Origin of the sequence: Pontibacter sp. H249, from assembly GCF_037892465.1 — a bacterium.
Classification (GTDB): domain Bacteria; phylum Bacteroidota; class Bacteroidia; order Cytophagales; family Hymenobacteraceae; genus Pontibacter.
Genome location: NZ_JBBKTR010000021.1, coordinates 1 through 89,252, shown reverse-complemented (window position 1 = coordinate 89,252; position 89,252 = coordinate 1). Strand labels below are relative to the sequence as shown.

Annotated in this window: 64 protein-coding genes; 31 read left to right on the top strand and 33 right to left on the bottom strand. The window is 44.1% G+C overall.

Annotated elements, in window-relative coordinates; genetic code table 11:
• Positions 1–210: DUF4345 family protein (locus WG943_RS19810; protein WP_340411637.1), on the top strand; the 210-nt coding region annotated here is incomplete at its 5' end.
• 246 nt (positions 211–456) lie between these two features.
• Here the strand turns inward: WG943_RS19810 and WG943_RS19805 are convergent.
• Positions 457–1,482 (bottom strand): pentapeptide repeat-containing protein, encoded by a 1,026-nt coding sequence (locus WG943_RS19805; RefSeq protein WP_340411635.1) that lies wholly within the window; start codon positions 1,480–1,482, stop codon positions 457–459.
• A 288-nt stretch (positions 1,483–1,770) separates the two neighbouring features.
• On the opposite strand from WG943_RS19805, the gene WG943_RS19800 reads away from it, so the two are divergent.
• Entirely contained in the window at positions 1,771–2,142 is a 372-nt protein-coding gene (locus WG943_RS19800) for a hypothetical protein (protein ID WP_340411633.1), read from the top strand.
• Positions 2,143–2,201: 59 nt separating this feature from the next.
• Here WG943_RS19800 and WG943_RS19795 read toward each other — a convergent pair whose 3' ends face one another.
• Positions 2,202–2,378, bottom strand: a complete 177-nt coding sequence (locus tag WG943_RS19795) for a hypothetical protein (protein ID WP_340411632.1) — start codon at positions 2,376–2,378, stop codon at positions 2,202–2,204.
• A 259-nt stretch (positions 2,379–2,637) separates the two neighbouring features.
• Between WG943_RS19795 and WG943_RS19790 the strand changes: the two genes are divergently transcribed.
• The 3 genes from WG943_RS19790 (at position 2,638) to WG943_RS19780 (ending at position 4,844) form a co-directional block, all read left to right on the top strand.
• Positions 2,638–3,705: a PAS domain-containing sensor histidine kinase gene (locus tag WG943_RS19790; RefSeq protein WP_340411631.1), complete on the top strand. Its 1,068-nt coding sequence runs from the start codon at positions 2,638–2,640 to the stop codon at positions 3,703–3,705.
• A gap of 312 nt (positions 3,706–4,017) precedes the next feature.
• Entirely contained in the window at positions 4,018–4,338 is a 321-nt protein-coding gene (locus WG943_RS19785; RefSeq protein ID WP_340411630.1) for an ArsR/SmtB family transcription factor, read from the top strand.
• Positions 4,335–4,844 carry an SRPBCC family protein gene (locus tag WG943_RS19780; protein ID WP_340411628.1) on the top strand — a complete coding sequence of 170 codons (510 nt, stop codon included), beginning with the start codon at positions 4,335–4,337 and terminating at the stop codon, positions 4,842–4,844. Before WG943_RS19785 ends, WG943_RS19780 begins: the two co-directional genes overlap by 4 nt.
• Positions 4,845–5,089: 245 nt before the next feature.
• On the opposite strand, the gene WG943_RS19775 is transcribed toward WG943_RS19780, so the two are convergent.
• Positions 5,090–8,203 (bottom strand): HD domain-containing protein, encoded by a 3,114-nt coding sequence (locus WG943_RS19775; RefSeq protein ID WP_340411627.1) that lies wholly within the window; start codon positions 8,201–8,203, stop codon positions 5,090–5,092.
• A gap of 320 nt (positions 8,204–8,523) precedes the next feature.
• Complete coding sequence (locus WG943_RS19770; protein ID WP_340411625.1) at positions 8,524–9,774, bottom strand: hypothetical protein; 1,251 nt, start codon at positions 9,772–9,774, stop codon at positions 8,524–8,526.
• Between the two features lie 191 nt (positions 9,775–9,965).
• On the opposite strand from WG943_RS19770, the gene hrpB reads away from it, so the two are divergent.
• Positions 9,966–12,422 (top strand): ATP-dependent helicase HrpB, encoded by a 2,457-nt coding sequence (gene hrpB / locus WG943_RS19765; protein WP_340411624.1) that lies wholly within the window; start codon positions 9,966–9,968, stop codon positions 12,420–12,422.
• Between the two features lie 366 nt (positions 12,423–12,788).
• On the opposite strand, the gene WG943_RS19760 is transcribed toward hrpB, so the two are convergent.
• Together WG943_RS19760 and WG943_RS19755 are read right to left on the bottom strand one after the other, a co-directional pair.
• Positions 12,789–13,007 (bottom strand): hypothetical protein, encoded by a 219-nt coding sequence (locus WG943_RS19760; protein WP_340411622.1) that lies wholly within the window; start codon positions 13,005–13,007, stop codon positions 12,789–12,791.
• A 258-nt stretch (positions 13,008–13,265) separates the two neighbouring features.
• A complete protein-coding gene (locus WG943_RS19755) occupies positions 13,266–13,742 on the bottom strand; it encodes a DinB family protein (RefSeq protein WP_340411620.1) in 477 nt (158 codons plus the stop codon).
• Between the two features lie 253 nt (positions 13,743–13,995).
• On the opposite strand from WG943_RS19755, the gene WG943_RS19750 reads away from it, so the two are divergent.
• Positions 13,996–14,286: an isoamylase early set domain-containing protein gene (locus tag WG943_RS19750; RefSeq protein WP_340411618.1), complete on the top strand. Its 291-nt coding sequence runs from the start codon at positions 13,996–13,998 to the stop codon at positions 14,284–14,286.
• A gap of 150 nt (positions 14,287–14,436) precedes the next feature.
• Here the strand turns inward: WG943_RS19750 and WG943_RS19745 are convergent, their stop codons facing one another.
• The 8 genes from WG943_RS19745 to WG943_RS19710 form a co-directional block, all read right to left on the bottom strand.
• Positions 14,437–15,891: an alanine/glycine:cation symporter family protein gene (locus WG943_RS19745; protein WP_340411617.1), complete on the bottom strand. Its 1,455-nt coding sequence runs from the start codon at positions 15,889–15,891 to the stop codon at positions 14,437–14,439.
• A 491-nt stretch (positions 15,892–16,382) separates the two neighbouring features.
• Positions 16,383–18,200, bottom strand: a complete 1,818-nt coding sequence (locus WG943_RS19740) for an AMP-dependent synthetase/ligase (protein ID WP_340411616.1) — start codon at positions 18,198–18,200, stop codon at positions 16,383–16,385.
• 550 nt (positions 18,201–18,750) lie between these two features.
• Complete coding sequence (locus WG943_RS19735; RefSeq protein WP_340411615.1) at positions 18,751–20,187, bottom strand: RtcB family protein; 1,437 nt, start codon at positions 20,185–20,187, stop codon at positions 18,751–18,753.
• A gap of 551 nt (positions 20,188–20,738) precedes the next feature.
• The gene (locus WG943_RS19730; RefSeq protein WP_340411614.1) at positions 20,739–21,194 is read right to left on the bottom strand and encodes a cold-shock protein; all 456 of its coding nucleotides are present in this window, start codon (positions 21,192–21,194) and stop codon (positions 20,739–20,741) included.
• A gap of 47 nt (positions 21,195–21,241) precedes the next feature.
• The gene (locus WG943_RS19725; RefSeq protein ID WP_340411612.1) at positions 21,242–21,469 is read right to left on the bottom strand and encodes a hypothetical protein; all 228 of its coding nucleotides are present in this window, start codon (positions 21,467–21,469) and stop codon (positions 21,242–21,244) included.
• 127 nt (positions 21,470–21,596) lie between these two features.
• Positions 21,597–21,788 (bottom strand): cold-shock protein, encoded by a 192-nt coding sequence (locus WG943_RS19720; protein WP_340411611.1) that lies wholly within the window; start codon positions 21,786–21,788, stop codon positions 21,597–21,599.
• A gap of 160 nt (positions 21,789–21,948) precedes the next feature.
• Complete coding sequence (locus WG943_RS19715) at positions 21,949–23,301, bottom strand: sensor histidine kinase (protein WP_340411609.1); 1,353 nt, start codon at positions 23,299–23,301, stop codon at positions 21,949–21,951.
• Positions 23,291–24,652, bottom strand: a complete 1,362-nt coding sequence (locus tag WG943_RS19710; RefSeq protein WP_340411608.1) for a sigma-54-dependent transcriptional regulator — start codon at positions 24,650–24,652, stop codon at positions 23,291–23,293. The genes WG943_RS19715 and WG943_RS19710 overlap by 11 nt, the downstream gene beginning before the upstream one ends.
• A 276-nt stretch (positions 24,653–24,928) precedes the next feature.
• Between WG943_RS19710 and WG943_RS19705 the strand changes: the two genes are divergently transcribed.
• Positions 24,929–27,355: an ABC transporter permease gene (locus tag WG943_RS19705; protein WP_340411606.1), complete on the top strand. Its 2,427-nt coding sequence runs from the start codon at positions 24,929–24,931 to the stop codon at positions 27,353–27,355.
• A gap of 80 nt (positions 27,356–27,435) precedes the next feature.
• Here WG943_RS19705 and WG943_RS19700 read toward each other — a convergent pair whose 3' ends face one another.
• Positions 27,436–29,262 carry a family 10 glycosylhydrolase gene (locus WG943_RS19700; RefSeq protein ID WP_340411605.1) on the bottom strand — a complete coding sequence of 609 codons (1,827 nt, stop codon included), beginning with the start codon at positions 29,260–29,262 and terminating at the stop codon, positions 27,436–27,438.
• A gap of 576 nt (positions 29,263–29,838) precedes the next feature.
• Here WG943_RS19700 and WG943_RS19695 point away from each other — a divergent pair.
• Positions 29,839–30,513 (top strand): YceI family protein, encoded by a 675-nt coding sequence (locus WG943_RS19695; protein WP_340411603.1) that lies wholly within the window; start codon positions 29,839–29,841, stop codon positions 30,511–30,513.
• Between the two features lie 59 nt (positions 30,514–30,572).
• The gene (locus WG943_RS19690) at positions 30,573–30,914 is read left to right on the top strand and encodes an outer membrane beta-barrel protein (protein WP_340411602.1); all 342 of its coding nucleotides are present in this window, start codon (positions 30,573–30,575) and stop codon (positions 30,912–30,914) included.
• Positions 30,915–31,108: 194 nt separating this feature from the next.
• On the opposite strand, the gene WG943_RS19685 is transcribed toward WG943_RS19690, so the two are convergent.
• On the bottom strand, positions 31,109–32,389 hold the full coding sequence (locus WG943_RS19685; RefSeq protein WP_340411601.1) for a PQQ-dependent sugar dehydrogenase: 1,281 nt from the start codon (positions 32,387–32,389) through the stop codon (positions 31,109–31,111).
• A 532-nt stretch (positions 32,390–32,921) separates the two neighbouring features.
• On the opposite strand from WG943_RS19685, the gene WG943_RS19680 reads away from it, so the two are divergent.
• Genes WG943_RS19680 through WG943_RS19665 form a run of 4 tightly spaced genes read left to right on the top strand, consistent with a single transcriptional unit; the run spans position 32,922 to position 35,894 of the window.
• Complete coding sequence (locus tag WG943_RS19680; RefSeq protein ID WP_445323656.1) at positions 32,922–33,383, top strand: thioredoxin family protein; 462 nt, start codon at positions 32,922–32,924, stop codon at positions 33,381–33,383.
• 7 nt (positions 33,384–33,390) lie between these two features.
• Positions 33,391–34,431: an FAD:protein FMN transferase gene (locus WG943_RS19675; protein WP_340411599.1), complete on the top strand. Its 1,041-nt coding sequence runs from the start codon at positions 33,391–33,393 to the stop codon at positions 34,429–34,431.
• A gap of 36 nt (positions 34,432–34,467) precedes the next feature.
• Complete coding sequence (locus WG943_RS19670) at positions 34,468–34,695, top strand: DUF4266 domain-containing protein (RefSeq protein WP_340411598.1); 228 nt, start codon at positions 34,468–34,470, stop codon at positions 34,693–34,695.
• Positions 34,680–35,894 carry a DUF3570 domain-containing protein gene (locus WG943_RS19665; protein ID WP_340411597.1) on the top strand — a complete coding sequence of 405 codons (1,215 nt, stop codon included), beginning with the start codon at positions 34,680–34,682 and terminating at the stop codon, positions 35,892–35,894. Before WG943_RS19670 ends, WG943_RS19665 begins: the two co-directional genes overlap by 16 nt.
• A gap of 49 nt (positions 35,895–35,943) precedes the next feature.
• Here WG943_RS19665 and WG943_RS19660 read toward each other — a convergent pair whose 3' ends face one another.
• Both WG943_RS19660 and WG943_RS19655 read right to left on the bottom strand, forming a co-directional pair.
• Positions 35,944–37,092 carry an efflux RND transporter periplasmic adaptor subunit gene (locus WG943_RS19660; RefSeq protein WP_340411596.1) on the bottom strand — a complete coding sequence of 383 codons (1,149 nt, stop codon included), beginning with the start codon at positions 37,090–37,092 and terminating at the stop codon, positions 35,944–35,946.
• 3 nt (positions 37,093–37,095) lie between these two features.
• Complete coding sequence (locus tag WG943_RS19655) at positions 37,096–41,481, bottom strand: CusA/CzcA family heavy metal efflux RND transporter (RefSeq protein ID WP_340411595.1); 4,386 nt, start codon at positions 41,479–41,481, stop codon at positions 37,096–37,098.
• Between the two features lie 181 nt (positions 41,482–41,662).
• Here WG943_RS19655 and WG943_RS19650 point away from each other — a divergent pair, with 181 nt between their 5' ends.
• Both WG943_RS19650 and WG943_RS19645 read left to right on the top strand, forming a co-directional pair.
• On the top strand, positions 41,663–41,953 hold the full coding sequence (locus tag WG943_RS19650; protein ID WP_340411594.1) for a hypothetical protein: 291 nt from the start codon (positions 41,663–41,665) through the stop codon (positions 41,951–41,953).
• Between the two features lie 76 nt (positions 41,954–42,029).
• Entirely contained in the window at positions 42,030–42,839 is an 810-nt protein-coding gene (locus tag WG943_RS19645) for a PepSY domain-containing protein (RefSeq protein ID WP_340411592.1), read from the top strand.
• An 18-nt stretch (positions 42,840–42,857) separates the two neighbouring features.
• On the opposite strand, the gene WG943_RS19640 is transcribed toward WG943_RS19645, so the two are convergent.
• The gene (locus tag WG943_RS19640) at positions 42,858–43,874 is read right to left on the bottom strand and encodes a potassium channel family protein (protein ID WP_340411590.1); all 1,017 of its coding nucleotides are present in this window, start codon (positions 43,872–43,874) and stop codon (positions 42,858–42,860) included.
• 437 nt (positions 43,875–44,311) lie between these two features.
• On the opposite strand from WG943_RS19640, the gene ppsA reads away from it, so the two are divergent.
• The gene (gene ppsA, locus WG943_RS19635) at positions 44,312–46,726 is read left to right on the top strand and encodes a phosphoenolpyruvate synthase (RefSeq protein WP_340411588.1); all 2,415 of its coding nucleotides are present in this window, start codon (positions 44,312–44,314) and stop codon (positions 46,724–46,726) included.
• 4 nt (positions 46,727–46,730) lie between these two features.
• Here ppsA and WG943_RS19630 read toward each other — a convergent pair whose 3' ends face one another.
• The 5 genes from WG943_RS19630 to WG943_RS19610 form a co-directional block, all read right to left on the bottom strand.
• The gene (locus WG943_RS19630) at positions 46,731–47,615 is read right to left on the bottom strand and encodes a ribose-phosphate pyrophosphokinase (RefSeq protein ID WP_340411587.1); all 885 of its coding nucleotides are present in this window, start codon (positions 47,613–47,615) and stop codon (positions 46,731–46,733) included.
• A complete protein-coding gene (locus WG943_RS19625; RefSeq protein WP_340411585.1) occupies positions 47,612–49,123 on the bottom strand; it encodes a thymidine phosphorylase family protein in 1,512 nt (503 codons plus the stop codon). Before WG943_RS19625 ends, WG943_RS19630 begins: the two co-directional genes overlap by 4 nt.
• Position 49,124: 1 nt before the next feature.
• A complete protein-coding gene (locus WG943_RS19620) occupies positions 49,125–49,970 on the bottom strand; it encodes a restriction endonuclease (protein WP_340411584.1) in 846 nt (281 codons plus the stop codon).
• Between the two features lie 111 nt (positions 49,971–50,081).
• On the bottom strand, positions 50,082–50,876 hold the full coding sequence (locus WG943_RS19615) for a membrane or secreted protein (RefSeq protein ID WP_340411583.1): 795 nt from the start codon (positions 50,874–50,876) through the stop codon (positions 50,082–50,084).
• Positions 50,877–51,101: 225 nt separating this feature from the next.
• Entirely contained in the window at positions 51,102–51,857 is a 756-nt protein-coding gene (locus WG943_RS19610; protein ID WP_340411582.1) for an SDR family oxidoreductase, read from the bottom strand.
• Between the two features lie 348 nt (positions 51,858–52,205).
• Here WG943_RS19610 and WG943_RS19605 point away from each other — a divergent pair, with 348 nt between their 5' ends.
• Both WG943_RS19605 and WG943_RS19600 read left to right on the top strand, forming a co-directional pair.
• Positions 52,206–53,741 (top strand): trypsin-like peptidase domain-containing protein, encoded by a 1,536-nt coding sequence (locus WG943_RS19605; RefSeq protein WP_340411581.1) that lies wholly within the window; start codon positions 52,206–52,208, stop codon positions 53,739–53,741.
• Positions 53,742–54,003: 262 nt separating this feature from the next.
• Complete coding sequence (locus WG943_RS19600; RefSeq protein WP_340411579.1) at positions 54,004–54,471, top strand: Hsp20/alpha crystallin family protein; 468 nt, start codon at positions 54,004–54,006, stop codon at positions 54,469–54,471.
• 411 nt (positions 54,472–54,882) lie between these two features.
• Here WG943_RS19600 and WG943_RS19595 read toward each other — a convergent pair whose 3' ends face one another.
• Complete coding sequence (locus tag WG943_RS19595; RefSeq protein WP_340411578.1) at positions 54,883–55,833, bottom strand: hypothetical protein; 951 nt, start codon at positions 55,831–55,833, stop codon at positions 54,883–54,885.
• A 32-nt stretch (positions 55,834–55,865) separates the two neighbouring features.
• Positions 55,866–56,990, bottom strand: coding sequence for a PAS domain-containing sensor histidine kinase (locus WG943_RS19590; protein ID WP_340411576.1), 1,125 nt, complete (start codon positions 56,988–56,990; stop codon positions 55,866–55,868).
• Positions 56,991–57,495: 505 nt separating this feature from the next.
• Here WG943_RS19590 and WG943_RS19585 point away from each other — a divergent pair.
• On the top strand, positions 57,496–60,237 hold the full coding sequence (locus WG943_RS19585; protein WP_340411575.1) for a cation-transporting P-type ATPase: 2,742 nt from the start codon (positions 57,496–57,498) through the stop codon (positions 60,235–60,237).
• 85 nt (positions 60,238–60,322) lie between these two features.
• Here WG943_RS19585 and WG943_RS19580 read toward each other — a convergent pair whose 3' ends face one another.
• Positions 60,323–61,624: an NCS2 family permease gene (locus WG943_RS19580; RefSeq protein WP_340411574.1), complete on the bottom strand. Its 1,302-nt coding sequence runs from the start codon at positions 61,622–61,624 to the stop codon at positions 60,323–60,325.
• A gap of 315 nt (positions 61,625–61,939) precedes the next feature.
• Here WG943_RS19580 and WG943_RS19575 point away from each other — a divergent pair, with 315 nt between their 5' ends.
• Together WG943_RS19575 and WG943_RS19570 are read left to right on the top strand one after the other, a co-directional pair.
• Positions 61,940–64,411, top strand: coding sequence for a TonB-dependent receptor (locus WG943_RS19575; RefSeq protein ID WP_340411572.1), 2,472 nt, complete (start codon positions 61,940–61,942; stop codon positions 64,409–64,411).
• Between the two features lie 493 nt (positions 64,412–64,904).
• Positions 64,905–65,135 (top strand): hypothetical protein, encoded by a 231-nt coding sequence (locus tag WG943_RS19570; protein WP_340411570.1) that lies wholly within the window; start codon positions 64,905–64,907, stop codon positions 65,133–65,135.
• An 8-nt stretch (positions 65,136–65,143) separates the two neighbouring features.
• Here the strand turns inward: WG943_RS19570 and WG943_RS19565 are convergent, their stop codons facing one another.
• On the bottom strand, positions 65,144–65,614 hold the full coding sequence (locus WG943_RS19565; RefSeq protein WP_340411569.1) for a DoxX family protein: 471 nt from the start codon (positions 65,612–65,614) through the stop codon (positions 65,144–65,146).
• 190 nt (positions 65,615–65,804) lie between these two features.
• On the opposite strand from WG943_RS19565, the gene WG943_RS19560 reads away from it, so the two are divergent.
• From WG943_RS19560 to WG943_RS19545, 4 genes are all read left to right on the top strand, one after another.
• Positions 65,805–66,380: a TetR/AcrR family transcriptional regulator gene (locus tag WG943_RS19560; protein ID WP_340411568.1), complete on the top strand. Its 576-nt coding sequence runs from the start codon at positions 65,805–65,807 to the stop codon at positions 66,378–66,380.
• A gap of 160 nt (positions 66,381–66,540) precedes the next feature.
• Positions 66,541–67,872 (top strand): TolC family protein, encoded by a 1,332-nt coding sequence (locus tag WG943_RS19555; protein WP_340411566.1) that lies wholly within the window; start codon positions 66,541–66,543, stop codon positions 67,870–67,872.
• 16 nt (positions 67,873–67,888) lie between these two features.
• Positions 67,889–69,034, top strand: a complete 1,146-nt coding sequence (locus WG943_RS19550) for an efflux RND transporter periplasmic adaptor subunit (RefSeq protein WP_340411565.1) — start codon at positions 67,889–67,891, stop codon at positions 69,032–69,034.
• A gap of 34 nt (positions 69,035–69,068) precedes the next feature.
• Complete coding sequence (locus WG943_RS19545) at positions 69,069–72,266, top strand: efflux RND transporter permease subunit (protein ID WP_340411564.1); 3,198 nt, start codon at positions 69,069–69,071, stop codon at positions 72,264–72,266.
• A gap of 98 nt (positions 72,267–72,364) precedes the next feature.
• Here the strand turns inward: WG943_RS19545 and WG943_RS19540 are convergent, their stop codons facing one another.
• Both WG943_RS19540 and WG943_RS19535 read right to left on the bottom strand, forming a co-directional pair.
• Positions 72,365–72,838: a hypothetical protein gene (locus tag WG943_RS19540; RefSeq protein ID WP_340411563.1), complete on the bottom strand. Its 474-nt coding sequence runs from the start codon at positions 72,836–72,838 to the stop codon at positions 72,365–72,367.
• Between the two features lie 238 nt (positions 72,839–73,076).
• Entirely contained in the window at positions 73,077–74,075 is a 999-nt protein-coding gene (locus tag WG943_RS19535) for a GlxA family transcriptional regulator (protein ID WP_340411562.1), read from the bottom strand.
• A gap of 174 nt (positions 74,076–74,249) precedes the next feature.
• On the opposite strand from WG943_RS19535, the gene WG943_RS19530 reads away from it, so the two are divergent.
• Positions 74,250–74,675 (top strand): SRPBCC domain-containing protein, encoded by a 426-nt coding sequence (locus tag WG943_RS19530; RefSeq protein ID WP_340411560.1) that lies wholly within the window; start codon positions 74,250–74,252, stop codon positions 74,673–74,675.
• A 707-nt stretch (positions 74,676–75,382) separates the two neighbouring features.
• Positions 75,383–77,638, top strand: a complete 2,256-nt coding sequence (katG, locus tag WG943_RS19525) for a catalase/peroxidase HPI (RefSeq protein ID WP_340411559.1) — start codon at positions 75,383–75,385, stop codon at positions 77,636–77,638.
• 282 nt (positions 77,639–77,920) lie between these two features.
• Here the strand turns inward: katG and WG943_RS19520 are convergent, their stop codons facing one another.
• On the bottom strand, positions 77,921–79,177 hold the full coding sequence (locus WG943_RS19520) for an alpha/beta fold hydrolase (RefSeq protein WP_340411557.1): 1,257 nt from the start codon (positions 79,175–79,177) through the stop codon (positions 77,921–77,923).
• A gap of 724 nt (positions 79,178–79,901) precedes the next feature.
• Between WG943_RS19520 and WG943_RS19515 the strand changes: the two genes are divergently transcribed.
• Positions 79,902–83,195 (top strand): PAS domain S-box protein, encoded by a 3,294-nt coding sequence (locus WG943_RS19515; protein ID WP_340411555.1) that lies wholly within the window; start codon positions 79,902–79,904, stop codon positions 83,193–83,195.
• Entirely contained in the window at positions 83,192–83,605 is a 414-nt protein-coding gene (locus WG943_RS19510; protein ID WP_340411553.1) for a response regulator, read from the top strand. Before WG943_RS19515 ends, WG943_RS19510 begins: the two co-directional genes overlap by 4 nt.
• 1,011 nt (positions 83,606–84,616) lie before the next feature.
• Here the strand turns inward: WG943_RS19510 and WG943_RS19505 are convergent.
• Positions 84,617–85,375: a LytR/AlgR family response regulator transcription factor gene (locus WG943_RS19505; RefSeq protein WP_340411551.1), complete on the bottom strand. Its 759-nt coding sequence runs from the start codon at positions 85,373–85,375 to the stop codon at positions 84,617–84,619.
• Entirely contained in the window at positions 85,356–86,423 is a 1,068-nt protein-coding gene (locus WG943_RS19500; RefSeq protein ID WP_340411550.1) for a sensor histidine kinase, read from the bottom strand. Before WG943_RS19500 ends, WG943_RS19505 begins: the two co-directional genes overlap by 20 nt.
• A 294-nt stretch (positions 86,424–86,717) precedes the next feature.
• Here WG943_RS19500 and WG943_RS19495 point away from each other — a divergent pair, with 294 nt between their 5' ends.
• Positions 86,718–89,153, top strand: coding sequence for an outer membrane beta-barrel family protein (locus WG943_RS19495; protein ID WP_340411548.1), 2,436 nt, complete (start codon positions 86,718–86,720; stop codon positions 89,151–89,153).
• Positions 89,154–89,252: the final 99 nt, after the last annotated feature.

The window sequence follows — 89,252 nt, the reverse complement described above, 5'->3', positions numbered from 1 at the left end:
CTAATGTACCTGATGCTGCGCGATACGCAAAAAGGCCTGCTATTTTTGTGCCTGCTATGGGGCCTGTACGCCTTATCACGTACCATTACCATTTTCTCTGAAGGAGCTCTTGGAGATTTCGGAAACCAATGGCTTATGACTGAGTCGGTGTTCTTTCTGCTTGCCTTCATGCTGGCAATAGCCAACAGGAAACCAGCGGCTGCCATATAGGCACATTACACAATGGCTGTACGTTAGTTAGTCATATCAAAAACAGCAACCTTCTGTTTTTGCCTGCTCATGTTCAGCAATACCTAATCATCCCCTTTCGTGTTCCTGAACCTGGTTTGGGAAGGGTAGGGGGATGATTACAGCTGCTGGAAGTATAGCTTCATGGAAAAGAAAAGACAAAAGCTGTAAGCTCGCGCCAGCGAGGGAGCATACAGACAAAGTGCATTAAACTACACCCAAACACCACTACCGCAGCAGTACACCTGTTGTATCGGCATCCTTTAAAGCTGAGTCGCTCAGGAAACGGACGTTGCGCAGATCGGCACCGCGCAGGCTAGCATTTTTCAGGTTTACGCCCCGCAGGTTAGCGCCTCTCAGGTCGGCACTATCCAGCACAGCGTCTTCTAAATTGGCGTTTATAAGTATAGCATTTTGCAGGTCTGCCCCACGAAGCTCAGCGCCGCTTAAGTCGGCACCTACTAAAATGGAAAACGTTAGCTTAGCGTTTGTGAGATCTGCATCAAATAACTTCACACCCCGCATATCAGCCAGCGACAAGTTGGCATCTCTTAACTTAGCTCCGTTTAGATCTGTACTATCCAGCTTGGCAAACTGGAAGGTGGCACCGCTCAGGTCGGCGGCAGGGAAATAAGCGTGACTTAACCTGGCTTCGTTTAAGTTGGCTCTCCGCAGGCTGGCACCGTTCACAAAGGCACCCCAGAAGTTGGTGAAACTCAGATCGGCCCGGTCTAATTTTGTGTTTCGGAGCCAGGCACCTGCCAGGTCGGAGTTGGCTAGTTTGGCGGAGGTTAGATTGGCGCTGTCCAGCACGGCTTTGTTAAGTTCGGAATTAGTGAGGGTGGTGTGGCTCAGGTTCGCCTTGGCCAGCTTCGCATTCGAGAGGTCTGCTCCGTATAAGTTAGCGCCTTGCAGGTTTATACTTTCAAAGAAGCCATACTCCCCGTTCAGGCCCCGAAGATCAACGCCTTCCTGGTGCAGGAACAGCAAGGCCTCCATGCGGCCACCGCCTTTCTCGTAAAGTATAGCCCAGTTCTCCCGAATAGAGGCATGCCGGCGTGCGGGTGCTTCCATAAACCAGCCAATGATGGCAAGAAGTATGGCCAGCTTACCCACATACTTCAGCAGCGTGAAAACAGCCAGGTGGCTAAACCAGTACGAGAGCCAGTTCATTCCCCACTCCATCCACAGAAACGGAGCTTTTAACATAGAACCAGTAACTGGTCTGGATGGCTTCAGGATCTTTTTGCTCATAGGATAGAAGCAAGCTGCTTATAATATGTATACTTTCTGGCAGGGGTGCAGTTGCGGGAGGAGTACATAATCCTGGTGGATTGGTTGCGTACGGTTTCCGGGGGTAGGGTGGGTTTTGTATAAAAGGCAAGCTCAATTTTGTATGCTACTGCAAACGTGTAGCTCATACTTTTACGTGTGCTGGAAGTATAGTTATCAGCGATTTAGGATAAACCTAGAGATGTGAGTCAGCAAATTTGTATGTTGCGAGGCAGTAAACGTATAGCTAACAAAGCACATAGCAGAAGTATGAATCTGACAGTAGGTTGTAAAGTAGCGTGGACGGAGTCGGTGTACACGCCTTATGTAGAAGGAGAGGCATCAGACTTTATTGGGGAGCGGACGATAACGGGCAGGATAACGGCAGAAGGGTATGCGAAGAAAACGAATTACCATTTCTTCACCATTCATGTGTATGGGGCGGAAGGGGTAAACGCGCACGAGATAGAAACGAACAGCAAGATCGTGAGGCGGGGCGTAGTGCTTTACCCGAAGTGCAGGATCTTAGCTACCCCGGACAATTACGAGGAACTGGTAAAGGAAAAAGCGGAGCGGAAGGAAAACAGCAGCCCCGTATGCTATGCCAATTCAAAAGAACTGCGGGAAGGCTTCGAAGACTAGCTTTACAAAAACGGTTTTATCTATATAAAAAAGCCCCTTTTTAACAGGGGCTTTATAGTTTATTTAACCGGTACAGGTATTAACTCCCGCTCAAAGTATACCAGGTCCTTCTGCGAAAGCTGATCTTTTACAGTGCAGTAATAGATGCGTTTCAGGTATTGGCGGATGGTTAATATCAGATCTGGATTCACTTTTGCGAACACTTCGGATCCAATGGAGAATTTATTTTCTATCATACTGTAATGTACGCAATTAAAGGGGATAACAACGGGTTATACCAGCTTATATTATCAAATGTGCCATTAGGTGGGATCAGGTGCTCCGCTGGTGCAAATTTGTAGCTCCTATTGTTACTTTTGCTGGAGTTTTAGTTGTGTGCAATGTAAACACCAGTTTGTGCCAGCAAGGTAGGTAACGCATTAATTTTTTACCGATTTTTAAAGCTCCAACAGTCATAAATTTAATTAGCTTTGTTTTGCAACATACTCCACACTGATGAGCACTGCTGATTTTGATTATGTGCGTTTCTTTGAGTTATCGCCTGACCTTTTGTGCATTGCAGGATTTGATGGATATTTCAAAAAAATTAACCCTGCCGTTTCTAACCTACTGGGTTACACCATGGAGGAGCTGTACGCCAGCCCAATTAATAGCTTTGTACACCCCGACGACCAAAAGCTTACATCTGAGGTTAGGGAGCAGCTAAAAAAAGCGAAGCCGCTCAATCATTTTGAAAATAGGTATGTAACAAAGAGTGGAGGAATTGTATGGCTATCGTGGACTTCGCTGCCAGTGGATAGTGATCGCCTTATCTTCGCGATTGCCAAAGATGTTACGCACAAAGTAAGGCTGGAGGAAGAAAGAAACCTCTTACTTGCCAACCTAACCACGTTAAACCAGGAACTGAAGCAGTTAAACTACACCACTTCACACGACTTACGCTCACCGGTAAACAATTTGTTATCGTTGTTCAAGCTGATAGATATTTCAAAAATTACCGATCAGAAAACACTTCAGCTGATAAATTTTCTCAAGCAAACAGGGGAGAAGCTTAGGCAAACCCTCAATACTTATGTTGATCTGTTAACTGAAAAGCACAGTTCACAAGCCATCGTGGAGGAAGTAATTCTAAGTAGGAGTCTGAATACAGTACAGGATTCTATCAGCTCTTTAATCAAAACTTCGAAAGCCAGCATCCATGCCGACTTCTCTAGGGCAGGAATTGTGATGTTTAATAGTGCGTACCTGGAGAGCGTTTTTTTAAACCTGATCACGAACGCTATCAAATATGCACAACCGAATAGCACACCTTGTATCGCCATACATTCTGAGAAGGGGAATGGAGTAACGCAATTGACCATTTCTGACAATGGCCAGGGGTTTGATATGGAGAAAGTGCAGGATAAAGTTTTTGGTCTGCATCAACATTTCCATAACTACTCAGATAGTAAAGGCGTTGGGCTTTACCTGGTTCATCAGAAAGTGACAAGTATGGGAGGTAATATACACTTAGAAAGCAAAGTGAACGAAGGATCAACGTTTACGATCTCGTTTCCGGATTAACAGGCTGAGAGTTTCAGGTACTGTTCCTGTGAAAACCTCTGCTGGCGCGAGCTTGCAGCTTGTACTGTTACTCGTACTGAAGGTTTAGCTGCGTACAAAAGAAAAGGCACGAGCTACAAGCTCGCGCCAGCGGGGGGAGGCCAGCGGGAGAAGGATTGGTTATAGCAATTTATACTTCAAATGATTCATACCTCATAGAAAGCCAATAGCCACTATTTCAGCAACTTTCACAATATAATGTGAAATTAAATTACGCAACCTAACAGTTGCACGTATATTAGCAAACAAATGGTTGCATAATTTAATTGAGGTATGAGAAGAGACATTTTCCAGGCGATAGCAGACCCTACCCGAAGAGCCATTATTGGTTTAATTGCTTTGCAGGCAATGACCCCAAATGCTATAGCCGAACATTTTGACACCAGCAGGCAGGCTGTTTCAAAGCACTTGCAGATACTTGTAAAGTGCCAGCTTGTAAAACAGGAACAGCAGGGGCGCGAAATTTACTACCAGCTAGAAGTAGCTAAGATGAAAGAAATAGACAAATGGCTGGAACAGTTCCGGAAGATCTGGGAAGACCGTTTTAACCAACTCGATACTATATTTTCTAACATAAAACAAAATAAGCCATGAAACACGACCTTGCATTTGAGTTCTCCGTGAACAAGGAAAACAATACGATCACCGTTAAAAGAGAGTTTGCAGCAGAGCTCCCGCTTGTGTGGGATGCTTACACAAAAAGCGAGATACTGGACCAATGGTGGGCGCCTAAACCCTGGAAATCCCGCACCAAAACCATGGATTTCAGGGAAGGTGGCTACTGGCACTATGCCATGGTTGGCCCGGAAGGAGAAGAGCATTGGGCATTGGCTAATTACAAGACCATTGATCCTAAAAAGAGCTTTACCGAGCTGGATGGCTTTGCAGATGCCGAAGGCGTGGTAAACACAGAAATGCCGCAATCGAAGTGGGAGGTAAGCTTTACACCCAAAGAGGAGGTTACCTTAGTAGAGAACCTGATCACATTCGATGACCTAGCACAACTCGAAACCACCATCCAGATGGGCTTTAAAGAAGGCCTGACAGCGGCCATGGAAAATCTCGATCAACTATTGGCTGCTCAGAAACAGGAGGCCTAAAGTTAGTAAGCTGCAGAAAAGAGTGTATATTAATAGCATAAATAAAAGCGGGGATGGAGCAAAACCTTATAGCCCCGCTTTTATAGTTTATAGTACTCATTCATCGTCTGCTAGTGCGAGCTTATCGCTCTTGCTGCTACTTGTGATTGAGCTGTACTGCATGGAAAATAAAAGGAGCGAACTAATGGCTCGCTCCTTAATATATTAAATGATGCGATAAAAGGCAGATTTTTCTTCTTTTAATACTACCAATGAGTGAGCAACTTCCTTGACCAAGCAGATGAATCAAATATCTTCCATTTAGTTTCCATTATTGAGTTTATCAAAGCTGGCTTGTTTACAAATTTCCAAAATATTTCATCTGAAACAATCTCTCTTCCAAATCTTTCGGAGTCACTTTGAACTAATTGTTCTATCCACTTTTCAAAATCAGAGGAAGGGTTATAGAAGTCCATTGAAGGATTATAATAGATTAAGTGCTTCAATATGCTCAAGAGCCTTTGAACTACCTCATGTCTCTCTTCAGTATCTTCAGGGTTTTCATCAAAAAAGGAAACTAGGAAGTTATTAATAGGTGATCCTTTTAAGAATATTAAACTGTTCAAACATTTAATAATAACTTCATCTTTTATACCTTCAATTACACAGTCATGGACTTGAATATATATATCTGTAATGGTATTGAAGTTATGGTTATATCTAGCATCTGTATCATGTAGTGAATAAACTGCCCAATTGTTTTTATTTTGAACTACTGACCAACAAATATCGACTCTGCGCTCGAACGGGAATACTTTAATAGTTGTTATTTGCCTATTTCTTAAAGCGTATTTATGTAATATGTCAGAAGGATTAAATCCACAAAATAAAGTATTAATATGTGACATATTGTAATTATCTGAAGAATAAAGGGTTTTCATCAATTCAGTTAAAGATGAAGAACTTTGAATTTCTCTTATTAAAGATTCTGCGGATCTGAATAGATTACAATCAGTTGTCCATATATTTTCAATACCATTTATTTCGTTAACTGATGCAACTCGTCGATTTAAATTTTCTTCAATTAATAGAAGTGGTGCATTCTCTAAAGAAGAGAAAAATAATGATTCATCTAACGCCTCTGATGTATCGTCTGAAATAGCTTTATTGTTTATCAATGGGGCTAATAGAATAGATGATTCATTGATAGCCCAAGTTAGAGAGAAGCCTCCTCTTTCTTGAATACCATTTACTTCATTAACAATATGATCAATGTATAGATTATAAATGTTTTTTAATAGGTTTTCCTTACCTGAGTTTGCTTCAATATTAGATCTCGCAACGTTAGTTTTAGGAGCATGCTTACCTGTTACATTGGCAACTGAAATTAGGCTGCTCCGTTTATATCCTGGTGGATTAAATTCAACTCTCACACCTTCAACGCAAGTACCAATTTGGCTATACGAATTGTGCTTATGATGATATCTAGGAGCATTTAAAAAAGTCCATTCATTAAATGACTTTGAATATTTTAATGCATATGCTAATTGAACACCATCAAAATTTTGCTCCTCAACTTTTATATTTTTATTGTCTACTTCATAACCATAATCTCCTAATAATTTCTCAATCGCTGCTTTAGGGCTACTATATCCTATTCTTTTTCTATTAGAGTTATTTACAGTTAATGAAACTTCACATGATGGAAATAGAATCCACTTATTAATTTGATTCTCAATATCATCCATGTTTACATCATGTCTGACTTCAATCTGTATTCTTGTTCCATGATCCCTGATAAAATTTTCTACCTCGGATTTATCTATATGTTGTAACAGATATTTACCATCTACTTTCCTAATACTTAATTTCTTAATAGTGTCTTCATCTTGATGACTAGTAAGAATGTCCACATTATCCGCGATCAAAAAGCAAGTTAGGATTCCAATACCAAAACGACTAATTGGTGAAAAATCGGGGTAATTCTTTTTGAATGAATCTGACTGATATCTAGAAGAACCAACTTTTAGCAAGTGATTTTCTATTATTTCTTGACTCATCCCTGTGCCATTATCAGTAAAGCTTAGAATTCTTTCTTGAGGAATCCAGTCTATTTTAACTTCACCTATAGGTGCGTTAATATTTTTGATTTTGTCAATATGGTTTTGAAGTCTTACAGCATCTATGGCATTCTGTATAAGCTCTCTCAAAACGACTGTCGAGTCATTGTAAAGGGTGTGTCCAACAAGTAACTGTAATATCCGTGATTGATCAAGCTTGAACTCAAACAATTTTTTCTCAAACCCTTCGGTTTCAATACTTGAGTCATCTATATCCTTCCAAGGAAAATTAAACTTGGATCCGTGTTTAATCTGAGCTTCTTGAGCCCATTTATGATTTTGTAATAATTCTTTACGAGCAAAGTTTAAATATGCAATTAGTCCAAAGAAGCCTATCGCACCGTTTTCTTCTTTAAAATATGCTGTTACCTCTACCGTATCACTCTGAATTGATCGGTCAATTTTACCATCTTTATCTTGTTTTGGTTTTGGAGAAACTGCAGTAACAGCCATTTGTTTATACCATTCTTCTTGGCTTTTAGGGTCCGAAGGATTGATTAACCTAAACTCTGTAGAAGGTGTGCGATCTGAAGTAATATGTAGTAGGTCGGCTGTTCTTAAAATCAATGCACAATAGTGTAAATTTACAGCTTCTTGTTCATCGCTTCCATATCTATATACCACTTTATACTTATTGAAATCATCAAGGTCATTCAAGTGGTGACTTTCGCATATCATAGCTAAATCTTTTTTTAGCTTGTCATCTAGCGGTTTCAATAACTCTATGATTTCTTTTACTATAGGTTCACATACACCTAAGTTGTCAGTACTTTTCGCAGTTATCCAATTTTTAATTCTTTCTGCGTGTTTGCTTCTCACAAACTCTTGGTATAGGAATCTTTCAGCCTTATTCTTTTCTAAGGCATTAACCTTGTTCGTGAAATCAGAATTAGAAGTGTTATTTAGAATGTCGTTTTTGAATTTTGGGAAATCTGAATTTATACGATTATTAAATTCATCTTCAGTTACTAGCATACCTAAATCATGGAAATAAATCGCCAATACAATCATTAACCAATCTCCACTAGTCATAGAGTTGGCCGTTTCTTCAGGAATTAACCAATCTAGTAGCTTTAAGACTTTATTAATATGTGAAATGTCATGTTTAGTATATTCTCCAAAAACACCATTCTTGCCTATTAAACCTAATATTTGTGCGACCTTTGATTTAATATGAGCTAAGTTTACACTTTTGAACGCTTCTAAATTCTCAGCCTGTTTTGCTTTTTGTTCTGCCTTAGTTATAAGTTCGATACTCATGCTTTGTATTATTTATTGAGATAGATTTTTGTAAAGCTATTATATTTGTTCTATCGTTTGAAATTATTAATAAAAGAATTCGAATATAGTATTTGTTGTTTACTTTAAATAGTAACTTAATTCGTTGATAAATTACCCCCTTGCCCTTCAACCCATTCACCATAGACTTACCCGTTCGGGAAATCATACCTGCTGTTAGGAAGCACCTTTCTGCTCAGAACACGCTGTTTGATTGAAGGCTTCTTTAAAAGCAACTGCCGCCGTCAGCCCATCTGATAAAGGGGCTAACAGCGGCAGTTAGATATTGTCTCTCCGGATCTTTAGAAGTGCTTCACAATTACTCTGTCCTGCTTTACCTCACTATAAAAAGAGCGAGAAGGATCTGCACTAAAGTTCAAAATATCCTGGTAATTGGAATCTTTATCTTTCCGGGAGCTAACGCTGAAAAGCTTAAAAAGAGACATGTTCTTACCCTCCAGCTTCTTGCTTTTCAGACCTTCCAGAAAAGCTTTCGGTTTAAAGCTGGTTTCATCCGGTGAGTTGAAAATGCTCCATCTCATATAGTAATTGGGATCATCCGCTGCCCAATTCACGTTATAGATGCTCGGTTTATCATTAGTAAAAGCTATCATGAAATCTTCAAATCCAGATTTCGAAACTGAGAAATCAGAAGTAGGGGAGAGCTCCACTTCAGAAGGGATCTCCTTAACATTGTAAGTATAGGTATGTTCATAACCGGCGGCATCATTGTAAAACATTCGAAGATTAAATGCCTCGAAGCCTGTTGGCGGAAACTGCAGGTCATACTCCTCACTTTCCTTAATGATTGGAGAATAAAGCTCTATTCGGCTCTTAGGATCGCCTTCCTTGGTAAAACCATAAACAAAGGTCCTGAAATTTGTGATGTCGGCAGGCCTGTTGTACTTACGCTTTACTGTATTGCCAGCTTCTGTAAAGTTAACGGTTGTCTGCTTTGATGTTACTTCGGTTAACATGTACTTTCCTTGAGCCGGCACCACAATATAAGCCAGATCTGATGGGAGTAATTTGTCATAGCCAGTAAGGGTAAGGGTGTTATCAAATAATGAGCCACTAAATCCGCCGCTATAATTAGTAATTGCTTTGGTTCTGAAGTAGAAGTCTGTGTTAGGGAAGTTAATATAAGTTATATCTGCCATTTCTTCTTCAACTGGCTCAGTCGAAATCATGTAATATTGGAGGTTCCATTTATCGGGGTTAACCTTGATGTAAGTTTTAATCCAATAAGTGTCTATAACCGGATCAAAAATAACCGTTGTTAGATTGTATTTTGTATCACCGGATTTAAGACGCAGACTGTGATTTGTATTAAAGGCTATCAGCGTATCTAACAGAACTTTTCCATCTGTGTTAGATAAAATAAGCTCAAAATCATTTGCTTCTTCCGACTGAGTATCGTACCTGAAGCTAAAATTAAAGGTTTTTTCTGGTTCAGGTATTGGTGCTGGTGTTGTCTCCTGCTCTGAATCACAACCTAGTAAAATGCTGATAAGGAGAAAGCTTGCAAGTAGTTTAATACGCATTGATGACACGATGTGTAAGTTATACTTATATATAACATATAAGCTATTCTATTTGGACCTGTAATACGGAGTTTGTTTTTAATAAGTTAGTATTGTATTAAACAGGCTTAAGTTACCTTGAATATTGAAGAAAAAAGCTTTGGAACTTCCGTAAATTGCAGTCATAAAAATTAATTCTTGTATATCATTAATATTACCCCTTGCCTTTCAATCCATTTACCATAGACCTACCCGTTCGGGGAATCATACCTGCCGTTAGGGAACACCTGGCGGCGCAGAACACGCTGATCGTAAACGCCCCTCCCGGAGCCGGTAAAAGTACTTTGCTGCCTCTGGCATTGCTGGACGAAGCCTGGCTTAAAGATCAGAAGATCGTCATGCTGGAGCCCCGGCGCCTGGCGGCCAAAACCATTGCCGAGCGCCTGGCGCAGCTGCTGGGCGAGGAGGTAGGCCAGACTGTCGGTTACCGCATCCGTTTCGAGACGCGCATCTCCGCTGCTACCCGCATCGAGGTCGTAACCGAAGGCATCCTCACCCGCATGATCCACAGCGACCGCTCGCTGACAGGTATTGGCATCGTGATCTTCGACGAGTTTCATGAGCGCAGCATCCATGCCGATGTAGCCATGGCCCTGAGCCGGGAGGCGCAACACACGCTTCGCCCGGACCTGCGCATCATGGTGATGTCGGCCACCCTGGACATGCCCCAGCTCACGAGCATGCTCAAGGCCCCGGTAGCGCAAAGCATGGGGCGGCAATACCCCATCGAGACCTTTTACACCGGCGACGCCGACGACCGCATGCTGCCCGAAATGGTTGCCAGAGTAGTACAGCAGGCAGCGCAGGAGCAGGAAGGCGATATCCTCGTGTTCCTGCCCGGCGAAAACGACATCCGGAAAGTAGAAGAGTTACTTCGCAGGCAGCTGCGAGATTTTAAGATTCACCCGCTGTTCGGCATGCTGCCCTTCGGCAAGCAGTACGCCGCCATCATGCCCGACCGCCAGGGAAGGCGCAAAGTGGTGCTGGCGACAAGTATAGCCGAGACCAGCTTAACGATAGAAGGCATTTCGGTGGTGGTGGACACAGGCTTCGGCAAAACTTCCCGCTTCGATCCGAAGTCCGGTTTGTCGCGCCTCGAAACGGTGCGCATCTCAAAAGACGCTGCCGACCAGCGTGCCGGTCGTGCCGGACGTTTAGGCCCCGGCACCGCATACCGCATGTGGAGCAAAACTACGCAGGAGCGTATGGCCCCGCACCGCACCCCCGAGATCATGGAAGCAGACCTGGCGAACCTGGTGCTGGACATGGCGCAATGGGGCATTACCGATATCCGTGGCCTTACCTGGCTGAACCAGCCGCCGCGCGCTGCATTGCAATCGGCCACCGAAATGCTGCACCAACTGCAGGCGCTGGAGAACGGTCGCATTACCGAGCACGGCAAACGTATGCACACGCTGCCTTGCCACCCACGTATTGCGCACATGCTGCTCAAAGCCGAAGAAACAGACCAGGTGGCACTGGCATCTGATATTGCCGCCGTACTGGAAGAGCGCGACCCGCTGGACCGCAACGCCGGCATCGACATTAATTTAAGAGTAGAAGCGCTGCGCAGGTATAGAAAAGAGCAGGGGCAGGGCAAGCGTTTCGGTAAGATAGAGAAGATAGCCCGCTCGTACCGCCAGCTGTTTGAAGTGGAGCCCGAGAACAGCACCTTCGACGAGTATGAAACCGGTGTGCTGCTGGCGCATTGCTATCCGGAGCGCATCGCCTACGCCCGCCCCGGCAACAACGCACAGTTCCAGTTGGCCAGCGGGCAGTATGCTTCTGCCGGTCACCGCGACGACCTGGCGCACGAATCCTGGCTAGCCATCGCACACCTGCACGCCGGCACCGGTGATAACCCGGGCCGCATTTTCCTGGCCTCACCGCTCAACCCCCGTGACCTGGCCCCGCTGTTAAAGCAGCAGGAAGTATACCACTGGGACGTGAACGACGGCGAACTGACTGCCTCGCTGGATACCCGCATCGGAAGCATCGTGCTGCAAAGCAAACCGCTGCCACCCCCCGACGAAAAGTATAGAGTACCGGCCATGTCCGAAGCCATTAAAGCAGAAGGCGAGCACCTTCTGGACTTCAACCACGATGTAACGCAATGGCAAAACCGCGTGCTGAGCCTCCGCAAATGGCGACCCTCCGAGTTCTGGCCCGACGTAAGCACTTCTACTTTGCTCATGACTAACATGGATTGGCTGAAGCCATACTTGTTCGACATAGAGCACCCCGACGAGCTGATGGAGCTGGAATTGCTGCCTATTCTGGAAAAGAAATACCTGAACGAAGAACAGCGCGCAAGGCTGGAGGTGTTGGCACCGCAAAGTATAGATTTGCCGGATGGATCAAGTATAGAGTTAGCCTATAAACCTGATGGCTCACAACCTAAGTTGGAGATACGCCTGCAGGATGTGCTGAGTTGGGAAGCAAGTCCGAAAGTAGACGAAGGGGAGATGACGGTGGAGCTGGCTTTGCTGACCCCGGAGCTCAAGCCGATAACCACCGTGTCGGATCTCGCGAGTTTCTGGAAGGGGAATTACCGAGTGATTAAAAGGCAGCTGGAGGTAGTTTTTCCGGAGGTGAAGTGGGAGAGAGAGGCGATTTAGAAAGTTAGAGGGTTTTGGAGTTAGAGAGTTGTTTCAGACCTCGCAGGACCTCAGGACGCTGCGAGGTCTTTTTATCTGACTCAGGATTCTGTCGTTACCACAGTTGGAGCTTAAGTTCTATCGTTGCCATTTGTCATCCCTTCGAAAATTAAGATGAAAAAATCTTACAAGTATAAATCTGTCCACCCGGAAGTATGGGTTTACTCTAAAATCCTGCGCATCCTGGTTCTGGCGAAAGAGATTGATGTACGAAAGTATAACTGAATGAAGTTTGCCTGAGTAGACTTCGCAAAACAAAAAAAGTGGCGGAAAAGCTGTTTAGCCTTTCCGCCACTTTAACTGAGTTTTATTTTTAAGTAGTTAGAACTATTGTTGATCGTTCTGCGGATCTACTGTTTCCGTTTCTGTAGTTACAGTTGTATCTACGTCACGTACAGTTCGTTCTACTTCTAATTCAGAAACTGTCGTATCCGTATCGATTACAGTTCCGTCCATTTCTCCTTCTGTAGTACCATCATTACCTCCACAGGAATAAAAACCAAACGAAGTAAATACTACGGCACCAGCTAAAATTAACTTTTTCATTATCATAAGTAATTTAGTTCAAAATATGCAAGCCATTGATTTTTAACATCATATTAGCTTTGCAAATTATATAATATATAGTTTACGTGCAGCGGTCTTATAAATGTTTCCTTTTATTTCAGATACTTCAGAACGCGTGCCTGTAAAACCTTCTATTTATAATAGCTTACTATATAGGCTTAAGGTTTCAGAGTCTGCCCAAAGAATTAGTGTAGCTAGATGTTGTATAAGCGTATAGGTTCTTAAAAAGAGTATAGTTTAGGACCAATCGCCAAGCAGTCTTCTTAGCACCATCACCTGGCCCATGTGATACGCATTATGCTCTGCTACCAGAAATGCTTCGCGCAAAAGGGTTTGGCCGCTGCCCTGTGGAATAGGTTTAAACAAATCGTTTGCAGGATTTTGTACCAGGTGTATCATCTCGTTCATATTTGCCTGTATGGCGGTTATACTTTTGTCGAGTGCGTTTTGGTCGGCAGGGGCTTTCTCTTTAGGCCAGTAGTCGTCGGGCCAGTTGGGCTCCTGGTAATCGGGGTTGCGGATAAACTCCACAATATCCTGCAGTGTTAATCGCATGTGCTCAACCAGTTGCCAGATAGTATAAGGTAGTTTTTCTATTTCTTTGCCGGCCACATCGGCTGTTATACTTCCAAGCAACTCATTGATTGGTTGATAGGCTTGCCCGCCCTGAATCAGCTTTACCAGGTGCTCACGTAATGCGTGGGTATTTTCCATAATGAAATTCTTTTATATGCATTACTTAACGGAGAAGTGAAGAGGAAGTAAAGCTAGGCTGCTTATTAATTTGTATCCTGATAAGAGTGAAGTATAACATAATCGTGTTTTAACCGTAAGGCAGCTTTATAAAAAGTATAAGAGAATGCCTTGGCTGTATAATGCTTTATTTATACTAAAGTGCTGGCGATCAAATAGCTATTAGAACCAGGTAATCAATTTTTCTTAATTAAACAGGCTTAAAATTTAAGAAATGATCCAGAAAACATACCTTAAAACCAAAGATCAGTGTAAGGTTAAATTTACGGTGAGCTTAGACAATGCAGATAAAGTAGAGATACTGGGGCTAAACGACAACTGGTCTAGCCCGATGACCATGAGCAAAAAGAAGGGCGGTGTGTTTGAGTGCGTGCAAACACTTCCGAAGAACAGCCAGCATGAGTTTAAGTACTTGGTTAACGGCACCGACTGGAGAAACGATCCGGACGCAGACGGAGAGGCACCTAACGAATATGGAGGCACCAACAGCCTGCTTGTTGTTTAGCGCAGGCTTTAAAAAATGTAACAGTCTACTCCGGCAAAATTGATTCATGGCTTTCGCTGTGCATTGACGGGAGTAGATAGTAATGTAAACCAAAAGAGACGCCTCATGAAGCGTCTCTTTTGGTTTAGCAGGTTAGCAGTTGGTATAAAACTATACGGCCTGTAACTCTTTTTCTTCTTGTGTATCCTGGTGCCATTTGTCTGCATTTGGTATACCCAGTTTCTCCGGGTCAAACACAGGGTCGAGGCCGGCTTTTCGTTGCTCGTTGTAGTCTTTCAGGGCACGAAGGGCAGGTTTACGAAGCAGCAGGATCGCCACCACGTTTAGCCAAGCCATAATACCAACGCCTATATCACCCAGCATCCAGGCAGATTCTGCTGTTTTTACTGATCCGTAGAATGTAGCACTCAATATAAGTACACGCAAAGCCCAGATCATCCATTTGTTTCCTTTTGTGTTGAGATAGCTCAGGTTTGTTTCTGCAATGTAATAGTAGGCCATAATGGTAGTGAAGGCGAAGAAGAACAGGGAGATGGCTATAAACCCGCTGCCCATCGCAGGAAAGTGCGTGTTCACTGCCGATTGCGTATACTCTGGTCCAAAAGGTACGCCCTGCAGATTCTCCACCAGAAAACCGCCTTCCGGACTAACCACATTATACTGACCCGTAAACAAGATCATAAACGCTGTAGCTGTGCAAACAAAAAGCGTATCCACGTAAACAGAGAAGGCTTGTACCAACCCCTGTTTGGCCGGGTGGCTAACCTCTGCTGCAGCGGCAGCATGCGGTGCTGTTCCTTGACCGGCTTCGTTAGAGTAAATACCACGCTTCACCCCCCACGAAATAGCCATACCGAACACACCCGCAAAAGCTGGCTCCAAATCAAAAGCAGAGCGTATAATCAGGCTAAGTACAGCCGGAACTTCAGTTATATTCATGCATATGATTACCACCGACATCAGGATGTAGGCACCCGCCATAAACGGCACCACTACCTGCGCCACTTTACCAATTCGTTTTACCCCGCCAATAATAATCAGGGCAAGCAGTAAGGTAACGGCTCCACCGGTATAAGCAACGGGTATCTGGAAGGCTGTGCTTACACTGGAGGCAATACTGTTACTCTGCACACCTGGCAGAAAAAGCGCCATACTTACAATTGTTGCCACAGCAAACAACACAGCATACCACTTTATGCCAAGTCCTTTTTCGATGTAAAATGCAGGGCCGCCTCTATACTGTCCGTCTTTCACCTCCTTGTAAATCTGGCCAAGTGTTGCTTCTATAAAAGCCGAGGCGCTACCCAGAAAAGCAATCACCCACATCCAGAAAATAGCACCTGGTCCGCCCATAGCGATGGCCGTTGCTACACCGGCTATGTTACCTGTACCTACGCGTCCGGCAATGGCTACGGTAAATGCCTGAAAAGAGCTGATTCCTTTCTTAGATGACTGGCCTTTGAAAAGCAAGTAAAGCATTTCGCGCAGGTAGCGCACCTGCAGAAATTTGGTAATGATTGAAAAATAAACACCTGCACCGAGGCAGAGGATGATGAGTGCATTGCTCCAGACAATGTCGTTAACCGAGCTGATAATGTTTTCCATGTAGTTGTAGGCAGGAGTTAGAACGTTTAAAGTTAGAGTAAGTGCTAGTTGCCGTTAAGGCAAATGTGTTCGCCAGCTTAAATTAAAGCTTTTTTGCCAGATTGTGCAGCTTTTTCATCATTATTAGCTGCAGGAGTTGAGTGGGGATAAGCCTATTTACGGCAGAAGTGATTGGGAGTAAGGTTGATTGAAGTGTATGGATGTAAACTGGTACCTGCAGATAGAAGAAGCTTCTATCTGCAGGTATGTTATCTTATTTTGGTGATTTGAAGGGATTTGATAGGGTACACGCTGTAATTCGTGGTTGACTGTGTTTCGCTACATGCTGTCTGTAGAAGCACAACTGACCACAACGTCATGTATGTTCGTTTAGGCCTACATTTATACTTACTACCTATACTTAGGCCAGTTGCACCCTGGTCGCATAACTCACTAACTAAACTGTTGTGCTCAAACTGATACCATGAAAAGGAGAAGTTTTGGTAACTCAGTTACACATACAGCGAATTGATTAAATCTTTATACTTTTCCAGAATTACCCTTCGCTTTAGTTTAAGAGTTGGTGTCAGTTCACCGCTTTCGATGGTCCACTCAGAGGGGAGCAACACAAATTTCTTGACCTGCTCCACTGGATTAAAGTTTTTGTTGTACAGGTTTACTGCTTCTTTTATCAGTCCCCAAACATCTTTATCCTGTAACGCTTCCTGGTTGCCGGGATAATTTATTCCTTGGTTAGTGTACCATTCCTTTAGCTTCTGGAAAGCCGGAACAATAAGTGCGCCTACATACTTTTGTGTATCGCCTACTACCATAATCTGTTCTATCCAGTTGCTTTCTACCATCTTGTTTTCGATGGGCTGCGGTGCCACATACTTGCCGCCACTGGTTTTAAACAGCTCTTTTTTACGATCCGTTATTTTAAGGAATTTATCGTCTATTATTGTGCCGATGTCTCCGGTGTGTAGCCAGCCGTCGCTGTCAATCACTTCCTCGGTCAGGTCAGGCCGCCTGTAATAGCCCATCATCACATTAGGGCCTTTGCAAAGTATCTCACCGTCATCTGCAATTTTAACGTCCACACCTTCTAGTAATGGGCCAACTGTACCAAACATCCTGTTCTCTTCAGCATAACGGTTACCGCTGATAATAGGGGAAGCCTCTGTTAAGCCGTAGCCTTCCTGGATAATGATCTTGGCAGCCGTGAAAACTTTTAGTAAGCGCACCTGGCAGGCTGCTGCACCTGTTATGATAGCCTTTACCTCGCCGCCCAATGCCTGGCGCCACTTACTGTACACCAGCTTGTCGGCGAGGGCCAGCTGCAGCCGGTAGCTCAGTGGTAGGGGCTTGTTTATTTCAAACTGCTCGGCCAGGTTAAGCGCCCAGAAGTATAATCTCTTTTTGTTGCCTTTCAGTTCTGAGCCTTTGGCCACTAGTCCTTCGTAAATCTTTTCTAGCAGGCGGGGTACGGTAGTAAAAATAGTAGGCTTTACCTCTCGCAGGTTCCCGGCTATACTTTCCATTCCTTCGGCATAGTATATCGATACACCGGAATAAAAGTAGCAGTAAGTTGCCATACGCTCAAAGGCATGGTTCAGGGGCAGAAAACTGATTGCCTTTTTACGGAAAACGCCAACCTCCTGAATAACGAGGGCGCTGCTAAACACATTGCTGAGAATGTTATAGTGCGACAGCATTACACCTTTGGGAGTGCCGGTAGTACCTGATGTATAAAGTATGGTAGCCAGTTCATGTGCGTCTATTGCCTCTTTCAGCTGCTCTACCTGTTCCGTTATTTCTGTAGTCGGGTCTGTAAGCAGTTCTTTCCAATGTGGGGCTTCTTCTACTTTGTTAAAAGTATACACCTGTTGTACCGTCTGCAGGCCTGGGCGCAGTGCATCAATTTTCTGGTAAAGCGCTTTATTACCTGCAAATATCATTTTTACAGCTGCATCCTGAAGTATAAATTCCAGTTCTTTGCTGTTGATGGTAGGGTATACAGGTACCGAAATGGCGCCAATCTGCTGTATAGCCATATCAACCAGCATCCACTCGGGGCAGTTTGGACTGATAATGGCTACTTTGTCTCTGCCTTCAGGTGATCCATCGTTTCTGCCTATGCCTAAGTTAAGTAAGGCACCACTGATGCGGTCCACTGTTTCGCGAACCTCTTTCGTGCTATACTTTCGCCATTGCCCGTTTTCTTTGGCTGCGAGCATATCATCCAGTGGCGCAGTTGCCAGTTGCCAGTCAATACAATCGAATAGGCGGCTTGGCTTTGCCGGTGTTTCTGAATCCCTTTTACCTTTCACAGATCTTTTACAAATTTATACTTACCAGCATACAGAATTGAGCACTGATTTGCACCAGCAGCTGTTGAACCCTGAAACTATACAGATTTACTCTTTTTTACCCTTATGTGTTTTAAATACGGTGATTGGTACACCGCCCGCAAAGTTAAGTTGCTGGTGCTGATAAAAGCTAGCGCCTGACAAAAACAAAAATTAGCAACGCGTAAACTGTACTGGGTAATCCAAGGCTTAGGGGAGTTGTTTAAAAAGTGCAGGAGGTATAGCTGCCACAATGGCAATAGCTGTAAAATTGCACTCTTTTTGACTGATTAATTTGGACATTTTTGTATTAAAAAACGCTTATTCTGCCTGATAAACCATATAAGTGACTATACGCGAAAAAAAATTGCATAAATTTTCATCACTTTGTAACCTTGGTATAAAAAGTGCCGTATACTAAAGTGGCTAAAAAGTTGAAATGGTAAGTTTACTAAATTAACCTTTCAATATAATAAAACGGGATTCTTGGCGGAATCCCGTTTTTGTTTTTACATCCTTTCTAGTTTATACTTCAATCCACTTCCATATATTTTTCATCGCCGTTCATGCGCACAATTTTGGGATGAAAGGTGCCGACTATTTCCACCAAATCTTGTTGTGCCGCCATTACCTGGTGTATGTCTTTGTAAACCATTGGGGCTTCGTCAAGGTCTGAGCCTATCACATCTATGCCCGCTTTTTGAATAAACTTTTGCACCTGTGGCTTGTTGAGTGTTTTCTTTGCCTGTGTTCTCGACATCACACGCCCTGCGCCATGCGAGGCTGAGTTAATGGAGGCTGCCTCTCCCTTGCCTCGTACTATAAAGCCAGGAGTAGCCATGGAGCCAGGAATAATGCCTAATACGCCTTTTCCGGCTGGCGTAGCACCTTTGCGATGTACAATGTATTCTCTGCTGTTAGCGTCTTTTTCTTTCCAGGCAAAGTTGTGGTGGTTCTCGATGGTAGCTATGGGAGACTCGCCAAGTGCAGCGGCTAGCCGTTGGTGTATCTGGTGGTGACAGGCGGAAGCATAGTCGCCGGCCAGGTTCATGGCAAGCCAGTATTCCTGTCCGGCCTCCGTGTTCAGATCGAGCCAGGCAAGGTGCTTGGCCTCTTGTGGCAGCCGGCAGCTATCCATAGCTACTTTGGTATAATATCCGGCTATGTTAGCTCCCAGGCCCCTGGAGCCAGAGTGGGAAAGTATAGCCATGTAAGAACCCAGCGGCAAATTAAATTCATTTTGTGCATCTTGTATTTCCACTATCCCGAACTCCACAAAATGATTGCCTCCACCCGAGGTTCCCAGTTGGCTATAGGCACGGTCCTTTAGCTCGTGCACGATTGGTATCTCATGGAATTCTTGCCGCTCCATTATCTCGTGGTCCATTGGGCGTTTAAAAGAGGAGTAGCCGAAACGGGTGTTATCCAGCAGCATCTTTTTCAGCTCGTCCCGGTTCTTATCCAGGTAGCCCTTATGGATGTCATAAATGCTCATGCTCATGCGGCAGCCAATATCAACACCTACGCCGTATGGTATTACCGCATTTTCTACTGCCAGCACACCACCAATGGGAAGGCCATAGCCTTGGTGTGCATCGGGCATTAGTGCTCCTGCGCGTGTAACAGGCAGTCGCATGGCTATTTCCATTTGTTTGCGTGCGCCTTCTTCTATGCCCTCTGCACCATAAATAATATACGGTTGCTGTTCTGCTTTTAAATTGATGGGAGCAGTTTGCTTATGGGCAAGTATGGCTTGGGCTAGTGGCCCCAGTGTAGCGTGCAGCTGGTACTGATCGGGTGCTGTAAGTACATCCTGCACCAGCTCTATCTGGTGGTTTTTGCCAAGGTCGGTAAAATAGGTGTGTATGATGTTAAGGGCCGTACCTATAGGTTTACCAGCCGGAAAGCCAATGTTCTGCAACTCTTTTGCGGTTAACTTTTTAGAGGCGTCTTTTTTGTTTTTCTTCATAGCTAAATGGTATCAAAACCATTGTACGAAGTATAACGGGGGAGGAGTTAAGCGGTATCTTTTAGGTTGCCTTTGTTGATGATGTGTGTAGTACACTTATAGTTCATAGCATTATCTCAAAATTTCAACCAACAGTACTTAACATTCTTAAAGTTTCCTCAAGGGAGCGCCTTCCTTTCAAAAGAGCTGTTTTGATTAAATGCAATAAGACAAGATGAGCTTACATCCCCTCGCTGCCAAATGAGTGCGAGAAGTAAATGCGTTAAGCCTGTTATGTAAAGATGGAAAAAATAATTTTTTTTCAGATAACGTAACCTTGCTATAGTATACCCCGTATAAATGGACGGCTAAAAAGTTGAAATGTTTTTACTGATAATTACAATTCAATGATATAGGAAGGGCTCCCTTAAAAAAGGAGCCCTTTTCTATTTTATGTTATTGGGTTGTTTTTTTGGAGACTGCCTAAAAACAGAAAAGGCACTTACAAAGCAGTAAGTACCTCCTGGTGTGAACGAATAAGTAGTATTTTGCTAAAGGAATCCTTTATGGTGTTATGCAGCCTTTACGTTTACTGCATTTAAACCTTTCGGCCCTTTCTCCACTTCGAATGTTACTTTATCATTCTCTTTTATTGGGCAGGTTAAGCCGTTCTGGTGCACAAATATACTTTCCTGCGTGTCATGGTCTTTAATAAAACCATATCCTTTAGAGGAGTTAAAAAAGGTTACAGTTCCTTTTCTGATTAAATCAGCCGGGTCTGGTTCAGCTTGCTTCGATACACCGATCTGGATATCTTCCTGCTTGAACTCTTTTTTCTTCTTGGTCGGATCTGGAGGGGTAGCCGAAATATTACCAAACTCATCCACATAAGCCAGCATCTCATCCATGCCTTTGCCTTTGTTAGAATTGGCTTTGCGCTCTTCCTTTTTCTGCTCCTTGTCCTGCTTTTTTCTAAGTTTTTTCTTCTCTTTTTCTTTTTTACTAAAGGTTTCCTGTGATCTACCCATATATTGATTTAAGTTTTTTTAATGTGTGGCACGCAATACTTTCGCTGTTAATACTTAAAAAGAAAATTAGTGCCGTTACGTATCCATTTTTCAAAGAAGGAGTTATCGTTATACTCCCCTGAAAGTAATTCGAAGGCAGGATCGTTTTTGTGTGACCGCGATTCCATGAAAGATGTTAGAGAATCCTGGTTGTTAGGCTCCCATTCCCGTCCTTTTTGCAATGCAACACACAGGTACTCCCGCGTTATGGTGTCAACTAAATATTTTCTGTTCATCTGAGTTTACTTTGGTTAACCCTGCAAGAAGGGGTGAAACTTGCCGGGACTATTAAGAGGGTTTGCCTGAGGAAATAAAAAAGCCTTACTATACGTAAGGCTTTTTCAAATGAGTTATATAGCCAGACTAAGCAAGCTTAACATTAACTGCATTTAGTCCTTTTCTTCCTTCCTGAAGATCAAAAGTAACTTTGTCATTTTCTCTGATCTCGTTTACCAGGCCAGATACGTGTACGAAGTACTCCTGATTTGAATTTTCTTCTGTGATGAAACCGAATCCTTTAGTTTCGTTGAAGAATTTTACTGTTCCGTTATTCATATGATGTTGTTTATTATACACTTACTACACTTGCAGCAGTGTATTCGTTCATTATTTTCTACAATGTACGATAAAAAGTTTACAATTCTTGCATAAAGATGCTTAAAACGTGATTTATTTTTTGAGTAGGGAGTTTTTGTAACTGAAAAAAATATAACATTTAGTTGAATCGCAAGGTAAAAACGGTGCCTTCGCCTTCTTCTGATTGCAACTGAATGGTACCTTTGTGCAGTAGCACGATTTGCTTGCACAAGCTCAGGCCAATACCGCTGCCTTGCTTTTTAGTTGTGAAGAAAGGGATGAAGACCTTTTCCTGTACTTCCCTGGTCATACCAAGGCCATTATCCATAATTTTGATAACTGTTTTCTGTTCATTGTCCTGGTAAGCAGAAAGTATAATCTCCGGTTCTGGGTTTTCTTTTACCGCTTCAATTGCGTTCACCAGCAAATTTATAAGTACCTGGTCGAGCAGGCTGGCATCTGCCTGTAATTTAAGGTTCGGGTCCTTTACCGCTAGCTCTAGCTTTATCTGCTTATGGTTAAGAGTTGGCTGCATGAGACGTTGCAGGTTGGCGAACACATCCTTTATATACACCGTTTGCAGCGACAAGCTGTTGATTTTACTCAAGCTGCGGTAAGTCTCAGCAAAGCGAAGCAGGCCTTCGCTACGGCGCTTTATTGTTTCTACGCCTACTTCCAGGTCTTCTACATCTGCTGCATCGGTACCTTTCATTTCTATTTCCGCCAGCCTTGCCCTGATCGTTTCGGCCAGTGAGGCAATTGGCGCCACGGAATTCATGATTTCATGCGTCATCACGTTCAATAGCTTCTGCCATGCCTGCGATTCTGTCTCGTCCAGGGCCTCGTTCACGTTCTGGAAAACAACCAGTTTATACTTTTCTCCTTCATGCATAAACGTGGTGGCAGATATGAGCACTTTAAAAGCATTCTTCTCAAAGAGGGCTGTGTTGGCCGTACCTATTTTACTGTGGCCAGGCTGTAGGTGCTGTACCTCCTCATAAAGTGCCTTATCACGTTTGGCAAGGTAATGTATGGTTTGCATGTAAGGCAGGTGCAGTAGCTGCTTTAATGGCTCGTTCATCAGCACTACTTCTCCTGAGTCTACTTTATAAGATAGAATTCCGGTATTTACCAGCTCCATTACCTTCTGCAGGTTCTGGAACTGTGTTTCACGCTCGGTGCTTATGGCCTTTAGCGTAGCATTTATCTCGTTAAAACCCTTGCGTAGTGTTTGCAGTTGGGTAGGTACATGGTTTTCATTAAAATGCCTGGAGAAATCGCGGTAATGCACCGAATCAATAAACTGCTTAAACTCCTCCTGCGCCTGTTTGGTAAAATGTATCAGGTCGTATACTTGGTAAGCTATAAGCGGCAGCAGAAATACAAGCAGCTCTGCCCAATCCTGAAGTATAACTAAGGCAGGCATGCTTAGCGTGAGCAGCAGCAGGGCCACGCGCAGCACTAGCTTGGCTTCAAATGATCTAAATATCATACTTGCCCAGTCTGCGATACAGTGCGGTACGGGTGATACCCAGTTCCTTGGCAGCCTTTGTCATATTGCCGCTATGCTTTTCCATTACCCGGTGAATCGTAGCTTTCTCCAGTTCCTCCAGGTTAGATTCCATTGGCTGGGTCTCCGGGGCGGGCGCTGACTCGATTGGGGAGAAAAGTATATCCTGCGCTTCCAGTACATAACCATCAGCCATAATTACGGCACGCTCTATAGCATACTGCAGCTCCCTTACGTTGCCAGGGTAGTGGTAACTCATTAATTTATCGGATGCCTGCTTCGACAGCTCAAGCTGTGGTTTCATATACTTACTGGCATACACCTGCATGTAGTGACTGGCTAAAAGTATAATGTCGTTGCCTCGTTTACGGAGTGGTGGCACCATGATCTCTACAGTATTGATCCGGTAAATCAGGTCTTTGCGAAAACGTGACTCATTTGCCAGTTCGGTAAGCGGAACGTTTGTGGCACAAAGCAGGCGTACATCAATATCAACCGGCTCGTTGGAGCCCAACCTGATTACCTGCCTGTTCTGAAGTACACTTAAGAGCTTTGACTGCTGGTGCAGCGATATGTTTCCGATCTCGTCCAGGAAAATAGTACCGCTGTGTGCCGCCTCAAAACGGCCTGCCCGGTCTTCACGGGCATCCGTGAAAGCGCCTTTCTTATGGCCAAACAGCTCGCTCTCAAACAAGGATTCTGTAAGCGCACCCACATCTACTTTTATAAAAGGTTTATCAGCACGCAGCGAGTGCTGGTGTATGGCTTTCGCTATGAGTTCTTTGCCGGTGCCGTTCTCTCCAAGTATAAGTATGTTGGCATCGGTAGGAGCAACTTTCTTTATTTTAAGCAAGATATCCTGCATGGCCTCCGACTCGCCTAGCAGCTCGAAACCGCTAAGTTGTGCAGGCGCATTTTTACGGGCTTGGCTGCCGGTGCTGCTTGCCTTGTTGCTGATGGCATCACTTAACGTATGGAGCAGTTTCTCGTTTTGCCAGGGTTTTACTACAAAGTCAAAGGCTCCTTCTTTCAGTGATCGTATGGCAAGGTCAATGTCGCCGTATGCGGTGATCATTACCACTGCCGTGTCTGGCTTCAGTTCTTTGATCTTCTTTAACCAGTAAAGACCTTCGTTTCCGGTATTTAATGCACTCTTAAAATTCATGTCCAGCAGCACAACATCAAAGGCCAGGCTTTTGAGCAGGGCAGGAAGTTGTTCCGGGTTCTTTTCTGTGATGATTTCCTTTAACTGTGGGCGCAGCAACAGGCGCATGGCGGTGAGCACATCCGGATCGTCGTCTATAACAAGTATGGAAGCCTTTTTTAACTGCATAAGTGCTTTAATATAATCACAGATAAATAAACTACAATTATGCCATTCTTACAACATCTTGAATACGAGGTACTATAGCAAACAGGTGGAGGAGGGGGCGTGCGAATTCGCACACTCTGCGCGCGAAAATGCACAGAGGTAATAAAGTATTAATTGCTTAATTGTCTAATAGACAATCATATAGGTTATTGGCACTGCATCTGTGCATGGTAAAGCAGATAGTTACAAGCTTTATAACATATCAGCATCCTAACACCAATACTTATCTTTAAAACTATGTTCAGAAACTACTTTAAAACAGCCTACCGCAACCTGTTCCGGCATAAGGCTTTTTCGCTTATCAATATATCAGGGCTTGCGCTCGGCCTAACCGCCTGCCTGCTGATTGGGCTATTTGTGTACGATGAGTTGCAGTACGATAAGTTTTTGCCGGAAGGGGATAGGGTTTATCGTGTTTACAACGATATGTCGGCTAAAGAAGCCGGTTCGTTTGTGGCACCTGTGCCTCCTATGTATGGCACCACTCTGGATCAGAATTTTCCGCAGGTAGAGGAGGTGGTACGCATTCTGATGCTGCAGTTTGATGCAAACAACCTGGTTGAATTCGGAGAGAAAAGCCTTTACGAAAAAGGGCGAACCTTTACAGACTCTAACTTTTTTAAAGTTTTCCGGCTGCCCTTTAAGTATGGCTCTCCTGAAAAAGCCTTGACTGATCCTTCTTCTATTGTAATCTCTGATCAGTTTTCTGAGCGTGTATTTGGTGATATAGATCCAGTTGGGAAACAGATTACAGTTAATAAACTGCCCTACATTGTGCGTGGTGTTTTCAGGAGCAGCGACAAATTTCACTTACCAGTTAATTTTATTTTGCCTATGGAGGCTGCTGAGCTACCAGCTGAAAGGATGAAGAAATGGAGTTGGCAACAGTTTTATACTTATGTTAAATTAAATAAGGGTACAGACGCTAACCTGGTGCAATCAAAGTTCAGGAATATTGTAAAACAGCAGATCGATCCGGATCAGAATAAACCTTATAATTACCTGCCGGTGTTTCAGCCCCTGCACGAAGTATACCTGTATTCTGCAGACTTTAAGTATGATCAGTCTATCAGGGGAAACATTACTTATGTAAAGGCGCTTGGTATCATCGCAGTTTTTATTCTGCTGATTGCCTGCTTCAACTTTGTAAACCTGGCAACTGCTAAATCTATGCAACGTGCTAAGGAAGTGGGGGTGCGTAAATCTATAGGTGCCAGCAGAAGCCAACTGGTCATACAGTTCCTGTCTGAAACAGTGATTCTCACGCTGATAAGTATCATATTCGCAGCTGCACTTACCTCGTTGGTCTTGCCATCGCTTAATGCTTTTACCGGAAAGGAAATGAGTTTTAACATATTTACCCAGCCCTTGCTGCTTGTGTTGCTGCTTTGCCTAACGTTGGTAGTGGGTTTGCTGGCAGGTTTTTACCCGGCTTTGGTCTTATCAGGCTTCAAGCCTGTTAAAGTGCTTAAAAGTGCCGTTGTAGTAGATACCAAGGTGGGCCGGATACAGTGGCTGAGGCATGGATTGATTGTGATACAGTTTGCCTTATCTGTTTTTCTGATTATTTGCGCATTTGTGGTGTATAAGCAGGTTTCTTACCTGCACAACAAAGACCTGGGTTTTAATAAGGAGCAGATCATGTTTTTCCAGATGCGAGGGGATAACATGTTCAAGAACTATGAAACGTTTCAGAATGAACTGAAGAAAGTACCCGGTATAAAAAATGTTTCGATAGGATATGGTTTCCCGGGAGATGCAACTGCAGGCGATGGCATTACCACACTTATAAATGGAGAGCAAAAAAACCATGGCGTTACGCAGCTGATGGTGGACTACGACTATTTTAACACACTTAATGTAAAAGTGCTGGCTGGCAGGCCTTTTTCGAAAGATTATAGAACAGATGCTGACCATGCGTTTATGCTTAACGAAACAGCTGTTAGAGAACTAGGCTACGGTACACCGGAGCAAGCGTTGGGTCAGCCGTTGCGTTGGCATGTGTGGAACGACCAAAACCCTGATTCTTTAAAGGAAGGAAAGATTATTGGGGTGGTAAAGGACTTTCACTTTAAGAGCCTCTACGACAAAGTAGAGCCAACGGTGCTGCAGATTTTTCCAAATGCCTACTGGAAAGTAGCGGTTAAACTAGATGCATCAAACATAGGTAGGGCCATTGATGAGGTTAAAAAAGTATGGAGCAAGTTCTCACCAGACTATCCTATTGAGTACATTTTTATGGATGAGAACTTTGAAAAGATGTATAAGGCAGAAGACAAGCTGAAAACCTTACTCTGGATATTTACTGGGATTGCCATATTTGTTGCCTGCCTTGGTTTGTATGGCCTGGCTGCCTATGCTGCCGAGCGCAGAAAAAAAGAAATCGGCATCCGTAAAGTGTTAGGAGCTGAAAATGCTACCATTGTGGCGTTGCTCTCCAAAGAATTCCTGGCTTTGGTTGTGGTGGCGGCTCTTATAGCCTTTCCGTTAGCTTGGTATGCCATGCACGTATGGCTTCAGGATTTTGCCTATCGTATTGAGATGCCGCTCTGGGCATTTTTGGTAGCCGGAGTAGTTGCTGCGTTTATTGCCTTCTTAACTATCAGCTACCAGGCCTTGAAGGCTGCCAGAGTAAACCCGATCCTGAACCTGAGGTTTGAGTAAAGAGGGTCACAAATAAGATACAGCTTTTAGAACATCAGCGGCCCCAAGGTTATACTTTGGGCCGCTGATGTTTTATACTTTTACTTTAAGATAACTTTCTTGACAGTTCGTTGGCGATCTGCGGTAACAATCAGGGCGTACACACCCGGGTTCAATCTTTCTCTGTTAATGCTAATTATATGTGAGCCAGCTTCATATCGCTTCTGCACTGGTCGTAGTTTGATGCGTCCGTCCATAGACACGAAGTCAATTCTTACAAGAGAGCTCTTTTTCAGGGTAAGCTCAACGTAAAGGGTACGGCCAGCTGGGTTGGGATACACCTTAACTTCATTGCTCTCTTTTACCGGTTTAGTGCTCGCAGTAAGGTTGCCGGTGGTTACGACATTGCTCAGGGCACTCTCTACGTTGCTGTTGCTAAGTTCAGTTACCACCCAATAAGAAGCATGTTGCGGAACCTGTGCGGCAGGTATCGTTAATGTTTCTGTTGTTACTAGTGCCCTCACAGCGCCTTCTGGTATATCTGTTATACTTGCTGGCATAGTAGCCGAAGTATAAACCAGGTAACGTTTAAAAGGGTTGGTGCTGGCAGCGTTTCTTTGCCAGTTTATAACATACTCTCCGGTAGCCTCGCTTACAGTTACTGCCAAATTTTCGGGTGCAAGTGGTTGAGCTCCGTTTTTCCAGGGCATGGCAGGAGGGGCAGCGGGATATTGGTAGGTGTTGTTTTTTAAATTTGTATAGATGTTCAGGGTATTGTCTTTAAGATTAACAGCTCTGTACAGCACATCGCCCAGGGCGTTTTTGTGGCGGTTAAGCCTGCTAATTTCAATCTGGTTAAGTGTTTCCTGCTCAGTGTATGTTGTTTTATAAATGGCATGGCCGGCATACAGGTGGCGCGATGAGGCATACGTTTTATCAGACCACCATTCCAATAGTTTACGGTAGTCCTGTGCGCCGCCAATTGGCCAGTATAATTGTGGCGTAAGATAATCGATGTGCCCGTTTTCTAGCCAGTTTATGGGGTCTGCATAAATTGCATTGTAAGCATCCATACCCGTGATGCCAGCTGGCGTGCCATTTTTGTAAATTCCGAAAGGGCTCACCCCAAAGCGTGCCTGTGGCCTGCTGCTCTGCAGTACCTCGTGCACTAGCCGGATAGTTTCATTCACGTTATGTCGGCGCCAAGCCTTCACATCTGTAAAACCAGCACCGTACTGGTTATAGGTTTGCGCATCTTCTGTGGTAATTCCTGTGAAGTTTGTTTCCGGGTAAGGGTAAAAGTAATCATCAAAGTGAATGCCGTCAACAGCATAGTTATCTGCTACTTCTTTTACTATAGAGGCTATGTAAGTTCTTACTTCCGGGAGGCCGGGGTTCAATATTTTTTTGCCGGTAGAAAAGCTTAGCAGCCATTCCGGTTTAGATTTCGAAACGTGGTTATCAGCATAAGTGATACTGGCGGAGGTAGATGCATTTACACGGAACGGGTTAATCCAGGCATGCAGTTCCAGGCCTCTTTTATGGGCTTCTTCAATAGCAAAAGCCAGTGGGTCGTACCCCGGATTTACCCCTTGCTTGCCTGTCAGGAACCTTGACCATGGTTCTTTGCTGGAGTTGTAAAGGGCATCACTTTCGGTACGAATCTGAAAAAACACTGCATTCAGGTTCGCATCTTTTATTTTGTCAAAGAGCGTACGCAGTGCTGCTTTCTGGTTTTCTGCAGTGGCGCCTTGCTGTGGCCAGTCCAGGTTGCTGACAGTTGCAACCCACACTCCTCTAAACTCACGGTTTGGCAGTGCCTGCGCTATGGCAGCATAAGCCTGCACGAAGTATAAAACTATACATAAAAAGATTATGCTCCCGGTTGTAGTGCCGGAAGGCTTTGGTAAAAGTGAGGCTAGTGCCATGAAAGCTTTAAGGGCTTGTAATAGTGTAAAATGGAATCGAATTTTGATGCAAATTACAAGTTCTTGGTGAGAATATTTTAAAATTATTTTATATAGATATTAAAGATGATAATGAACATGACTGTCTTGTTGAGCAATATATTATCTGTGTGAAGTCGATTAATTTGTAAGCTTTTGATCTAATCAAAAGAAAGATTTGCTGTAGCATTGCAGCGTTAAGCTATATGAATTGCTTTCTTAAGTGATATCTTAATAAACTTTCGGTTAAAGACGAGATGGCTTAGAGGTAACAGCGTTTAAAAACTCTTTTTTAAGTTATTTAAACGGATGCATTCGCACGTGCAGGGCAGTGGTGTAGGCCTTTACATGGTGAAGCGAATAGTTGAAAAAAACGAGGGAAAAATTTTTTGATACGGAAGAAGGAATGGGTTCTGAACTTACAATTCGTTTTAAGATGGATGGTGGTGAGCCAGAACTGAAGTTGTAAATTATTTTAAATTAAGTATACTTTTAATTCACTGAAATAGCATACTTTAGCTAAACTTTAAACATCTAAAAAACTTCTTGGCAATCTCTATGAAAAAGTATCCTGTACTGGTAAGCACGCTGGCTTTGGCCACGATGCTAGTAACAACTGGTGCCACAACCTTGTGTAATAAAGCTGTAGGTACCACAGAAAATGTAGTGGCAGCAACTACGCTTAATGTAAACACCGAAAGCAGTACCATGAAGTGGAATGCCAAGAAGGTAGGAGGAGAGCATTATGGCAATATCAAGCTTTCTGGTGGTACGCTTCAGGTAAATGGTAACAAGTTGGTTGGTGGCGATTTTGCCATTGATATGGCCTCTATTGTAGTAGAGGATATTACCAGGGCAGAATCTAACAAGAGACTGACAGACCACTTAAAATCCGATGATTTTTTCTCGGTAGAAAAGTATGGAACTTCCTCTTTTAAGATAACAAAAGCAAGCCCACTTGCGAAATCAAAAGCAGGAGAGGCCAACTACACCATCACCGGCGACCTTACCATCAAAGGCATTACCCACCCAATTACGTTTCCGGCTATTGTAAAAGTATCTGGTAAAACAGCAGAAGCAACTGCCGCTATCAAAGTAGACAGAACAAAGTATGATATCAAATACCGCTCTAGCCTAGTTGGTACTGCTGCGGATAAGATTATTTACGACACATTTACACTTGATGTAAAACTTGTTGCCAATGCGGCTACACAGGCAGTTAGCGGCAAGTAGTATACTTTTTACTTTTAAATAATATTTGAAAACACCCTCTAGCACTTGATGTCTGGAGGGTGTTTTGCTATAGCACAACTCTTAACCAGTACACCTTTCATCAGCGCCCTAATTACCGGCAGTTAAACCCATTCTTCGCCAACTGCTACTCCTATACGTACTGCCTGGGTAAGCCGGGCCTAAGGCCACAATGCACACATGCCTTTGGTTTAACGCAGGTGTTCAAGAAAACTTATAATCTTGTATTCAACTATCAGCTGGTGCAGTATGTAATTGCAGCGATTCACATTATTGATGCTGAAATACCTACTACCTTATTCACCATAGGCAACGTGAACAACTTTGACCAATACTTCAGACAACGTAGTGTAAACGTAATGCTACGCTACAGATTCAGTTAAGGTCAGAAAATTGATGAGCGCGGCAGAAAAAACCTAGAAGAGTTAAACAGAAAAGGAAACTAATCTGACAAAGTATAAAACTACCTCTAATCTACATTAATCAAGAAGGCCTCTGAATTTTCAGAGGCCTTCTTAGTTTTAAATGATTACTGCGTATGCAGATTAACATATTTGTGATGCAGTACATACTGGTTTTATCTTTTTGGCGTGATCTTCAAAAGCTCTCCGTTAGATTGATCGGTAACAACGTAGAGGGCGCCGTCTGGCCCCTGGCGCACATCTCTTATGCGTTGATTACGGTCTTCTAACAAATGTTCTTCTCCAGTTACGCGGTTGTTCTCTATTCGCAGTCGTACCAGTACCTTATCCTTGAGGCCACCTATAAATAAGTTGCCGCGCCATTCCGGAAACGCATCGCCGGTATAAAATTGTGCGCCGGATGGCGCAATTACCGGATCCCAATAGTATACAGGATCTACGAAGCCTTCTTTTGTAGTTACTGAGTTTGGAATAGGTCTGCCTGAGTACTCTTCTCCATAAGTAACAATTGGCCAGCCGTAGTTTTTGCCCTTTTCAATAATGTTCACTTCGTCGCCTCCTCTTGGCCCATGGTCTACAACCCATAAATTACCCTCACTGTCAAAAGCAGAGGATTGCACATTGCGGTGGCCCACAGACCAAATCTCAGGCAAAGCTCCAGATTGGTTTATAAAAGGATTATCTTTCGGTACACTGCCATCAGGTGCAATGCGGATTATTTTTCCCATGTGGCTGTCCATTTGCTGTGCCTGTGGCCTGATCTCTATATCGGAACGTTCACCGAGTGTAATAAAGAGCATACCGTCTGGTGCAAAAGCAAGCCTTGAGCCAAAGTGCTTATCACCATCATAGGCAGGTTTCGCCTGGAAGATAACCTTAACCTGACTTAAGCTTCTGCGATCTTCTGATAATACCCCGCGTGCCACACTGGTGGCGTTGCCGTTACTTCGTGGCTCAGAAAAGCTCCAGAATATGGTTCTGTCAGATGAAAAATTTGGGCTTAATGCAACATCTAATAAGCCACCCTGCCCACGGGAAACTACTTTTGGTACACCACTAATTGGTTGGCCAACCTGACCAGAAGCTGTGACAATTCGCATTTGGCCACCTTTCTCAGTTACAAGAAAATCACCGTTGGGTAGTGGTTCTACAGCCCAGGGTGTATCCAGTTCTTTTGTAAGAACTACCACATCAAATCCAGCATCAGTTGTGATACCGCAGGCACGTGTCTGCCCTTCGAAAGTTGGTTTCTGCTCAGGTACGTTCGCCTCACGGGTTTCCAGTGGCTGGCAATCTGTTTGTGCGGTACCTTGTGTTGGCTGATCTTCAGCAGTGGCTCCGTTTGTTTCTTCCTGCGTTGTAGCGGCTTGGTTACAGGAGGTTACCCCTGTGCACAGAAGTATGGCTGCTATGAGTAGTGTGTGTAATTTTTTCATGTTTTATAGTTCAGGTTATTTAATGTTTTATGCAGGGTGAGTGGCTACGATTATACCAATGGTTTTCATCTCTGTTTATACCTGTAGATCTGTTCGTCTTCATTTACTATTATACTTTGTTTAAAGTTTGGCTTTACTGCGTAAGTATAGACGTGGCTTTTTAGGAACTATAGCTTTGACGTGGCTCAAGGAGTAAATCTGAAATCAATATTTCTTATTTGTTATGTTCTTACTACAGATACGATTACCTGGGTAATATACTTGCATAGGATTAACTTTATTTGTTTATCTCCATTACCTGACTTCGAAGCAAGAAGAGGTGCTGAGGCTTGTTTTTTAAAATTAGTTTTTTTGCAATTTTTTGGTGTCTGATTGCGTTATATTTCTAAAAGTATAACCTGCTTTAATTAAATTATAGGAAACAGACTTACTAGAAATTTAATCTCAATACATGAATTTTCCGCTCATGATTCGTGTATTATAATAGATGCCAGTATACACTTTCAAGTTTGTTCCTATGTATCCCAAAAGCATTAATTACCTCCTGCTATTTTTTGTTTGCTTTACTGGCATAATTATTACAGCGCAAGCACAAAACCCAGATACACATAACAGTTGGCTGCATAGCTACGATGCAGCTTTGAAACAGGCAAAAGCTGAACATAAGCCCATTTTGATGGTGTTTTCCGGGTCTGATTGGTGTAAGCCCTGCATTTTACTCAGCAGAGAGGTCTGGAGCACAGAAGCCTTTGCCTATTATGCAAAAGACAACCTGGTGCTGCTGGAGCTGGATTTCCCAAGGTTTAAGAAAAACCAGCTTCCGGCAGCGCAGACGAAGCACAACGAACAACTGGCCGGGGTTTACAATAAAGAAGGGGAATTTCCGCTGGTAGTTTTGATAAACGAGGACGGTAGCGTGATCGGTAAAACCAGGTACAAGGCTGGCGGCCCGGAGGCTTACGTGAAGCATCTTGATGAGCTGTTACATAAGTAAGGTAGTTATGCTTTCTAATTTTCGCCTACTGCCTTTAATAGCATTGCTGCTGATGCAGGTAGCGGTGCTGGCACAGGATACACCAGCAGCCAAAGCCCATAAAAAAGTGCTGCTGTTGATGGGGACCCGCTTTGAGCTTGTGGCTGTTTCAGATAACGAACAACAGGCCACTAATGCGATAGATGCCGGAGTGGAAGAGATAAAGCGCATAGAGGCACTAATTTCAGAATGGCAGCCCACGAGTCAGACAAGTGCCATTAACCGGGCAGCTGGCTCAATGCCTGTGCAGGTTGACCAGGAGCTATATGATCTGATCTACCGAAGTATAAAAATCTCTAAACTAACAGGTGGCGCCTTTGATATTTCGTTTGCAGCGGCCTATAAAATCTGGAAGTTTGATGGCAGCATGAAACAGATGCCCTCTCCTGAACAGGTAGCCGCTTCTATTGCGCATATAGGATTTGAAAACATTGTACTTGACCCTAGGAACCGAAGCATATTTTTAAAAGATCCGGAAATGAAGATCGGTTTTGGGGCTATCGGGAAAGGTTATGCTGCCAACAAAGCGCGGGATGTGATGCGTAAAAAGGGTGTAAAGGCAGGTGTGGTAAATGCCGCCGGCGATATGATCACCTGGGGAAACCAACCTGACGGGCAACCCTGGTTTGTAGGTATTGCTGACCCCGCCGAGCAAGACAAAGTGTTTTCCTGGCTTACGGCCAACGAAACATCCGTAGTCACCTCCGGCGACTATGAAAAGTACGCTGAAATAAATGGCAAGCGCTATGCCCATATCATAGATCCAAGAACAGGATATCCGGCGTCCGGCTTAAAAAGCGTAACCATCATTTGCCCGGATGCAGAACTGGCAGATGCACTGGCTACCGCTGTGTTTGTGCTGGGCCCCGAGGAGGGATTGGATCTGGTAAATCAATTGAAAGGGGTGGAGTGCCTGATGATAACGGTTAAAGACGAAATGCTGACGTCCGGTAACCTGCACCTGCATTTTTACCAGAACAGGCAGGCATCGGCCAACATGACGAATTAAGTATATTCCTTACCAAAGTAATAAGCTGCACAAACTATGAAGTCGCAATTAAAAATCCTGCTGGCTGTTGTAAGTATCACGGCATCAGTATTACTCAGTAGTTGTGAGGCTGTAAGGCCTTTCCAGAAATCCTATTTAAATGAGGAGGAAATGCAGCTGAGTGCCCGCAAGGTGCAGAGCTTTGAAATGAACTTTGAATCGTACCGCGAAGGGGCAGCTGGTGCTACAGGCGGTAAAATGGGAGGAGGATGCGGATGCAATTAAAGTATATCGGTATGCTAGTGGCCTGCGCAGTGGCTACTACTGCCATGGGCCAGACAACAAAAACAGCCACAAAGACTCGCCGGGCAAGGGAGCTTTCTCCGGCTGAAGTGAATATCCTGGGCAGTTACTACAGCCAGGATGGTGACCATTCGCCGGTAACTGGTGGCGTGGGTACAGAGCAGCTAACAGATGTAACGCCCACCATCATTGTAAACGTGCCGCTGGATACGGTAACGAATCTGAACGTGAATTTTGGTATGGACTTTTATTCCTCTGCCTCAACTGATAAAATTGATTATAATGTCTCCTCTGCCTCTAAGTCGGATACACGCACCCATTTAAACGTGAGCCTGAGCCGGCGCAACAACGCCCGCAGAATAATCAAGGCGATCACTGTTGGCGGTTCTACAGAGTATGACTACCAGTCTGTGTCTGTTGGAGCTAACTGGGCACAAAGCTCTTCTGACGGTAACCGGGAACTGAGTTTGGGGGCACTTGCTTTTTTTGATTCCTGGTCCTTGATTTACCCTGAGGAGCTACGGGGCAATGGAGAGTTGCTCAGCACAAAGCGGCGTCAATCCTATAGCCTGTCTGCTACACTTTCACAGGTGATAAACCGCAGGATGCAGGCTTCGCTTTCTACTGATATTGTTTTTCAGACGGGGCTACTCTCTACACCTTTTCACAGGGTATACTTTAAAGACCGGGAACTACCAGATATAGAGCGCCTGCCCGACACACGTTTGAAGTACCCCATTGGCCTTAGGTTAAATTACTATACGTCTGATTACCTGACAATGCGCTTCTTTTACCGTTTCTATACTGACAGCTGGGGAATGACAGCTAATACACTGGAGCTGGAAACTCCTGTTAAGATCGGACCATTCTTTTCGTTTTACCCGTTCTATCGGTACCACACCCAGGCAGCGGCAGAATATTTTGCCCCCTACAAAGAGCACAGCTCCACCGACACTTACTATACTTCAGATTACGACCTGGCCGGCATCAATAGCCATAAACTGGGATTAGGGGTCCGGTATTCACCTTTGCAGGGCATCACCAGATTCGGACTGCCTTTTTCAAAGAAGGTTACGCAGCTAAAGGGCATAGAACTACGGGCAGGTAATTACTGGCGAAGCGACGGCCTGAAGGCATTTATTATCAGTACAGACCTGAACTTTACCATACCTTCCAGGTAAACAACTTTGGGAGCAAATGCGGTTACGACTACTCTGTGTCGGTACCAACTTACTCTTCCTCTTCCTTATTCTTCAGTTTCATTAACAAAGTATAAGCTCCTTTTAAAACGTATGTCTGGCTTTCAGGCTTTAGTGAGGATCCGGGTATTAGTGCCGTGTAGCCTTGTTCAGAGCCTGCTGTTTGTGCTTCCACCATCTCAAAAATGCTGCTGTCCCGTACAACAAACACATATTGTTTACTGCCGTATCGCACGATGGCATCGTTTGGTAAGGTATAAGCATCCTGGCTTTGCACCTCGATCTCTGCATTCATAAACATGCCGGGCACCAGCAATTTGTCATTTGTGTGAAGGTGACAGTGTACTTCTACGGCCCTGTCCCGGGTTACATCTTTGCCAATGTAGATGATCTCGCCTGAATATTTTTTCTCAGGTTGGCTTGCCCGGTACGCCACTATCTTTTGGCCGACTTCCAGTTTATCAAGGTCCTTTTCGAAAACTGTGAGCATCAGGTGCAGGTCGCTGGGATCTACCAGTTCAAACAGTACATCGGTAGGCACTACATACTTTCCTACGTTTACATTTACCTTTGTTACATACCCATCTATAGGAGAGTAGAGGCGAAGGGTGCGTGTTAGGGTTTTACCTGTCAAGCTGCCAGGATTTACACCCAGCATGCGTAACCTTTCGGCCAGCGCCTTTAACTGCACTTGCTGAATTTGATAGTCGGCCAGGGTTTGCTGGTATACTTTATCACTTGTTGCCTTACTCTGGTTCAGGTCGCGCTGGCGGTTATATTCCTGCTCCAGGTAAGAAAGCCGTGCTTTGGCGGTAAGGTAATCCTGCTGAAGCTGTATGTAGCCCTGGTCTTCAAGTTCTGCCATAAACTGGCCCTTTTTAAGGTGCATGCCGGGTAGTAAGCCTGTTTTTTTAAGGTACCCCCCGAGCGGCACGCTCACTGAGATAAGGTTTTGGGGAGGTGCCTCCATCATGCCATTTACCTGCACTAGGTCAGCGATAGGTTTACGTTCTGATTTACCAACCATTATCCCCGCATTCTTCATCTGCGCCGGTGTAAGCACTACCAGGTTGTTTTCTGAGGCACTTTGTTTTGTTATAGCCTCTGCGGGTTTTTCGGAACCGCAACTGGCCAGGAATGAGGCTGTGGCTGTTAGAAGTATAACGAAGAATCGTTTCATAACTTACCTGTTTCCGGTTAAGGCGCGTATCTGTATAACTGTTTGGTTGTAATTTTTGACAGCATCAAGATAATCAGTTTGCAGTATGATAGCCTGGTTCATTAGCATCACCCACTCCAGGTAATTTATGTCTCCCTCTCTGAACTGTTCGTTAGCTGTCCTGATGATGACCTCAGCGTTTGGCAGCGCAGAACTTTCAAAGTAGGCAATGTTCTCCATTGCCAGCTGGTGCTGTTGCAGCACCCTGCGCAGCTCCGTTGTAAGCATCAACCGCCCCGCCCTGTAGCTGTTCTGCGCCATTTGTTCCTGTATTCTGGCAGCCTGCACCCGCGACCGTTGCGCTCCAAAAAACAGGGGCAGTCCTACTCCCAGTTCTAAAGAAGAAAACCGGTCAGCTGTAGTATAATTGCGCTCAACGCCATCAATGTTCTGCACCCCTTTTAAACTCTGGTTGTTATAGCCAATCATCAGGTCGGGAAGGAGCAGGGCCTTTTCTTTGCTGGTTCTGGCTTGGTTTACCTTCTGCTGTTGCTGTAGCATTTTGAGATAAGGATGTGTTTCCGGTGCTGCAGTATCTGTTCTCAGCGGCGACTCCATCTTTAGCGGACGCGCTTCCGGGAAATATAGTGTATCAGTGTTAAGCAGTATATTAAACTGTTGTTGCAGTTCTGCCATCAGTTGCTGATTTTGCCTTAAGTGAAGGCTTACCTGTCCGCGTTGTGTCTGGGCGGTGCTTTTTTCGAGTATGTTACTAGCCCCTTTTGCGAAGCGGAGTTCAGCGTTGCGCTGAAATGCAGCAAACAGGCTATCAGTGCGGAACAACAGCTTTTGTTTCTCCTTTGCATACAGTAGCTCAAAGTATACTTGTGTTACCTGCCATCGCAGTTCATACGCTACTAGCTCAGTTCGAAGTATACCTTGCTGCCATTCATTATTTAGCAGGCTCATCTGCCTCATGTATACCGTCGGGAACTTTACACTTTGTGAAACATTCAGGCGCGTGTCTTTATAGGCACTGTTAATCTGGCCATATTCAAGTGCAACAGAGGTTTGCGGTAAATCCAGTACAGTGCCGCGCAGCTTTTGCAATCCATCAGTTTGTAACTGCTCGTTCCGGAGTTCGATGTTTTGTTTCTGTGCCTTTAGAATTGCAGACTCTAGTGTTATAGGTAGTGGTTTATTTGTCTGCTGTGCGGATGTGTGCAATGGCAGTAGCAAACAGAGCAACAGAACTGCAACTGTACCGGCTGATAGTACGCCGGGGCTACTTTTGTGATGGGCTCCTCTCTCAAATAGTATGTAAAGCGACGGAAGTACAAACAGCGTAAGCAGCGTGGCTACGATCAAACCGCCAATTACCACCGTGGCCAACGGACGCTGCACTTCGGCACCGGCGCCCATACTTAAAGCCATCGGCAGAAATCCCATACTTGCTACGCTTGCCGTCATCAGCACCGGGCGTAACCTGGTTTTTGTACCTTGCAGTACAATTTCTTTTATCGTCATTCCTCCGGCAAGCCGCAGGCGGTTAAATTCCGCGATCATTACAATGCCGTTTAGCACAGCAACGCCAAACAAAGCTATAAAGCCCACACCTGCTGATATACTAAAAGGCATACCTCGCAGCCAAAGCGCATAAATACCCCCAATGGCTGATAATGGTATGGCCGAATAAATCAGCAAGCCATACCGCACCGAGTGAAAGGCGAAGTATAACAGCAGGAAAATAAGTGTCAGCGAAACAGGTACTGCTACAGTCAGCTGCCTGCGTGCAGCCTCCAGGTTTTGGAAGGCGCCGCCATACACAATGTAATAACCGGGAGGCAAGGTTAATTGCTGCTGTACTTTCTGCTGTAGCTCCCCCACAATGCTTTGCACATCCCGGCCGCGCACGTTAAAGCCTACCACAATGCGCCGTTTGGCATCCTCGCGCTGTATCTGGTATGGCCCTTCCTGCAGCTGTACATCTGCCAGCAAGTATAACGGCACCTGCCCGGCAGGAGTGGGCACCTGTAGTGCCTGCACATCGGTCAGGTTCTGTCGTAGTTCACCCTGCATGCGTACCACCAGTTCAAAGCGTCGTTCGCCTTCAAATACCAGACCACTGGCTACACCTGCAAAAGCAGCGTTAACGGTCCGGTTAATATCGGCGATATTTGTTCCGTGGCGGGCTATGGCTGCATGGTTATACTTTATCACGATCTGCGGCATGCCGGTAACTGTTTCAACATACAAATCTGCGGCACCATCCACGCTGTGTGCCAGTGCGCCGAGCCGCTGTGCGTAATAAGCCAAAGTATCCAGGTCTTCCCCGAATATTTTACACACCACATCCTGCCGCGCACCAGTCATGAGTTCGTTAAAGCGCATCTGTACCGGGTACTGGAAGCCGGCTGTTATTCCGGGTACGTCCTGCAGGGCATCCCCCATTTTCTCTGCCAGTTCGTTAAAAGTAGTAGCTGAGGTCCATTCTGCCTTCGGTTTCAGGATCACCATCATGTCGCTGGCTTCTATGGGCATAGGGTCAGTGGGTATCTCCCCGGAGCCGATCTTTGTCACTATTTTTTCTACTTCCGGAAAGCGTTCCAACAATATACCAGAGGCCTGTTGTGTGGCTCTGATGGTTGTGTTCAGGTTGCTGCCCGTCAGCACGCGGGTGTCTACGGCAAAATCACCTTCTTCCAGGGCAGGGATAAATTCCCCGCCAAGCGATAACAGCACCAGCATGGCGCTGGCAAAGAGCAGAACGGCTGCTGTAATCACAGTTTTCGGAAACTCCAGCACGCGCTGCAGATGCTTCTGATAAAAGTTTTCCAGTCTTGCCATCATCCGGTCAGATATAGTAGGTTTGTGGCTTATCTTCTTGCTCAGGAACAGCGCACTCATCATTGGTACATAGGTAAGCGAAAGTATAGCCGCACCGATCAGTGCAAAAGAAACAGTCTGCGCCATTGGCCTGAACATTTTGCCTTCTATGCCCTGCAGGGTAAGTATGGGGAGGTACACGATCAGGATGATGATCTGTCCGAAGATGGCGCTGTTCATCATACGGCTTGCCGACTGTTTTACCGTATCATCCATTTGTGCCTGGTCTATTCTGTTGGTGGCAGCAAATTGTTTGTTGTAATGGAAAGTATGAAGCACCGCCTCCACAATGATCACGGCACCGTCTACGATCAAACCAAAATCCAGCGCACCGAGGCTCATCAGGTTACCGCTAACACCAAACAGGTTCATCATGGTAAAGGCAAACAGCATGGAAAGCGGAATAACAGATGCCACAATAAAGCCCGCCCTGAGGTTGCCCAGGAACAGCACCAGTACAAACACTACGATCAGGGCGCCCTCCATCAGGTTTTTCTGCACAGTCTTTATTGCGTTGTTCACCATTTTGGTGCGATCCAGGAAAGGCTCTATCATCACACCTTCCGGCAGCGACTCCTGTATCTGGGCAATGCGCGCCTTAACGTCCTTTATGACTTCGTTACTGTTGGCTCCTTTCAGCATCATCACCACGGCACCTGCTACCTCGCCCTGGTCATTGTAAGTCATGGCGCCGAATCGTGTTGCATGGCCATAGTTTGTCTCTGCTACATCGCGCAGGTAAAGGGGCGTACCATTTTCCGTATTCCGGATGGCTATGTTCCGGATATCGTTGATGCTGCCCAGCAGGCCCTCGCTCCGGATAAAAAGTACCACATCGCCTTTATCGATGTATGATCCGCCGGTGTTTTGATTATTGTTTTCCAGCGCTGTGAATACATCTGTTATGGTAAGGCCGTAGGATTTAAGCCGCGAAGGGTTTATAGCTATTTCATACTGTTTCAGGTAGCCGCCAAAACTACTCACATCGGCCACTCCGGGTACACCCAGCAGCTGGCGCCTTACGATCCAGTCCTGGATGGTACGCAGCTCCATGGCGCTGTACTTATCCTCGTAGCCGTCTTTTGGCCTTACCACATACTGGTAAATTTCGCCCAGCCCGGTAGTTACAGGCCCAAGTTCAGGCACTCCTACGCCCTCGGGTATCTGTTGTTGCACGATTTGCAGCCGTTCAGCCACCTGTTGCCGGGCCCAGTACACATCTACCCCGTCCTCAAAAACAATAGTTACCAGCGAAAGGCCAAACCTGGAGAAGCTGCGGATCTCCTTTATGCCAGGTATGTTGCTGTTGGCCTGCTCTACTGGGAATGTAACGAGACGCTCTATATCCGGTGCACCTAGGGAGGGGGCCACCGTGATTACCTGTACCTGGTTGTCTGTTATGTCAGGAACGGCATCGATGGGCAGCCGCATTACGTTGTAAATGCCCATAATAACTAGCCCTATCACGAAAAGCCCGACGATGAGCTTATTATGAATTGAAAAGGAAATGATCCTGTTCAGCATAGGCATCCTCTTTAAATAGCTACATCAGAAGCAGCGCAAGCCAAAGCTTACTATATGATTAAACTATTTTAAACTAAGACAGTTAATTTAATTTGACTTTATTTTTATTATTTATAATAATTTTAATTAAGGTGTTTAAACGTACTATGTTACATGAAGCTTTAACTTTATTAATATCATTATGAAAACAATAGAACTTAATCAATTTAATACCACCTTCAGGGTTGAAGGAAGCAGCCAGACCCGCAGCCTGGAGATAAAGAAAGTAGACTTATATAGTAGCGACAGCCAAGGTCTTAAACTGAATGTTATAGATGAAAAAGATATCACAATCTATAGCCAACCACTAAACCAGTCTGGCATTACGGTTGTAGGGAAACGGTTTGTATTTTATGACCATCTTTCGGTTAATGTTGAAGCAGAACAAGCAGATACAACTTTTGCAGTTACGTTACACATAGTTTTAAACTAACGGTATTACCAACTGGTGTTGCAGTATAGCTAAGATCATTATCAATGGGTTTTGATTTTATACTTAACTTGGCTTTATGAAGCTAAAAAGTAAACACTACTACATCCGTAAATCGCACCGCTACCTGGGGCTCATACTTGGCGTTCAGTTTCTTTTCTGGACCATCGGCGGCCTGTACTTTAGCTGGAATGATATAGACGATGTACACGGGGATCATCTCCGCAAAGAGAAGAAACACTTTTCTGCTTCCATGCCCATGGTTTCGCCACAAGTAGTGCTGGAGCAGCTTAATGCCAAAGCGCAGGTCGACTCTGTACACTCAATACAACTTATAGATATAATACGCACACCGGCATACCAGGTGCGTTATTTTACTGCAGAAACAGCACATGCAGCAAATGGCGCAGGAGAGCATGGCGGCGGCCATACTTCTAATTTAAAAGTGCAACTGGCAAACGCCGAAACCGGTAGTTTTATACCAGCTCTTACAGAAAAGCAAGCCGTTGAAGTTGCTAAAAGCCAGGTAAAGGACCCGATTAAAATAGTTAAAGTAGAATACTTGACTGAAGTGGAATTGCACCATGAATACCGTGAAAAACCACTGCCAGCATGGGCTATAACTTTTAGCCAACCCGACAACTGCACAGTATATGTTTCTGCGGAGCTGGGTACTTTTCAGGCCATCCGCCATAACCAATGGCGCGTGTTTGATTTCCTCTGGATGTTGCATACCATGGACTACCAGGGCAGAGATAACTTTGGTAACTTACTCCTGAAAGCCTTCTCTATTTTTGGCCTGTTTACCATACTTTCAGGTTTCGTGCTATACTTTGTTTCTTCACCAACCGTACGTAAATCCGGAAAGCGAACGCTAAAGGCAAATTAGAGCATCTGAAAGTATAGATTATACTTTTCCGTAAACCTGTTCCCACGACCAGCCATCGGTTTCAAGCATGAGCGTGAGGAGCTTTCTGCGTTCATGTACTTCCTGCTGTAATGCGTTTTTAAAACTCACCTCATCTTGCAGCGGAATTCCTTCTGTTCTGAGTTGCTGTAGGTCGGGAATAGGAGCAGTTGTTGATGGATTGCTACTATCCAGAAAACCACTTTTTATCACTTCCAGATAAGAGTCGATGGTGGTTTCAAGCATTGTCATCTTAATCTTGTCTATACTTTTTTGTGGAGGAATGGCATACTTTAGCAGATGGTATACTTCTGCCAGCAATACGATAGCCGGTGAAATAGCCAGCTTAGGCAAATTGTTGTTAAAGTAATGTATAACAGGATAGGAGTGATGGTGCATGATGTGCTGCATCAGCATCTGGCAAACATCCGCTACATTCTCTGAAAAGCAAGATAAGTCTTCGCCATTCCAGCCGTTTTTTAAAATTTTTTGCGGAGTGGTGCCCATGCTGTGTATATAAAGGCTAAGTTTACTCTGCAGCCCCACCGCCTGTAGTACCGGCACAAAATAAGTAATAGAGGCCGTAATAAAAGCAAGTCCGGAGAATGCGGCCACACTCGTAACAACACGCCAGGTATTGTTGGATGCATTGTAATCCCCGACGCCAAGTGTAGATAAAGTAAAGCCTGCATAGTATAATTTCTCCAGAAAGTCTGTGCTTTCCCGTGTCGTACTAGTCACCACAGAACCCGGATCTGACAGCAGCATGAGCAACAGGCCAACCCACATGCCTGCCACCCAAGACAAAAGCACTGCTATAAGTATGGCTGTACCTGCATAAGAGAGTAAGGTAGAGGTACCCTTTTTACCTGAAAGTATAAAAAATACCCTCCAGATACTATGGGAGAGTAAGGTCGTCAGAGGGCCTCCTCCTTTTGAAGTAAAAGTAGTTTTAATAATGTCTACAACTATAAGTAAGAAAAGCAGGATGCCAATTACAAGGTATGCATAGTTCATTTTTAGACTAACGAAGACAAGTTCTCATGGTTAAGGTACAGCTGATTTTTAGGAAAATCTGGGCAAGCTTATATAGGTCCAAGACGTGATTCGGGACTACCGGCTCAGGCCACGGAGCAGAGGTTTTACCTGGTCCGGGTTAGTGATAGATATGATCAAGCGGCAGCAGGAGTACAGTACCTGAGGTTTATACTTTACATCTCGTAAGTAAGATTTAGTTTAGTGCAGTGCACGTTAGCTGTTATTACCATGCTTTACTAATCTATATCAGTAACCCGTATTAGTAATGCTCGTTATTAAAATTGTATAATGCCATTAACAGCATTTACAGTCAGAAAAAGCTTTGCTTTAACCACATCGAGTACCCGTTCTACACATCTTTAGCCTCACCCGTGCCATAGCCTTTTTAATTCTTCTTCTACTTTTAATTTCCCGTCATGGCAACATACATTAAGCTCTTTAAAGACATTAGTTACCAAGACCTGAACCAGGTAGGAGGCAAGAATGCCTCACTGGGCGAAATGTATAACCAACTAAACCCGGAAGGAATAAAAGTGCCGGATGGTTTTGCCACCACAGCAGAGGCTTATTGGTACTTTCTGGAGCAGAACAACCTGATGCAGCAGCTAACAGATATTTTAGACGAGTTAGATAAAGAGCAGTTTAGTAACTTAAACAAGGTAGGTAACAAAGCAAGAGAGCTTATACTTTCTTCTAAATTTCCGGATGAGGTAAGGCAGGCAATAGGAGAAGGCTACAATTACCTGAAAGCAGAGTATGGGAAGGAGATATCACTGGCAGTTAGGAGTAGCGCCACTGCCGAAGACCTTCCCACTGCCAGTTTTGCCGGCCAGCTGGAGACGTACCTGAATGTAAGCGGCCTTAACAACCTGTACAAAGCATGCCACCATAGTTACGCTTCCCTGTTTACAGATCGGGCTATTAAATATAGGGTAGATAATGGTTTTGAGCACATGCAGGTGGCGCTTTCTGTGGGCGTACAAACTATGGTACGATCTGACAAAGCTTGCTCTGGTGTGATGTTTACTTTAGACCCGGATACAGGTTTTGAGAATGTGGTAGTGATTTCAGGGTCCTGGGGGCTAGGCGAAAACATTGTGCAGGGCGCAGTTAATACCGATGAGTTTGTGGTTTTTAAATCGATGCTCGACAAGGCGAAGCAACCCATCATTTCGCACAAGCTCGGCAGCAAAGCTAAAACAATGGTGTATGCCGATAAGAAGGAAGGTGAGCTGCAAAGCCCAACGGATGCCATTATCAACCAAGAAACACCACCAAACATGCAGGAACAGTTTGTACTGCAGGATGAGGAGGTAGTGCAGCTGGCAAAATGGGGAAAACGAATAGAAGAGCACTATGATAAACCCATGGATATTGAGTGGGCAAAAGATGGCCTCACACAAGAATTGTTTATTGTGCAGGCAAGGCCGGAAACGGTGCAGAGCCAACATAAAGAGCAAGCGTTTTTCACGGAGTATACTTTGAAAGAGGAAGGCAAAGTACTTAGCTCCGGCATTGGCCTCAGCAACCGTATTGTGTCCGGGGTGGCGCGTATCCTACACTCACCCAAAGAGATTGATAAGCTACAGGAAGGAGAGGTACTTGTTACCCGTAAAACAGATCCCGATTGGGACCCAATTCTGAAAAAAGCAGTAGCCATTGTGACTGAGCAGGGAGGCCGCACCAGCCATGCAGCCATTGTAGCCAGAGAGGTGGGAGCCGTGGCCGTGCTGGGTACAAACGATGCCACCAAAACCATACAGGACGGGCAGGAGGTAACCATATCAACAGCCGGAGGTGAAACTGGTTACGTGTATGAAGGGAAGCTGCAATGGGACGAGCAGAAAACAGACCTAAGCAAACTCGAAAAACCACAAACCAAAGCCATGCTTATACTTGGCGATCCGGAGCAGGCTTTTAAATATTCTTTTCTACCAAACGATGGGGTAGGATTGATGCGCATGGAGTTCATCATCAACAACTCCATACAGATACACCCCATGGCCCTAAAGCATTTTGATAAGGTGGAGGACGAGCAGGCAAGGGAAAAAATAGAACAGCTTACGCACCATTACCAGAACAAAGAGGGTTACTTTGTCGATAAGCTGGCCGAGGCTACAGCCATTATTGCCGCCGCATTTTACCCAAAGGATGTGATCGTTCGCATGAGTGATTTCAAGTCGAATGAGTACGCTAATCTGATTGGGGGCAGGAAATTTGAACCCGAAGAAGCGAACCCGATGATAGGCCTGAGAGGGGCATCACGTTACTACCACCCGCTGTACCAGGAAGGCTTTGAACTGGAGTGCCGTGCTATGAAAAAGGTGCGGGAAGAAATGGGCCTTACCAACGTGAAGCTGATGATACCCTTCTGCAGAACAGTAGACGAAGGCAAGAAAGTAATTGGTTTAATGGAAGACTATGGTCTAAAGCGCGGCGATAATGGGCTGGAAATTTACGTGATGGTGGAGATACCCAGCAATGCCTTACTGGCAGAAGACTTTGCAGAACATTTCGACGGCTTCTCTATCGGCTCCAACGACCTGACGCAGCTTACCTTAGGTGCAGATCGTGATTCCGGATTGCTGAGCGATATCTTCTCGCCGTTTGATGCAGCCGTACAGCAACTCATCGTGATGACGCTTGAAAAAGCAAAAGCCACAGGCACTAAAACCGGCCTTTGCGGACAGGCACCCAGCGACTATCCAAAATATGCAGCATTTTTGGTTGAACATGGCATTAATAGTATCTCCTTTAACCCGGATGCCTTTTTTAGGGGAATGGAGAATATGGTGCAGGCAGAGAAAAATAAACAAAGTATAAAATCCTGAATACTCATACTTGCGAAAGTATAGCCTCAGCCAGAAGCCTATCTGTGGTAATGCCGTTGGAAAGATGCACAATGGTATTGCAGGTAATAATGGTTCCAGCTCCGGCCTGTAGCAGTTCCTCGTGGGCTCCCGCTGCAAAAACGGCATGCACGCCTATACAAACAGGCGACTGTGGCGTTAGCCGCTTCAGGTGCTGCACCGTTTCAATCATGGTTCTGGCTGTAGATATGATATCATCAACAAGTACAGGTGTATGTTTTTGATAAGCTGCCATTTCCGGTTGAGTTACCTGTACTTCTCGGTCGCCTAACCTTGTTTTGGTAAGCACCAGGTAAGGAGCCTCCGCCAGGGTAGCCACTTCTTTTACCCATTGCAAGCTTTCTTCGTCAGGACCAATCAGCAACGGCTGCGGCACGTGCTTTTTTAACCAGTTGGCAAGTAGGGGTGCTGCGTGCAAGGCAATGGCCGGAATAGTATAAAGTTCCTGCATGTGCCTGAACCGGTGCAGGTGTGGGTCTATGGTAATTAGCTTATCTACTAAACCAGAGAGCAGGTCTGCAAAGTAGCGTGCTGTTACGGCCTCTCCTTCGTTAAACTGCTTATCCTGCCGCATGTAAGCCAGGTAGGGAGCAACCAGCGTGATGTGTGCTGCACCCAATTCTCTAGCTGTTCTTGCCAGGAAATATAGCGGCAACAACTTTGCATCCGGTTGGTGTAGGGTGCATACAAGTATAACCTGCTTTTGCCGTACATCCGAAAGTATACGCACATAACTCTCTCCATCCGGAAAGTACCTTACTGTTACCGCGCCTGTTTCAGATTTAAGAATAGCAGCCAGCGATTGGGATAGAGCTTCATTCCCGGGCAGGCCAAAAACTATGGTTTTCATGTTGCGACAAGTTCTACAGGGTGTTGCGCACTGTGAAGAAACGTAAGGGCATAACTTAGCTCGCCCTGCGATGCTGTGTAGATCGTGAAAAGAGGCTCACCCTTCTGAACATACTTGCCGATTGGTGATTTAAAAAGCACGCCGGCTCCCGGTGATTTGGGTGCCCCAGCCAGCTTAGCTATTTTCGCCAGTTTCCGGTTATCTACCGAGTGTACTATCCCGCTTGTACTGGCAAGTATGTCGTGCTGAATAGGAGCAGGAGCAGGCTCTTTAAAGCCTCCCTGTGCTTCACAAATGCTATAAAATTTAGTTAATGCCTGTCCGCTTTCCAGTATGTTCAGCGCACGCTCGGCACCCTTGCCGTTTGGTGCGGCACCGGCTCTTTCAAGTATAAGTCCTGCCAGTTGCACGGACCGTTCTTTAAGATCTGCAGGGGCTGCCGGCTCGTTGCGAAGCACGGCCAGCACATCCAATGCTTCGAGCGCAGGGCCAATACCCCGGCCAACAGGCTGCGAGCCGTCTGTTATCAGCACCTCAACACTCATTCCAATCGAAAGCCCTACAGCCCTGAGGTAATATTCCAGTAGAAAAGCCTCTTCTTTGGATCGTACTTTGGCTGTTGCGCCAACCGGTATGTCGATGACCACGTGCGTTGATCCGGCTGCGGCTTTTTTAGATAGTACAGAGGCGATCATTTGCCCGGCGCTGTCTATGTCCAGGGCCTTTTCTACGGATATAATCACATCATCCACCGGACTCAGCTTTACAGCCCCGCCCCAGGCCATACAACCACCTTCTTTGCGCACCACATCCATTATCTGCTCCAGGGTGAGGTCTACAGGCGTCATGGTTTCGATTACGTCTGCGGTACCAGCTGGCGAGGTAATTGCCCTGGATGAGGTTTTAGGAATAATGAGGCCGGCAGCAGCTACGATGGGCACAATAATGGGCGTGGTACGGTTGCCGGGCAAGCCGCCTACACAGTGTTTATCCATAACCAATGGCACCTCCCAATCCAACGTAGCACCTGAACTGATCATAGCTTTGGTGAGGTAAATTACTTCGTCCAGGGCCAGATTGTCGCCGGAGCAAACTGTAACAAAGGCTGCGATCTCTAATTTAGAGTAAAGCCCTCGGTTTACATCAGATATCACACGCTGTATGGCTTCGTTATTAAATTTCTTTCCAAACATCTTGGCCCGCACATCGCTAAAGGAGATGATCGGCTGCATGTGTGTTACCGATATAAGCTCACCTTCAGCCGCGTTCAAGCTCCTGAAAGCAGCTTCGGAGAGGGCCGCCTCACCAACCTCTATCAATTCAGAGGTAATGACGTTAAGCGTTGCGATGATGCTTTTGGTGCTATAGTGTACATACACCCTGGTGTTAGCAGTGAATCCTTCTGAAATACAAACTGACGAGTCGGAGCGCATAAAAATGATGTGCTCTGTGTGTGTATCGATGCCAAGCCTTCGCAGGCGAAGTACGTTGCTGTTGTTACCTTCCATATCAGCCGCATAAACTTCTAACCTCGTGTAGCACACTCTTAATCCTGTTTTCCCGCACGCCAGCCTGCCGCAGTAGCACCTCGTTACGCAGTAACTCTTTGCAGAGCACAATTTTCATTTCCAGCAGCTGCCTTTTCTCATGTTTTGTAAGCGTTGTCAGGCACGTGACCGGGTATAACTCAAAAGAGTCCACCATATCTTTGATGCCGCCTTTGTAAGGATAATCCCAGCCTACCAGTTTCATGTCGGAGCAGGAAGCATACTTTAAGGCATCTTCTGTAAAGCGTGTGTTGGTTACCACCCATACCTGGTGAAAGCGTATTTCATATTCGTTTTCCGATGGCCATACTTTTTCCACATCCCGGAACCTGGAGTGGATGTACATTGGAATTTTAACATCGGATTTATTGTGGTGCATGTTGTGGTATTTGCATTCGATCATGATGCGCTTACCATCTTTGGCTGCCACCACGTCTATCTCATGCCGTACGCACCTGCCATCTACAAAAACGCCGATCTCTGTGATAAAACCCTGCGCTTTCAGCAGCTCGGCTACAAACTTTTCGAATGGGAAACCGGAGGGGCCTAATTGCATGATGCCCTGCTTCAGGCTGTACCTGGCTGCAGTAGTTTTAGATAGTTTTTTAAGTATGGCAAAGGCTTGCTTGTATATTTTTTTGGTAGAGATGCCTTTAAAAAGCATAGGTTCTAACTGCCTTAGCACCTCTTGTATTACTTCTTCGCTTGCACCTGCCTTGCGCAGCGACAGCATCAATTTACCTTCTGAGAATAGTACTTGTTCGCCGGAGGCCTTCGTGATTACCAGTTGCTCTAATGTTTCGGCCATGGGCTAGGGTCTATGTTGCTAGTTTGCAGCTCCAAAATATTGAGTTGCATTATAAAGTTCTGCATTCAGATAAAAATAAACAAGCTGTTGCAGTTATACTTTATAGTCAGATTAGTTGGCAGTTATGCGTTCCCAAATCTCGTTTATTTTATTGCCGGTGCTGCTTTGGCCGGTGTGGTGCCATCTGCCATCTTTTACCTCATAGTTAAAGCTTAACTGCATGCCCACACGGCTGGAGTCGCGGGAGAAGAACTCAATACTCTCTGTATACTTTCCGTCTTTGGCTGTATACGTTCCGCCACCTGTTCCAAAAAATTCTCCTGTTTCGGAGTTAAAGGCAATCCACTGAAACCGTGTGTCGGAGAGTACTTTCAATGTTTTGCGAGCTCCCTGTTGCATGGTGCTCATTTCACCGTTACGTTCGCGGCCAGTAATGCGCCAGGTTCCTGCCAAGGGAGAAGCAGTGTTCTGTTTGCTTAGCCTTTCCCAGCTTTCATTTGCTTTGTTTTTTCTGCCCAGGCCAGAGATCTGCCATGTATTGTTTTTAAGTGTAAATTTTCCGGTTGCAGCGTTACCTACCTGTGTAGAATCAAAAGTATTAAACTCATACTTTTGGGTGAGCTGGTTATTGGATAAAGTATAAGTGCCGCCGTAGGTGCCGATAAACCTCTTGTTCTCCTGATCATAAACCGCTACAGTAAAGAAGCCATCCTGCACAATTTTAATAGTTGTAGTACCGTCTGTGGCACCGGTTAAACGCCACGCGCCTTCCAGGCTGTTGGTTTGCACGTTATTTAAGTTTTCAGTTCTGTGCTGCTGTGCTGTTTCAGGTGCTTTAAAGCCAACCAAAAGAGAGAGGCTGATGGCTGCGATACCAGAGAGTTGTAATAGAATGTTTTTTCTCATGTTTAAAAGCAGTTAAGTTTTCAGAGGGACTTTGAATAAATTTACAAAGTATGAGTAATCACATTGTAAGGCACTGAAGTAGTACTAAATTACATTACCTTTTGTTCAGAGGATATGGGGCTAATTATCAGTGCAGAAGCTGGCTGCTGTCAGAACTCTTGTCTTAGGCTTACTGTAGCCGGCGAGCACTTCAGTAGTTGAATAGCTTTTTTTATTCAGCAACACTTATCTGGCCACCCATCCTCCATCAACAACCATAGCTTGACCAGTAGTGAACGAGGAGGCATCTGAACAAAGCCAGATTGCTGCCTCTGAAATTTCTTCAGGCTCACCGAACCTGCCCATAGGCTCTCCGCTAACCATTGCCTCTTTGGATGTGCGGTTTTTTTCCATAAACCGGTCTATCATGGCTGTTTGTATAGCTCCCGGGCATACTGCATTAACTCTAATACCTGACTGGGCATTTTCAAGTGCAGCGGCTTTTGTGATTCCGATTACGGCATGTTTAGAGGCAGTATAAATCGGTATGCCCGGAAATCCAATTACGCCGGCAATAGAGGAACAGTTAACAATGGCCCCTTTGCCTTGGATTAACATTTGCTGGATTTCATACTTCATGCAAAGCCAAACACCTTTTAGGTTCACTCCAATCACTTTATCAAAGTTCTCTTCTGTCACTTCATGCGTAGGGGCAGAGGCACCTTCGATACCCGCATTGTTAAAAGCATAATCTAAACGGCCAAATTTGTCTACAGTCTGCTCCACCATACGACTTACCTCTGCCTCTTTCGAAACATCACATTTAATGAAGATAGCCTCGCCACCCTCTGCCTTAATGGCGTTTACCGCTTCATGGTCTTCTATCCAATCCACGATGGCTACTTTGGCACCGCGTTCTGCAAACATGATGGCTGTTGCCCGGCCTATGCCAAAACTACCGCCGGTTACAATGGCTACCTTATTTTCAAAAATTCTCTCCATAGGATGCATGATTTTAAGTTAACAGCGCAACAAATTGCTTCAAGAAGAATACATTTCTAGTAATAGTAGAGTAGGTGAATTGAAATGCCCCTGCTAATATGCAGGCGATGGTATGAGTCTGATGTGAAGTATTGATTAATTATCAATACGGAAGAATACCTTAGGAGGTGCTTATTTAAATTAAAGTATAACACCTGAATACATATTATTAAAGTAAGAATTATTCTAGCATTAACAGAGCAGCAGCAGTACAGATAATCGTAAAATAAGTTTACCATTAATACTTGAATATCCGTAGCAAATAACAATGGTTTACATCATCTTAATCCAGGTTATACTTTTTTAAAAATGGATGTTGACTCAATTAGCAGCGTTAGCGGGATGAAAAACGCCACCTATGCCATACTGATCGCAGTTCTTTCTGCAGTTCTGGCCATAGCAGGCTACAGGTACATTGACAGCAGGAGTAATACAGAGGCTTCTTCGCAGGGCCAGTTAGTAAACCTAAACAACAAGCCAAACACATCTTTATACGCAGCTGCTTACCCGGATTTTGTACGCGCCTCTGCAAGTGTAACACCAGCAGTGGTGCATATCAATACTGTTTTTACTGGTAGAGCAGGTGGAGGAAATTCGCTATATGATCTCTTTGGTATTCCGCAAAACTCCGGGCAGGTACGCGGTTCTGGCTCAGGTGTGCTCATATCTAAGGATGGGTATATTGTAACAAACAACCATGTAATAGAGAATGCCACTGCTATAGAAGTATCGCTGCAAGATAAGCGGGTTTTTAAAGCAGAACTTGTGGGCAGAGACCCGAGCACAGACCTGGCCTTACTTAAGGTAGATGCAAGTAACCTCCCAGTTGTGGCTTTGGGTAATTCTGATAGTGTGCAGGTAGGAGAGTGGGTGTTAGCTGTAGGTTACCCCTGGTCTTTAAATACCACAGTAACCGCAGGAATTGTAAGTGCTAAAGGCAGGAGCATTGGTATACTAAACCGCCCCAGCCAGAACATGTACGGCGATGCAAACCAACTTAGTGGCACCAACACTGCGATAGAATCCTTTATACAAACCGATGCAGCCATAAACCAGGGCAACAGCGGAGGAGCCTTGGTAAATGCGCGTGGTCAGTTAATTGGAATTAATGCCGCCATTGCCTCGCAAACCGGTAGTTATGCCGGTTATGGCTTTGCTATACCTGTAAACCTGATGCAAAAAGTGGTCAGTGATTTTAGAAAGTATGGAGAAGTGAGGCGTGGGTATCTGGGCGTCAGTTTTCCGGCTCCGGCTGTTGAAGACCAGATTTTAAGGCAGCGCGGCATAGACCCTGCTGCGGTAAGAGGCGTTTACGTTTTGGGCCTGCAGCCAGGAAGCGGTGCAGCTGACGCCGGACTGAAAGAAGGTGATATCATTCAAAGTATAAATGGCGTTAAGGTTACCTCTTCTGCTGAATTGTCTGAAAGGATTGCACGCCATAACCCTGGCGATAAAGTGCAGCTTACATTTGTCAGAGACGGGAGAAAGCTAAACGCAAAAGTGGAACTGAAAGGGGAGGAAGCAAGCAGTCTTGCTGATAGTGCAACAGCCGAAAAGGGCTTACAAGCCAGGTTAGGAGCTACTTTTGCGCCCGTACCAGACAATGTGAAGCAACGGTATGGTTTACGATCAGGAGTGTATGTAACGGAGGTCCAGAACGGAGGTTTCTTTGACATGGCTGGAATTCCGAAAGGTACCATTATTACAAACATAAATGGGGTGGCGGTTAACAGCCTCGTAGACATGAGCAAAGCAATCGGTGTGTCGCGGGGCCGCACAGTACAGCTAAACGGCATTACTCCTGATGGTACAAGCTTTGTTTTCAGCTTCCCGTTAGGCGCTTAATCAGGTAAGACTCTTTACCTATATATTAACAAGCAAATAAATTATAGTTATAAGATTTTCCTTTCTGCTAAAGTAGTGCTGCTTAGTGTTGTAGCTATTTTAAGGTATTAATTTGGTGATAGTTATCATTTTTGTTGTTAATAGTTACTCATCGCTTAACATGCCGCTTTGTGATTCGTAAAATATAAATATGAATTACTTAAGTTATATACTTGGGCTTTTTTGAATTAACAGTTTATCTATCAATCTAAAGCGTAAAAAGATGGCAAACTTAACAAGAAGAGAGGGAGAGGGTTCTACACCTACAAGATCAGTTTTCTCAGATTTCTTTACAGACATTGATCGCATGTTCGACAATGACTTTTTCCTGATGCCTATGCACCTGCGTAGACAAATGGGTAACAGTATGCCTGCAATAAACATTCGGGATAAGGATAAAGAATATTTAATAGAAGTAGCTGCCCCAGGTATGAGAAAAGAGGACTTTAACATTGACATGGAAGAAGGTAAGCTTACCATCAGCTGCCAGAGAGAAGAGGATAAGTCTGAAGAGAAGGATAACTACAGAAGGCGTGAATATAACTACAGTTCCTTCAGCCGTTCCTTTAACCTGCCAGATAACGTGAAGCCTGAAGACATAAAAGCTCGTTACGAAGATGGAATATTAAGCTTGAACGTGCCGAAGACACAGGAGCAGCAAAAACCAAAGAAAAAGATTCAGATAAACTAATCACTGATGGTAAACTGGGGCGCTAAAGCCCCGGTTTATTTTACTCACTTTCCAAAGTATAATTTGTGTAGTTATCATAACTCAATTAAGAGCAGATTAGAGTAAATTAAAGCAATGGAACGCCTTGTAATCATAACTGTATTAGCCTTGTATGGTTTGGCTTACATGCTCTACTACATGTACGTAAAGAAATAGTATAAACATGCTACTCCAATTTAAGTAAAGTGTATATTAAAAGGTAGACTTAAAAAAGCTTCACTTAAAGTTATACTGTTGTTTGAGGAAAGGTGATTCATGCTTCCTAACTATCAATAATGCGGCAGTTCGTCTCCAGTAAAAGTATACTTTACATGGTGCTACAGCTGCATGATTAACTAAATTTTAGGTTGACCTAAGCTAAAGTATAGTTTCTTAATTAGGGATACTCTTGGCTACGTAATTAACAGTATCAGCTGCCGTAAGCCACTCCAGCGCTTCTTCCTCGCTATAAAAATAATATGACTGATAATCGATACAGGAGTTCCTGATCTTTGTTCCCACTTGCTCCAAAGCCAGTTGCTGCATTGCATCAACAGAGTTTACTACAGCGATTTTGGTAAGTATACAACTCCTAAGCGTTTCCGTGGCAACATCCAAAAGCCATTTCTGATCATTTAATGAAGGAACTCCAAGTCGCTGATTATTAATCATCATCTTTTTAGGCTGATGCTTTACAAGTGCCTGTATTCCCTTTTGTATACCTAACCTGTATTCATGGCTGTCCACGGATCGTAACCACTTCAAGCTTAACAGGCTTATATCCTGGTTTAGACTAATCGTAACAAAGTCTGTTTGATATAGAAGTATACTTTTGCTGTTTGTAATAGCTTCTGCGCCTTTAGCACTAACTATTTGTGCAAGTATGTTACTGTTTAACAGCCTGCGCAACTCGCTTGTACTACCAGGCATTGGTATGTGGCGCATGTCATCTGGTTGTGAGGGGCTGCCAAGTATCCATAAAAGTGCATCACTATACGTAGAAAACTCATTTATCTCATAAGGTTGTTCTGCTGATTTTTTCAGAACACGTTCATAAGCCTCCCATTGCTCTTTTGTTTGCGACAGCACTCTTGCACTTCGTTTTAATGAGGTATTAGACAATGCTTTTTCCAAAAATTCTGCAGTACAATGTTGGTCTTTTAAACTAGGTGCACCTATGGCAGATACATCTGTAATAACATATTGTGCCTTTAATGTATTAATGCAAACAGCTATGGTCCGTATACCATGGCGGTATTCTTGGCTGCTTACAGGCCGTTGCCATACAGCAGAAAGAAACTGCTTAGATGGGCTGAAGTTCAGAATCAGAAAGTCATTGCTCATGTTAGAAGGATTTCGAATTCTAGAGTTTATAATTAGGCACGTGCAGCAAAAGAATAACCATTGGCTTTAGATTCCATCGGTTTATAAGCTTTAGCATGATCAGAAGGCCATGAAAAAACAAAGTCTGCCCCTCCAAGCCGGCCTTCGTTTACAGTTACAGATCCGCCATGCTCCTCCACCAGCTTCTTCACAATTGAGAGGCCTATACCCTGTGAGTCTACTCTTGATGAGTTCCCTTTATCAAATAATCTGAATATGCGTTTGCGCAGGCTTTTTGGTACTCCTGGTCCATTGTCTGATACACTTATCAGAGTTGCACCATTTTTTTCAGAGCTGCTAACCTTTACACAAGGTGTAGGGTTGTCATTGTGCTTGAATGCATTACAAATTAAGTTTAAGAATATCTGAAGCACCTTGGTTTTGTTGCCTGATATAACTGGCAGTTTGCCCTCTTGCAGTAAATGGCCGTTATATGGTATTTTTATCAGCTTTCTTACATCTGCCATTACCTGGTTCAGGTTTATATCTTCTTCAATATTTCCAGTTCCTGATTTTGAGTAAGCTGCTATTCCTGAAATTAAATTGGTTATGGATTCCAGGCTATTCTGTACTGCAGCAATGTACTCTGCGAGCTTCGTGTTTTTCTTGTCAGGCAGTTCTTTGTTCATCAGGTGCACCACAGCATGCAGGTTAATAAGCGGAGACTTCAGGTCGTGGGCAATCATATAACTGAATTTCTCAAGCTCTTCCTGTTTTGCTTTTAACTGCTCGATTTGTGTGAGGAGTTTGCGTTCAATTTCTTTGCTATGAGTAACATCTCTGAAAGTAGCAATAAGTAAACTCTTATTATTTACAATAATAGGAGCAAGGGCAACATCTACGCTTATTCTAAAGCCATCTTTTCTATAGCCTGAAAAGATTAGACTTTTACCCATTTCATAAATCTTCGATTTAGTAAGGTAATCTGACAAGCGTATGTTAAGTTGATCTGGTAGCAACACATTTAGACTCTTGCCTATTAGTTGCTCCTGCTGATAGCCGAATAGGTGAGCAGTAGGTGCGTTCAAAGCCAACATAGTATTACATTCATCAACAACAATGACTGCATCCGGAAAAAAGCTAATGGCTTCCTCAAAGGTGAGAAAATGATTTTTCATAAAGTTTGTTACTGCCTGCTATCTGCTGTATAGCTACGTTTAGCTATTTCTAATTATTTATTGCATTTTAAAAGCCCAAGACCTACTTAACTTTGTTGCAATACATTGAGTTCAAATGTTTTACATGTTTGTCGTATTTTTTACGACAAACATAATAATGTTGTGCTGACATTCGCCATGTAAATCAGTACACTCAAATAAAAAAGGAGCAACTTAATCGGCTATATTGCCAATTCTATAGTATAAATTCTTAGTTAGTTTTCTGGAAGTTAGGCGTGAAATAAAAGTAAAGCTTAAGTATAAATACCTAAGCTGTTCCGCAAGTTTACACTGCATAAACAGGCCTTGTTTTACTCTTGGAGGCAATATAAATTATACTTTTAATGTAATGCTAGGGCAGTTTGCTAGAGGCAGAACAAGAAGATAAATTTTACCTCCCCGAATCTAAATATCCGGTTATCCAGAAACCATAAAACAAACAGTTACATCTACACAATAAATAAAAATGCGGCAAAGTAAGAGAGACAACTGGCACAGTCTGGAAACGGTTGAAGTAGAAAAACTACTGAATGTGACTACAGAAAATGGCCTTAGCAGCACCGAGGCAGAAGAAAGGAAAGCACAGTTTGGTCTGAATATACTTACGCCGCGTCAGCAGCAAAATCCTTTTATAAGATTTCTCCTGCAATTTAATCAGCCACTTATTTACATCCTGCTAATTGCTACTGTGGTTACGCTATTCTTGCAAGAGTACTTGGATGCGCTGGTGATTTTTGCAGTTGTCTTCGTAAATGCTGTTATAGGTTTCATACAAGAATCTAAGGCGCTAAAGGCAATTGATGCTCTCTCTAAAAGTATGGCCTTAAACGCACAGGTAATTAGAGACGGCAGAAAAAGGAACATTGATGCCAGGGAGTTGGTACCTGGTGACGTGGTGGTGCTGCAGTCTGGAGATAAGTTTCCGGCAGATGTTCGCTTAACACAGCAGCGTGACCTTAAAGTAGATGAGTCTGCACTTACCGGAGAATCTGTGGCAGTAGAGAAAAGCACAAAGCCAGTACCTGCAGATGTAGTAATAGGAGACAGGTTCTGCCTTGGTTTTAGCTCAACGGTGATAACTTATGGGCAGGGCAAAGGTATTGTGGTAGCCACCGGCGACAATACAGAAGTTGGAAAAATACAGCAGTCTATCGCAGGAGCAGAAGAGCTGCAAACGCCATTAACAATTAAGATCAAAAAGTTTAGCCACATGCTTTTGCGGGTGATCATCGTGCTGTCGCTGGGTGTTTTTGCTGTTGGTATTTTACGTGGAGAGAGCCCGGTAGATATGTTTATGGTAGCTGTTGCACTTGCAGTTGGTACCATACCCGAAGGCCTTCCTGTTGCTGTAACTATCATGTTGGCGTTGGGTGTATCTAAAATGGCTAAACGCAGAGCAATTATCCGGAAACTGGTGGCAGTTGAAACCCTTGGCAGCACCAACGTTATCTGCTCCGACAAGACGGGTACCCTTACCGAAAACCAAATGACTGTGCAGGAGATATATGCCGGCGATACTAGTTATGCTGTTTCTGGCTTAGGGTACAGACCGGAAGGAGAAGTGCAACAGGAGGATGGTAGCGTCGGTTTAGATGATAATGAATCTCTGCAGTTGTGTCTGAAAGCCGGTTTGTTATGCAACGATAGCAGGCTAAAGCAGGTCGAAGAACGCTGGGAAATAGAAGGTGACCCTACAGAAGGTGCACTGCTAGTATCGGCTATTAAAGCAGGCTATACCGAAGATGAACTTAATAAAAAGTATAAACGCTTGGATAGCATTCCGTTTGAATCAGAATACCAGTATATGGCTACTTTGCATGCGAGTAAGCCCCGTCTTATATTTATGAAAGGTTCTGTAGAGGCTATACTAGATCGGTGCAGCCAGTACAAAACTGCTGCCGGTGAGTTCAAAAAAATAGATAAGCAAAAAATTCATAATCAAGTAGATGAAATGGCTGCGAAAGGACTGCGTGTGCTGGCTTTTGCCATGGCAGAAGTACCTGATGCCTTAATCAACATCAACCACGAAGATGTAAGTGCTGATCTGATATTTCTTGGTTTGCAAGGCATGATAGACCCTCCGAGAGCCGAAGCCATTGAAGCTGTAAAGCTATGCCAGGAGGCAGGAATTGATGTGAAGATGATTACCGGAGACCATGCAGTAACAGCCGCTACCATTGCAGGGCAGATCGGCTTGAAAGGAAGGCGCGAGAATGGTCAACTAGTAGCTATAACCGGTAGAGAATTGCAGGCTCTGGACGATGAGGAGTTAGCTAAAGTAGCCGAGAATACGGCTGTATTTGCAAGGGTTGCGCCAGATCAGAAGCTACGCCTTGTAAAGTCTTTGCAAACGCAAGGTAAAATCGTAGCCATGACTGGAGATGGAGTAAATGATGGCCCAGCGCTGAAGCAGGCAAACATAGGCATTGCCATGGGTATAACTGGCACCGAAGTAGCTAAAGATGCCGCAGATATGGTACTGACTGACGACAATTTCGCCTCTATTGAGGGAGCTGTGGAAGAGGGCAGAGGTGTATATGATAACCTGACAAAGTTTATAGTTTGGACTATACCTACCAACCTGGGGGAAGGTCTTGTGATTATAGCCGCCGTTATTCTTGGTACGCAGCTTCCTATACAGCCAGTACAGATTCTTTGGATTAACATGAGTACAGCCGTTCTGCTCGGATTGATGCTGGCTTTTGAGCCTAAGGAACCTGGTATCATGGATCGCCCGCCACGACCGGCCAAAGAACCTATTCTAACCTTTGAGCTCATTATGCGCACCCTGTTGGTAGGAACACTGCTCATGATCGCAGCATTTGGCTTGTATTTGTATGAGCGGCGGGTGCTTGGTGCTACAGTTTCAGAAGCACAAACAGTGGCAACAACAGTGTTTGTGGTTTTAGAGGCAGTGTACTTGCTAAATTGCCGGTCGCTGCTTAGGCCAATGCATCAAATTGGATTCTTCTCTAATATGTGGGTGTACTATGGCATTGTCGCTATGATGTTTTTTCAGGCGCTGATTATTTACTTGCCCATCATGAACAAGCTGTTCCATACCAGCCCTATCGAAATTATGTCTTGGTTACGTGTACTCGGAGCTGGTTTTGTGCTTTTCGTTGTAGTTACTATCGAGAAATGGTTACGCTTTAGTGCTGCTGCACGAAAGTTAAAAATCAGGACTAGCAGCAACACTGATAGGTGAAGTATAAACAAATCAGCCTTATTACTGACAGCAACGTAACTGATTTTTTAAATCTGCTAGTGCAAAAGTATGACAATAGCGCTGCCTAGAGTGCCAAAGAAAGTATGGCAAAGGCATTTATAACCCAAAGTGTCAGACTAACTTCAGAGCTTTTTCCTGTTATAAGCTTAAGGGCAGTCCAACTTAAGAATCCCCATATAATACCTTGAGTAATAGAATAGGTAAACGGGATCAGCACCATTGCCAGGAAAGCTGGGATGGCTTCGTCTAGCTGTAGCCAGTTTATGTTGATCACAGGCCTGATCATAAAAGCGCCCACTAGTACCAGGGCAGGGGCAGTGGCAATTGCAGGTATTATTGAAAGCATGGGTGCCAGGAACAGGAAGGGCAGGAAAAGTAAGCCGCCCACTACTGCCGTTAGTCCAGTACGGCCTCCAGCCTCTATACCTACTGCCGACTCTACGTAAGCTGTACCGGGACTTGAACCAACAAGACCTGCCAAAGCGGTAGCCACAGCATCTGTTGTAAGCGACTGTTTTACGTTGCGTGGTTCTCCGTGCTCATCTGTTAAATTAGCAGCTTCGGCAATACCCACAAAAGTCGATAAGCTATCAAACATATCTGTAAAAACGAACGCAAAAATTACCGGTATAATGGTTAACTTTAGTGAGTTTGTCAAATCTAGTTGCAGCAGCAGGCTAAAGTCTGGTGTAGACACCAACCCTTGCCAACTGATAATAGGATCCACGTCTGTGGCCCACCATCGGCCTAACGGGTAGGAAAGTAGTGTAGTGAATATTATTCCTAGCAGCATACCGCCACGCACATTCTTCACTAAAAGTATAGCCGTTATTAGTAACCCAGCCAGAAAAGTAAGTAGTGTAGGAGTTATTGCGCTTTTACCAATTACGGTGGCAGGGTTAGGTATTATAAAGCCTGCATTGATAAAGCCTATTAAGGTAATAAACAAGCCTATGCCGGCGGCTATGGCAAATCGTAAAGGGCGTGGTATGGCTTTTACGATCATAGTTCGCACATTGAAGATTGAAAGTAGAAAAAACACAATACCCGACCAGAACACGGCACCTAAAGCCACCTGCCAGGGTACATTCATGCCAAGTACCGCCGAAAAGGTAAAAAAAGCATTAAGACCCATACCTGGTGCAACCAATATCGGGTTGCGGGCATACAGTCCCATCATAATGCTACTAAAAAAAGAAACCAAAACTGTTGCCGTAACTACTCCCGAGAAAGGCATGCCCGCCTGGCTAAGTATAGTTGGGTTTACAACAATGATATAAGCTGTTGCTAGAAATGAAGAAATGCCGGCTATTACCTCCGTTTTTACAGAAGTATTATTTTCTTTTAGTTGAAAGTATGACTGCATTTATTTGAGGTAAAAGCTGTGTGGTAACTTATACTTTTAACCTGATACGAAGAAGCGTTTAAACTAACGAAGGTATAATGGCTTTCTCTTATAATTTTATTTAAATCGCCAGCATGCAGCGTATGTGCTAAAGGTGTAGTTATAATTGATTTCATTGGAGGAGCACATTGAATTTAATTTATACTTTGGTAAGGAATAGTTGCGGTAGTAGCAAAACTCTGAGCTTGTTTCAAAGTTGATATAAAAAGTATCAACCTGTTATTATAGCTCCAGCTTAATTAGATGTGCTAAATTTGACTCCATTTTAAACAATACATGGTGAAGTATGTAATACAAGCATCAAGATATAATGCACCCATGAAGCTGTTACTGCTCTTAATTTTATTTATTCCTTTTTTAGCTCATGCACAAACGGGTGTCGTCACCGGCACTGTGCGCGATCGTAATACACAAGAGCCTCTTATAGGCGTTTCTGTGCAAGTGTTAGATTCCCAACTAGGCTCAGTGAGCGATGAAAGTGGCAGGTTCAGAATAGAAAGTATACCTGTGGGGAGTTACACTATTCAAAGTTCATACGTTGGTTATCAATCCTCTATTAAGTATAACGTCAGTGTAACAGCTGGTAACATTCAGATTTTAAATTTTGAGATGGCTCCTGCCACCAGTCAACTACAGCAGGTGGAAGTGGTAAGTAATCGAAGCCAAAGTGCTTCCGTTGCCGACCTTGTTACGCCGCTTTCGGTGCAGAGTCTTAGTGCAGAAGAAATCAGGAGTAACCCAGGCGGTAATTTCGACATATCTAAAGTGGTGCAGGTGTTACCCGGTGTAGCTACAAACGGCACCGGTGGCGGCGGCCGTAACGATTTAATTATCAGGGGTGGAGCGCCTAGCGAAAATGTTTACTACCTGGATGGTATCGAAATCCCACTTATAAACCACTTTACTACGCAAGGAAGTGCAGGCGGAGCTACAGGTATACTTAATGTTTCTTTTATCGAGGATCTTAAACTAAGCTCATCTGCCTTTGATGCACGCTATGATAATGCGTTAGCTTCGGTGTTTGAGTTCAGGCAGCGTTCCGGTAACCCGGAGCGTTTTTCAGGTAATGTGCGTCTGAGCGGTTCAGAATTTGCCACTACATTAGAAGGGCCACTTTCTACTAAAACAACCTATCTGGTTTCTGCGCGTCGATCGTACCTCCAGTTCCTTTTTAAGCTGCTCGATCTGCCCATCCGGCCTAATTACTGGGACTTTCAATACAAAGTCGATCATAAGATAGATGACAAAACTTCCCTTTCTTTTATCGGGGTGGGGGCTATTGATGAATTCTCGTTTGGAGTGCCACGTAACAGCACCCCAGAAAACGAATACATACTGCGTTCTGTACCGCTTAATAATCAATGGAATTATACTTCTGGGGTCTCGCTAAAAAGGCTGGTGAACGACGGTTACCTTAACGTAGCTTTAAGCCGTAATGAATTTAATATAGATCTTGAGAAATCTGAAGCAGCAGAAGTTGAAGGCGAGAAAAAGCTTACCCTTAAATCGACATCAAGAGAAACTGAAAACAAACTGCGCCTGGACGTGAACAAGTATAAAAATGGCATCAGGTATAGTTATGGGGTCGCAGGGCAGTATGTGCAGTTTAAAAACGATATCTTCAGTGTAATTAGAAAGGAGCTTCGTGACGAGGCCGGTAATTTAACACAGCCAGGCGTAACCATAAACTATAATGGTGGCGTGGACTTTTTAAGATACGGGGCATTTGGGCAAGTTTCGAGTTCTGTGTTAGATAATAGGCTGGGCCTGTCTTTTGGACTACGTACCGATATGAACTCATTTACTGAGGAAGGCAAGAATCCATTAAAGACCCTGTCTCCACGACTGGCTGTTTCATACTTGCTATCTGATAAATGGACGCTCAATGCATCATCAGGTATTTACTATAAGCTTCAAACCTATACGGTACTGGGTTTTCAGGAAAACGGAAATTATGTAAACAGGTCTGCAGATTACACCCGCTCAATCCATTATGTGCTGGGTACTGAGTTTTTGCCTCGCCCTGATTTACGATTTACCCTTGAAGGCTTTTACAAAGGTTATAGCAATTATCCAGTGTCGCTGCGCGATGGTATTTCTCTTGCTAACCAAGGAGGAGACTTTGGCTCTATTGGTAACGAGGCAGTAAGCACAACAGGCAAGGGGAGGGCTTATGGTGCCGAGTTTTATCTCCAAAAGAAATTGACCGGTACTGTATTTTCGGTCTTTTCTTATACCTATGTGGTTAGTGAGTTTGCCGGTTTAGACGGACAGTATATCTCCAGTGCCTGGGATTACAGACATCTGGTATCCGGACTTCTTGGTAAAAAGCTTCCACGTAACTGGGAATTTGGAGCCAAATATCGCTATGCTGGTGGTGCACCTGCCACACCTTTTAATCTGGAAGCCTCTCAGCGTAACTATGCATCTTTAGGAGTTGGCATACTGGATTACACTCGTCTAAACTCCGAGCGGCTTCGCGCTTTTAACCAACTAGATGTGCGTATAGATAAGAAATGGAATTTCGAGCGAATTACGCTTGATCTGTTCTTAGATGTGGCCAACGTACTGGTTAGTAAAACTCCTGGCTTTGACCGGTATACTTTCCAAAGAAATGCAGATAATACAGGTTTTGCCACCACCGATAATGCTCCGCTTCGAAGTGACGGTAGCAATGCTATACCTGTTATTTTAAAAAATGATGATGGTAACCCAGTGCCTACTCTAGGTTTTATTGTTGAGTTTTAAGTGGGGCATAACATCTTATCTTCAATTAAATGTTTTGTCATCAGTTATGCATTTCATTTATATATGGTTAACAATTGCCTGTATTTATTTCATATAAATGAAATAGTTCAGTATATGCAGTTCAGTTCCTTCGCCATTTATTTAAATATAGTTTAACAATGATGTTAGTAAACTTGAGATTAATTTGACTATAAATAAAGAGTGTCATTTATTGTAGGATGATTGTGGTCAGTTTTCCAATAGGTGAGTCGGTCAGAAATACCTGCCAAATCCTCTCCACCCTGAAAGTAGACTGCTTGCACGTATGTCGAAGCGCCATCAGACTTTACCTGGTGCTAAGGCAGTGCATATAAAAAGTATAAGCCGGTTATTTGGAGCGACCATTATTAAAATCAGGTTGATTAACTGCCAACTGCTTTGGCCGTATCTATACGCATACTTTGTTACTCAACTAAGAAAATCTATGCCGCTAAGCCCTAAACTGGAAAAAATATTGAGCAAGATTTATGCCCCACAAGAACGTATGAATGCTACTTTTATGGGAAACGATATCAGTTACATAACCAATGAGCGAGGGGAACCCGTCACACTTTTTATAGGCAAAATAAGGGAAGACGGCAACATTGACGGAGAGCGTTATGTGCGTAAGATTGTACGAAAACCCGGATCAGACGAAATACAGAAAAGCCACTGGGACCTGAAAGGAAAAGTTAGCAGAGGCTGAGTTTTATACTATACTTGGGGTACGTCTTTTGCATTTCTTTGCCTCAGGATTTTGTTGTCTACAGAATATCGGCCTGGGCCTTTCACCATAAAAAATACTACAAGTACTGTTACAGCCAGCGAAAGTATAAGCTCCGTGTTCTGTAAGCTGAGTCCGCTTTCCTGTTGGGGGTTTACAATAAGCAGTGCCCCTAAAAGTATAGGTATCTGGCAGAGCAGGGCCAGGCGTGTCAGCATTCCAACCATAATCATCAGTCCTCCCACAATATGTACTGCACTGGTAAGAAAGTGAGCTTTGCCTTCGGAAAGCAACTCTTGGCTCGAACTAAAAATGTAGAATACATCAGTAGTGTGTTCTAAAAACAAGACGCCTTTCAAGAAGAGAAACATACCAAGTATAACACGGAGGCCATCCATCCAAATGGGGTTATTGGCGCTGTTAATGCGATGAGGGTGGCGGATTTCATGTGCGAATGCCATGGCTGTGGGTTTAATTAATAAAGTGTTATATCTTGTTTTACGTGCACCAAAACCATTCAGGTTTTATAATATGGCTTTTAAGTCGTTTAGCTGTTAATCTTGGTTTTACGCCGAAATTGTTTTTACAACTTAGAATGATCTGCTACTTTTGTACGCCCGAATGAACGTTCAATTGGGGTAATTAGGAGTTATGGAGCCAATTGCTGAAAAGAAGAAAGCCATTTTTAAAAGTACGCTGGAACTTGTGAGAGAAAATGGGTTTCATGGTACTCCTATGAGCTTGGTAGCCAAACATGCCGGTGTAGCGGCCGGTACAATCTACCATTACTTTGAGAGCAAAGAGCAGCTTATTTGTGAGTTATTTGACTATGCGCAGCAGCAGGCTATTGCTGTGGTAGAGCGTGAGAATTGTGCTGTTATTCCGTTTGAAGAGTGCTTTTTTAGGCTTTGGATGGGACTTTATACTTTTTACCGTGATAACACAGACCTACTAAAGTTTTTCGAGCAATTTGTAAACTCGCCTTACGATACTACCAGACCTCCGATCGAAAAAGACAAATTTTACTCGTTGTTGTTTCAGTTCTTTGAACGAGGCATCAGGGAAGGGGAACTGAGGGAGGTAAGCCCTAAAATTTTGGCAACACATGTGCACAGCAGTATCATATCTGCAGCTAAGCTCACAGGGTTTGGAAGATTGAAACTCGAGCAGTCGGACCTGGAGCAATTACAGCTGCTGCTATGGGATGGTATAAAGCGTACAGCTTAGGCTTGGGCAACTTTTTTATACTTTTAACAATGTTTAAACACGAAAATATGATTTATAGCCTATACTAGCTACACTAAAAAAGTATAAATGCTGCTGCAGTATCAGAACCTGTGGCGGCACGTTAAATACTCATCCAATAAGCTGAACATCAAATTTGTACATGAAACTAACTACTTGTTTTAAATATTTACTTGTTTCTTTTCTACTAGTGCCTGGCGTTTTGTTTGCGCAGGAGAAAGGCATTGATGCCACGGATAGCCTGACGCTTGAGCAATGTGTAAGCTATGCACTGGAGAATAGGGCGGCCGTAGAGCAGGCTGTTATCGACGAGGCCATCGGAGAAAGAGAAATCAGGGCCAGCCTGTCAGGGTGGTTTCCGCAGATCATGGCCAACTTTGGAGGCACTTACAATATAAAAAGACCTCAACAACCTATTGGTGGTGAGATTATCACATTTGGCCAGAATTATAATTCGAGTTTAGCTTTACAGGCAACGCAGAGCATTTTCGATAGCAACCTGTTACTTGCATCAAGGGCAGCGCGTTCAAGAAAAGCTCTGCTGGACCAGCAAGTCACTGATGCCCGCATCAATACAGTAGTAGAAGTTAGTAAGGCATTTTATGATGTGCTGTTAACACAGGAGCAGCTCCGTATACTAGACCAGAATATTGCGCGTCAGGAAAAGCAGTATAATGATGCCCGTAGCCGCTACGATGTAGGCCTGGTTGATAAAACCGATTACCAGCGTGCTGCCATTACCTTAGCTAACATTCGCTCAGACCGTAAGCGTGTGCAGGAAAGTATAAAAGCTAGCGTAGCTTACTTAAAACAATTGATGGGCTATCCGGTAGAGCAGGAATTAAACCTGACTTACAGTTATGGCCGCATGGAACAGGAGGTGCAGGCAGATACTACCGAACTGGTTGCTTTTGAAAGGAGAGTAGAATTACAGCAACTACAAACTCAGCGCAACCTGCTACGCCTTAACACGGTTTATAATCGCCTTAGCTTTCTGCCGACAGTTTCTGCCTTCGGCAACTATAACCTGCAGTACTTCAACAACGACTTCGAAAATCTGTACGACCAGCATTACCCCACATCTGCCGTAGGCTTACAGGTATCGCTGCCGATTTTCCAAGGTACCAGAAGACTGCAGAATGTGAAAATTGCGCAGTTGCAGGAAGACCGCTTAGATATTGAGATTGAAGATACCCGCAGAGCCATTAACACCGAATACCAGGTTGCCATGGCAAACTATAAAGGCAATTACACTGAGTGGCTAACCGTGCAGCAAAATCTGGAAATGGCAGAAGAGGTTTATGAGATCATCAAACTGCAGTACGACGAAGGAGTGAAGGCTTATGTAGACCTTATTGTAGCGGAAACAGACCTCCGCACAACTCAGCTTAACTACTACAATGCCCTTTACAATGTGCTTTCAAGCAAGCTTGACCTGCAGAGAGCCTTAGGTAATATAGACATCAACCGATAAAATCAGATAAAACAGAATGAAAAATAAATACGCCTGGCTCTTTTTAGCCATCAGTAGCTCAGCTATACTTATATCGTGTGGTGGTGACGATGCCGGCCAGCAGCAGATGAACCCTGCGGCTATGGCTGTTCCGGTAAACACTTACCAGGTAAAGCAAGAACGCGTTACGGGTAAAGACACGTATCCGGCAACTGTTGTGGCGCTGCAGGAGGTGGAGCTCCGTCCGCAAGTATCAGGTTATATTACTAATATCTTCGTGCAGGACGGACAGCGAGTAAGCAAGGGCCAAAAACTGTATGAGATAGACCCTAATAAATACCAGGCAGGTATACAGCAAGCACAGGCAAACTTGCAAAGCGCCAAAGCAAACCTGGCACGTGCCGAAAAAGACCTGGAGCGTTACGAACGACTGGCTGAGCGCGATGCTATTGCAAAACAGCAGGTAGATTATGCCCGCACCGATGTGCAAACAGCCAGAGCACAGGTTACGGCTGCACAGGCACAAGTGCGTAGCGCATCTACAGATCTAAACTACTCGGTTATCAATGCACCATTTACCGGCGTGATTGGTATATCGCAAGTAAGGGTAGGAGCACAGGTATCTCCGGGTCAGCCACTGCTCAACACAATATCTTCGTCTGATCCGATCGCAGTTGATATTGTGATCAATGAAAGTGAAATTGGCCGTTTTAGCAATTTGCAACGCGGCAGTCAGCCGGATTCACTTTTTACGCTTCGCTTTTCTAATGGTGAGCAATACGAGCACAATGGTAAACTGGTAGCTATTGATCGCGCCATTGGCCGCCAATCAGGTACTACTACCGTGCGTGTGCAATTCCCGAACCCGAAAGAAAAATTGGTGCCAGGTATGACGGTGAGCCTAGATGTGCTGAACCAAGACATCGGGGAGCAGATCGTGATTCCTTTTAAGTCGGTAACAGAACAACTAGGTGAGTACTTTGTGTATGTTGTGCAGAGCGATTCGGTGGTGCAGCAGAATGTGCAACTGGGCACGCGTGTTAACGGCAACATTGTGGTACGCGAAGGCTTAAAGGAAGGGCAGCAAATTGTGACGGAAGGTATACAGCGCCTGCGCCAGGGAGCCAAAGTTCAGCTGGATGCACCGCAGCAGGAGCAGCCACAGGCAGGTGCTTCGAAGTAATTTGACAACCTTCAGATGAGATTAAGTTAGAAACATGATATCAGAAGTATTTATAAGAAGGCCTGTCACTGCCATGGTGATCTCGATTGTGATCGTGTTGGTGGGTGTGTTGGCCATGATGAATTTGCCAGTTACGCAGTACCCGGATATTTCACCACCTACAGTATCAGTATCAGCAAATTATACTGGCTCCGATGCCTTAACGGTAGAGCAATCTGTGGCAACACCAGTAGAGACGCAGATCAACGGTACGCCAGGTATGGCTTATATTACATCTACCAATACAAGTACCGGGCAGATGAACATGTCGGTGACTTTTGAGGTGGGTACCGACATTGATATTGCTACGCTGGACGTGCAGAACCGGGCAAGTATAGCACAACCTACGTTGCCGGAAGAGGTAAGGCGACTGGGCGTAACGGTGCGCAAGCGTAATCCAAGTATCATGATGGTAATAGGTATCTATTCACCCAAAAGAACCCATGATATACAGTTCCTGGACAATTACACGAACATTTACATCAAAGATGCCTTGATGCGTGTGAGCGGGGTAGGAGACATTACCTCTATTGGCCAAGACTTTAGTATGCGCCTATGGTTGCAGCCAGATAAGCTGGCGCAGTATAACATTGGTGCCAACGAAATAACTGCTGCGATTCAAGAGCAGAACCTGCAGGTAGCAGCTGGTACAGTTGGGGGTGCGCCGCAGTATAACACGCAGGCGTTTCAATATCCGATTACAGTTACTGGCCGGCTCCAAACACAAGAGCAGTTCGGTGATATCATCATAAGAACAAATCCTGCGGATGGCTCTGTAGTATATCTGCGTGATGTGGCACGTATCGAATTTGGCCGTTTCGATTATGGCAGGCAGTCCAAAATTAACGGTAATCCTGCTACCATGATGCTGCTTTACCAGGCACCCGGTAGTAACGCCCTTGAAACCGCCGAAGGTGTTTATGCGGCACTTGATAATCTAAAAAAGACATTCCCAGCTGATGTAGACTATATCGTTTCGTTTGAGACGGTATCGGTAGTGCAGGTGTCTATTAATGAGGTGGTGAAAACGCTGGTAGAGGCGCTTATACTTGTAATTATAGTGGTATTCCTGTTCCTACAGAGCTGGCGTGCTACCCTTGTGCCTATACTTGCTATTCCCGTATCCATCATTGGTACGTTCGTATTCTTCCTGCCTTTAGGCTTTACCATCAACACGCTTACCTTGTTTGGTTTCGTGCTCTCGATTGGTATAGTAGTAGATGACGCTATTGTGGTAGTGGAGGCAGTACAGCATTATATAGACCACGAGAAGTTGTCAGCCAGAGAGGCAACCCGTAAGGCCATGAAAGACATCACGGCTCCGGTAATTGCCATCGCGCTTATACTTGCCGCCGTGTTTATCCCTGTTGGCTTCATACCAGGTATCGTAGGTAGGTTATACCAGCAGTTTGCTATTACAATCGCTATTTCAGTGTTGATCTCTGCGTTTGTGGCGCTTACGCTTACACCGGCACTTTGCTCGCTGATGCTGAAGCCGATGAACGTTAACAAGAACTCACGTGGCATCAACAAGTTCTTCTATAACTTTAATAACTGGTTTGCCCGCACCACCGAGAACTACTCGGTGGGGGTACGCAAAAGTATAAAGGCAACGCCGCTGGTGCTCATTATTTTGGCTTGTATTTATGCAGGCACCTTCGGGCTTTTTGCAACCAAACCAACAGGCTTTATTCCATCTGAGGACGAAGGCCGTATGTTTGTGTCGGTGGAGTTGCCGGAAGGTGCTTCTATGAGCAGAACGTCGGCTATACTAGAAGAGGTTGGCAAACAATTAGGTTCTGTAGAAGCTATTCGTAATTATACTTCTATTGCCGGTCTTAATGCGATAAACTTCTCCTTTAAGTCAAACAGCGGTACCTTCTTTGTGCAGCTGCAGCCGTGGGATCAGCGGAAGGATGAGGCGTCGCACCTGAATGGTGTAATGGCTGAAGTACAGCAGAAAATAGCAGGTATAAAGGAGGCCAATATCAGATTAGTGGCACCACCGGCCATACCAGGTCTGGGACAATCGGGAGGTTTTACCTTTGTGTTGCAGCAGCGCCAGGCCGGAGACGTAAAGGAGCTGGAACAGGTGATGGGGCAGTTCCTGGCAGCAGCCAATGCACGTCCGGAAATAGGTATGGCTTTTAGTTTTTTCACAGCCAAAACACCAGGCTACCATATAGATGTAGATCGTGAAAAGGCAAAAAGGCTGGGTGTGAATATTGCCGATATTTACACCACAATGTCTACTTACATGGGTAGTCGCTATGTGAATGATTTTACCCGCTACGGCCGAAACTTCAGGGTGGTAGCGCAGGCTGATACAACCTATCGTATGGATATCGGAAGCCTGAATCAGTTTTATGTAATGAACAGACAAGGGGAGGCCGTGCCATTGAGCGCTTTGGTAACATCACGTGTAGTAGAAAATGCCGCAGTAATTTCGCACTATAACCTTTTCCGTTCTGTAGACATTAACGGCAGTGCGGCTCCAGGTTACAGTAGTGGCCAGGCACTGGATGCACTGGAAGAAGTAGCGGCGCAGGTACTACCAGCTGGCTATGGGTACGAGTTTACAGGCCTAAGCCGCGAAGAGCGTGCAGCAGGTGCGAGTACGATTTATATCTTCTCACTTTCTATTATACTGGTACTGCTGTTGCTGGCTGCTCTTTACGAAAGTTGGTCGGTGCCGTTCTCTATACTTTTTGCAATACCACTAGGCATGTTCGGAGCTATACTTGCCCTTACATTGCTGCCCAAACTAGATAACAACGTGTATGCGCAAATCGGTATGATTACATTGATCGGTTTGGCCGCAAAAAATGCTATCCTGATCGTGGAGTTTGCCAAAGAGCGCGTAGATAGTGGGATGGAGCTAATCGAGGCAACTATTGAGGCTGTAAAGCTGCGTTTGCGCCCGATTATCATGACTTCGCTTGCCTTTATACTTGGTGTGGTTCCGCTGGCTTTAGCAGGCGGTGCAGGTGCCGTATCACGCCAAACAATTGGTTGGGTAGTGATAGGAGGTATGTTGGCTGCTACGTTCCTGGCCATTTTCGTAGTGCCGGTTCTTTATGTGGTTATCACAAGAATAGCCTATGGAAAGAAGGGGCTGGCCCAGTTACGTGCTCAAGGTGGCAACCTTCCGGATGATGACGGAGGTGATCCTGCCTACGTTAATCCGCACTAGCATCGTCAATTTCATAAAAAAAGTCCCGGAAGCTAAATTCCGGGACTTTTCTATTAATATACGTTTTATACTTTGTGCAATGCCCAGAGCAACTGCAGCTAAGATTGTTTTTCCTTTTCTAGTAAGCGCTCTAACCAGAAAATCATAAAAAGTGCCACCAAGTTTAAACCAATAAACTTTTGACCGTTATCAATGCCTAAGTTAAAATGAAACGAGGACAAAGCTAACCGTAACTTAAAAATCCATCCAGCCACCATATCAACTCCTATGCCCACTCGCAAACCAGCCACATACTGAAAGCCAAAGGTACCGATGGAAATATACACGACCTGCAGCAACTGATTGACAATTGAAAGTATAAGCCCACGGCGTAAATTGCGGAACAACATGCGGCCACAAAGTATAGAAAAGACATAGAGAGCACCGGCAAATAAGCTTATGCGCAAGTTTAGCTGGTCTATTACTGTTTCGCCACTAAACAGAACCCACACCGTAAGCGCAATGCCAAGTAAACCACCAACTATCTGGTAAATAGCAATGGCCTTTACTTGTTTACTAAGAGGTAAATTCAAGATAATTTTTTTGTTGGTTTAGGTGCAGAATTTCTGTTTCCTACACCTGGCAAAAGTATAAAATAAACAGCATTGGCTAAGCATATTTACTTGAGGCAATTTATAAGTATTTGTACCTAGCTACTTCATTCAATGCCTAAGCAGATTAAAAATTTAGTGTGGTTATAGGCTTGGTTTTGAACTTGAATTTATACTTTTAAACTACTTTAGAGAGATAATTAATATTGTTCGCAAAGTTTTATATTACATCGTGCTGTGGTTTATGCCGGGCCATTTTATTATACTTATTACGATACTCAATAGGGGTAAGGCCGGTTATTTTCTTGAAGATGGTTCTAAAGGCTTTTGTATCAGTATAACCCACATCAAACATTACCTCGTTAATGTTCTTTCTGCTGGTTTCGAAGCTACGTTTGGCGGCCTCCATCTTTACCCGTTGCATGTATTCCAGCACCGAGTTGTTTGTAGCTTTCTGAAAGCGGCGTTCAAAGCTTCGCCGGCCTAAAGCTACTTTATCAGCCAGCTGTTCTACAGTTATTTTATCGTTGTAGTTTTTCTCGATATACTCCTGAGCCTTGATTACTGAAACATCGTTATGATCTTTTTGTCCTTTGAAAAGCGCAAAAGCTGCCTGGCTATTACGGTCTATATCTATGGCAAAATATTTAGAGGCAAGTATAGCTGTTTCGCGGTTCGTGTACTTTTCTACCAGGTGCAGCAGCAGGTTCCAATAAGAATTGGCGCCGCCACTCGAGTAAAGCCTGTTTTCTTCGGTTATAATATTTCCGTCCGTTACTTCCACATCTGGAAACATCTCCCTGAATGCATCGGCAAAGCCCCAGTGCGTAGAGCATTTTTTACCAGTTAATAGTCCTGTAGAAGCCAGCAGAAAAGCACCTACGCAAAGTGAGGCTACTTCAGCGCCTTTGTGATATTGCTCAACAATCCAGGGAACGAATGGTTGGTTTGCCGCCACAGCGCCAGCCATGTTGCCAGCTAGTGCAGGTATAATTATGAGGTCTGTTTGATGCACCTCTTGCAGTAACTGATCAGGGTGCACTGTAAAAATGCCATTGTTTAGCTTTACTTCACTGCTGTACCCAACTATTTGCACATTAAAAAAGGGCTGCTTACCTGCTTCTACTAAAAACTGATTTACAGCTGTAAATAAATAGCGTGGGTCTGCAATAGCCTGCATTACTGATGATTCAGTAACTAAAATGGATACACTTTTCATAAATCTAATATACGATATTACTGTCGCAAAGCGCCCTTAATTTGTCGTTTTTACACAGGCTTTATGATGGGTAAACCTACTAAGTTTGAAGTATTACTACTGAGGTATGCTCGCTTAAAAAGCATCTATAATTAAGAATTTAAATTTATCATAAAACCACAAAGCAAATACAATATGGAGACTATGAACAAAACAGCCATCACCATTGAAGCGATTGTAAACGCACCTGTAAAAAAAGTATGGATGTACTGGGCAGAGCCACAACATATTATTAATTGGGCCTTCGCTTCCGATGAATGGCATGCACCATACGCTGATAATGAGCTACGGGAAGGTGGTAACTTTAAAACTACCATGGCTGCCAAAGACGAAAGTATGCGTTTTGATTTCGAAGGTGTTTATACTGCTGTAAAAGCGCACGAGTTAATTAAGTATACCATCCTGGATGGCAGAAAAGTAAGCATTTCTTTTACCGATAATGGCAGCACAACACATATAATAGAAACCTTTGAGGCGGAAGATACTTTCCCGGCGGAGGTGCAGCAAACTGGTTGGCAGGCTATACTTGATAACTTTAAAAAGTATGTTGAGTCAAACTAATTAACTATTTAAAATAGATACACACTTTGGATTAAATTTGATTAATCTCAAGTAAACTGTCGCATGTTACCATGAACACACCTTTAATAAATTTATTAAGGTCAGCGTTCCTGGTAACATGCTTTTTTATCTCCGATCTTACTACTCTGTTGTTGCCAAGTCTGTAAACATAAAATTTGCGGCATCGGCAAAAGCCATTTAATCTTTAAACCGAATCCCCCGAATACTTATAGTCTTGGTTTATACTTACCACGATTAGGAGCCTTTAACACTATTGGAGCCGTGAAATAAAATTACTCACATGCGAATCAAAGTTTAACATTTCTAAATTAAGAGCTGTGCGAGTAACAGCAAATTTCAAAACATAAAGTATAACCTTCCAAGTTATTCAACCTGCAACTTCAGTTGGCTTATCGAACTCACATTAGCCGCATCTTTTTATTAGCTTCTTAAATAGATGATTAACATCAAAGGTATCTTTAACGAGATCTTCCGTATAGTAATTCAATCTTTTTTATGGATAAAAGATAGCTCATTATACTTATCGGATAACTATAAATTATAACACATTATAGTTTTTATCTATGATCAAATAGATTTTTAGAATTACTAAAATTAGCTATCACTTTCTTAAAAGAGTATATTGAGTATAAATACTGCAATAACATCAAGATCATATCCATCTCTAAACTTTTTTAACCTTAACCATGGAACATAAAAAAGACAGACATGTAGCCCCTAACACCCCAGTATGGGATACCAATGAATCCAGAAGATGCCCTTTTATGGGTGGAGCTGTACATTTTACGGCAGGTAGCGGAAGATCAAACCGCGACTGGTGGCCAGATATGTTAAACCTACGGATACTGCATCAGCATTCTTCAAAATCTAACCCTATGGGAGAGGATTTTAACTATGCAGAGGAGTTTAAAAAACTAGACCTAAATGCTGTAAAGCAGGATCTTTATGACCTGATGACAGATTCACAGGATTGGTGGCCGGCAGACTATGGGCACTATGGTCCGCTTTTTATTAGGATGGCTTGGCATAGCGCAGGTACTTATCGCATTGCCGACGGACGTGGCGGAGCCAGTTCAGGATCACAACGGTTTGCCCCCCTGAACAGCTGGCCAGATAATGCTAACCTTGATAAAGCTCGTTTGCTGCTTTGGCCTATCAAGCAGAAGTATGGCAAAAAGATATCATGGGCAGACCTGATGATATTGGCAGGTAACTGCGCCCTCGAATCAATGGGTTTCAAAACTTTTGGCTTTGGCGGCGGAAGGGTAGATGTTTGGGAGCCGGAGGAAGATATTTACTGGGGATCAGAAGGAGAGTGGTTAGGAAATAAAGAGAGACATGCAGGTGGCGTGCTGGAAAACCCGTTAGCCGCTTCTCACATGGGGTTAATCTATGTAAACCCAGAGGGGCCGAATGGTAACCCTGATCCGCTTGCTGCAGCGCAGGACATTCGTGAGACCTTTGGTCGTATGGCCATGAATGATTACGAAACCGTTGCCTTAATTGCAGGTGGTCATACTTTTGGTAAAACACATGGCGCCGGCGACCCGCGCGATTATGTAGGTGTAGAACCTGCTGGTGCCGACATTGCAGAAATGGGACTTGGCTGGAGAAACACATTAGGCAAAGGACATTCAGAACATACTATTACGAGTGGTTTGGAAGGTGCCTGGACCACTACTCCGACAAAATGGAGCAACAATTTTTTTGAAAACCTGTTCGGGTTCGAGTGGGAACTGACGAAAAGCCCGGCAGGTGCTCATCAGTGGAAGCCAAAGGGTGATGCAGGCGAAGGTACCGTGCCTGACGCACACGATCCTTCTAAAAAACATGCTCCCTTTATGCTCACCACCGACATCGCCTTGCGTGATGATCCTTCTTACGGTGAAATATCCAGACGCTTTTTAGAAAATCCAGATGAGTTTGCAGATGCATTCGCGCTGGCATGGTATAAACTGACGCATCGGGATATGGGTCCTATTACCCGCTACCTTGGTCCGGAAGTACCTGAAGAAGAATTAATCTGGCAAGATCCAATCCCGGCCGTAACTCATGATTTGGTCAACGATAATGACATCACTAATCTGAAAAGCAAGATACTGGAGTCAGGACTTTCCGTTTCTCAGTTAGTTTCTACTGCGTGGGCATCGGCCTCTACGTACCGCGATTCTGATAAGAGAGGAGGCGCAAACGGTGGACGAATTCGTTTGGAGCCACAAAAGTACTGGGAAGTAAACAACCCGACTGTACTGGGAAGAGTGCTTGAGGTTTATGAAGGCATACAGCAGGAGTTTAATCATACACAGAACAATGGCAAACAGATCTCTATGGCTGACCTGATTATACTTGGAGGTTGCGCGGGTATTGAGAAGGCTGCCAAAGATGCTGGGTATGAAGTTAAAGTACCGTTTTCACCCGGACGTACGGATGCTACAAAAGAGCAAACTGATTGGGACGCATTTGCTGTACTGGAGCCAAATGCAGACGGGTTCCGTAACTATTACAGAAACCGCGATAACATTTCTGCCTCAGCAGAGGAGATGCTGATTGACCGCGCGCAACTCATGAGTCTTACAGTACCTGAGCTGACCGTTTTGTTAGGAGGTATGCGTGTGCTTAATACCAACTATGACCAATCCAAGCGAGGTGTGTTTACAAACCAACTTGAAGTCCTTACAAACGATTTCTTTGTAAACCTACTCGACATGGGTATTACCTGGAAGGCGACTTCGGAAGCCGCTAATGAGTTTGAAGGCCGTGACCGTAAAACTGGCGAAGTAAAATGGACCGGTAGCAGGGTTGATTTAATTTTCGGATCAAATTCGGAACTGCGTGCTATTGCCGAAGTTTATGGTTGTTCAGATTCAAAAGAACGCTTTATCAAAGACTTCATCAAAGCATGGGATAAGGTGATGAACCTAGATCGTTTTGATATAAAGTAAGTGCCGCAGCTAATGGCGAAGATTTTATCTTTTCCAAAAGCTGCTGGGAAACTAAATAAATAAGGGTACCCATTAAAATAGGTACCCTTATTTATTTAGTTTATACTTTACACTATAAATTCGGAGCAGTGGCAGTAATTAATCCATACTAAACTTATTAACCTAAAATAGTTTATTAAATTATACATGTTTATGTACAGGACCGTTTTATACAATAAAGAAGTCTAGGCGCTTACTTGTTAAGATTTATATTATTGATGGTTTTAATAATGTATCTAACTACTATCCTTGCAATCTTTTAGACTTTTTTAGCTGCTTGATCTTTTCCAAGTTACTTTTACTGTTTTTAAGTGTGGAGGCGTCATTTGCAGAGGTAGCGAGTTCGATAGCTTTGTTAAATTGCTCTTCAGCCTGTTTTAGTCTTCCTTGTTTAAGCAATGCTTCCCCATAACTATCAAATGCATTAGCCGAGGCAGCATAAGCCTGGGTATTATACTTAAAGATAAGCAGCGCAACAGGCATAGTGGCGGGGTTGTTAAGGTACTGGTAGGCGATGGTGTTGATAGTGCGCTCGCCGAACCCGGAACTTTTTAACCCATCAAACACTACTTCTTCGGCTTTGGGTTCTTTTAGCTGTTTTAGGTACGCGGCAGCCTGCACAAACTGACCCTCTAAGGCCATCATTTTAGCCTCGTGCTCCTGCAGGGCCTTTTCTTTTGTTGCCGCTTGCACCACCTGGCTGATGGCATTAATCACCAGTTCCGGCTCCTCTCTATGTATGTTATGGCCACTATTGGCTGTTATTATATGGGCGCCGCTAGTGAACTGGCCGAACAACTCACTGTGCAGTGCTCGCCATACTTCTACGCCTTTGGGCTCGTGAAGAAACAATTCTGGACTGGGCCTTTTCTGCACCGAGGTAAGTACCACAGCAGGTATCTGCGGCAGCTTCCCATAATCAGGCAAAGCAGCCTTATCGAAGATCCTGTTCATAGCTTCATTCTCCTGCTTGAATTTGTCTGGCATAAAGCTGTTCTGAAGTTCTATGTCTTTTACCGCTTTGGCATAATCTGCCTTCTTCAGTTCCTGCATCATTTTCTCATGCGCCGGATCAACGAATACTAGTCCTTTCACTTTATCTGGGTGCTGCGCCGCGTATAACCTGATGATGAAGGCACCGTAGGAATGGCCTACTAGAATGAAGGGCGGTTTCAGCCTTGCCTGCTCAATAAGAGTGCTTAAATTCTGTACCGCTGTCTCGAGTGTTTGAGGTTTCGGGTTTGCTTCTGACTTACCTGTTCCGGCTCTTGAATACAGCATGACCTGGTTTGAATTCATGACTTCCGCAGCCACGTTGCCCCATACTTTGTAGTCCGTCCCAAAGCCTGATTCAAATATGACGGTATATGTGCCAGTACCTGCCTGTATCATCTCAAGGGAGTGATCACCAACATTGATCATTTTGGTTTGTTGGGCAGAAGTTAATACCATACTCCCAAAGAAACACAGCACCAGTAAGTAAACTTTTTTGATTGTCATAGTTTTAGTTGTTTAGAATTGTTAAAGGTTAAATAAGGCTGTTTAAGACAGCAGGAGCAGTTACATACTCCGACTATCCTATCTGCATTAACTACTATTTTGGTTGAGTTAATATATTCACCAAGCAGTATAAAGTTATAAATGGTACTAGGTAATGCAAAGTACCAGTATTCATTTTTCTAAACTTTTAGACTAACCAGTATTTTTTGTCTCTAAACACCGATCTGCACTGGGCGATAGAGACTAAATTTACAAGAGTTGTTAGGTTAGCTTTTTGCCCGTTCCCAAATCCTATAACATCATGATTTTTCAGGAGCTAAACGGCAAGCTGCTTTAGCATTTAGATTGTGCAAAGAAGTTCAGTACTAATGGAAGTTCTTTCTAGTAAATCAACGAATTGAATTATCGAGCCATTTCCACAGAGATTTTAGTGTCCTCAGCATTTTTCTAGAGAGAGGAGGAGTAGCCGTTCACATTATCCTAAACCTTATAACATGCTGCATATATCATCATTGTATTTGTGGTAATATAACAAAACCAATAAACTAATAGGATGTAACATTGAAATTTATTGGATGTGATGATATTGAAAAAAAAAGACTTACCCTTGTCAATTATTTGCCAAACTTGAGATTTAAAACGAAATGCAGCTTTTCTTATAGTTGGTGTATACGAATTATATTGATGTTTAAATTCAGGGGTAAAATATAACTTTAATAAGCAGATGTTGAAGGGGGATAAAACAGTGTTTGAGAAAATGCTTAACCTGTCGTCGGATTTATTCGGAAGCATAAACAGAGAAGGTTTCATCGTATATATCAGCGAGGCATGTCAAAGCACCTTGGGCTACCAGAGATCAGAGCTTCTAGGGCAACATATCTCTGAGTTTTTGCATTCCGAAGAGATAGAGCGTACGAACGCAGCCATTAGGGAGCTACTCGAGAATGTACCTAAAACTACCTTTTGTAACAGAAACATCCACAAGAACGGGACTGTGGTTTATATTCATTGGTCAGTAGTATGGTCAGAAGAAGATAATGTTCTCTACTTTGTGGGCCGGGAGATAACAAATCAGAAGCCCAATGCAGGGTTAATTTTTCGAAAGGATGAACCTCATCAGGCTCTTTGTGAACACGGCTCCGACATGCTAGCCCTGTTCAACGCAAACCTTGAGTTTACTTACAGTAGCGGTTCAACAGCCAGATTGTTGGGATATTCACCAGATCAATTGATCGGGGTTAACGCATTGACACTTGTCCACCCAAATGATTTGCCTTTGGTTGAAGAAAAATTAGCGCTGGTCCTGGCATCTGAAGACCACGATGCGATTCCAGATTTCAGGTTCCAACACGCAAACGGTGAGTGGCGCTGGCTTGAGACTTCTCTGAGCAATCAACTAGGCAATCCGGCAGTTTGTGCCTTGGTAACTAGCACCAGAGATGTCACGGAAAAGTATCTGGACAGGCAACGGCTAATGGAGAGTGAGCAGCTGTTCAGATCTATGTTTGAAGAGAATCCAGACACTGTTCTGATTGAAGATAGGGAAGGCGTTATTCTAGACGCAAACAAAGCAGCCGAAGGAAGTTTTGGTATACCCAGAGCAGAAATTATAGGAAAGCATATAACGGATTTTATACCTCCTGATACTGTCACGCTTTGCATGCAGCATCTGAGCGACGCATGTGAGGGCAAAATAGTAAGGTTTGAGCTTAGTTCTACTTTTGAAGGCCATGGAGAGTTGGTGCTGGACATCACTAAAATACCAATGAGCGCCAACGGCAAAGTGAAGGGCGTGTACACGGTTGTCAAAAACATTACGGCAAAGGTTAATTTCTACAAAGCCACAGAAGAGCATGCGCGCAAGCTCATCACAATTTTTGAGAGTATTACGGACGCTTTCTGTACAATCGATCGGAATTGGAAATACACCTATGTTAATAATGAGTTTGAACGTCTTACAGGTTTTAGGAAAGAAGATGTTGTAGGCAAAACCTTCTTTGAACTGTATCCTAATGAAGGCAACACTGAGTTTTACAGGAACTACAGGCAGGCAATGGAGACAGGGAATAGTGCGCATTTCGATGCTTACTCTCCTGAACATGGGAATTGGTTCGAGTTGAAAGTTTTTCCATCGACAGAAGGAATCTCTATTTACTTCAGCGACATTACAGATAAAGTTAAGGCACAACAAGAAGTAAAGAGGCTTTCACTTGTGGCAAGCAGCACAACGAACGGCGTGGTTATTTTGGATCTTAACAGGAGAGTTGAATGGGTAAACGAAGGCTTTACTAAGTTGACCGGTTACAGTTTAGAGGAAGCAGTAGGGAAAATGCCTCTTGAGTTCCTTGCCCACGAACAGACAGACGAGGCTGGTCTAGCTGCGGTAAAGGAGCAGGTGATCAATGGTCAGCCAATTGCTTTTGAGGTGCTCAACAAGACAAAAGACGGGAAAGACCTGTGGCTATCCATAAAGGAGAACCCTATACTTGGGGAAGACGGAAGATTAGCAGGCTATGTCAGTTTGCAAACTGACATTACAGCTATGAAAAAGTATCAGCAAGAACTTGAGTTGCTTTCGCTGGTGGCAAGCAAGACAACGCATGGGGTTATCATCACAGGTGCGGAAGGATTGACGGAATGGGTGAACGAGGGCTTTACAAATCTCACCGGTTATTCAGCCGCCGAGATAATCGGTAGGAGACCTGGTTCCCTTTTGCATGGGGCTGAAACTGACCAAAAGACTGTAAGGTTCATGCGTGAAATGCTCAATAAAGCAGTGCCTTTCAACACCAACATCATCAACTACAGAAAGACAGGGGAAAAGGTGTGGTTCTCTATGGACATTACGCCTATTCGAGATAATTCTGGTCAGGTTATCAAGTTTATTGCTATACAAAAGGATATCACAGAAAGGAAGGAAATACAACAGGAGCTAGAGAAACTATCCTTGGTTGCAAACAAGACGAATAATGGTGTGATTATAGCTGATAGAGACTGGAAGATTGAATGGGTGAACGAAGGTTTTTCAAAACTGACTGGCTATACCTCGCCAGAGGCTGCTGGCAATACACCGTCTGAGTTGCTGCATAAACACAGCCAAGGGAGCAAGGCTTTTAATTTACTGGAAGAAAAGCTCCTGAAGGGAGAGTCGGTTTCCTTTGAAGAGCTTATTCACAAGAAAAGCGGTGAGGAGGCATGGGTGAGTGTAGACATAACAGCCATTTTTGATGAGAACGGGGAGCCGTCAAGATTCATTGAAGTTCACACAGAAATCACTCTGCTAAAAGAGAAGGAGTTAGAGCTTTCAAAGCTCACGACAGACCTAAACAATCAAAACAGTGACCTGCAGCAGTTCACCTACATTGTCTCGCACAACCTTCGGGCCCCGGTGGCCAATGCCCTAGGGCTTGCTGACTTGCTGACGAGGGCTGATAGAAATACGGACATGTTTGACCTCTCGCTTGCTAATCTGAAAGAGAGTATCGTCCGACTTGACACGGTCATGAAGGACATGAACACCATCCTTAGTATACGGGATAGCAAAGGGAATCTGGAAACAGAGGATGTTAGTGTCAGGCCGGTCATTGAGCAGGTAGTTTCTTCTTTACATGCTTCGCTTAGTGGCTGCGGTGGCGTTGTAACTAATAGCATACCAGAGGGGCTTTGTGTCAGTGCAAACAAAGCGTACCTCTATAGCGTCTTCTATAACCTGCTGTCGAATGCCATTAAGTATAGGTCCGAAGAACGTGCTCTTGCTGTATCTATTAAATGTATCAACAACACTGAAAAAGGCACACTTATCTCTTTTTCCGACAATGGTTCAGGCTTTGATCTGCAAAAAGCCCAAGGCAATGTCTTCAAGCTCTACAAGCGGTTCCATGCTGACAAAAAAGGTAGGGGAATCGGCCTGTATCTGGTAAGGACCCACTTAGAGGCAATCGGGGGCCATGTGGAGGTAACGAGCCAAATTGGAGCAGGTACCAAATTTCTAATTTACTTACGCAAAACTATAGCATGAGAATTTTCCTCATTGACGATGACAGGCTAAGCATATTTCTTACTGAGAGTATGCTGGCTTTAGAAGGTTTAACACATAAAACTAAGTCGTACTATTCGGCCGAAGAAGCATTAGAGGCCTTAAGTTCGGGTGGAGATGACACTATTCCTAATCTGATCTTTTTAGATTTAAATATGCCTGTTATGGACGGCTGGGCCTTTTTGGACGCACTTGCTTATACCCAACTTAACCTAAAAATACAGAAGAAGTGCCGCATCTATATTCTGACTTCCTCACTTGATCTGTCAGACACTTTAAGAACGAAAGAATACCCGCTTGTATCAGGGCTTATACACAAGCCAATCAAGAGCGAAGACATTGAATTTATATTTTCACAATATTCAACACAGCATCAGATCCCTTATAAGTAAAATGCAATATTAGGTGTAGCGCTTTTACTTATAAAATAACACTCTTAAATACTCTCTTGTCTCTGAGAAAGAGTAGCGACGCCAAAATAGGCTAATTAGCTACAAAGGCTTGGATCACTATGAAAGGGCAGGATCCCTCCAGCATGTGGTAAGTATAAAAGTGTACATTTTCAACGTACCGATTGCGTTTGTGAATTTTGAAGATAGAGAGGTTGTGCTGGTTAACTTTAGCGTAGGGTTGGATATAGTTTAGGAACTTGATAGGGAGGTACTATTATGCTCACACGCCATCCTCAGAGATGAGGTAATTGTATTTGAAACCGTAAGGCAAGAGCCATGCCTGCTCTGAAATCCTTTTTTCAGGTGACTTTGGTCTAAGCTTCTATATAGGCACAACACTGCAGTCACAAGATGTCTTAAACATAGAAGTACTTGATATTGCTGATAAAAAGCCAACGCAGTTTATTATTGAAGACAGGGGACTACTACGAAGCTAAGCTGTCGTTATAATCGAAGAGGTTGAACAGCTAACTGCTATTAGCGGCAGGTAAGACCACAGCATTTTATTACGGAAAGCAACGGGTGCAGACAAATCGTATTAGCATTGCAGAGCTGTATGCAAGTGCTCTAGAGCTCAAGCACTTTTTTAATACTGTAGTGATTTGAAGTGTTCTATTTTCCTGTCAAACCTAGATAACTGAAACTGTACACGATTGGAAAATTAACTTCTAACAGCTAAGGCGAAAGGGAGTTTAGTTGCTTGCCAGTATATAAGCCTCTCTTGCAGCCTTATCCGTTTTTGATAGAAGTGAGTGTTACAACTAAAAGGGATGAATTTTGAACTAAAAAAGCCGCTCTATTTAAAATAGAGCGGCTTTTTTATTGTGGTAGCCCGTAGGATAGAATTATCGAACCTTTTCCACAGGGATTTGGCCAACTTATAACTGTACTTGCAGGAGAGTAGTTGAGCATGCTATCCTATCGTTTGACAATATAATTTTGCTATAGCAACTACATATCCAGCCACACCTTAAAGTCTGAGGCCTTATTGCTGCTAATGATAACATCTTTCTCTGTGGTAGGCTGTAGGAGAAGAGTTAATCGGCCTTTAAAGTAGGGGCGTACCTCCTGCACGGCATCAATGTGTATTATAAGCTGCCTGCTTGCCCTGAAAAAGACAGCGCTGTCGAGTTGCTCTTCCAACTGGTCGAGGGTATAGTTGATGATAAAGCGTTTTACTTGCTTTGTTACAAGAAACACTACGCCTTCTTCTGCCCAGAAGTAAGCCACTTCTTCCACTGAAATGGCCTTAATCCCCTGGCCCTGCTTCACCAAAAACCTGGATTTTATTTGCTGCTGTGGTTGTTGCGCCTGCAGTAACTGGTGCAGGTTATGTATTTCTAGCGGCAAGGGACGGTGCTGGTTTTCATACTTCTTTAAAGCAAGAGCCACATCTTCGGTCTTGATAGGTTTTAGCAGGTAATCTATACTGTTTACCTTAAATGCTTCTATAGCATACTGGTTATAGGCAGTCGTGAAGATAACCGGACAGTTAACTACTACCTGCCTGAAAATCTCAAAACTGTTGCCATCAGAGAGGTGTATGTCGCAGAAGATCAGGTCGGGAGCCTGGTTAAAGGTAAACCACTGTACCGCTTCTTCCACAGAACCCAGCTTCGAGAGAATCTCTGTCTGTGGCCGTAGTTTTTTTACAAGAGCGGAAAGCGCATCGGCTGCTAATTGCTCGTCCTCAAGTATAACTACTTTCATATGGGGCTACATCAAGTAAAGGTAAAGCTACCATAAAAGATCCTTCGGTTTGGGTTACTTCTACTTTTTCATCAGTAAAATACTTATACCTGCTGATGATGTTCTGCAACCCTACCTTAGTGGATTTTAGCTCATCAAGGCGGGGCTGTAGGTTGTTTTCAACTACCAGCTTATCATTTTTAACATAAATGGAGATGTGCAGCGGTTTATTTATAGTAGAGCCGTTGTGTTTTATAGCATTTTCAAGGAGCATCTGCAGGGAGGTAGGAGGTAACTGCAAGTGCAGGTAGGGGGATGGTACGTCTACTTTGAATTGCACGTTTCCACCAAAGCGGGTCTGCATCAGGTAGATGTAAGCATTTGCCAGCTCAAGTTCTTTTTCAAGCGTTACCAGTGGCTTGTCACCACTATCAAGCAGCGCCCGGTATACTTCCGAGAGTTGACTTAGAAATGTTGCTGCTTTGTCCGGATCAATATGGATAAGTGAGTTGAGTACATTTAAGCTGTTAAAGAGGAAGTGCGGATTTACCTGGTTCTTCAACGCTTCCAACTGTGCCCTGAAGTTTTCTTTCTGCAACTGCTCAGCGCGTAAATGCTCTGCCTGCAGTTCTTTCCTGTTACGTTCACGCTCAACAAAATAATAGAAGAACAAAGCAGCAACGCTACTGATGACATAGGCCAGGCGCACCCGTTCGGGCAACAGGTTTACTTCTGCATCTGCCACGTAATAGACTAGCCTATAAGGAACATAGTAAAGCAGGAAGCAAAGGGTAACGCTGCTGGCTACTACCGTGATGCCTTCCAAAACAGTTTTCCAGCCGCCTGAAATGCGACTAAGAGGACCTGATGAAAATGCCTTCGAAATAAAACTGTTTGCAACAAAGATGGCCAGCAGAAAGAAAAAAGCAACTACCAGCTCCACTAATATACCTGTGTTAAAAAATAAGATGGTGCCCTGGTGTACAAACACCAAAGCGTAGTATAAAAGCACTGTCGTCAGGGCGGCGATTGCAAGCTGTCTCAGGAAGGGTTTATACTTGTCACGCATCTTACTTAAGATAGAACTAAAAAATTAGCTGTAGGGTAGGGTTAGGTTAACATATATTTCCTGACCGAAGTAACTCTTTTTGCAGCTCAAAAACAAGTATAGGGATTGATCATAACAGCCTGGGTTCCTCTTTGCTGATTCCGTTTCATTACCTGATAAGCCCACTTCAACTATCGCATATCCCATTTCATTCGGTTCATGTCCGGCTTCATCAGAAACAGATTTCTATCCTGTATGTGATGCTACATCTTTGGATCAACTAATTGATTTCAGGACAAATAAAACTTAATGAAAATGAAAAATTTACAACACATTATCATTCTGCTGCTGATAACAGCTTTACCGCAGACAGGCTTTAGCCAAGTAAATGGCTTTTTAACAGGCGCAGTAAAAGATGAGCAGGGGCAGCCGGTGGGCTTTGCCAATGTAGCCCTTTTAAAAGCTGCTGACTCCGCCGTCGTAAACGGTACTACCGCTGATGCCGAAGGCAGATTCCAAATCAAATCACCTGCAAAAGGTACCTACTTTCTGCGATTTAATTTTCTGGGGTATGTGCAGTTTAACGCTGCGCCTTTTGACGTAACCGGCGAAGATTTTACAAAAGACTTCGGAAGTACTATTTTAAAAGAAAATACACAGGTATTGCAGGAGGTAGTGGTGCAAGGCATGCGCCCAACCGTAGTTGCCTATGCAGATAAAATGGTAGTGAACGTGGAAGGAACTGCTATGGCAGGCGGCAGTACGGCGTATGAAATATTATCTAAATCTCCTGGTGTCTGGATTGATCAGAACGGCGACCTGAAGCTGAATGGTAAAGCGGATGTGAAAGTTATGATCAACAACAAGCTTGTTTACCTGAGCGGTAAGGAACTGCAAAACCTGCTTCAAAATGTGTCTGGCGAAAACATCAAAGAGCTGGAGATCATTACTAACCCATCTGCTAAGTATGATGCAGAAGGCGCGTCAGGCATCATTAACATTAACCTGAAGCAAAACAAAGACACAGGCTTAAACGGGAGCTTGCATTCCAGTTACCAGTACAACGAACTGAACAGCTACACAGCTGGTGCTGATGTGAATCATAAAAAAGGAGCATGGAGCTCGTTTGCTAGTTTTGATTTTGCCGAGCGCGCCAACCTCCGAACGAACAAAATGAAGCGCACCTTCCGGAACCAGCAGGACAGCAGCCTTGACCAGAACCTGAAAGAGGAAGGAACAAGAACAATACCCACTATTAGAGTAGGCTCAGACGTTGACCTAAACCAGCGACACACCCTTGGCTTCATGGCCGATGTATCCGTTTACAACACAGAAAACAATATCAGAACCTTGGCTAAAATGGTAGATGGAAATCCGGAAAATGACGTACTGATTGATGCGCTGAACAATGGAAAGGCTTACAAGCAAAACAGCACCTTAAACCTGCATTATCTGGGCAAACTGGATACACTGGGCACCACACTTTCTGCAGACCTTAATTATGTGCGACTCTACAGCCAGGACGATGCCACTTTCGTGAATCGTATAGATAGCCTTGGTATACCTGCCGATATTTCCATTAACAGGCTGATGTATGACAACCCAAACAACTACGACATCTATGCTGCAAAAGCAGATTTAACAAAAGCTGTAGGCAAAGCAGGCAAACTGGAATTAGGTGCGAAAGCAAGTCGCGTGATCTCTGACAATGAACTGAAGTTTTATATAAAGATAGATGGTAAGATGCAATCTGATCTGAAGCGAAGTAACCACTTTATTTATCAGGAGAACATTCTAGCTGCTTATGTTTCCTATTCCACCGCTATTGGTGAAAAACTAACTATACAGGCAGGGCTTCGTGCTGAGCAAACGTTTACTAAAGGCAATTCCGTTACTATGGAACAAATTACATACAGAGAATATTTTAAGCTGTTTCCTACTTTGTTTGTTCTACATACACTTAGTGATAACTACCAGGTAAGCTATTCTTATAGCCGCCGTATTAACAGACCTCAGTATAGTGCCCTAAACCCTTTTATATTCTACATTGACCCATATTCCTGGGTGGTAGGTAATCCATACTTAAAGCCGCAGTACACAAAGTCTCTCAATATTACGCAAAACTTTAGCCAACGCTACAATGTGGTTTTAGGATATGCTGTAACCAAAGACTTTATAGCAGAGATACCACAACAGAATGCAACCGATAAAACTACTTACTTCCAGCAGCAGAATGTGGAAGATATGAAGAGTTTTAACGCCACAATTGTAGCACCGATACAAATATTGCCCATGTGGCAAGCCAACAATACAGCTACGATCGTTTATCAGAAGTTCACAAAAGAAATGGATCAGCAAATGCTGGCAAATAAGCAAGTGTCTTTCATGCTGCAATCCGGGCATACCCTGCAACTGCCAAAAGATGTAAGACTAGAGGTAAATACCAGCTACCAGGGACCAATGGCCTATGGTTTATACCAGATTAATACTAACTGGGGAGTAGATGCAGGCCTAAAGCGCTCTTTTATGAACGACAAGCTGGACGTGAGCATGAGCGTGACAGATATTTTCAAGACCAAACAAATGGCAGGAACTATAAACATAGACGGCAATACAATTACAGCTGATCAATACAGGGGAACACAAAGCTTTAAGATCAGTCTTCGATACCGATTCAGCAAGGGTAGTGAGTTTAAGTCAGGTAAGAAAAGTATAAACCTGGATGAAGTGAACAGAGCGGGTGGTAAATAAATCATGCCTGTAGTATAGCTCCACTGAATTTGTGCAAAATTTAGCATTAAGTTCTGATTAAGTCCTGAATCAGAAGAGGCGCTTGTCTTGTTGGCAGGC

Coding starts and splice junctions, on each gene's coding strand:
- WG943_RS19805 (WP_340411635.1), bottom strand. CDS start 1,482: ATGAGCAAAAAGATCCTGAAGCCATCCAGACCAGTTACTGGTTCTATG.
- WG943_RS19800 (WP_340411633.1), top strand. CDS start 1,771: ATGAATCTGACAGTAGGTTGTAAAGTAGCGTGGACGGAGTCGGTGTAC.
- WG943_RS19795 (WP_340411632.1), bottom strand. CDS start 2,378: ATGATAGAAAATAAATTCTCCATTGGATCCGAAGTGTTCGCAAAAGTG.
- WG943_RS19790 (WP_340411631.1), top strand. CDS start 2,638: ATGAGCACTGCTGATTTTGATTATGTGCGTTTCTTTGAGTTATCGCCT.
- WG943_RS19785 (WP_340411630.1), top strand. CDS start 4,018: ATGAGAAGAGACATTTTCCAGGCGATAGCAGACCCTACCCGAAGAGCC.
- WG943_RS19780 (WP_340411628.1), top strand. CDS start 4,335: ATGAAACACGACCTTGCATTTGAGTTCTCCGTGAACAAGGAAAACAAT.
- WG943_RS19775 (WP_340411627.1), bottom strand. CDS start 8,203: ATGAGTATCGAACTTATAACTAAGGCAGAACAAAAAGCAAAACAGGCT.
- WG943_RS19760 (WP_340411622.1), bottom strand. CDS start 13,007: ATGAAAAAGTTAATTTTAGCTGGTGCCGTAGTATTTACTTCGTTTGGT.
- WG943_RS19755 (WP_340411620.1), bottom strand. CDS start 13,742: ATGGAAAATACCCACGCATTACGTGAGCACCTGGTAAAGCTGATTCAG.
- WG943_RS19750 (WP_340411618.1), top strand. CDS start 13,996: ATGATCCAGAAAACATACCTTAAAACCAAAGATCAGTGTAAGGTTAAA.
- WG943_RS19745 (WP_340411617.1), bottom strand. CDS start 15,891: ATGGAAAACATTATCAGCTCGGTTAACGACATTGTCTGGAGCAATGCA.
- WG943_RS19735 (WP_340411615.1), bottom strand. CDS start 20,187: ATGAAGAAAAACAAAAAAGACGCCTCTAAAAAGTTAACCGCAAAAGAG.
- WG943_RS19730 (WP_340411614.1), bottom strand. CDS start 21,194: ATGGGTAGATCACAGGAAACCTTTAGTAAAAAAGAAAAAGAGAAGAAA.
- WG943_RS19725 (WP_340411612.1), bottom strand. CDS start 21,469: ATGAACAGAAAATATTTAGTTGACACCATAACGCGGGAGTACCTGTGT.
- WG943_RS19720 (WP_340411611.1), bottom strand. CDS start 21,788: ATGAATAACGGAACAGTAAAATTCTTCAACGAAACTAAAGGATTCGGT.
- WG943_RS19715 (WP_340411609.1), bottom strand. CDS start 23,301: ATGATATTTAGATCATTTGAAGCCAAGCTAGTGCTGCGCGTGGCCCTG.
- WG943_RS19710 (WP_340411608.1), bottom strand. CDS start 24,652: ATGCAGTTAAAAAAGGCTTCCATACTTGTTATAGACGACGATCCGGAT.
- WG943_RS19705 (WP_340411606.1), top strand. CDS start 24,929: ATGTTCAGAAACTACTTTAAAACAGCCTACCGCAACCTGTTCCGGCAT.
- WG943_RS19700 (WP_340411605.1), bottom strand. CDS start 29,262: ATGGCACTAGCCTCACTTTTACCAAAGCCTTCCGGCACTACAACCGGG.
- WG943_RS19695 (WP_340411603.1), top strand. CDS start 29,839: ATGAAAAAGTATCCTGTACTGGTAAGCACGCTGGCTTTGGCCACGATG.
- WG943_RS19685 (WP_340411601.1), bottom strand. CDS start 32,389: ATGAAAAAATTACACACACTACTCATAGCAGCCATACTTCTGTGCACA.
- WG943_RS19675 (WP_340411599.1), top strand. CDS start 33,391: ATGCTTTCTAATTTTCGCCTACTGCCTTTAATAGCATTGCTGCTGATG.
- WG943_RS19670 (WP_340411598.1), top strand. CDS start 34,468: ATGAAGTCGCAATTAAAAATCCTGCTGGCTGTTGTAAGTATCACGGCA.
- WG943_RS19665 (WP_340411597.1), top strand. CDS start 34,680: ATGCGGATGCAATTAAAGTATATCGGTATGCTAGTGGCCTGCGCAGTG.
- WG943_RS19660 (WP_340411596.1), bottom strand. CDS start 37,092: ATGAAACGATTCTTCGTTATACTTCTAACAGCCACAGCCTCATTCCTG.
- WG943_RS19655 (WP_340411595.1), bottom strand. CDS start 41,481: ATGCTGAACAGGATCATTTCCTTTTCAATTCATAATAAGCTCATCGTC.
- WG943_RS19650 (WP_340411594.1), top strand. CDS start 41,663: ATGAAAACAATAGAACTTAATCAATTTAATACCACCTTCAGGGTTGAA.
- WG943_RS19645 (WP_340411592.1), top strand. CDS start 42,030: ATGAAGCTAAAAAGTAAACACTACTACATCCGTAAATCGCACCGCTAC.
- WG943_RS19640 (WP_340411590.1), bottom strand. CDS start 43,874: ATGAACTATGCATACCTTGTAATTGGCATCCTGCTTTTCTTACTTATA.
- ppsA (WP_340411588.1), top strand. CDS start 44,312: ATGGCAACATACATTAAGCTCTTTAAAGACATTAGTTACCAAGACCTG.
- WG943_RS19630 (WP_340411587.1), bottom strand. CDS start 47,615: ATGAAAACCATAGTTTTTGGCCTGCCCGGGAATGAAGCTCTATCCCAA.
- WG943_RS19625 (WP_340411585.1), bottom strand. CDS start 49,123: ATGGAAGGTAACAACAGCAACGTACTTCGCCTGCGAAGGCTTGGCATC.
- WG943_RS19620 (WP_340411584.1), bottom strand. CDS start 49,970: ATGGCCGAAACATTAGAGCAACTGGTAATCACGAAGGCCTCCGGCGAA.
- WG943_RS19615 (WP_340411583.1), bottom strand. CDS start 50,876: ATGAGAAAAAACATTCTATTACAACTCTCTGGTATCGCAGCCATCAGC.
- WG943_RS19610 (WP_340411582.1), bottom strand. CDS start 51,857: ATGGAGAGAATTTTTGAAAATAAGGTAGCCATTGTAACCGGCGGTAGT.
- WG943_RS19605 (WP_340411581.1), top strand. CDS start 52,206: ATGGATGTTGACTCAATTAGCAGCGTTAGCGGGATGAAAAACGCCACC.
- WG943_RS19600 (WP_340411579.1), top strand. CDS start 54,004: ATGGCAAACTTAACAAGAAGAGAGGGAGAGGGTTCTACACCTACAAGA.
- WG943_RS19595 (WP_340411578.1), bottom strand. CDS start 55,833: ATGAGCAATGACTTTCTGATTCTGAACTTCAGCCCATCTAAGCAGTTT.
- WG943_RS19590 (WP_340411576.1), bottom strand. CDS start 56,990: ATGAAAAATCATTTTCTCACCTTTGAGGAAGCCATTAGCTTTTTTCCG.
- WG943_RS19585 (WP_340411575.1), top strand. CDS start 57,496: ATGCGGCAAAGTAAGAGAGACAACTGGCACAGTCTGGAAACGGTTGAA.
- WG943_RS19580 (WP_340411574.1), bottom strand. CDS start 61,624: ATGCAGTCATACTTTCAACTAAAAGAAAATAATACTTCTGTAAAAACG.
- WG943_RS19575 (WP_340411572.1), top strand. CDS start 61,940: ATGGTGAAGTATGTAATACAAGCATCAAGATATAATGCACCCATGAAG.
- WG943_RS19565 (WP_340411569.1), bottom strand. CDS start 65,614: ATGGCATTCGCACATGAAATCCGCCACCCTCATCGCATTAACAGCGCC.
- WG943_RS19560 (WP_340411568.1), top strand. CDS start 65,805: ATGGAGCCAATTGCTGAAAAGAAGAAAGCCATTTTTAAAAGTACGCTG.
- WG943_RS19555 (WP_340411566.1), top strand. CDS start 66,541: ATGAAACTAACTACTTGTTTTAAATATTTACTTGTTTCTTTTCTACTA.
- WG943_RS19550 (WP_340411565.1), top strand. CDS start 67,889: ATGAAAAATAAATACGCCTGGCTCTTTTTAGCCATCAGTAGCTCAGCT.
- WG943_RS19545 (WP_340411564.1), top strand. CDS start 69,069: ATGATATCAGAAGTATTTATAAGAAGGCCTGTCACTGCCATGGTGATC.
- WG943_RS19535 (WP_340411562.1), bottom strand. CDS start 74,075: ATGAAAAGTGTATCCATTTTAGTTACTGAATCATCAGTAATGCAGGCT.
- WG943_RS19530 (WP_340411560.1), top strand. CDS start 74,250: ATGGAGACTATGAACAAAACAGCCATCACCATTGAAGCGATTGTAAAC.
- katG (WP_340411559.1), top strand. CDS start 75,383: ATGGAACATAAAAAAGACAGACATGTAGCCCCTAACACCCCAGTATGG.
- WG943_RS19520 (WP_340411557.1), bottom strand. CDS start 79,177: ATGACAATCAAAAAAGTTTACTTACTGGTGCTGTGTTTCTTTGGGAGT.
- WG943_RS19515 (WP_340411555.1), top strand. CDS start 79,902: ATGTTGAAGGGGGATAAAACAGTGTTTGAGAAAATGCTTAACCTGTCG.
- WG943_RS19510 (WP_340411553.1), top strand. CDS start 83,192: ATGAGAATTTTCCTCATTGACGATGACAGGCTAAGCATATTTCTTACT.
- WG943_RS19505 (WP_340411551.1), bottom strand. CDS start 85,375: ATGAAAGTAGTTATACTTGAGGACGAGCAATTAGCAGCCGATGCGCTT.
- WG943_RS19500 (WP_340411550.1), bottom strand. CDS start 86,423: ATGCGTGACAAGTATAAACCCTTCCTGAGACAGCTTGCAATCGCCGCC.
- WG943_RS19495 (WP_340411548.1), top strand. CDS start 86,718: ATGAAAAATTTACAACACATTATCATTCTGCTGCTGATAACAGCTTTA.